This window comes from Brevundimonas pishanensis (assembly GCF_022750635.1).
Classification (GTDB): Bacteria; Pseudomonadota; Alphaproteobacteria; order Caulobacterales; family Caulobacteraceae; genus Brevundimonas; species Brevundimonas pishanensis.
Window position 1 is genome coordinate 57,054 of sequence record NZ_JAJKBG010000006.1, and the last position, 100,583, is coordinate 157,636.

General features: G+C 62.5%; 93 protein-coding genes (1 of these 93 only partly in view). 55 read left to right on the plus strand and 38 right to left on the minus strand.

Going from position 1 to position 100,583, the window contains the following annotated elements; genetic code table 11:
- Positions 1-248 carry the final stretch of a homoserine kinase gene (locus tag LOX95_RS12090; RefSeq protein WP_242914959.1) on the plus strand. 700 nt of this gene lie to the left of the window's left edge, so 248 of the gene's 948 nt are visible here — the last part of the coding sequence; its start codon lies off the left edge, out of view; it ends in the stop codon at positions 246-248.
- Between the two features lie 12 nt (positions 249-260).
- Here the strand turns inward: LOX95_RS12090 and LOX95_RS14310 are convergent, their stop codons facing one another.
- On the minus strand, positions 261-1,004 hold the full coding sequence (locus tag LOX95_RS14310) for a MauE/DoxX family redox-associated membrane protein (RefSeq protein ID WP_345791454.1): 744 nt from the start codon (positions 1,002-1,004) through the stop codon (positions 261-263).
- Positions 1,005-1,076: 72 nt separating this feature from the next.
- Between LOX95_RS14310 and LOX95_RS12105 the strand changes: the two genes are divergently transcribed.
- Genes LOX95_RS12105 through LOX95_RS12115 form a run of 3 tightly spaced genes read left to right on the plus strand, consistent with a single transcriptional unit; the run spans position 1,077 to position 2,959 of the window.
- Positions 1,077-1,472, plus strand: coding sequence for a MerR family transcriptional regulator (locus LOX95_RS12105; RefSeq protein WP_242914961.1), 396 nt, complete (start codon positions 1,077-1,079; stop codon positions 1,470-1,472).
- Positions 1,473-1,523: 51 nt separating this feature from the next.
- Positions 1,524-2,468 carry a hypothetical protein gene (locus tag LOX95_RS12110; protein ID WP_242914963.1) on the plus strand — a complete coding sequence of 315 codons (945 nt, stop codon included), beginning with the start codon at positions 1,524-1,526 and terminating at the stop codon, positions 2,466-2,468.
- A complete protein-coding gene (locus tag LOX95_RS12115; RefSeq protein ID WP_242914965.1) occupies positions 2,465-2,959 on the plus strand; it encodes an NUDIX hydrolase in 495 nt (164 codons plus the stop codon). Before LOX95_RS12110 ends, LOX95_RS12115 begins: the two co-directional genes overlap by 4 nt.
- Before the next feature lie 3 nt (positions 2,960-2,962).
- Here the strand turns inward: LOX95_RS12115 and thrC are convergent, their stop codons facing one another.
- On the minus strand, positions 2,963-4,345 hold the full coding sequence (gene thrC / locus LOX95_RS12120; protein ID WP_242914967.1) for a threonine synthase: 1,383 nt from the start codon (positions 4,343-4,345) through the stop codon (positions 2,963-2,965).
- A gap of 143 nt (positions 4,346-4,488) precedes the next feature.
- On the opposite strand from thrC, the gene LOX95_RS12125 reads away from it, so the two are divergent.
- Positions 4,489-5,424, plus strand: coding sequence for an aspartyl protease family protein (locus tag LOX95_RS12125; protein ID WP_242914969.1), 936 nt, complete (start codon positions 4,489-4,491; stop codon positions 5,422-5,424).
- A gap of 4 nt (positions 5,425-5,428) precedes the next feature.
- Here LOX95_RS12125 and ypfJ read toward each other — a convergent pair whose 3' ends face one another.
- Together ypfJ and LOX95_RS12135 are read right to left on the minus strand one after the other, a co-directional pair.
- Positions 5,429-6,280, minus strand: a complete 852-nt coding sequence (gene ypfJ, locus LOX95_RS12130; RefSeq protein ID WP_242914971.1) for a KPN_02809 family neutral zinc metallopeptidase — start codon at positions 6,278-6,280, stop codon at positions 5,429-5,431.
- Between the two features lie 78 nt (positions 6,281-6,358).
- Positions 6,359-7,012: a class I SAM-dependent methyltransferase gene (locus tag LOX95_RS12135; protein WP_248286994.1), complete on the minus strand. Its 654-nt coding sequence runs from the start codon at positions 7,010-7,012 to the stop codon at positions 6,359-6,361.
- A 151-nt stretch (positions 7,013-7,163) separates the two neighbouring features.
- On the opposite strand from LOX95_RS12135, the gene LOX95_RS12140 reads away from it, so the two are divergent.
- The 3 genes from LOX95_RS12140 to LOX95_RS12150 are packed head-to-tail and all read left to right on the plus strand — an operon-like array spanning position 7,164 to position 8,676.
- Positions 7,164-7,562 carry a hypothetical protein gene (locus LOX95_RS12140; protein ID WP_242914973.1) on the plus strand — a complete coding sequence of 133 codons (399 nt, stop codon included), beginning with the start codon at positions 7,164-7,166 and terminating at the stop codon, positions 7,560-7,562.
- A complete protein-coding gene (locus tag LOX95_RS12145; protein ID WP_242914974.1) occupies positions 7,559-7,762 on the plus strand; it encodes a helix-turn-helix transcriptional regulator in 204 nt (67 codons plus the stop codon). Before LOX95_RS12140 ends, LOX95_RS12145 begins: the two co-directional genes overlap by 4 nt.
- Positions 7,763-7,779: 17 nt before the next feature.
- On the plus strand, positions 7,780-8,676 hold the full coding sequence (locus tag LOX95_RS12150; protein ID WP_242914975.1) for an alpha/beta fold hydrolase: 897 nt from the start codon (positions 7,780-7,782) through the stop codon (positions 8,674-8,676).
- A 5-nt stretch (positions 8,677-8,681) separates the two neighbouring features.
- Here the strand turns inward: LOX95_RS12150 and LOX95_RS12155 are convergent, their stop codons facing one another.
- From LOX95_RS12155 to LOX95_RS12170, 4 genes are read right to left on the minus strand one after another with little or no spacing between them, the layout of a single operon-like run.
- Positions 8,682-9,503 (minus strand): DUF3298 and DUF4163 domain-containing protein, encoded by an 822-nt coding sequence (locus LOX95_RS12155; protein WP_242914977.1) that lies wholly within the window; start codon positions 9,501-9,503, stop codon positions 8,682-8,684.
- Positions 9,504-9,526: 23 nt separating this feature from the next.
- Positions 9,527-10,480: a 4-hydroxybenzoate octaprenyltransferase gene (gene ubiA, locus LOX95_RS12160; RefSeq protein WP_242914979.1), complete on the minus strand. Its 954-nt coding sequence runs from the start codon at positions 10,478-10,480 to the stop codon at positions 9,527-9,529.
- 56 nt (positions 10,481-10,536) lie between these two features.
- On the minus strand, positions 10,537-11,262 hold the full coding sequence (locus LOX95_RS12165) for a DsbA family oxidoreductase (RefSeq protein WP_242914981.1): 726 nt from the start codon (positions 11,260-11,262) through the stop codon (positions 10,537-10,539).
- A 42-nt stretch (positions 11,263-11,304) separates the two neighbouring features.
- Positions 11,305-11,547, minus strand: a complete 243-nt coding sequence (locus LOX95_RS12170) for a hypothetical protein (protein WP_242914983.1) — start codon at positions 11,545-11,547, stop codon at positions 11,305-11,307.
- A 439-nt stretch (positions 11,548-11,986) separates the two neighbouring features.
- Here LOX95_RS12170 and LOX95_RS12175 point away from each other — a divergent pair, with 439 nt between their 5' ends.
- The gene (locus tag LOX95_RS12175) at positions 11,987-12,931 is read left to right on the plus strand and encodes a nucleoside hydrolase (RefSeq protein WP_242914985.1); all 945 of its coding nucleotides are present in this window, start codon (positions 11,987-11,989) and stop codon (positions 12,929-12,931) included.
- Positions 12,928-13,773 (plus strand): ribokinase, encoded by an 846-nt coding sequence (locus tag LOX95_RS12180; protein ID WP_242914987.1) that lies wholly within the window; start codon positions 12,928-12,930, stop codon positions 13,771-13,773. The genes LOX95_RS12175 and LOX95_RS12180 overlap by 4 nt, the downstream gene beginning before the upstream one ends.
- Here LOX95_RS12180 and LOX95_RS12185 read toward each other — a convergent pair.
- The gene (locus LOX95_RS12185) at positions 13,770-14,900 is read right to left on the minus strand and encodes a zinc-dependent alcohol dehydrogenase family protein (RefSeq protein ID WP_242914989.1); all 1,131 of its coding nucleotides are present in this window, start codon (positions 14,898-14,900) and stop codon (positions 13,770-13,772) included. The genes LOX95_RS12180 and LOX95_RS12185 overlap by 4 nt on opposite strands.
- 84 nt (positions 14,901-14,984) lie before the next feature.
- Here LOX95_RS12185 and LOX95_RS12190 point away from each other — a divergent pair, with 84 nt between their 5' ends.
- Complete coding sequence (locus LOX95_RS12190) at positions 14,985-15,416, plus strand: acyl-CoA thioesterase (RefSeq protein ID WP_242914991.1); 432 nt, start codon at positions 14,985-14,987, stop codon at positions 15,414-15,416.
- A gap of 47 nt (positions 15,417-15,463) precedes the next feature.
- Here LOX95_RS12190 and LOX95_RS12195 read toward each other — a convergent pair whose 3' ends face one another.
- Complete coding sequence (locus tag LOX95_RS12195; RefSeq protein ID WP_242914993.1) at positions 15,464-15,670, minus strand: hypothetical protein; 207 nt, start codon at positions 15,668-15,670, stop codon at positions 15,464-15,466.
- 127 nt (positions 15,671-15,797) lie between these two features.
- Between LOX95_RS12195 and LOX95_RS12200 the strand changes: the two genes are divergently transcribed.
- Both LOX95_RS12200 and LOX95_RS12205 read left to right on the plus strand, forming a co-directional pair.
- Entirely contained in the window at positions 15,798-16,571 is a 774-nt protein-coding gene (locus LOX95_RS12200; RefSeq protein WP_242914995.1) for a YebC/PmpR family DNA-binding transcriptional regulator, read from the plus strand.
- Between the two features lie 178 nt (positions 16,572-16,749).
- Complete coding sequence (locus LOX95_RS12205) at positions 16,750-17,442, plus strand: MgtC/SapB family protein (RefSeq protein WP_242914996.1); 693 nt, start codon at positions 16,750-16,752, stop codon at positions 17,440-17,442.
- 15 nt (positions 17,443-17,457) lie between these two features.
- Here LOX95_RS12205 and LOX95_RS12210 read toward each other — a convergent pair whose 3' ends face one another.
- Together LOX95_RS12210 and LOX95_RS12215 are read right to left on the minus strand one after the other, a co-directional pair.
- A complete protein-coding gene (locus LOX95_RS12210) occupies positions 17,458-17,604 on the minus strand; it encodes a hypothetical protein (protein WP_242914998.1) in 147 nt (48 codons plus the stop codon).
- Complete coding sequence (locus tag LOX95_RS12215) at positions 17,601-18,824, minus strand: MFS transporter (RefSeq protein ID WP_242915000.1); 1,224 nt, start codon at positions 18,822-18,824, stop codon at positions 17,601-17,603. Before LOX95_RS12215 ends, LOX95_RS12210 begins: the two co-directional genes overlap by 4 nt.
- A gap of 166 nt (positions 18,825-18,990) precedes the next feature.
- Here LOX95_RS12215 and ruvC point away from each other — a divergent pair, with 166 nt between their 5' ends.
- The 13 genes from ruvC (at position 18,991) to ftsH (ending at position 31,589) form a co-directional block, all read left to right on the plus strand.
- Positions 18,991-19,509, plus strand: coding sequence for a crossover junction endodeoxyribonuclease RuvC (gene ruvC / locus LOX95_RS12220; protein ID WP_242915002.1), 519 nt, complete (start codon positions 18,991-18,993; stop codon positions 19,507-19,509).
- Entirely contained in the window at positions 19,506-20,123 is a 618-nt protein-coding gene (gene ruvA / locus LOX95_RS12225; RefSeq protein WP_242915003.1) for a Holliday junction branch migration protein RuvA, read from the plus strand. Before ruvC ends, ruvA begins: the two co-directional genes overlap by 4 nt.
- Positions 20,120-21,151 carry a Holliday junction branch migration DNA helicase RuvB gene (gene ruvB, locus LOX95_RS12230; RefSeq protein ID WP_242915005.1) on the plus strand — a complete coding sequence of 344 codons (1,032 nt, stop codon included), beginning with the start codon at positions 20,120-20,122 and terminating at the stop codon, positions 21,149-21,151. The genes ruvA and ruvB overlap by 4 nt, the downstream gene beginning before the upstream one ends.
- Positions 21,152-21,196: 45 nt before the next feature.
- Positions 21,197-21,652: a tol-pal system-associated acyl-CoA thioesterase gene (ybgC, locus tag LOX95_RS12235; protein ID WP_282452766.1), complete on the plus strand. Its 456-nt coding sequence runs from the start codon at positions 21,197-21,199 to the stop codon at positions 21,650-21,652.
- Positions 21,653-21,809: 157 nt separating this feature from the next.
- Positions 21,810-22,562, plus strand: coding sequence for a protein TolQ (gene tolQ, locus LOX95_RS12240; RefSeq protein WP_242915007.1), 753 nt, complete (start codon positions 21,810-21,812; stop codon positions 22,560-22,562).
- Between the two features lie 9 nt (positions 22,563-22,571).
- Positions 22,572-23,024, plus strand: coding sequence for an ExbD/TolR family protein (locus tag LOX95_RS12245; RefSeq protein ID WP_242915140.1), 453 nt, complete (start codon positions 22,572-22,574; stop codon positions 23,022-23,024).
- A 6-nt stretch (positions 23,025-23,030) separates the two neighbouring features.
- Positions 23,031-23,957, plus strand: coding sequence for a hypothetical protein (locus LOX95_RS12250; protein ID WP_242915009.1), 927 nt, complete (start codon positions 23,031-23,033; stop codon positions 23,955-23,957).
- A 77-nt stretch (positions 23,958-24,034) separates the two neighbouring features.
- Positions 24,035-25,399: a Tol-Pal system beta propeller repeat protein TolB gene (gene tolB / locus LOX95_RS12255; RefSeq protein WP_242915011.1), complete on the plus strand. Its 1,365-nt coding sequence runs from the start codon at positions 24,035-24,037 to the stop codon at positions 25,397-25,399.
- A gap of 145 nt (positions 25,400-25,544) precedes the next feature.
- Complete coding sequence (pal, locus tag LOX95_RS12260) at positions 25,545-26,102, plus strand: peptidoglycan-associated lipoprotein Pal (RefSeq protein WP_242915014.1); 558 nt, start codon at positions 25,545-25,547, stop codon at positions 26,100-26,102.
- 112 nt (positions 26,103-26,214) lie between these two features.
- On the plus strand, positions 26,215-27,360 hold the full coding sequence (locus LOX95_RS12265) for a DUF3667 domain-containing protein (protein ID WP_242915015.1): 1,146 nt from the start codon (positions 26,215-26,217) through the stop codon (positions 27,358-27,360).
- 50 nt (positions 27,361-27,410) lie between these two features.
- Positions 27,411-28,271: a tetratricopeptide repeat protein gene (locus LOX95_RS12270; protein WP_242915017.1), complete on the plus strand. Its 861-nt coding sequence runs from the start codon at positions 27,411-27,413 to the stop codon at positions 28,269-28,271.
- Entirely contained in the window at positions 28,268-29,569 is a 1,302-nt protein-coding gene (tilS, locus tag LOX95_RS12275; RefSeq protein ID WP_242915019.1) for a tRNA lysidine(34) synthetase TilS, read from the plus strand. Before LOX95_RS12270 ends, tilS begins: the two co-directional genes overlap by 4 nt.
- A gap of 52 nt (positions 29,570-29,621) precedes the next feature.
- Positions 29,622-31,589, plus strand: a complete 1,968-nt coding sequence (gene ftsH / locus LOX95_RS12280) for an ATP-dependent zinc metalloprotease FtsH (protein ID WP_242915021.1) — start codon at positions 29,622-29,624, stop codon at positions 31,587-31,589.
- Positions 31,590-31,668: 79 nt separating this feature from the next.
- Here the strand turns inward: ftsH and LOX95_RS12285 are convergent, their stop codons facing one another.
- Together LOX95_RS12285 and LOX95_RS12290 are read right to left on the minus strand one after the other, a co-directional pair.
- Complete coding sequence (locus LOX95_RS12285; protein WP_242915024.1) at positions 31,669-33,144, minus strand: amidohydrolase; 1,476 nt, start codon at positions 33,142-33,144, stop codon at positions 31,669-31,671.
- Between the two features lie 89 nt (positions 33,145-33,233).
- Entirely contained in the window at positions 33,234-36,245 is a 3,012-nt protein-coding gene (locus LOX95_RS12290) for a TonB-dependent receptor domain-containing protein (protein WP_242915026.1), read from the minus strand.
- Positions 36,246-36,638: 393 nt separating this feature from the next.
- On the opposite strand from LOX95_RS12290, the gene ggt reads away from it, so the two are divergent.
- The 6 genes from ggt to LOX95_RS12320 all read left to right on the plus strand — a co-directional run bounded on the left by ggt (position 36,639) and on the right by LOX95_RS12320 (position 45,497).
- Positions 36,639-38,378 carry a gamma-glutamyltransferase gene (ggt, locus tag LOX95_RS12295; protein ID WP_242915028.1) on the plus strand — a complete coding sequence of 580 codons (1,740 nt, stop codon included), beginning with the start codon at positions 36,639-36,641 and terminating at the stop codon, positions 38,376-38,378.
- Between the two features lie 100 nt (positions 38,379-38,478).
- On the plus strand, positions 38,479-40,917 hold the full coding sequence (locus LOX95_RS12300; protein WP_242915030.1) for a zinc-dependent metalloprotease: 2,439 nt from the start codon (positions 38,479-38,481) through the stop codon (positions 40,915-40,917).
- A gap of 156 nt (positions 40,918-41,073) precedes the next feature.
- Positions 41,074-42,837: a copper resistance system multicopper oxidase gene (locus LOX95_RS12305; RefSeq protein ID WP_242915032.1), complete on the plus strand. Its 1,764-nt coding sequence runs from the start codon at positions 41,074-41,076 to the stop codon at positions 42,835-42,837.
- Complete coding sequence (locus LOX95_RS12310) at positions 42,834-43,940, plus strand: copper resistance protein B (RefSeq protein WP_242915034.1); 1,107 nt, start codon at positions 42,834-42,836, stop codon at positions 43,938-43,940. Before LOX95_RS12305 ends, LOX95_RS12310 begins: the two co-directional genes overlap by 4 nt.
- Positions 43,941-44,028: 88 nt before the next feature.
- Positions 44,029-45,081, plus strand: coding sequence for an ankyrin repeat domain-containing protein (locus tag LOX95_RS12315; RefSeq protein ID WP_242915036.1), 1,053 nt, complete (start codon positions 44,029-44,031; stop codon positions 45,079-45,081).
- Between the two features lie 68 nt (positions 45,082-45,149).
- On the plus strand, positions 45,150-45,497 hold the full coding sequence (locus tag LOX95_RS12320; RefSeq protein WP_242915038.1) for a hypothetical protein: 348 nt from the start codon (positions 45,150-45,152) through the stop codon (positions 45,495-45,497).
- Here the strand turns inward: LOX95_RS12320 and LOX95_RS12325 are convergent.
- The gene (locus tag LOX95_RS12325; RefSeq protein ID WP_242915040.1) at positions 45,481-46,359 is read right to left on the minus strand and encodes a LysR family transcriptional regulator; all 879 of its coding nucleotides are present in this window, start codon (positions 46,357-46,359) and stop codon (positions 45,481-45,483) included. The two genes, LOX95_RS12320 and LOX95_RS12325, sit on opposite strands and share 17 nt — an antisense overlap.
- A gap of 134 nt (positions 46,360-46,493) precedes the next feature.
- Here LOX95_RS12325 and LOX95_RS12330 point away from each other — a divergent pair, with 134 nt between their 5' ends.
- The 7 genes from LOX95_RS12330 (at position 46,494) to LOX95_RS12360 (ending at position 52,650) form a co-directional block, all read left to right on the plus strand.
- Positions 46,494-47,996, plus strand: a complete 1,503-nt coding sequence (locus LOX95_RS12330; RefSeq protein ID WP_242915042.1) for a CoA-acylating methylmalonate-semialdehyde dehydrogenase — start codon at positions 46,494-46,496, stop codon at positions 47,994-47,996.
- Positions 47,997-48,005: 9 nt separating this feature from the next.
- Positions 48,006-48,242 (plus strand): hypothetical protein, encoded by a 237-nt coding sequence (locus LOX95_RS12335; RefSeq protein WP_242915044.1) that lies wholly within the window; start codon positions 48,006-48,008, stop codon positions 48,240-48,242.
- Entirely contained in the window at positions 48,227-49,366 is a 1,140-nt protein-coding gene (locus LOX95_RS12340) for an isobutyryl-CoA dehydrogenase (protein ID WP_242915046.1), read from the plus strand. Before LOX95_RS12335 ends, LOX95_RS12340 begins: the two co-directional genes overlap by 16 nt.
- Positions 49,367-49,456: 90 nt before the next feature.
- Positions 49,457-49,999, plus strand: a complete 543-nt coding sequence (locus LOX95_RS12345) for a hypothetical protein (RefSeq protein WP_242915048.1) — start codon at positions 49,457-49,459, stop codon at positions 49,997-49,999.
- A gap of 18 nt (positions 50,000-50,017) precedes the next feature.
- Entirely contained in the window at positions 50,018-51,067 is a 1,050-nt protein-coding gene (locus tag LOX95_RS12350) for an enoyl-CoA hydratase/isomerase family protein (RefSeq protein WP_242915050.1), read from the plus strand.
- Positions 51,068-51,099: 32 nt separating this feature from the next.
- On the plus strand, positions 51,100-51,996 hold the full coding sequence (mmsB, locus tag LOX95_RS12355; RefSeq protein ID WP_242915052.1) for a 3-hydroxyisobutyrate dehydrogenase: 897 nt from the start codon (positions 51,100-51,102) through the stop codon (positions 51,994-51,996).
- Positions 51,997-52,101: 105 nt separating this feature from the next.
- A complete protein-coding gene (locus LOX95_RS12360; RefSeq protein WP_242915054.1) occupies positions 52,102-52,650 on the plus strand; it encodes a pseudouridine synthase in 549 nt (182 codons plus the stop codon).
- A 71-nt stretch (positions 52,651-52,721) separates the two neighbouring features.
- On the opposite strand, the gene acs is transcribed toward LOX95_RS12360, so the two are convergent.
- The gene (gene acs / locus LOX95_RS12365; protein ID WP_345791455.1) at positions 52,722-54,659 is read right to left on the minus strand and encodes an acetate--CoA ligase; all 1,938 of its coding nucleotides are present in this window, start codon (positions 54,657-54,659) and stop codon (positions 52,722-52,724) included.
- A 59-nt stretch (positions 54,660-54,718) separates the two neighbouring features.
- Positions 54,719-56,074 (minus strand): DcaP family trimeric outer membrane transporter, encoded by a 1,356-nt coding sequence (locus LOX95_RS12370; RefSeq protein WP_242915056.1) that lies wholly within the window; start codon positions 56,072-56,074, stop codon positions 54,719-54,721.
- A 169-nt stretch (positions 56,075-56,243) separates the two neighbouring features.
- Here LOX95_RS12370 and LOX95_RS12375 point away from each other — a divergent pair, with 169 nt between their 5' ends.
- Positions 56,244-56,861, plus strand: coding sequence for a response regulator transcription factor (locus tag LOX95_RS12375; RefSeq protein WP_242915058.1), 618 nt, complete (start codon positions 56,244-56,246; stop codon positions 56,859-56,861).
- A gap of 7 nt (positions 56,862-56,868) precedes the next feature.
- Here the strand turns inward: LOX95_RS12375 and LOX95_RS12380 are convergent, their stop codons facing one another.
- From LOX95_RS12380 to LOX95_RS12400, 5 genes are all read right to left on the minus strand, one after another.
- On the minus strand, positions 56,869-60,243 hold the full coding sequence (locus LOX95_RS12380) for a hybrid sensor histidine kinase/response regulator (protein ID WP_242915144.1): 3,375 nt from the start codon (positions 60,241-60,243) through the stop codon (positions 56,869-56,871).
- 130 nt (positions 60,244-60,373) lie between these two features.
- Entirely contained in the window at positions 60,374-62,044 is a 1,671-nt protein-coding gene (locus tag LOX95_RS12385) for an MFS transporter (protein ID WP_242915060.1), read from the minus strand.
- A gap of 149 nt (positions 62,045-62,193) precedes the next feature.
- The gene (locus LOX95_RS12390; RefSeq protein WP_242915062.1) at positions 62,194-63,636 is read right to left on the minus strand and encodes an NAD-dependent succinate-semialdehyde dehydrogenase; all 1,443 of its coding nucleotides are present in this window, start codon (positions 63,634-63,636) and stop codon (positions 62,194-62,196) included.
- A gap of 60 nt (positions 63,637-63,696) precedes the next feature.
- A complete protein-coding gene (locus tag LOX95_RS12395) occupies positions 63,697-64,311 on the minus strand; it encodes a response regulator transcription factor (RefSeq protein WP_242915064.1) in 615 nt (204 codons plus the stop codon).
- A complete protein-coding gene (locus LOX95_RS12400; protein ID WP_242915066.1) occupies positions 64,308-65,684 on the minus strand; it encodes a two-component system sensor histidine kinase NtrB in 1,377 nt (458 codons plus the stop codon). Before LOX95_RS12400 ends, LOX95_RS12395 begins: the two co-directional genes overlap by 4 nt.
- Before the next feature lie 534 nt (positions 65,685-66,218).
- On the opposite strand from LOX95_RS12400, the gene LOX95_RS12405 reads away from it, so the two are divergent.
- From LOX95_RS12405 to LOX95_RS12460, 12 genes are read left to right on the plus strand one after another with little or no spacing between them, the layout of a single operon-like run.
- Positions 66,219-68,354, plus strand: a complete 2,136-nt coding sequence (locus tag LOX95_RS12405; RefSeq protein WP_242915067.1) for a methyl-accepting chemotaxis protein — start codon at positions 66,219-66,221, stop codon at positions 68,352-68,354.
- Entirely contained in the window at positions 68,354-68,647 is a 294-nt protein-coding gene (locus LOX95_RS12410; protein WP_242915069.1) for an STAS domain-containing protein, read from the plus strand. The genes LOX95_RS12405 and LOX95_RS12410 overlap by 1 nt, the downstream gene beginning before the upstream one ends.
- Positions 68,647-69,012 (plus strand): response regulator, encoded by a 366-nt coding sequence (locus LOX95_RS12415; protein ID WP_242915071.1) that lies wholly within the window; start codon positions 68,647-68,649, stop codon positions 69,010-69,012. Before LOX95_RS12410 ends, LOX95_RS12415 begins: the two co-directional genes overlap by 1 nt.
- Before the next feature lie 29 nt (positions 69,013-69,041).
- A complete protein-coding gene (locus LOX95_RS12420; RefSeq protein ID WP_242915073.1) occupies positions 69,042-71,366 on the plus strand; it encodes a chemotaxis protein CheA in 2,325 nt (774 codons plus the stop codon).
- A 3-nt stretch (positions 71,367-71,369) separates the two neighbouring features.
- On the plus strand, positions 71,370-71,843 hold the full coding sequence (locus tag LOX95_RS12425; protein WP_242915075.1) for a chemotaxis protein CheW: 474 nt from the start codon (positions 71,370-71,372) through the stop codon (positions 71,841-71,843).
- Positions 71,840-72,703: a CheR family methyltransferase gene (locus LOX95_RS12430; protein ID WP_242915077.1), complete on the plus strand. Its 864-nt coding sequence runs from the start codon at positions 71,840-71,842 to the stop codon at positions 72,701-72,703. The genes LOX95_RS12425 and LOX95_RS12430 overlap by 4 nt, the downstream gene beginning before the upstream one ends.
- Positions 72,700-73,734 carry a protein-glutamate methylesterase/protein-glutamine glutaminase gene (locus LOX95_RS12435; RefSeq protein WP_242915078.1) on the plus strand — a complete coding sequence of 345 codons (1,035 nt, stop codon included), beginning with the start codon at positions 72,700-72,702 and terminating at the stop codon, positions 73,732-73,734. The genes LOX95_RS12430 and LOX95_RS12435 overlap by 4 nt, the downstream gene beginning before the upstream one ends.
- Before the next feature lie 15 nt (positions 73,735-73,749).
- The gene (locus LOX95_RS12440; RefSeq protein WP_242915080.1) at positions 73,750-74,139 is read left to right on the plus strand and encodes a response regulator; all 390 of its coding nucleotides are present in this window, start codon (positions 73,750-73,752) and stop codon (positions 74,137-74,139) included.
- On the plus strand, positions 74,136-74,681 hold the full coding sequence (locus LOX95_RS12445) for a chemotaxis protein CheD (protein ID WP_242915082.1): 546 nt from the start codon (positions 74,136-74,138) through the stop codon (positions 74,679-74,681). The genes LOX95_RS12440 and LOX95_RS12445 overlap by 4 nt, the downstream gene beginning before the upstream one ends.
- A gap of 1 nt (position 74,682) precedes the next feature.
- Entirely contained in the window at positions 74,683-75,042 is a 360-nt protein-coding gene (locus LOX95_RS12450; RefSeq protein ID WP_242915083.1) for a hypothetical protein, read from the plus strand.
- Entirely contained in the window at positions 75,042-75,632 is a 591-nt protein-coding gene (locus LOX95_RS12455) for a response regulator (protein WP_242915084.1), read from the plus strand. The genes LOX95_RS12450 and LOX95_RS12455 overlap by 1 nt, the downstream gene beginning before the upstream one ends.
- Positions 75,629-76,132, plus strand: coding sequence for a chemotaxis protein CheE (locus LOX95_RS12460; protein WP_242915085.1), 504 nt, complete (start codon positions 75,629-75,631; stop codon positions 76,130-76,132). The genes LOX95_RS12455 and LOX95_RS12460 overlap by 4 nt, the downstream gene beginning before the upstream one ends.
- Here the strand turns inward: LOX95_RS12460 and LOX95_RS12465 are convergent.
- From LOX95_RS12465 to LOX95_RS12480, 4 genes are all read right to left on the minus strand, one after another.
- A complete protein-coding gene (locus LOX95_RS12465) occupies positions 76,129-77,580 on the minus strand; it encodes a tetratricopeptide repeat protein (RefSeq protein ID WP_242915087.1) in 1,452 nt (483 codons plus the stop codon). The two genes, LOX95_RS12460 and LOX95_RS12465, sit on opposite strands and share 4 nt — an antisense overlap.
- On the minus strand, positions 77,577-79,166 hold the full coding sequence (locus tag LOX95_RS12470) for a hypothetical protein (protein ID WP_242915089.1): 1,590 nt from the start codon (positions 79,164-79,166) through the stop codon (positions 77,577-77,579). Before LOX95_RS12470 ends, LOX95_RS12465 begins: the two co-directional genes overlap by 4 nt.
- Before the next feature lie 79 nt (positions 79,167-79,245).
- Positions 79,246-79,626, minus strand: a complete 381-nt coding sequence (locus tag LOX95_RS12475; protein ID WP_242915091.1) for a hypothetical protein — start codon at positions 79,624-79,626, stop codon at positions 79,246-79,248.
- 122 nt (positions 79,627-79,748) lie between these two features.
- On the minus strand, positions 79,749-80,093 hold the full coding sequence (locus LOX95_RS12480; protein ID WP_242915093.1) for a DUF1491 family protein: 345 nt from the start codon (positions 80,091-80,093) through the stop codon (positions 79,749-79,751).
- Between the two features lie 129 nt (positions 80,094-80,222).
- Here LOX95_RS12480 and LOX95_RS12485 point away from each other — a divergent pair, with 129 nt between their 5' ends.
- Positions 80,223-81,071: a hypothetical protein gene (locus tag LOX95_RS12485; protein WP_242915095.1), complete on the plus strand. Its 849-nt coding sequence runs from the start codon at positions 80,223-80,225 to the stop codon at positions 81,069-81,071.
- On the opposite strand, the gene LOX95_RS12490 is transcribed toward LOX95_RS12485, so the two are convergent.
- The 10 genes from LOX95_RS12490 to LOX95_RS12535 all read right to left on the minus strand — a co-directional run bounded on the left by LOX95_RS12490 (position 81,068) and on the right by LOX95_RS12535 (position 93,418).
- Positions 81,068-81,718: a prepilin peptidase gene (locus tag LOX95_RS12490; RefSeq protein ID WP_242915097.1), complete on the minus strand. Its 651-nt coding sequence runs from the start codon at positions 81,716-81,718 to the stop codon at positions 81,068-81,070. The two genes, LOX95_RS12485 and LOX95_RS12490, sit on opposite strands and share 4 nt — an antisense overlap.
- Positions 81,719-81,934: 216 nt before the next feature.
- Entirely contained in the window at positions 81,935-85,516 is a 3,582-nt protein-coding gene (locus LOX95_RS12495; protein ID WP_242915099.1) for an ABC transporter permease/M1 family aminopeptidase, read from the minus strand.
- A gap of 14 nt (positions 85,517-85,530) precedes the next feature.
- Positions 85,531-86,418: an ABC transporter ATP-binding protein gene (locus LOX95_RS12500; protein WP_242915101.1), complete on the minus strand. Its 888-nt coding sequence runs from the start codon at positions 86,416-86,418 to the stop codon at positions 85,531-85,533.
- Between the two features lie 138 nt (positions 86,419-86,556).
- The gene (gene mnhG, locus LOX95_RS12505; protein WP_242915103.1) at positions 86,557-86,913 is read right to left on the minus strand and encodes a monovalent cation/H(+) antiporter subunit G; all 357 of its coding nucleotides are present in this window, start codon (positions 86,911-86,913) and stop codon (positions 86,557-86,559) included.
- Complete coding sequence (locus LOX95_RS12510; RefSeq protein WP_242915105.1) at positions 86,910-87,194, minus strand: K+/H+ antiporter subunit F; 285 nt, start codon at positions 87,192-87,194, stop codon at positions 86,910-86,912. The genes mnhG and LOX95_RS12510 overlap by 4 nt, the downstream gene beginning before the upstream one ends.
- A complete protein-coding gene (locus LOX95_RS12515; RefSeq protein ID WP_242915107.1) occupies positions 87,191-87,691 on the minus strand; it encodes a Na+/H+ antiporter subunit E in 501 nt (166 codons plus the stop codon). Before LOX95_RS12515 ends, LOX95_RS12510 begins: the two co-directional genes overlap by 4 nt.
- Positions 87,691-89,292, minus strand: coding sequence for a monovalent cation/H+ antiporter subunit D (locus tag LOX95_RS12520; protein ID WP_242915109.1), 1,602 nt, complete (start codon positions 89,290-89,292; stop codon positions 87,691-87,693). Before LOX95_RS12520 ends, LOX95_RS12515 begins: the two co-directional genes overlap by 1 nt.
- The gene (locus tag LOX95_RS12525; RefSeq protein WP_242915111.1) at positions 89,289-89,627 is read right to left on the minus strand and encodes a Na+/H+ antiporter subunit C; all 339 of its coding nucleotides are present in this window, start codon (positions 89,625-89,627) and stop codon (positions 89,289-89,291) included. The genes LOX95_RS12520 and LOX95_RS12525 overlap by 4 nt, the downstream gene beginning before the upstream one ends.
- Entirely contained in the window at positions 89,627-92,542 is a 2,916-nt protein-coding gene (locus LOX95_RS12530) for a monovalent cation/H+ antiporter subunit A (RefSeq protein WP_242915113.1), read from the minus strand. Before LOX95_RS12530 ends, LOX95_RS12525 begins: the two co-directional genes overlap by 1 nt.
- A 249-nt stretch (positions 92,543-92,791) precedes the next feature.
- Complete coding sequence (locus LOX95_RS12535; RefSeq protein WP_242915115.1) at positions 92,792-93,418, minus strand: TetR/AcrR family transcriptional regulator; 627 nt, start codon at positions 93,416-93,418, stop codon at positions 92,792-92,794.
- A gap of 61 nt (positions 93,419-93,479) precedes the next feature.
- Between LOX95_RS12535 and LOX95_RS12540 the strand changes: the two genes are divergently transcribed.
- Entirely contained in the window at positions 93,480-94,286 is an 807-nt protein-coding gene (locus tag LOX95_RS12540) for a Coq4 family protein (RefSeq protein WP_242915117.1), read from the plus strand.
- Between the two features lie 37 nt (positions 94,287-94,323).
- On the opposite strand, the gene LOX95_RS12545 is transcribed toward LOX95_RS12540, so the two are convergent.
- Positions 94,324-95,181 (minus strand): bile acid:sodium symporter family protein, encoded by an 858-nt coding sequence (locus tag LOX95_RS12545; RefSeq protein ID WP_242915119.1) that lies wholly within the window; start codon positions 95,179-95,181, stop codon positions 94,324-94,326.
- A 55-nt stretch (positions 95,182-95,236) separates the two neighbouring features.
- The gene (locus tag LOX95_RS12550) at positions 95,237-96,913 is read right to left on the minus strand and encodes an FAD-binding dehydrogenase (RefSeq protein ID WP_242915120.1); all 1,677 of its coding nucleotides are present in this window, start codon (positions 96,911-96,913) and stop codon (positions 95,237-95,239) included.
- A 464-nt stretch (positions 96,914-97,377) separates the two neighbouring features.
- Here LOX95_RS12550 and LOX95_RS12555 point away from each other — a divergent pair, with 464 nt between their 5' ends.
- Entirely contained in the window at positions 97,378-100,332 is a 2,955-nt protein-coding gene (locus tag LOX95_RS12555; protein ID WP_242915122.1) for a TonB-dependent receptor, read from the plus strand.
- Positions 100,333-100,583: the final 251 nt, after the last annotated feature.

Genomic DNA, 100,583 nt, shown 5'->3' on the forward strand with positions numbered 1-100,583 from the left:
TTGACGCCGAGGGCACTCCGGACGAGGCCGCACTGGCGGCCTTCCGGGCGGGCTATGAATCGGTTCGCCCGCTGTCGGCACTAGAGGCGGAACTATTGCCACTCTTGGGTCAGGCCTCGGTGGTGCGCTTTACGCTTACGCGTCTGCACGATCGCCTGTTCCACGATCCGGTGCACTTTGTGACGCCAAAGGATCCGGCTCCGTTCTGGAACCGGATGCAGTGGTGGAAGTCCCCCGTCAAAGCCTGACGGGGGAGCGCCTCACAGGCGGGCCAGCATCCAGATGGCCATGCCGATCATCATGATGTTTTCCGTCAGCGACAGGGCACCCAGCGGCACGCGGCTGTCCGAACCCACGCAGGCGCATTTCAGTTCGCGCTTGTCCAGATAGACGGCCTTGAACACCGACCATGCGCCGATGGTGGCGATGAATAGGGCGACGGGGGCGGAAATCCACGTCAGCACATGGGCCGTCATCAGAACGCCTGCCCCCAGTTCCGCAAACGGGTAGATCCACGCATAGGGCACCCAGCCGCGGGCCAGCAGGTCATAGTTCAAAAAGCCGGTGGCAAAGCCGTCGAGGTTCTGCAGTTTCAACATCGCCAGCGCACACATGCTGAGGCTGATGAACCACTCGGCGGCGTGCACGGTAAAGGGCGTCTGATAGGCCGCATAGCTGACTGCCATCGCCATCAGCGCGGTGACCAAAAACACCATCAGCACCGGCGTATAGGTCGTCGATTTCGGATCGGCGACTTTCACGCCGAGATGGCGGCGCGTATCATCAAAGCCGCCGATGCGGGTGCCGTCGATGAACACCTGCGGCGTGGATTTAACATCATGCTGCGCCTTGAACGCGTCGGTTTCCTCGCGCGTCAGCAGCAGATGGTCCTCGACCTTGTAACCTTTCGATTTCAAGAGGGACTTGGCACGAAGTCCCCACGGACACATGCTCTTGCCGATGGCCATCCGATACAGGACGGCGGTCTTTTGGGGTGCAGCCATGCGCGGTGCTCCTGTCTTGAACGTGTTTAACGGCGACCTATGTACGCCCCGTACCATGGTACGGAGTCAACCATGCCCGATATGACGATTGGCCAACTGGCAAACGCTGCCGATGTCGGCGTGGAAACCGTGCGGTTTTACCAGCGGCGCGGACTGATGCCGACGCCCCCGCGCGGCGAGGGCTATCGGCTTTATGGCGATGAGGACCTGAAGCGGCTGAACTTCATCCGCTCGGCCCAGCGGGCAGGATTTACCCTCGCCCAGATCACTGAACTGACGGCGCTCGATCCCGAGCGGGACCGTAACGAAGTCCTGCATTTGGCCCGCGAACGACTGGCCGAAATCGACCAACGTCTTCGCGAACTCAAGGCCGTTAAGGCCGCGCTGGGTGAACTGGCCAACCGCTGCGAAAGCGGCGCGGGCCAGTGCTGTCCGATCCTGGAAGCCTTCGAAACCGCCCCCGCCTGAGGCTGGACCATCGCCTTGCCCGTCCCTAGAACAGGGGCAGGTGGGTGAAGTATGCTGTTCAAAGAAAAGATGTTTCTGGCCAATTGCGATCCGGTTCGCCGGTTGTCGCTTCTGGAGCTGGAAAAGCGGTTCTTGATGTCGATTGCCCTGTCCAAGGGGGCGATCCTAACGCCGAACCTGCTTCTGGATAATGCGGGCATGGGACGGCTGCTAGACAATCCGCTGGTCCAGCGGTGGTCGGGCAGCAAGGAAGGGCGCGGCGGTCTGGTCGTGCGTGTGCCGGGCAATGCGGCACCGGAATCTATCGAGGACTATTTCGACAACCTGCCGCCGCACCACTATCTGACGCGCTTCCAGTGCCGCAAGCAGGACCTGGCAGGGCTGGATCTGGCGCATTTCAAGGCTGAACTGCATACGCTGGATCGCAATCTACGACGCATCAGACCGACCTATTCGCCGGTCAGCCTGAACAGCGCGGCCTTGTCGGATGCCGTTGCGGCCTCGCCCTCGCTGGAACAGTGGCGGACCCAGCGGGTGGAGCTGGAAGAGCCACTTCAAAGCCTGATGGACCGGGCACCGGAACTGGGCTCGCGCTCGCTCTGGTATCAGGCCAGCGAGGATCTATTGGGTGCCGACGCGGGCCAGTTCAAGCTGGAGGTGATCGACGCCTGCTATAACGGCCTGTTCGTGGCGTCGGGCGAGGCTTTTGTGATGGATCGGATCGCGGTTCTGGACCGGTTGCCGCCCGCCTTGCTGAACCTCGGCGTCGGGGCGGTGGCGTTCAGCGAGCAGAAGAAGCTGTTCGACTATGCCCTCAAGGGTTTTGACCTGATTACCGCCTTCGGCGCAGGTCAGTTGGTGGAGTTCCTGACCGAGGAAGCCGCCAGCTTTGTCGAGAACAAACTTCAGGATACATCGTTTAACTGGGCGACACGCCGGAACTGGTTCGGCCTGTATCCGCGCCTGACCCAGTCCATGGGGATAGAGATACGATGATCGTCTATGAAAACCCGTGGTTCCGCGTCGTAAAGGACGGGCTGTTCCACATCGTTGAGGAAAACACGGGAGGCGAGGGGGCAGCGGTGCTCCCGCTCGTCGGCGACGACATCCTGCTTCTGGAGATGAAGCGCCCTTCGCAGGGGCGTGAACTGACCCTCGAAATCCCGCGCGGTTTTGGCGAGGCGGGCGAGGTTGCCCTCACCTGCGCACAACGCGAGCTGAAGGAAGAAACCGGTTACGACCTGCCGCTAGAGGCCTTTAGCCCCCTGGGTCATGTGCGGCCCAATACGGGGATTATGTCGTCGCGTATCGCGCTGTTTGTGGCGCGTATTGCGCCTGATACCCCGCATGCCGAGCCGGATCAGGAAGCTGCGGGACGCAGGCTTTTACCCCTCACGCAACTGAACGCGGCCCTGTCGAGCGGGATGATTGAGGACGGCTTTACCCTGTCGGCCCTGGCGCTGTTTCAGGCCAAGGCCGCAGGTTAAGCTTTAGAAGCTGCCGACGGCGTCGCGGGCCGAGGCATAGTCGCTGTCGATGACCGACAGGCGCTCGGGCTTGTCACCAAGGGCGGCAATGACCGGAGCCGGTTCAGGCGCAATGCCCAACACGCTTTCGACATAGCCACCGAATTTAGACGGGTGGGCCGTGGACAGGGCCACAACCGGCGCACCGTTGCGATCCATCTTGCGGGCGGCATGCAGGGCAACCGCCGTGTGCGGGCAGACGACGCGACCCCAAGCCTGATAGGCGTGACCGATCTCGGCGGCAGTGGTGGCTTCATCAACCGACACGGCGCGGGTCTCTGCGGTCAGGGCTTGGCAAAGGTCGTCCGGCAAGGTGACGGTGCCGTTGGCGGCAAAGTCTTCGAACAGCTTGCGGGTCTGGGCTGCGTCGCGACCTGAGGCCTCGAACACCAGACGCTCGAAGTTCGACGGTGCCTGTACATCCATGGAGACGCTGGCGCTCTCGACGGCAGGGCGGCGGTCATAGACGCCTTCATTAATGGCCCGAGCGAGAGCGTCGTTCTGGTTGACGGCGGCGGTCATGCCCGCAACGGGCAGGCCCATCTTGCGGGCCGCAATACCGGCAAAGGCATCGCCGAAGTTTCCGGTCGGCACCACGAAATGCGCGGCCTGACCCAGCTGCAGGGTCGCTGACACATAATACGGAATCTGACCCGCAAGTCGGCCCCAGTTGATGGAGTTGACCGAGGACAGACGGCCGCGTTCGCGCAAGGTCTCGTCGGCCAGAAGCTGTTTCACAAGTCGCTGGCAGTCGTCGAAGTCCCCGCGCACGGCGAGGTTCAGGACATTGTCGGCCTCGACCGTCGTCATCTGCTTGCGCTGGATGGGCGAGACGCGGTCCAGCGGATGCAGGACAATCAGTTTGATGCGTTTCTTGCCTGCAAAGGCACGCACGGCGGCGGCTCCGGTGTCGCCGCTGGTGGCGGTCAGCAAGGTCAGCGTCTCGCCCGAGGCTTCCAATGCCTCGTCCGACAGGCTGGCGACCAGTTGCATGGCCAGGTCCTTGAACGCGGCGGTCGGGCCGCGGAACAGCTCCAGCACGAACAGGCCGGATTCCAGTTCAACCAGCGGTGTGACCAGTGGGTGGTCAAAGCCTTTGACCAGATGGGCCACGGCACGTTCTACCGCGCCTTCCGGGAGGCTGTCGCCCACGAATGGCGTCAGAACCTCGCGGGCAATGACCGAATAGTCGGCGTCCTTTGTCTGTTTCAGGCTCGAAAGGGTCGGCCACGCGGTCGGCATGTACAGACCGCCATCCGGGGCGATCCCGCGCAGCAGCGCATCGGCAAAGGTTTCGTTTGCGGCGTGGCCGCGCGTCGACAGATATTGGTCAGGCGATTGGGTCATCACCCTGCATGTCTAGACTGATAGAAGGCGCGCGTCATGGATTATGTTGCGCTGCGAAGGCCCGAAATCGCGATTTGACGCAAGAAGTTGCCTCGCAGACATCGGTGGTAGATTTCGCAGCACATTCGGGCCAAGTGTGGGGGATGAACCGTCGGTCCTTTCTGTTGCGTGGAGCGTTTGCGGCCAGTGCCGTTGGCGCGGGCTTCTGGCTAAAGGACCAGTTTGTCTGGGGGCGGCCCAAGCTGACGTTTGAGGGGGCCGAGGTCTGGCATCCGCTGGTTCAGACCATCGCCGATGTGCCCGTGATCGATGTGCAGATCGACGGACGGCCCGTGCGGGCGCTGATCGATTCCGGTGCGCAATATTCGGTGCTGGATCAGGCCTTGGGACAGCGGCTATCGCGTACGCCGTTCAACATGCCCGTCGTCGCCTATGGTGTCGGGGGGCAGCCTCAGGTCGGGCGGGGCATGACCATCGACGTCGCCTTGCCGGGCGTGCGCGTTACCAAGCTCAAGACGGCCTTGCTGGACCTTGGTCCGCTTGCGCGGGATGCGGCGCTGGCCGTTGGCTTGATTATCGGTCGCGATCTTATGCGAGAGGCGGTGATCGAACTGGATTGGGAGCGTAAGCGCGTGCGGTTCTCCGATCCTTCGGCTTGGCGTCCTGTACCAGAGCTTTGGGCAGTGCCCGTCGAGTTGTCCGGCGATGCCATGGCCGCCATAGTTTCGGTCGAGGGACGGCCCTTGAAGGCTGTGGTCGATACGGGGGCGTCTTCCTTGCTCTCGATGACTGAACCTTCCGCCCAAGCGCTGGGCTTGAACGACGGACGTGCAGCCGAGGCGGGGACCAGTCTCGTGCTGGGCGGGGTGACGCAGGCGCGCTGGGTGCGGGTGGCCTCTGTGGCGCTTGGCGAAGAGCAGTGGCGCGACGCGCGTGTTGCCGTCTTCCCCGCGTCGAACCTGCCCGGTTATCCGGACGCACTCTTGGGTATGGCGGCGTTCAAAGATAAAAAGCTGGCCCTGAACCTAGGTCAGAACCAGCTTTATCTCAGCCGCCCGCTCGATCTGACGATCGGCTAAGGGCCTACAGGTTGGCGAAGGTGTCGCAGGAGCCCGGATCGCCCGTCTGATAGCCGCGCTGCAGCCACTGCATACGTTCTTGCGAGGAACCGTGGGTGAAGCTCTCTGGCGAAACGCGTCCACCACCGCGACCCTGCAGCGCATCGTCGCCGATGGCGGCAGCGGTCTTCATGCCCTCGGCCAGATCGCTATCGGTGACGGTCACCTCGCCATTGGAGACCAGTCCCGCGTTACGCGCCCACATCCCTGCAAAGCAATCGGCCTGAAGCTCTAGCGCCACCGAATAGCGGTTGCCCTCCGCTTGCGAACGGGCGTTTTGCTGGGCGCGCTGGACCTGTTCGGTCGCTCCGATCAGACGCTGGACGTGGTGACCGTATTCGTGGGCGATGACATAGGCCTTGGCGAAGTCGGCACCCGAGCCGCCGAGGCGTTGCAGGTCCTGCCAGAAGCCGAGGTCCAGATAGACCTTCTGGTCCGCGGGGCAGTAGAACGGCCCCATGGCAGCCTGACCGTATCCGCAGCCCGTCTGGGTGCCCTGCTCGTACAGGACCGTGACCGGCGGGCGATAGCCTTCCAGCTTCTGGGCCCAGACGTCGTTGATGTTGGTGCCGATCACCTCGACAAATCTGCCCGCATCGTCTTCGGGCGAGCCGACTTGGCCTTCTTGGGATCCGGCCTGACCCAGTCCGCCCAGTTGGCTGGCGACCTGTTGGGTCGTTCGCGGGTCGATATCGAAGACGAAATACAGCACAAGGCCGATGATCGCTGCCCCGATGCCGCCACCCGCGACTGCACCGCCGCGCATGCCGCGACGATCCTCGATACCGCCACCGCGGCGTCCACCTTCCCACTTCATTGGCCCAGTCCTCTGTTCGAACCTTTGCCTTAGCCTATGGCAGAGAAACGCCGTTCGCCAAGCAAAGCTTTGTATCGGTTAATCCAGCGACCATACCCGCGAACGTTTGACCTCCTGGTCTTCGAGCTCGCGCGTGGTGGGCACAGTGTATTCACTCAGGAAGGTAAGGCCCGATTTAGGGAAATAGTTTCGTCCCGGATCGCCAACGAGAACGCGCGTGCCATTTTTTCGGGCCGCCAACAGCCATTCCAGCACCGCTTCGGCCATGGGCTTTTCATAGAAAACATCGCCCGCGCAGATCAGATCGACCTGTGGCGGCGGGCTTTTCAGCAGGTTGGCGTCGGTAAAGGCAATCTCGACATCATTGGCCTTGGCGTTGAGCGCTACAGCGGCCTCGCAGAACGGGTCGATGTCGGCGGCCAGCACGGAGGTCGCGCCCGTTTTCATCGCCGCAACCGCAACGAGGCCCGATCCGGTGGCCAGATCGACAACCGTCTTGCCTGCGCACTCTTGGGGGCGGTCCAGCAGCCAACGGGCCAGAGCCTGACCGCCTGCCCATGCGAACGCCCAGAAGGGCGGCGGCACGCCCATCTCGTCCAGTTCTTCCTCGGTCAAACGCCAGATGGGCGTGATCTCGTCAGCCAGCCACAGCTGGATTTCCGGCGTGTGGGACACGGCCTGAAGGCGGGTGTTGCCGAGGATGAAATCGGTGGGGTTTTTGATGCGCGACAAGGGCTTGCGACCGGAATGGCGAAACGGAAAACGGCGGCAAACTGGGCGCGAAGCCAGCGAAAGGCAAGGCGTAATGCTGGCCTTACAAAATGTCAGGTTGACATTACATTTATCCGATGTCAGGTTGACCTTACATTGAAGGAGAAGACCAATGAACGGACGAGACGCGACGGCCAATGGCCGCAGCTATGCGCGGGGCACCATGCTCACCATGGGGCTTTATGTGCTGGGCATTCTGGCCGCCTCGCTGGCGGTACGTAGCGGCAATGTGCATGGCGCGGCGCTGGTTGCGCTGGCTCTGGTGCCCGGTATCGCCATCCTGGGGCAGATCGGTGTGACGCTGAACTATCTGCACAAGGCCGACGAGTTTCTGAAGGCGATGACGGCGCGGCGCCTCATCATTGCCAGCATGGGGACATTGGCGATCTTCACGGTCTGGGGTTTCCTTGAAACCTTCGCAGGCGTCGAAGGACCGGCCGCTTGGGCCGCCTACTGCATCATGTGGGGCCTGTTTGGCGTGATTTCCTGCGTCGAAAGGTTCACCCAATGAACAACCGTCTCAAACTCCTGCGGGTCGAGCGCGGCTGGACGCAGGAACAACTGGGCGAACAGTTGGGCGTCTCGCGTCAGGCCGTCATCGCGCTGGAAAACGGCAAGCACAACCCGTCACTGGATCTGGCCTACCGGATATCGGCCCTGTTCGGAAAATCCGTAGAAGACGTTTTCGAAAACCCGCATATTCAAAGCTAAACAAAGGACGACCTGTGATGGCGATTTCAACTCCGGTTGGCTCAGTCTTGGTGCGTGCGTTTGTAGCGATTACAGCCCTGTTTGCGGCGTCGGTCGGGGCGGTGCCCGAGGCCCGCGCCGACAATGGCGACCGGATTTCGGTAGAGGTTGTCGGGCAGGGACCGGACGTGATCCTGGTGCCGGGCTATGCCTCGACACGCGAGGTCTGGAGAGAAACGGCCAACAATCTGTCCGCCCGTTATCGGGTTCATCTGGTTCAGTTGGCAGGGTTTGGCGATGTGCCATGGACGCATGGCGATGGCCCCTTCCTTCAACCGGCCATCGACGAACTGGCGATCTATGCCGGTACCCTGGATCGTCCGGCCTATATCGGGCATTCGATGGGGGGGCTGATGGGACTGAAGCTGGCGCAGGATCACCCGGGTCTGCTCACAAAGGTGATGAGCGTCGACAGTCTGCCCTTCTACGGCAGTCTGTTTAGTTCGACCGCGACCAGCGAAAGCGTTCGCCCGGCTGCCGAACAAATGCGAACGGCTATCCTTGGCGCGTCGGACGAGATGTTCCGTAACCAGCAAGGAATGACAGCCGTCGCTATGACGCTGAAAGAGGAGCGCCGCGCAGAGATTGTCGATGCGTCGATAGCCTCGGACCGCCAGGCCCTAGCCACCGCCATTTCAGAGCTTGTGGTGACCGATCTGCGCGAAGGGTTGCCGTCGATGACGACACCGTTCTGGGCGGTATATGCGCTCGATAACTCCAGCCCTTACGGTGCTAAGTCCGCCGAGGTGTGGACCCGCGAGTATAAAGCTTTGCCGAACGTGAGAGTGGAGGCTGTACAGGACAGCCGCCACTTCATCATGTTCGACCAACCGGAACGACTGAACGCCCTGATCGATGCGTTCCTCAACCCTTAAGGTAATCAGGCAGGGCGAAGGTCGTTGGTGACGTCGCCCTGCTTGCCGGTGCCTGCAAAGTCGGCGGCATAGACAGGGTTCAGACCCTTGCCCAGCGCTGCAAACGGCACCGTCAGGTAATAGGGCCCTTCGACATAGGGGCCGACCGCATAGGCATCCAGCAGGAAGGTTATGCCCGAGGCCTTGCCCGGTTGATCGCCTCCGGCCAGCGCGACGGCGACCTTGGACAGTTCGGGACACGACCACGTGGTGCCCGGGGCGCCCAGTGCGATCGAGCCGGGACGCGATTTCTTGGCTTGGTTCACAGCACCGCAGAGCGTGCGCGACATAGCGGCCTTATCGGCGTCGCTGGCGAACAGGTCGGCAGCCGATAGAAATTTGTTGCCGGTCTTGTCCCACAAAACACCCTTGGCGGTGGTGTTCGGATGGGCACCGCCCGAATAGTCGAAGTCGGTACGGATCATGCTGAACAGACGGTCCGTCTCGACGGGGGTGCCGTAAAGGATCTGCTTTTCGTACGGCGGCAGGTCGGCGCTACCAAACTCACTGCGGTCGGATTGCGCGCCTTCGGAATAGTCCTTCAAAGCCCCGACTTCATCGGCATAGAGCTTTTGGTAGAGGGCCGGGAAGGCTTTCACAGCTTCGGGAAGGACCAGCTTCACCTTGGCGTAGGGGGTGGTGGACTCGTACGTCAGCGGGCCTTCAACAGCAGCCTTGGCGGCGGGCTTTTCAGCCTCCGCGGGCTTGGCGTCGCGGTTACACGCCGAAAGGCTTAGAGCGACAGCAGTGCCCAGCAGGGCCAAACGAAGGGTACGCGCGGTTTTCATACGAACATCCGTGATCTTGAGGATCAAAAACTGATCTGACTAAACGCTATCGCCGCCAGAAGGATCAATCCCGCCTCACGGTTGGACTTGAAGAGTTTCAGGGCCAAGGCGGAGTTTTCGGGCTGCAACCGGATGACCTGCCAGATGAAATGCGCGGCGTAGAGCGCAAGGCCTGCCCAGAACAACGGACCGGCACCGGCCACCCAGCCTGCGGCACCGGCAAGAACGACAGCCAGAACATAGAAGATACTGACGCCTTCGCGCACCTTGCTGCCAAGGCGTCGGGCCGACGATTTAACGCCGGCCATGGCATCGTCTTCGATGTCTTGCAGCGCATAGATGGTGTCATAGCCCAACGTCCAGAACAGGCCTCCGGCGTACAGAAGGGCTGCGGACAGGCCGAGATAGCCGCCATAACCCAGAGCGACGCCATAGCTTGCGGCGGCAAACCCCAATAGCGCGCCCCAGTTGAACGTGAGGCCCAGCCACGCCTGCGGCCACCAGGTGATGCGCTTCATGAACGGATAGGCGGCTACCAGGAACAGGCTGAGGAAGCCCAGAAGCACGGCCAGCAGATTCATGGTCAGCAGGATGCACAGGCTGACCAGCGAGATACCGACGACGAAGGCCGCCGCCTGTTTGGCGCTGATCTGCCCTGACGGTATGGGACGCGAAGCCGTGCGGGCGACCTGCGCGTCAAAATCGCGGTCGACGATATCGTTCACCGCACAGCCCGCTCCACGCATGAGGGCCGAACCCAGCGCAAAGCCGACCAGCAGCCACACCTCATACCAGCCAAAGCTGCGCTCGCTCTCGAGCAGGGCCAGCACAATGCCCTGCCAGCCCGGCAGCAGAAGAAGCCAGGTGCCGATGGGGCGATCGAACCGTCCGAGCTTCAGCCATGGCTTGAGCTTTTGTGGAGCGTGGCGGTCGACCCAGTTGTCAGAGGTCGCATCGGGCAGAGGGGCAGTCGTCATGCCCTGTCTTTAACCCCGATTACCCGTGGGACAACCTTAACTTCTGGCGCGTCCCCTTAAGCCGCAGGGGCGGAAGGAGCGGTTTTGCCTACCTCGGCAGCGATCTGGCGTAGGGCCGAAGCGAACACTTCCGGCGGCTGCCCCCCAGAGATCAGGTACTGGTCGTTGACCACAACCGCAGGCACCGAGCTGATCCCGCGCGATTGCCACAGCTGTTCGGCCTGACGCACCTCGCGGGCATAGCGGCCCGACGCCAGAACCTCGCCCGCTTCGGCGCGGTCAAAGCCGACGGCTTCGGCGGCCTGTGTCAGGACACCGGCGTCGGAGACGTTGCGGCCATGGGTAAAGTGGTCCGAGAAAAGTTGCTTTTTCAGGGCTTCCTGACGCTCGGGCGCGACCTCGTGAGCCCAGTGCAGCAGGCGGTGGGCGTCGAAAGTGTTCCAGATGCGCGAGTTTTCGGTCATGCGCATGTCAAAGCCGACGGCCTCGGCGCGCTGGCGGATCATCTCGCGGTTGGCGGCGGACTGCTCGGGCGTGGAGCCATATTTGCGACCGATGTGCTCGACGATGTTCTCGCCTTCTGGCGCCATCTCGGGGTTCAGCTCGAACGGCTGGCAGGTGACATTGGCCTGAATGCCCTCAGGCTTCAGTTCTTCAAGCGCCTTGTTTAGTCCGCTCAGACCGATGACGCACCACGGGCACATCACGTCGGAAACGAAATCGATCTTCAGGGGTGCAGTCTCGGCCATGGCGCATGCCTTCTGGAACAGATGGTGTTGCATTCCATATGGAGGCTTGACCTTCGTCTGCAACCCCTGCCGTCATTAATCGCCCGAGACGAGCGTAAAGCCTTCTACCGGACGGTTTTCCCGATAGCCCGCGTGGTACATGTCCATGTGGATCACGACGCTTTTCCCGCTGGCGCATGTCACCGCATAGGCGTCGACAACGTGGCCGTCATGAGCTATGCCCACGCTGCCTTGACGGTTGAACGCGGGGGCTTTGCCGTCGGCGCAGCGCAGTCCCGACAGATATTCGCGCTGGCCGGGCGGCATGTCCGCTTTCACGGGATTGTAGCGCTTGCCCAGATCGGCGACCTAGGTTGGTGCCTCTGCTGTCGCACAGCCGCAAAGCACGACCGCGCCAACAGCCATGACGCTGATTGCTAATTTCATCGAAGATCCTCACCCCGTGCGGTATCCAAAATCCGCCCGTTACAGTTTGCGTAACCGAGTTCACCGGGTCTCGCAATCGACGTGAAAGAGAGGAAATGGGGGGCGGCCCGGTTTCTCAGTCGGGGGGCGTGTTGACCGGGCCGCCGGAACCGGACGGATTGGGGGGGTGGGGAAAACCCGTGCGGTTCACTCATCAGAACTGACACCGCAAAGGAAGGTTCCTTGCGATGGCATATGGAAATGTGAGTTTTTGCCAGCGGCACATCACGGGTCTCAAAAAGCCTGATGACTACGGGTTGCGTTGGCGGCGGCGACGGGTCAGTGAAAGGGAGTGAAGACGACCCTTATCATTGACTGCGACCCGGGGGTGGATGACGCCACCGGACTACAGATGGCCTTTGCAGCGGAGCAGTTCGAACTGCTGGCTGTGACGACAGTGGGCGGCAATGTGCCTGCCTCCGCGACGGCCCGTAACGCCTGCATCCTGCGACAGATCGCCGGACGCGAGGACGTGCCGGTTTTCGCCGGTGCGGACCGCCCGCTGCGCCGCGACCCTGCCGGTGCCGGAGAGTTCCACGGCGAGGAAGGCCTCGGCGACATGGTGCCTTTCGAAACCGCTAAAGGTGTCGAGGACGAACATGCCGTCGATGCTCTGATACGGCTGGTAATGGACAGACCCGCAGGCGCGGTGACGCTGATCACCATGGGGCCGATGACCAATCTGGCTCTGGCTCTGCGCAAGGAGCCCGCTCTGGCGACACACCTGAAAGAAGTGGTCGCCATGGGCGGAGCCCGCGCCGAAGGCGGCAACATCACCGCCAGCGCCGAGTTCAACATCTGGGCGGACCCGGACGCCGCGCACGAAGTCCTCAGCAGCCCCGCCAAGGTTGTGATGCTGGGGCTGGACGCCACCCATCAGGTTCGCGTCAGTGAAGATCGCATCGTAGCCATCGAGGCTATCGACAACGCGCCTGCGCGTACCGTGGCCAGCATGCTTCGCTTCTCCCAACGTATCGAGCGCGAGATCGTCGGCTGGCACTCGGCACCGCTGCACGACCCGTGCACGGTCGCCTATGTGATGGCTCCTGAACTTTTCGACGTCGTGCCGGCTGATATCCGCGTGGAGTGCGACAGCGACCTGACGCGTGGCCACACCGCCGTCGAGTTCCGCGTGAAGCGCGAAGATGCCCGTCACCTGTGGGGCAAGGGCGTACGTGACCGCGAGGTCTTTTACCTGATCGGCCAGACCCTGGCCCGCGCCGGAGGGGCGAAATGAGGATCACCGTCGTCGGTTCGATAAACCTTGATTATGTCGCCACCTGCGCCGCTTTACCCAAAGCTGGCGAGACGGTGACGGGCGCGACCCTGGCCCGCCATCCGGGTGGCAAGGGTGCCAATCAGGCATTGGCCGCCCGCAAGCTGGGGGCCGAGGTGTGCATGATCGGTCGCGTGGGCGATGACGAAATGGCACTGCCCGCCACGGCCTTGCTGGACGCGCACGGCGTGGACCTGAACGGCGTGGTCACCGATCAGGACGAGCCGACCGGCGTGGCACTTATCTCGGTCGATGCCGAGGGCGAGAACCAGATCACCGTCGCCGCCGGAGCCAACCACAACGTCTTTCCGGAACATCTTCCGGCCCGTATCGAAACGCCTCTGATCGTGCAGCTTGAACTGCCGATCGACACGGTAGAGGCGGCTGTGGGGCGTGCGACCGAGTTTGTCTGCGCCAACCTTGCGCCTGCGGCTCCGGTGTCGGATGCCCTGCTGCGCCGTGCCGACCTGATCGTCGTCAACGAGAATGAAGCCGCTTTCTATGGCGATGCCCTGCACCACGGTGGTGGCCGCGTGGTCATTACCAAGGGCGCGCGCGGTGCCGCCATGTACCAGCGCGGCGTCGAGATGGCGTGGTCCACACCACCTCAGGTCAAGGCTGTGGACGCGGTGGGCGCGGGTGATGCCTTTGTCGGCGCGATTACCGTAGCGCTGCTGGAAGGTATGGCACCGCAAGACGCGCTGGACTTTGCCTGTGCTGCAGGCGCTGTCGCCTGCACCCGTGCAGGTGCCCAGTCGTCGCTGGCCTCGCGCGAAGAGGTCGAGGCCTTGCTGGACGCCTAAAGTTTGATGACCTGGCGGACGGCCATACCGTCTGCCAGCGCATCGAACGCTGGATTGATTTGATCCAGCGTCAACGTCCCGGACAGCAGTCGATCCACCGGCAACCGCCCGTCCCTGAACAACCGGATGTAGCGGGGAATGTCGCGGCTGGGCACGCAGGCTCCGATATAGGAGCCCTTGAGCGTGCGCTCCTCGGCGACCAGAGACACGATATTCACATCCAGTGTGGCGTGCGGGGGCGGCAGGCCGGCGGTGACAGTGGTCCCGCCACGCCGCGTCATGCGCCAGGCCGCATCCAGCGCCCGCGCCGATCCGGCCATTTCAAACGCGAAGTCTGCACCGCCGTTCGTCAGGGCTCGGACCTGTTCGACAGCATCGGCATCGCTGGCATTGACGGTGTGAACGCCAAAGCTCTGCGCCAGCGCCAGTTTGTCGGGGTTGAGATCAACCGCCACCACCGGGCTGACACCGGAAGCCAGCGCGCCCAGAACGGCGGCTAGGCCCACGCCGCCCAGCCCGATCACAACCGCTGACTGTCCGGCCTTGATCTGGGCCGTGTTCACCACCGCCCCCACGCCCGTCAGGACAGCGCACCCGAACAGGGCGGCGTGCTCGAACGGCAGTTCCTTATCGATCTTGACCAGCGAGCGGCGCGATACGACGGCATGGGTTGCGAAGGCCGAGCAGCCAAGGTGATGGTTCAGGACCTCGCCGTCTTCGCAGATGAAGGCCCGTCGACCCGAGAGCAGCCGCCCCTCGCCGTTTGAAACGGCTCCGGGTTCACAAAGGGCAGGGCGGCCCTCCGCACAGGGCGTGCAATGCCCGCATGATGGCATGAACACCATGACCACATGGTCGCCGACTTCCAGATCGCTCACATCGGGACCCAGCGCCTCCACTACACCAGCCGCCTCGTGGCCGAGCGCCATGGGCATGGGGCGCGGGCGATCTCCGTTGATGACCGACAGGTCCGAGTGACAAAGCCCCGCGGCCCGTATCCGCACCAGCACCTCGCCAGCCTTCGGATCATCCAGCGTGACGTTGCGGATCTTCAGCGGCTGGCTGTCCGCGTAAGGGGTGGCGTGATCCATACGGTCCAGCACGGCGGCGCGGGCGATAACTGGCATGATGAAATTCCCCCATGGTCAAAGCGACAGCTCTAAGCCACGCTAGGCCGACTATCGGGGACCGCCAAGAGGGAGATCGGGGTTATGTCACGCGAAAAGCCTGCCACCCGCGACGACTATCGCCAGTTTGTTACCCTGACGACGCGGTGGGCGGACAATGACGTTTACGGCCACATCAATAATGTCGCCTATTACGGCTTTATCGACACGGCGGTGAACCAGTTGCTGATCGAGCGGGGGCTGTTGGACGTCAACGCCTCGGCACAGATCGGTGTCGTGGTCGAATCCGGCTGTCGCTATCACGCCTCGGCCCACTATCCGGATGTGATGCACGCAGGCGTGCGCGTTGGCCATTTGGGCAACAGCAGCGTGCGCTATGAAGTGGGATTGTTCAAAAATGACGAGAGCGAGGCCTTGGCCGAAGGCTTCTTCGTCCATGTCATGGTCGGTCGCGACGACCGACGGCCACAAGCCATGGCCGCGCCTCTGAAAACGTTCTTGCAGACGCTGGCCTAGGAATCGCTGAACCGTGGACAGCCCCGGTCCAGCGCTCCGGAAGTGTCCTAGTCGCGGGCGTTGCGCAGCAGGGCCATGATGCCCACTGCCGTCAGTGCACCCAGCGCGAAAGCACCGACAACCGAACCGGTTGCAGCGGCCGTCGATACCGTCACCGGACGGCGGGCATAACGCTCGACGATCTCGGTAGCATTCGGATCGCGCAGGCCTTCATCGTAGGCGTCGTCCAGATAGGTGTCGTCAACTGCGACCATGATCGTCCTCCAAACTGTTGTGCGCTCAAAACCAAAGTGAGTTCGAGGCGGTTCCTTGTGGTGACAGAGAAAGCCGCATCCGGTAAAGGGCGCGCCTTAGCATATTCGACATTTGGCGAGCGACACCATGGCCGGCCACTCAAAATTCAAAAATATCATGCACCGCAAGGGACGCGCCGATAAGCTGCGCTCCAAGCTTTTCTCGCGTTTGTCGCGTGAAATCACGGTTGCAGCCAAGTCGGGCATGCCCGATCCGGCAATGAACCCGCGCCTCCGTCTGGCAGTGAACAACGCCAAGGCCGAGTCGATGCCGAAGGAAAACATCGAACGCGCCATCAAAAAAGCTTCGGGCGGCGAAGTCGATGCGATGGAAGAAATCCGCTACGAGGGCCGTGGCCCCGGCGGTGTCCAGATCGTCGTCGACGTCCTGACCGACAACCGCAACCGCGCTGGCTCGAACGTTCGTTCGGCCTTTGCCAAGAACGGCGGCGCGCTGGGTGAATCCGGCTCGGTGACCTTTATGTGGGATCGCGTCGGCAAGATCACCTATCCTGCCGAAGCCGGTACCGAAGATGCGGTGATGGAAGCCGCTATCGAAGCGGGTGCCATGGACGTCGAAAGCGATCTGGTGAAGCCGGATATCTACGAAGACGCACCGGGTCACACCATCTGGACCGCCTTCGAAGACCTGAACGACGTGGCCGAAGCCATGTCCAAGGTTCTGGGCGATCCGAAGTCGACCGCTATTGTCTGGAAGCCACAGTCGGAAGTCGAACTGACCGGTGAAGCCGTCGGAACGCTGTTTAAGCTGCTCGACGCACTGGACGCCGAGGACGATGTCCAGCAAGTGTATTCAAACGAAGACATCTCGGAAGAAGACGCGGCCAAGTACGCGGGCTAACTTTCGAGTTGGGGCTGGGAAAAGGGCGGCGCTTTAGGGCGACGCCCTTTTCTTATGCCCGAATGCGCGCTGTGACAGGCTTAAGGAACTCAAGGTCAGCGTACAGACGTTCTCAATCCATATAGCGCTATAGGTTGTCTTGTTACGCCTGGGTGCTGCCACGGGAGAACGTCACCTAATGTTGCCTTGGAACGAGATCATCTGGCCACTGCTCGGTTCGATTTTTGCGGGCGGCCTGATCGGGCTGGAGCGCGAATGGCGGGGGCGGCCCGCAGGGTTTAGAACCCATATTCTGGTGAGCCTCTCGGCGTGCTTGCTGATGCTGGCCGCCCTGCACCAGACGCACTGGGCCTTTGACGACCTGCCCCGTCGCAATATCATGACCGATCCGACGCGTATGGCGCACGGGGTTCTGACCGGCATCGGCTTTTTGTGCGCCGGTGTCATTGTGCGTCAGGGCTTTTCCATCCACGGCCTGACCACGGCCGCCTCGCTCTGGATGACGTCGGCTATCGGCCTGTTGTACGGCGCGGGCCTGTTCGGGCTGGCGACGACCGGAACGGTGGTGACAGGCGTTATCCTTGTCGGCCTCAAGCTCATCAGCGGGATGGTGCCCAGCCGTGTCACCGCCGAAATCCGCGTCCACTGGAAACGCGGAGATCAGGATACTGCGCAAAGGGTCCAGAGCATTCTGGCGGTCCCCAAGGGCGGGTTGCGATCCGGCAAGACGGGGCTGTCAGCAGACGGCACGCAAGAGGTGCGTTGTTGGCGTTTCCGCATCAATAACCGCCAGAAGCTGGATCAGATTTCCGCAGCCCTGGCCTCGGAGGCGGGGGTCACCTGCTACGAGATATCGCCCCACGACGACTAGGTTTCGATCCGGCCTTCACGTGCAAAAGGAAATGGCGCGCTCGACCCAGATGCCCAGACCTTGCCGCTGCCAAAGGGCGATACCTGCCAGCGCCAGCAGGATCGCCGTCCCGCCCAGCAAGGCGGGGATCAACCGTTCGGGCTTTTGCGGTTCGGTGGTCATGCGCGTGCGGGAAGGGCGGTTGGCGGGGTCTGGCGGATAGGCAGGTTGGCGAGGCCGGCCGTAAAGGCCAGCGCGATGGAGATATACCACACCAGTTGGTACGAGCCGGTCGCATCAAAGATCAGGCCGCCGGTCCAGGCCCCCAGAAACGCCCCGATCTGGTGTCCGAAAAAGACCAGACCCGTCAGCGCCGACAGGTTCCGCAGACCATAGATTTGCGCCACCAGCCCGTTGGTCAAAGGCACGGTCCCTAGCCACAGGAAGCCGAAGCTGGCTGCGAACACCAGCGCGCTCACCGACGTCAGCGGGGCCAGAAGGAAGACGATGATGGCGACGCCGCGCAGGCTGTAGAGCACGGCCAGTAGATGCTTCTTGGAGTATTTGCCGCCCCATGCGCCCCACAGCCACGAGCCGGCAATGTTGAACAGCCCGATCAATGCCAGACCCGTCGCACCGACGGTCGCGGGCAGTCCCTGATCGGTAATGTAGGCGGGGAAGTGGATACCCACGAAGGCCACGTGGAAACCACAGACGAAATAGCCACCGAACAGCAGCCACCAACTGCGGTCCGCGCACGCTTGTTTCAACGCGGCCCCGAGCGGAAGGCCTTCGGGGCGAGGCGTGACGGGGGCACCGCGCCGGGACATCAGCCCGAATGCCAGCGGTGCAATCAGCAGCAGCATGATCGCCAGCGCGGTTAGGCTGTTCTGCCAGCCGATGCCCTCAATCAGCGCCTGCGCCAGTGGCACAACGAAGAACTGGCCCAGCGATCCGCCCGCCGTGATGATGCCAAAAGCAAGGGTGCGTTTATGCGGCGGCACGATTTTGCCGACGGCCCCCATGGTGACCACAAAGGTCACGCCCGACATAGCCATGCCGACCAGTGCACCAAAGCCTATGCCGATACCCAGAGCATTCGTCGCATAGGCGGTGACCACCATGCCTGCGGCGTACATGGCCGTTCCGATCAGCAGCACACGCCCGGCACCGTGTTTGTCTGCATAGGCCCCGACGAAAGGCTGGACCGCGCCAAACAACAGGTTCTGTAGGGCCAGAACAAAGCCGAAGGTCTGGCGACTAATACCCAGATCCATGACCATGGGGCTCAGATAAAGACCGAACGACTGCCGTACCCCCATGGCCAGCGTCACGATGGCCGCGCTGGCGGCGATCATGATCCAGGCTTGCCGCGACAATGCCGGAGCGGGGGAGGTGGTCATGCGACACCCTTCTGCGACCGTCTGTCGCGATACTGAAACGTTGAACTCACTACACCCATCCACGCGTTCCGCAATCTCGGGTTGGCGAAGGTGACGGCCTACGCCGTGGGGAAAAGCCCCCTCTGGTCATTGTCTGCTAACTATCTTTGGGGCATGACGGGAACAGATGACGAACGAAACCATCAGAATCGTCGGGATCGACCCCGGCCTACGCAAGACCGGCTGGGGTGTGATCGCAGCCGAAGGCTCGCGTTTGCGCTGGATCGCGCATGGCGTAATCGCCCCTGACGATACCCTGCCGTTCTCGGAGCGGTTGCTGGCGCTGATGAACGGCATCCACGCTGTCTGCCATGACTATCAGGTCGATGAAGCGGCGGTCGAAGAAGTGTTCGTCAACGTTAATCCCGCCTCGACCCTTAAACTGGGACAGGCGCGCGGTGCCGTGATTCTGGGTGCGGCCACCTATGGTCTGTCGGTCGGGGAATACCCCGCCAACCTGATCAAAAAGGTGGTGGTCGGTGCCGGGCACGCCGACAAGTCGCAGATTGCCTATATGGTCGCGCGCCTGCTGCCGACCTCAAAGGGTGCCAAGGCCGACGCCGCCGACGCCTTGGCGGTCGCCATTACCCACGCACAGCTTCGCAAGCGTGCGCTGCTTGAATCTCTAGTCAAAGGTGCCGCGTGATTGGTCGTCTGAAAGGTATCGTAGCCGAGGTCGATCTGGACCACTGCATCATCGACTGCGGTGGTGTGGGCTATGTGGCAACCTGCGGCTCGCGCACCCTGTCGCGTCTGGCTCCCAATGCCGAGGCGACCGTCTATATCCATTCTCAGTGGTCCGAAGACCAAGGCCCACGTCTGTATGGCTTCTTCAGTCGTGACGAGCGCAAGGCCTTTACGACTCTGCTGGCCATTCAGGGCGTAGGTCCGAAGGCGGCGCTGGCGGTGCTGGATGTGCTGCCACCGTCGGAACTCGCCAATGCCGTTGCGCGTGAAGACAAGGCTGCTGTGGCGCGCGCCAATGGCGTGGGGCCGAAGCTGGCGCTGCGCATCGTGACCGAGCTGAAGGGCAAGCCGCTGGGCGACACCACCTTCACCCCGACCGCTGGGGGCGTTCACTCGGAAGTGGCAGCCGCCCCTGTGCCGTCGATCACCGGCGAGGCTGTCGCGGCCCTGCTGGGTCTGGGCATCGCCGAGCTCAACGCCCGCCGCGCCGTCGAGGTCGCGTTGGAAGCCAAGGGCGAGGAAGCGGGTCTGTCCGCCATTATCCGCGCCGCGCTTCAGGAATTGGGTAAATGAGCGAGCGTATCCTGAGCGGCGAGGCCATGGAGGGCGAGGCCTTCGACCGTGCCCTGCGTCCCCAGAACTTTGCCGAGTTCGTGGGCCAGCCCAAGGTCAAAGATAATCTTTCGGTCTTTATCGAGGCCGCCCGCAAACGTCAGGAAGCGCTGGATCACGTCCTGCTGTTTGGCCCTCCGGGGCTGGGCAAGACGACGCTGGCGCAAATCGTGGCGCGCGAACTGGGTGTGGGTTTCCGCGCCACCTCCGGCCCCATTCTGGGCAAGCCGGGCGACCTTGCGGCCATCCTGACCAATCTCGAACCGCGCGATGTGCTGTTCATCGACGAAATCCACCGCATGTCCCCGCAGGTCGAGGAAGTCCTCTATCCGGCTATGGAAGACCATGTGCTGGACCTGATCATCGGCGAAGGCCCGTCGGCGCGCTCGGTGCGGATTGATCTGGCCCCGTTCACTCTGGTGGGGGCGACGACCCGTGCGGGCCTCCTGGCTACGCCCCTGCGAGACCGTTTCGGTATCCCGCTGCGGCTGGAGTTCTACACGCCCGAAGAACTGACGACGGTGGTGCGCGGCACGGCCCGTAAAATGGGTGCGGAAATCGACGCCGAGGGTGCCTACGAGGTCGCCTCGCGCTCGCGTGGCACACCGCGTATTGCGGGGCGCCTGCTGCGCCGCGTGCGCGACTTTGCCGATGCGGCGGGCGCTCCGGTCATCACCAAATTGGTGGCCGCCCAGTCGCTGGCCCGTTTGGAAGTCGATGAGGCGGGGCTGGATAGCAATGACCGCCGCTTCCTTAAGGCTTTGATCGAAAACTACGGCGGTGGTCCCGTCGGCATGGACACGCTCGCCGCCGCCATCGCCGAAGCCCGCGATGCCGTTGAGGACGTGATCGAACCCTATCTGCTGCAACAAGGCTTCATCATGCGCACCCCGCGTGGTCGCATGGCCTGCGCGCGGGCGTATGAGCATCTGGGACTAAGCGCGCCGCCGCCTCCGCCTAGTTCTACGCCGGATATGTTCGGGAAGTAGGGTTAGATGCTTCAAACTCTCCCCCCAGAGCGCTAAGCCTTAATCATGAGCGACACTCCCACCGCTGGCCGTTTTGACGGCAAGGATCACCTGCTGCCTGTTCGTGTCTATTACGAGGACACCGACTTCACGGGGGTGGTCTATCACGCCAACTACGTCCGCTATTTCGAGCGGGGGCGGTCGGACTTTCTGCGGGCGGCGGGGATTGGCCATACCGATCTGCTCGAGAGCGATGACCCGCTGGCCTTTGTCGTCAGTGAACTGAACATCAAATATGTTCGTCCGGCTAAGATCGACGACGCCCTGATCGTGCGCACCCGCTACGAGGTGGTGAAGGGCGTGCGCATGTTGATCAAACAGACGATCGAGCGTGACGGTGAGGTGCTCTGCCGCGCTGATGTGGTCGCCGCCTGTATCCACATGGATGGTCGCCCGCGTCGCCCCAGCAAACTGCTGATGCAAAAGGTCGAACCGTGGTTGTCCGGTTCGAGCGAAGGCTGAAGCCGGCCTCAAAACCCGCTGATAACGCTTATGTCAGACGATCATGGGGTGACGGAGTCCATAAGGACCGCTAGATCGCCGTGCGTGCCTTGAATTCGCCACGGGATGGCGGTCTCAAGGACATAAGACTTTAGTGCAAGCGACCAAGGATCACTGAATGGCACCCCCTGTCGACGCATCGCTGTTGAACCCCGTCGAACTGTTTATGTCCGCCGACTGGGTGGTGAAGGTGGTGATGATCGGCTTGGCGATTGCCTCGCTGTGGTCGTGGGCTGTCATTCTGGACAAGGCATTCCGCTTTAGCGCCATGTTCAAGCGCGCTAACGAGTTTGAACAACTGATCGAAACCCGCTCGCTGGAAGAGGCTGCTGCTGCCGCTGGTCCTCAGCCCGTCGATCCGCTTCCGCGCATGCTGCAAATCACCTTGCAGGACTGGAAAGAAGCCCGTCAACGCGGTCCTCTGACCGACGCTCAAGGGCAGGCCCTGCTTAACCGCATTGATCGTGCGATGGATTCGGTGATCGCCCGCGAAAGCCAGAAGATCGAAAACGGTCTGGGCGTTCTGTCGGTGGTCGCAACGGCGTCGCCGTTCATCGGCCTGTTCGGTACCGTCTGGGGCATCATGAATGCGTTCGATCGCATTGCTGCCGCTGGCAATACCAACTTGACGACCGTGGCTCCGGCCATTGCCGAGGCGTTGTTCGCCACGGCTATCGGTCTGGCTGCGGCTATTCCGGCCTATATGGCCTTCAACGCCTTCTCGGTGACGGCGGGCAAGTTTACGGGTCGTCTGGAATCCTTCGCCGACGATCTGGCCGCCGCACTGGCGCGTCGTCTGGCCGGTCCGGCAACGCCGCCTCCGCCGCCGCCGCCGCCGTCTTCGGACCTGAACATCCGTCGGGGCAGCTAAGCCATGGGTATGGCTGCAGGAGGATCGGGCGGAGGAGGCGGTCGTGGCCGCCGCCGCGCCCGCAAACGCCCGCTGAGCGAGATCAACGTCACGCCACTGGTGGACGTGATGCTGGTTCTGCTGATTATCTTCATGGTGTCGGCCCCGCTGATCACCGTCGGTGTGCCGGTCGAACTTCCCAAGACCGAGGCTAGCGCCGTCGAGGTGAATGAAAAGCCTGTGTCGGTCTCCATCAAGGATGACGGCTCCATCTATGTGGGCGAAGCCGAAGTCACCTGGGAGCAGCTTCCGGCGCGTGTCGGCGAGGAAGCAGGCGAGAACGCACGCGAGAAGCAAATCTTCATCCGCGCCGACGGTCGTGCGCCCTATCAGGCCGTGGCCCGCGTGATGGCGCGCCTGTCGGCGACGGGCTTCACCAAGCTGAACCTGATCACCGACACCGCCGAGGCGGCAGGAGCGTAAGGCCGGATGCGCAAGCCATCCCCCGCACTGCTGGGCTCGGTCGCGTTGCACGCTGGCGTTATTGCGCTCAGCTTGCTGACGCTCACCAACCGCAAGGCAGAGCCGCCGAAACCTCTGGTCAACTCGGTTCCAGTCAGCATCGTCTCCGAAATGGTGATCGAGGCTACGCCGGCCGATAACCCGCAGCCGGAACCGAGCCTTGAAGACGGCTCGGCCTCGCCGCAGGACCTACCGCAGGCTCCGGAGCCGACCCCGCCGCCACCGGAGCCCCCGACGCCGACCCCGCCGCGTCCGACGCCGACACCCCCGCGTCCAACGCCAACACCGCCGCGCCCGACGCCGACTCCTCCGCGTCCTACGCCGACCCCGACGCCGCCCAAGAAGCCGGAACCAACGCCGCCGCGCCCGACGCCGACGCCTACGCCTCCGCGCCCTAATCCCACGCCACCGCGTCCTAATCCGACACCGCCGCGCACCAACCCCACGCCGCCGCGTGACAGCACGCCTGTTCGTCCGCCCGCCCAGCGCGAGGCTCCCGGTCTGGACCTTGCCGATCTCGCCGGTCCCCAGCGCCCGACGGGCAATCGCGGTCGTCCGGCCACGGGCCAGCAGGGGCAGGGCAGCGCGTCGCAAGCCACTGGACCTCAAGTCGCGGCGATCTTCAATCAGGTCTATCCGCACTGGAACCTGCCGTGCGACATCCCCGGTGCGACCGCCCTTCGGATTCAGGTCGAGCTCACCTTGTCGGCTGACGGGCGCATCACGCGTGGACCGACGCTCGTGAACCCGCAGAATTCCAACGTCTATCGCGCGACCGCCGACGGTGCCCTGCGGGCACTGCGTCAGGCCGCGCCGTTCGACGTGCCGTCCAATTTCGACGGGGGGCTGTTCCGCCCGACGTTCAACCCCGAAAGGGCTTGTGCCAACCGCTAGGGCAGCCTTCCGGCTTGACCGCGCGTTACCGCAAAGGCCCATTCTTAGACTGACGAATCGATAAAGGGAGTTCCATCATGCGATTGAAGCTCGTTCTAGCCACGACGGCCGCGCTGGTGATGGCTATGCCCGCCGCCGCCCAGCAGCAGGCTCCGACGAATGGCCCCATCGAGGTCGAGATCGATCAGGGCGTGCTGCGCCCCCTACAGATCGCGGTTGTTCCGTTTACCGGAGCCAACGGCTCGCAGATTTCGCAGGTCATCAGCGGCAATCTGAAGCGTTCGGGTTTCTTTGATCCGCTCAATCCGGCCAGCTTTGTTGAGACGGGTCTGACGCTGGCCAATGCGCCGAACTTCCCGCAGTGGACGTCGATTGGGGCACAGGCGGTGCTTTACGGCGGTGTGACCCAGCGGGCCGATGGCCGCGTGGATGTGGGCTTCCGCCTGTATGACCCGTACCGCCAGTGCCAACTGGTGAGCTATCAGTTCACGGCAACCGCCGAGCAATGGCGCCGTATTGCGCACAAGATCTCGGACGTTGTCTATCAGCGCCTGACCGGCGAGCCGGGCTTCTTCGACAGCCGCGTCCTGTTCGTTGCTGAAAGCGGGAGCCAGACCAACCGCCGCAGCCGCCTGACCATCGTCGATCAGGACGGCTACAACCCCGTCTTCCTGACGCAGGGCGACGAGGTGATCATGTCGCCCCGCTTCTCGATGCATAATCCGGACGAAGTCACCTATGTGGCGCTCGGCAAGGATTACAGCCGTATCTACCTGTATAACCTTGCGACCGGCCGCCGCGAAAGCATGGGCGAGTTCGAAGGTCAGGTGCTGGCTCCGCGCTTCTCGAATGACGGCTCGAAGATGGCCTTCTCCATCATTCGCAACGGCAACACCGACATCTATGTGATGAACCTGCGCACCCGCCAGCTGTCGCGTCTGACCAGCGATCCGGGCATCGATACCTCGCCGTCGTTCAGCCCTGACGGCTCGCAGATCGTCTTTACCTCCGACCGCTCGGGCTCGGCACGTCTCTACACCATGCGCGCCGACGGCTCGGGTCAGCGTCCGATCAGCCGTGGCGGCGGCATCTATACCGCGCCTGCATGGTCGCCGCGCGGCGATTTGATCGCCTTCACCAAACAGGCTGGCGGCCGCTTCCACACGGGCGTGATGAAGCCTGACGGTACGGGCGAGCGCAGCCTGTCGTCGTCCTATCTGGAAGAAGGCCCGTCGTGGGCTCCGAACGGTCGGTATGTGATGTTCGCGCGTCAGTCCCCGGGCGGTGACACCCGTCTGTGGACCGTGGACCTGTCGGGCCGTGTCGTTGCGCAAGCCGGTTACCAAGAGCGTGGCTCCTCGCCGGCATGGTCGGGCCTTCTGGATGCACCGCCTGCCAACCTCGGTATCAATCAGGGTCCCGATTCCTGCGCTGCGTCGTAAGTTTCGCAGTCCGGATCAATGGCTTCACTCCTGCGTTATCAGCACATAGCGTTGCTGGAACGCAAAGGGGAGCCGGTGTAGCTACTGCCTCTATTAAAGCTAAGCTTGGATCGCCATCAGCGGTCCCTCAATTCAGGAGTCGAGCATGAACAAAGCCTCGCTGTCCAAACTGATCGCTGTCAGCGCCCTTGCTATTTCGGTCGTCGCCTGTACGCCGAAGCCGAAGGTTGACACCGCCACCCCGACCGGTCCGGTGCAAACCCAACCGACGGGTCCGGCCTATCCGACCTCGCCGACCGGTCCGGTTGACGGTTCGGGTATGGGTGCCGCTGTTCCGGGTTCGGAGCAGGACTTCGTCATCAACGTTGGCGACCGCATCTACTTCGGTCTGGATTCTTACGAAGTGAACGCCGAAGCCGGTATGCGTCTGGCTGCTCAGGCCGCCTGGCTGCAGCGTTACCCGCAAATCACCATCCGCATCGAAGGCAACGCCGACGAACGCGGCACCCGCGAATACAACCTCGCACTGGGTGCCCGCCGCGCTGAATCAGTCCGCAACTACCTGATCTCGCGTGGTATTCCGGCCAACCGCATCGACACCATCTCGTTCGGCAAGGAACGCCCGATCGCTGAAGGTTCGAACGAGTCGGCCTGGGCCCAGAACCGTAACGCCCGCACCGCGATTGCCTCGGGCGCGCGCTAAGGTCTGACCCTCTGGGTTAAACGATCAGGAGGCACCGGCTCGACAGCCGGTGCCTCTTTCAATTTGAGGGACGAGGCGGCACTGTCGGCTGGTTGTCCAAGAGGGGAATAACTTGGAAATCGACGCGATTGGCGCCGCCGAGGGCGCATTGGCCGGGGGGATGGCTGCTCACGCTATCGACCCCGAAAAAGGGCATGCCGGACAGCATTCGCACAACTGTGCCGACTGCGGAACGCCGCTAACGGGCCGGTATTGTTCGGAGTGCGGACAGCCCGCACACGTGCATCGCACGCTGGTGCATCTGGGGCATGAACTGCTGCACGGGGTCATGCACTTTGACGGGCGTATCTGGCGGACCCTGCCGCTGCTCCTGGTCAATCCGGGCAAGCTGACGCGCGAATGGTGTCAGGGCAAACGCAGCCGGTATGTGTCGCCGCTGGCGATCTTCCTGTTCACCCTCTTCATCATCTTCTTCGGCCTCAGCATGGCCTCGCCGCCCAAGGTGAACATGGGCAGCAACATCGATGTGGCCAGCATGTCCCAGACCGATGTGGATGCTCTGAAGGCCGAACTTGCGGAAATGGACAAAGAGGTCGCTGCCCTCGACGTCGCATTTGCGCAGGCCAAGGGGGCCGACAAGATCGCATTGGGTACCCAGAAGGGGGCGCTGGCCGGTACTCACGCCGCCCTGAAAGCCCGTGTCACTGCCTATGAAACCGCCAAGGCCGAGGGCAAGCTTCCTGTGCCCGGCAAGGCTCGCTCTGACGGGCTGGAGCCCGGCAGCTGGCAGGCTCAGGTGGCAGACCTAAACTGGCAAAGCGATGGCCATGGCGCGATGGCCAAGATCGGCAAGAAGCTGAAAAACCCCGACCTGATGCTCTATAAGCTTCAGCAGACGGCCTATAAATTCGCCTTCCTGCTGGTGCCGCTGTCGATCCCGTTCATGTGGTTGCTGTTCCTGTGGCGTCGGGGGTTCACCCTGTATGACCACGGGGTTTTCGTTCTGTACTCGCTGACTTTTATGGCGATGCTGACGGTGGTTGCGGCTCTGCTCGGGGGGCTGGCTCCGGCCTTGGGGTCGGTGCTCGTCTGGCTGGTCATGACCATTGTGCCGGTGCACATGTTTGCCCAGCTCAAGGGGGCCTATGGCCTGTCCGTCTTCTCGGCGCTGTGGCGGACGGGCTTCCTTATGGTGTTCTGCACCATCGTGGTCTCGCTCTTCCTGACCGCTATCGTTTATCTTGGCCTTGGCCACTAGAACGCCTGAAAGGCTTGCGAACCATCGGGAACGGTGGAACGGATAAGATCATGATGAAACAGTCTTTTCGCTTGAAGATGTCGGTCGCGACGGCGGCTCTGGTCCTGTGCAGCATCGGTGGAGGCGTTGCCGTCGCCCAGAACCGTGGGGCACCTGTCGCCCAACCGGTTATTCCGGCCGTTGAATGGGACAAACGCCGTCTGGACACGCTGGACCGTAACGTCCGCCGTCTCGAGCGTGCCCTGACCCAACGAAATGCTGCGGGTCAGCCTGTCATCGTCGAGCCCGATCCCGAGGTCGTGGCCCTTCAAGGTCAGGTGTCCGTAATGGAGCGCCGTCTGGCCGATCTGGAGGCCACCTTCCGCCGCGTGAACGCCGACAACGAGCGTATGACCTTCGATCTGGACGAAGCCACGCGAAATAACGCTGCCCTGACCCGCCGCCTCGACACTCTCGAAGAGCGCCTGAAGGAAATGCAGGAAGAAGCAGAGTTGAACGCGCCCGTCAGCGCCAACTCGCCGACCGGCAATGCTGCCGGTGACCTGCAGGCCGCCATGCGTCTGAGTGGCGAGGACAGCCGCCGTGGCATGCGTGCGCTGGAGACGGTGACTGTAACCTGGCCCGATACCCCCCAAGCCAAGGAAGCCTATAGCCGTCTGGGCGATATGCACGTCGCGGGTCGTGACAATGCCTCTGCCGTCAGCGCCTATGCTCAGGCCCTGACCGGATGGCCACGCACGCCTTGGGCTGCTGAAACGGTGCTGAAACTGGCCGAGGCTTTGCGGGCGACCGATCGCAAAACCCAGGCCTGCGGTGCGCTGACGGAGTTCACCCGTCGCTATGCCGAAGCGGCGACCGCCCAGCAAAAGACCCGCGCGACCCAGCTCCGCACCCGCGCGGAGTGCAGTTGATCCCTGACGATGCTCTAGGCGGGCTGAGGGAACGCGTCTTTGCGCGGCTCTCGGCCCGATTGGACGGACCCGGGGCCCATCCGGTTGCGGTGGGCCTATCGGGGGGCGGTGACAGTCTCGCTCTCCTCGCGCTGACCTGTGAGTGGGCGCAATATTCGGGTCGTCGCGTCATGGCCCTGACGGTGGATCACCGTCTCAACCCCCAAAGTGCAAACTGGACCCAAGCCGCAGGCGAGATTGCGCAGCAAATGGGCGCTGACTGGCGTGGGTTGTCATGGACCGAAGCCTCGGGCGGCTCTGCTGTTCAGGAGCGCGCCCGTCTAGCGCGCCATGCCCTGTTGGCGAACGCTGCGCGGGACGCAGGCGCGTCGATCCTGCTGCTGGGACACACCGCCGATGACGCGGCGGAAAACCGCTGGATGCGCGAGGCGGGGACGCCCGTTGGGACAATCAGGGAAATCTCGCCATCGCCGGTTTGGCCGCAAGGGCGGGGCGTGACCGTATTGCGGCCCCTTCTGTCCGAGCGGCGTGAACGGTTGCGGGACTGGCTGCGCGCGCGGGGTCTGAATTGGCTGGATGACCCGGCCAATGACGATCCGCGCTATGCTCGGGTGCGAGCTAGAAAAGCTATGGCCGAGACTGCGCCGGACGCTGCGCGGGCTGAAACTTCCATCCTTCTTGATCCGGGCCCATTAGCGGACGAGGGCGTCTTCGAATTCTCACGGGAAGCGTTGGCACGGAGTGGTCGCAGTCTCGCGACCGCCCTTCTATGCGCTGCAGGAACTTCGGTGCCGCCGCGTGGAGAGCGTCTGTCCGCCCTGATGGGCCACATCACTGCGGGAGAGCCGCAGGTTACGGTGCTGGCCGGCGCGCGTGTGGAAATCGAGGCCGATCGTGTCTGCATATTCCGCGAAGCCGGTGAGCAGCGTCGCAACGGCCTTTTCCCCCTGTCCCTGAGTGCGGGCGAAACCGCCATTTGGGACGGACGCTTTGAACTTATGGCCCGTGAAGAAGGTTGGCAGGTATTGTCGGCTCACGGAAATCTGTCGCGACTGACAGATCACGACCGGTCGCGCTTGGCGGCCCTGCCTTCCGCAGCGCGTCTGAGCTTTCCGATCCTGCGTAATGCATTGACCGGCCGGCACCTTTTGCGATCATCCAAGGTTCGCATTCAGGCGCTGTGCGGTCGGCGATATCGTGCCGCGGCTCTTTGTCTGGCGGACGAAACGACGCAGGAAGCCAACCTGTTTGACCTGTGGCATGGCGAAACCGGTCCGACTGCCCTATTTTCATCTTGAATGACTTCTGTCCGGTGCAGCTCTGTGGCTGTGTCGGGAAACCGAGGACCGCATGAACCTGCGAAATATTGCCATCGGCGCCGGCATCCTACTGCTCATGGCTGTGGCCTACACCACCATGACCACTGGCGGTGGACTGGCCAACAAGGCCGTCTCGCCTGCTGCTGCCGGACGTCCGGCCGAGATCAACTATTCCCAACTGGTCACCGCCATCAACGGGCAGGAGATCAAGTCGGTCACCGTGCGGGGCGATGCCGTAAACGGCGTCTACAAGAACGATACCAAATTCACGACGACCGTTCCTGTACCGAACGAAAATCTGGTCGAGAAGATGAACGCGGCGGGTATCGCTGTGGACGTCAAGACGACCAAGCAACCGTGGTGGTCGGGCCTGCTGGGCCTGATGCTGCCGGTCATCCTGATCATCGGCTTCTGGCTGTTCATCATGAACCGCATGCAGGGTGGCTCGAAGGGCGCGATGGGCTTTGGCAAGTCCAAGGCCAAGCTGCTGACCGAACACAAGGGTCGCAAAACCTTTGCCGACGTTGCAGGTGTCGATGAAGCCAAGGAAGAACTCCAAGAGGTCGTGGACTTCCTGAAGGACCCGTCGAAGTTCCAGCGTCTGGGCGGCAAGATCCCCAAGGGCGCTCTGCTGGTGGGCCCTCCGGGTACCGGTAAGACCCTGCTGGCCCGCGCGGTGGCCGGTGAAGCGGGTGTGCCCTTCTTCTCTATTTCGGGTTCGGACTTCGTGGAAATGTTCGTGGGTGTGGGTGCCTCGCGCGTCCGCGACATGTTCGAACAGGCCAAGAAGAATGCCCCTTGCATCATCTTCATCGACGAAATCGACGCCGTGGGCCGTCACCGTGGCGCAGGCCTTGGCGGTGGTAACGACGAGCGCGAACAGACCCTCAACCAGTTGCTGGTTGAAATGGACGGCTTTGAAGCCTCGGAAAACATCATCCTGATCGCCGCGACCAACCGTCCGGACGTTCTGGATCCGGCCCTGCTGCGTCCCGGTCGTTTCGACCGTCAAGTCACTGTGCCGAACCCCGACGTGTCGGGTCGTGAACACATCCTGCGCGTCCACATGAAGGACGTGCCGCTGGCCGCCGACGTGAACGTCAAGACGATTGCGCGCGGTACGCCGGGCTTCTCGGGTGCCGACCTTGCCAACCTCGTCAACGAAGCGGCTTTGACCGCGGCCCGCAAGGACCGCAAGATGGTCACCCACCGCGACTTCGAGGACGCAAAAGACAAGGTCATGATGGGCTCCGAGCGCAAGTCCATGGCCATGAACGAGGAAGAGAAGCGCCTGACGGCCTATCACGAAGCCGGTCACGCCATCGTCGCCCTCAACGTCAAGATGACCGATCCGGTGCACAAGGCGACCATCGTCCCGCGCGGTCGCGCGCTGGGCATGGTGATGCAGTTGCCGGAAGGCGACCGCTACTCGATGAAGTACCAGCAGATGATCGACCGGATCGCCATTCTGGCCGGTGGTCGCGTTGCCGAGGAGCTGATCTTCGGCAAGGACAGCATCACGTCTGGCGCGTCTTCGGATATCGAGCAGGCGACCAAGCTGGCTCGCGCCATGGTCACCCGCTGGGGCTTCTCGGACAAGCTGGGCACGGTGGCTTATGGCGAGAACCAGGAAGAAGTCTTCCTCGGTCACTCGGTGTCGCGCACCCAGAACATCTCGGAGCAGACCGCCCAGATCATCGACGAGGAAGTGCGTCGTCTGGTCAACTCGGGCTGGGATGAAGCACGCAACATCCTGACGACCAAGGCGGCCGACCACGAGGCTCTGGCTCAGGCTCTGCTCGAGTACGAGACCTTGTCGGGCGAAGAGATTAACCGACTGCTCAAGGACGGCACCCCGCCGAACCGCGAGGATGTGGGCGAGCCGATCGCCGGTCCGTCGTCGTCGGTGCCGCTGACACCTGAAGAGGAAGTGGCCGCCGAGATCGCCGATCTGACGGGCGTTCCGGTCTCGGATCCAGAACCCCGCCCGACCGCTTAAGGTCTGGCAGGCGACAAATGAAAAGGGGCGGCACCTGCAATAGGTGCCGCCCCTTCTTTTTGACCGTCAGGCCGATCTATCAGTCGCGATAGTTTAGCGCCGGAGCACGATCACCGAGGAGTGCGCGGTACTCGAAGTTCGGCCCGCGACGGCGTTCGAATTCGGCCGTTGCCTCGGCAATGACGTCCGGAGACTGGAACAGTTCTGCGGTCGTGAGCGCCAGCGTCTTGGTCGCCAGGCGCGCGCCCTTTAGGCCGATGGTCGAGCCTGCCGCCACAACATTTTGCCAGCTATGACCCGCCGAGCCCGGCACGAAGGTGGCTGTCGACAGACCCACCGTCGGCGTGACCCACGACACATCGGACACGTCCGTCGAGCCGCCGAAGTCGCCGCCCGTCGATGCTTCCTGAATGCGCGAGACGCTGGTCAGGTCTTCCTGGGTGGTCAGGGTCTTCTGGATTTCGCGGGCCAGCGCAGTTTCCTCGGCGGTCCATTCGATACCGCCGACGCTGCGCAGGTTGCGGTCCATGACATGCATCAGCGTCTCGTTGTGCAGCATGGAGTAGACGCCGCCGATGGCTTCGAACTCGACGCGGGTGCCCGTGCCGATCGCAGCGCCCTCCGCGGCTTTCTTCACGCGCTCCAGAACGTCACGGACGATCTCCGGATTGTTGTGGCGCACGTAGTAATAAGCCTCGGCATAGGCAGGAACCACGTTAGGAGCCTTGCCGCCGTCAGTGATCGCATAGTGGATGCGGGTGCGGTCCGGCACATGCTCGCGCATGAGGTTGACCATGGCGTTCATTGCCTCGATGCCGTCCAGAGCCGAGCGGCCCTTGTCCGGAGCCGCAGCCGCGTGGGCCGCAGTGCCATAGAAGCGGAACTTGCCCGACACATTGGCCATGGAGTTACCCTGGCTGGCCGAGTTCACATTGCCGGGGTGCCAGTGGACGCTGACGTCCACGTCGTCGAACAGGCCGTCACGGACCATATAGACCTTGCCCGAGCCGCCTTCTTCGGCGGGCGTGCCATAGACGCGCAGCTCGCCCTTGATGTTGTTGGCGACCATCCATTCCTTCACGGCGATGGCGGAATAGACCGAAGCCGTGCCGAACAGGTTGTGACCGCAGCCATGGCCCGCATTGCCACCGGCGCTTTCCTGAACCGGATTGTGGGTCTGGGACAGGCCGGGCAGGGCGTCATATTCGGCCAGCACCGCAATGACCGGACCCTCGCCGTTCTTGAAGGTCGCGAGGAAGGAGGTCGGCTCGTTGGCAATGCCGGTTTCGACCGCAAAGCCTGCGTCGCGCAGACGCTGGGCCAGCAGGGCCGAGCTTTGGTGCTCTTGATAGCCCAGCTCCGCGAACTGCCAGATTTGCAGGGCGGTTTCGTCGATAGCGGCGGTGTTGCCTTCGACGGAGGCGAGGATGCTGGCGTGGGCTTCCGGCGACAGAGGGCCGGCTACAGCAGAAGTTCCAAGGGCAATCGAGGCCATGCCGAAGGCGGCAACGGCAATGGCCTTGAGCGAGGTCTGGCGACGCGTGGCGTGGCTCATAATCGGCTCCATAACTCTGAAAAGGGATACTCGAAAGAGAAAGGGCGGGAAGCGATGATCGCTCCCCGCCCGGATCGTCTCAAGACCGCTTAGAAGGTCTTGCGGAAGCTGGCGTACCAGTAGCGGCCGTAAGGCTGATACACGGTGCCGACATAACCACCGCTGGCCAGCGGCGGAGCTTCGTCAGTGATGTTGCGGACGCCAACGCGAACCGAAGAGTTCGAGAGGGCACCGCCCAGTTCCGACTCGCCGAAGGCGTACTCGGTGTACAGGTTGGCGGTGATGGTGGAGTCTACGGTCCAGTAGTCGCCAGCCGAGTTGGTCAGGCTGTCGTCATACAGGTCCGAGATGTACTGGGTGAAGGCACCCACGGTCCACGCATCCTTGCGCCACGTGGTCGACAGCGACCACTTCCACTCCGGACGACCGAAGTCGGCGATCATGTCGCCCATCGAACCCGAGATGGCGATAGACGGAGCGATCTCGCCCGAAGCCTTGCCGTCGGCCAGCATTTGCGTGCCCGGCGACATGTCGAGGTAGTACTTGATCAGGTGCGAGACGTTCAGGTTGGCGCTGAAGTCACCGAAGCGGTCGGTGCGCAGCTTCCACATCACACCCAGGTCCAGACCCTCAACCGTTTGCGGCTGCTGGTTGGTATAGGCGTCGGTGATGTAGAGCACTTCACCGGCAGCCTCGAGACCGGTGCCGGCGAAGATCGCCTGATCGGCTGCGGTCACGTCGGCACGAACCACGTTCGGGTTCGACGAACCGTTCTTGCGCAGCAGGTAGTCGAGGATCAGGGCATTCTGGCCGCGGAACAGACCGACCATGCCGGTTTGCTCGACCTGCCACCAGTCAGCGGTGATGGTGAAGTCGCCCATTTCGGCCGGAATGAAGCGCGGCTGGATGACCAGACCGATCGACAGGGTTTCCGACTCTTCCGGCTCCAAGTCCGGGTTACCCGAGCGGCGCTCTGCCGTCAGCTTGCGGACGTGGTTCTGGTTGAAGCTGGCGTAGTCAGCAAAACCGGTCGGGACCGGAGCGCTGGCACCGCACTGGTTCATGTTGCTCAGTGCGCCGCGACGGATCAGGGCTTCGCAATAGATGTAGTCGTTCGAGGAGTTCGAACGGGTGATCAGGGTTGCGTTGATCTGTTCCAGGTTCGGAGCGCGGAAGCCCTGGGCCCACGAACCGCGGATGCGGAAGCCGTCGACGACGTCCCACGCCGCTGCGAACTTGGGTTTGGCGACCGAACCGAAGTCCGAATACTCTTCAAAGCGGCCAGCGACCTGAACTTCGAGGTTGTGCACCAGCGGCACGCCCATGTCCGGCGAAACCAGCGGAGCAGCGACCTCGAGGTAGGCCGAGAAGACGTCACGCTCGCCGTAGGTGTCCGGGTTTTCCGACTGGTTGATCAGGTCGGACGAAACGACACCGGCAAGGTTGGTGTAGCGGATGGTGCCGTCGATGCGGTCATCGCGGTCGTCCAGCTGGGATTCGGTGCGCAGCTCGATACCGGCAGCGATACCGACCGGACCGGCCGGCAGCTGATAGATGTCCGGACGCGAGATCTTGAAGTCCCACAGGCCCAGTTCGGTCTTGGTACGACGCACCATGTCGACGCGGATGGCATCAAGAGCGGCCTGGTTCGACGGGGTGCCGTCGCCGACGCGGACGTTGCCCAGCGTGCCACCGTTGAAGAAGTTATAGGCGTCCGGAGTATTCTTGGCCGACCATTCCTGCAGCTTGGTCGCCGAGATATTGTCCGACACGTCCTTGGCCGAAGCTTCCGACCACATCAGGGCCGATTCCCAGTTCCAGCCGTTCCACTCGCCGCGCAGACCACCGAGGATGCGGAACTGCGTGTTGGTCACAGCTACGCTGATCGGGCCCATGTCCGAGAAGCGGTAGCCGGTCAGGGTGATCTGCGGATCGTTGGTGAACGGGTTGTAGTAGTTGCTGCCCGGGATGATGAAGCTGACGCCCGAAGCGGTGCCGATCGGCTCCTGATAGGCTTGCGACTTGGCGCGGTAACCGCCCAGTTCGCCGAAGGCCTCGACGGCATCGTTGATCTGGTAGCGCCCGGTCACGAACAGGTTGAAGCGGTCGACTTCCGGCATAACCGTCAGGCCCATGGCCGGAGTGTCGGCGTTCAGCTCGCCCGGCAGGGTGGCGGTATTACGCAGGCAGATACCGTCAGCCAGTTGGGTCAGGCAGCCTGCGGTCGTCGACGGAACCACTGTGAAGGCGCTGTAGTTGCGGCCACCGACAGTGCCGGTGCCACGAACGGTGAAGCGGCCCCACGGCGACAGGTTCGACGTACCGTTCAGGCCCGAGCTGTTTTCGAAGCCGGTGCCAGCGAACAGACCGCGCAGGTCGTTCGACGCGGTGTAGTCCTGGTCGGTGGTCTTCAGCTCGTCGCGGTGATCGTAGTTGAAGAACAGCGAGACGTTGCCGCGGCCTTCCTGAATGTCCGTGCCGCCGTACAGCGAGAAGTTCAGTTCGCGCATGCCGGTACCCTCGGCACCGCCGTACTGGGCCGACACGGTCCAGTCGGTCATGTCGTCGCGCAGAACGGTGTTGACCACACCCGCCACAGCGTCCGCGCCGTAGATAGCGGCGGCACCGTCGCGCAGCACTTCCATGCGCTTCAGGCCCGACACCGGAATGGCGTTGGTGTTGTAGGTCAGAACCGGAACGAGGTGCTCGTTGGCTTGCGAAGTCGGGTGACCCACGACGCGGCGGCCGTTCAGCAGCACCAGCGTGTTGCCGATGCCGAGGCTGCGCAGGTTGACCGAACCGGTGTCGCCACGGGCCGAGTTCGAGGTGGCCGGAAGGTAGGACGAGTTGAAGGTCACGTCGCCCATTTGCGGGATCGCGCGGAACAAGTCATCGCCCGACGCCGGAGCGGCAGCGATGATGTCGTCTTCGCTGATGACGGTGACCGGCAGTGCAGCCGTGACCTTGGCCCCACGAATTTGCGAGCCAACGACAACGATTTCGTCAACGCTGGTCGGTTCTTCCGATGCGTCCTGGGCGAAAGCGGTGGTGGCAAACGCAGCGCCGAGCAAGGCCGTAGAAGCCAGCATTGCCGTGCGCATAGTCCGGCGTCCGGTGCGATGAGACATAGTCGAGTGTTCCCCTCTGATGACAGTTCATTCGCGGGGCTGGTCCTCATTCCCTCCTCGCGAACGGCACCCTTGCAAACCGGACCGGATTGCGACCGGAACGGGCAGGCAAAGTGCTTCAGGCAAGTTGTCGCAGTCCTTAGACGTCTAGGCAACCGTATAGCGGCGTGATTTTGCCGAGATAACGCCACTCTATGACGCCGTTATCTAAAAAACGCTTGTTAATCGGGGTTTTTTGGAATGCTATCGCTCTGAAGCGGTTTGGAATTGTGTCATTCCGTTGCGCATTAGTGACGCTTTCTATGCGTCCAGGTGTTTAAATTGTGGCCTTGACCGTGAATTTTTGCGGACTTGGGGGGAGCGAGCATGTTGCGTCGACGTATGAATCTTTGGGCTGCGGCCTCAATTGCGGCCTTGATCGGCTGCACTCCGGCACTGGCCCAGCAGGCGACGGTCCATCCGGGCGCGGGCAGTGGCGGCGATATCGTCAACTATGGCCAGATCCACAATCCGGTCATCGGTCGTGATGGTATGGTGGTCAGCCAAAGCGATCTGGCGACGCGCGTCGGTGTCGAGATTCTGGCCAAGGGCGGCAATGCGGTGGACGCCGCGCTGGCCGTCGGCTTTGCCGAAGCCGTGACCCTGCCGCGCGCAGGCAACATCGGTGGCTCGGGCTATATGGTCATCCATATGGCCGCAACGCCGGATCGTCCGGCCGCCGACATCGCCATCAACTATTACGGCACGGCCCCGTCGGCCCTGACGTCGCAGACCCTGCTGGGGCCGGATGGCAAACAGGATCGCACCACGCCCTCGGGCATGCGCAATGTCGCTGTTCCGGGCACGGTCATGGGCTTCTGGGAAGCGCACAAACGCTTTGGCTCCATGTCGTGGTCGGACCTGATCCAGCCTGCGATCAAACTGGCCGAGGAAGGCTATGTCCTGACCGACGGCGAGGCCGATGCCACGGCAGGTCGCGCCCGCGTTCTGGCCCGCGATCAGGGTGCCGCCGAAGCCTATCTGAAGGCTGATGGCACGCCCTATCAGGTGGGCGAAGTCTTCCGTCAGCCCCTGCTGGCCGAGAGCCTGCGCAAGGTCGCTGCGGGTGGCGCGGACGAGTTCTACAAGGGCGCGCTGGCCCGTCAGATTGTGGACGGTATTCAGGCCGGTGGCGGGCTGATCACCATGGAAGACATGGCCAACTATCGCGCCATCGTCTCGGAGCCGATCTGGGGTTCGTATCGCGGCAACCGCATCGCCTACATGCCGCCCACGGCCTCGGGCGTCAGCGTCGCTCAGGCGCTGAACATGCTGGAGCACTATGATCTGGCCAAGATGGGCTGGGGCAGTGTCGACAGCCTGCACCTGATTTCCGAGGTCATGAAGGTGGTCAATCACGACCGCCGTCTGGTCGGTGGCGATCCGCAATGGGCGACCCCTGCCAATGGTCTGGCCAGTAAGGGCTTTGCCGAAGAGCGCGTGAAGTTGGTGTCTCTGGAGACGACGCTGGACGGCTCGAACCTGCCGGACGGCAACCCGTATCCGTACGAGAGCCAGGACACGACCCACTATTCGGTGGCGGACAAGTTCGGTAACGCCGCATCGGTCACCTATACCCTGTCCAACTCCTACGGCGCGCACGTCGCTCCGGTGGGGACGGGCATCTTGCTGAACAACCACGTCGACAACTTCTCATGGGGCACCGACGGGATGCCGAACTCTCCGGCACCGGGCAAGCGTCTGGGCTCGACCATCACGCCGATGATCGTGTTCAAGGATGACAAGCCGTGGCTGGTCACCGGAACGCCGGGTGGCGGCTATATCATCGCCACCATGGTTCAACTGGTCTCCAACGTCATCGACCACAAGCTGAACGTCGCCGAGGCGGCCATGCGGCCGCGCATCAACCAAGGCTGGGGTGGCGCTCCGCTTGAGTTGGAAGGCGGCTTCTCGCCGGACGTCGAGCGCCTGTTGCAACAGCGCGGTCACCAGACCCGCCCGTCGATGACTATGGGATCGACCCAGTCGATCATGATCGAGGGCGACACCTTCTACGGGGCTGCCGATACCCGCAGGCCGGATGCTTCGGCAGCCGGCGTGCGTTAAATAAAGGTCACGATCAGGCCCGGCCCTTGCGCCGGGCCTTTTCTTATTGGACGACAGGTCAGGGGCGGCGTCTGAGGGGGCGCTGTCGAGGATGGGGAATATGGTTTTGCGCAAGGTTTTGATGGGCGGCGCGGCTGCTCTGGTTCTGGCGACGGCTTTCGCTCCGGCGGCGTTTGCCCAGACGACACCTGTGGCGGTGACTACGGCGGCGTGGCAGGACGGTCTGTTCGGCGTGCGTCTCGATGCCCAGCGCGGCAAGGTCACGGCCCGCTTTGGAGCGCCCGACGAGCGCGGCATTATCGGCCGTTATCTCTATCAACCCGGCATCTCCGCGGGCATCGGCATGGATGGCACGGGCCTTGATCGCTCGGCACTTGGCGAGGCGCAGGTGGTGGCGTTCAGCATCGTCGGCAACCGCGTCTATGCCCGTTTCGAGAACAACACCTACCGCGCAGTCGGGGCCAGTGCCGACGAACAAAACGCCGTCGCGGCCAGCTTTGCGACTTCCATCGTCTGGTCCGGTGAAGTGGCCGAGCGCCACGCTGACGGCAGCATCAGCGCCGACCTGTCGGGCTTCCTCGAGCGTGATGCCGTCAACGTTGCGGCACGTCTGAAGAATACCCGTCAGGGCAGCTATAAGCTGGCTCCGAACCTGTCCTATCTCGAAGCGGGCGAGACGCTGGTCTTCCCCGACAACATCGAGTTCCAGACGGTCCAGACCTTCACCTCTGACGAGCCGGCCAATTCGATCAATCGCGTAGCGCCCGATGGCCGCTCGCTGTCGTTGGCGATCCGTCACAGCTTCATCCGCCTCCCTGACGACGGCTTTGAAACGGTGCCGCACGACCCGCGCTCGGGGACATCCGCCCAGACCCTGTTAGTAGACTTTGCTGCCGATCTGGAAGAGCCGGTGGTGCGCCGACTGGCCCGTCGCTTCCGTCTGGAAAAGACCGATCCGACGGCGGAACGCTCGACCGTCAAAAAGCCCATCGTCTTCTATGTAGACCGCGCCGCCCCGGTGCCGATCCGCGAGGCTCTGATCGAGGGCGGCAACTGGTGGAAATCGGCCTTCGACAAGGCAGGCTATATCGATGCCTTCCGTGTCGAGGTCCTGCCCGAAGGGGCGCATCCGATGGATGCCCGCTACAACATCATCGCCTGGGTTCACCGCGAGACCCGCGGCTGGTCCACCGGCACGAGTGTCAACGATCCCCGCACGGGCGAGATCGTGCGCGGCGTGGTGCAGCTAGGCTCGCTGCGCGACCGTCAGGACAAGATGATCTTTGAAGGCCTGCTGGGTGCGGACAAGTCGGGCACGGGCCGTTTCGATGATCCGGACCAACTGGCCTATCACCGCCTGCGTCACCTGTCGGCGCACGAGATCGGTCATGCGTTGGGCCTGTCGCACAACTTTGCCGCCTCGCGATATGAAGGCCGCGCCTCGGTGCTGGACTACCCCGCGCCGTGGGTGATTGCCCGTAATGGCGAACTGGACGTCTCCAATGCCTATTCGACGGGCGTTGGCGCGTGGGACGACTATACGGTCAACTGGCTCTACGGCGACCGCGCAGGCGTTGATCCCGTTGCCCGCCGCGCTGCGCTGGCCGCCGAGGCGCAGGCCAAGGGCTATCGCTTCGTCAATGACAGCGACACCCGCCCGCTGGGTTCGCTGCAACCCTATGGGGCCATGTGGGACAATGGCGAAGACCCTGTGGCGGAACTGGCCAATGTGATGGAGGTGCGCCGCATCGCCCTGTCGCGGTTCGGTTTGAACAACCTGCCTGACGGTGCGCCCGCTGCGGACCTTCGCCGCGTGATCGTCCCGATCTACCTCTATCACCGCTATCAGACGACGGCGGTGGCCCGACAGATTGCGGGACTTGATTACAGCTATGCGGTCAAAGGCGACGGTTTCGAGAGCGCCAAATCCGTACCTGCGGATGTCCAGCGTGCGGCGCTCTCCTCGCTGATGGGCGTACTGGCTCCGGCCCAACTCGATCTGCGCGACGACCTGCTCGACCTGCTGTCATCGGCCCAGTCGGGTTCGGGCGACCGCCAGTTCGGTATCGAGCTGTTCGAGGGCCGCGTCGGCGGCGCGTTCGATCCGACCAATGCCGCAAGCGCCGTGGCCGAGACGGTGTTTGAAACCTTGTTGGCTCCTGAACGTCTGAACCAGTTGGTCGAGCAGAACCGTCGTGATCCGTCGCAGCTGTCGCTGACCGAAATGCTGGACCGACTGCAATCCGAACTGACAGGCAGTGCCTCGCTCAGCCCGCGTCAGGCCGAACTGCGCCGCGTCGTGCGCAGTCGCTATGCGTCCTATCTGGCCAAGCTGTCGGACGGTCACGCCCTGACCCCGACCGCCAAGGCTGCTGTGCTGGATGCGGGCAAGGCCTTTGGCGAGGCGTTGAAGCGCACGCGCGGGGATAGGCTTGAAACAGCACATGCCCGTTATCTGGCAGATATTCTGACGGGTGAAGTGGCGGGGTGGTCAGTGTTGAAGGTGGATCAGGCCGTGCCACCGGGCGCACCGATCTAGGCCTGCGACATAGGGTCTGACGCGACGTGTGATTTCGGGCACCGGAGCGATCCGGTGCCCGTTTTGCACTATGTCCCGCTTGACGGATGACCCCGATATCCCGCTAGGAACGCAAGGCGAGTTCACCGTCCCACGCTCGCGTCTGGATTGTACCCGATGAGTTCTCGTCCCTTTGATCGCCGACGCCTGCTGCAAGGCATGACCGCAGGAGCGGGCTTGGCTGCTGCGTCGTCGGCGTTTCCAGCGTGGGCACAGAGCGGGACGGCTGGCACCGTGCCGCAGATGCCGACGCTAGGCGGCGATGACATCAAGCTGACGGTCGGCCATGCGGGCGTGAATGTCGGTGGTCGCACGGGCCATGCGGTGACGATCAACGGCACCATGCCCGCGCCGCTGATCCGTTTGCGCGAAGGGCAAAGGGCGCGGATTTCGGTCACCAACACTCTGGACGAAGATACCTCCATCCACTGGCACGGCCTGTTGCTGCCATTCCAGATGGACGGCGTTCCGGGCATCAGTTTCCCCGGCATCCGCCCGAACGAAACGTTTGTGTTCGAGTTTCCGGTGATCCAGTCGGGCACCTATTGGTACCACAGCCACTCGAACATGCAGGAAGCCATGGGCATGTTCGGGCCGATCGTGATTGATCCGGCGGGCACTGATCCGGTCGGCTATGACCGCGAGCACGTGCTGGTCCTGTCGGACTGGAGCTTCCTGCATCCGCACGAAATCCTGCAAAAGCTGAAGAAGAGCCCCGGCTATTTCAACCAACAGAAGACGACGCTGGCGGGCCTGATCTCGGGCGAGGACGGTGTGTCGGCATCGGAGCGCCGGATGTGGGGCGCGATGCGGATGGACCCGCGCGACATCCTCGACGTCAACGGCACCACCTATACTTATCTGGTGAACGGCCACGGGCCGGACGAGAACTGGACCGGACTTTTCCAAGCGGGCGAGCGGGTGCGGCTGCGCATCATCAACGCCTCGGCCATGTCGATCTTCAACGTCCGCATCCCCGGTCTGGCGATGACGGTGGTTCAGGCTGATGGCGAAAACGTCCGACCCGTCGAGGTGGACGAGTTCCAGATTTCGGTGGCCGAAACCTATGACGTCATCGTCCGCCCGACAGGTGACCGCGCCTATACGGTGGTGGCCGAGGCGATGGACCGCTCGGGTATGGCCCGCGCCACGCTGGCCCCGCGTATTGGTATGGCCGCAGAGATACCGCCCCTTCGCAAAGTGCCGACCCTGACCATGCGCGATATGGGCATGGGCGGCATGGACCATTCCGGCATGGACCACGCCGCCATGGGCCACGACATGGGGTCAGCCGCTGCACCGATGGATCATTCCGCTGGGGCCATGCGCGATCCGGCCAACGCGCCCGACGGTATGGCGGTGGGTGTCGGCGTCGATATGATCTCGCCCAATCCGGTAAACCGCATGGGCGACCGTCCGCTGGGGCTGCAGGACGTGGATCACCGCGTGCTGCTCTACACTGATCTCGTATCCTTGCGCCCGAACAAGGACCCAAGGCCGCCCGCGCGGACGCTGGAAGTCCACCTGACCGGAAATATGGAACGGTTCATGTGGGGCTTCGACGGGCGTAAATTCAGCGAACTGGTCGAGCCGATCCGATTCGAGCGAGACGAGCGCGTGCGGGTCAAGCTGGTGAACGACACCATGATGGTCCACCCCATCCACCTGCACGGCCATTTCTTCGAACTGGTGAACGGCGCACCGCAAGGCCATCAGCCGTTGAAACACACCGTCAGCGTCATGCCGGGCGGTACCGCTAGCTTTGACCTGACCGCCGATGCGCCGGGGGACTGGGCGTTCCACTGTCACCTGCTCATGCACATGCACAGCGGCATGTTCAACGTCGTGACCGTGCGCCCGCTGGACGGAGAGGTCGCATGATCCGCGCCGCATTGATCGCTACGCCCATGCTACTGGTCGCCGGTGTGGCCTCGGCTCAGGACAGCCACGCCCATCATCACCCCCAGCCGCAGCAACCGCCCGCCAAGGTGGCTGACCCCCACGCGGGGCACACAATGCCAGCGCCGACGGCTGATCCGCATGCGGGGCACATAATGCCAGCGCCGGCGGCGGACCCCCATGCGGGACACACCATGCCAGCGCCGACGGCTGATCCCCATGCGGGGCACACCATGCCACCACCGACGGCTGATCCTCACGCGGGGCACACCATGCCAGCGCCAGCCGCTGATCCGCATGCAGGCCACGTCACGCCGACCCCACGCGTGGACCCGCCTGTCGTCGGACCGTCAGCAGCGGCGCTGTCAGGCCCTGCCCACGCTGCGGATCGCTATTTCGATCCCGCGGACATGGCCAAGTCCCGAGCGGTCATCGCCCATGAGAACGGGGCCATGCCCACGACGGCGCTGTTCATCGACAAGCTGGAATATTCCGCAGGCGACGGACCCGACCACGGCGCGTGGAAAGTGCAAGGCTGGACCGGAGGCGACATCAACCGCCTGTGGCTCAAGACCGACGGCGAGTTCGACCTGAACGACGGCGTCGAGGCTGCGGGCGTGGAACTGCTCTACAGCCGTGCGGTCGCGCCGTTCTGGGATGTGCAGGCCGGTCTGCGTCAGGACTATTCCCGGGACAGCTCCGACCCTACGTCACTGGTGTTGGCGGTGCAGGGGCTGGCACCCTATTGGTGGGAAACCTCGGCCAGCGTCTATATGTCCACCAAGGGGGATGTGACGGCGGAACTGGAAGCCGAGTACGACCAGCGCATTACCCAGAAGCTGATCCTGCAACCCGTCATCGGTGTGTCGCTGTCGGCGCAAGACATTCCCGAACGCCAGATCGGATCGGGGGTGTCGTCGATCGAGGCGGGCCTTCGTCTGCGGTATGAAATCCGCAAAGAGTTTGCGCCCTATGTCGGCGTCGACTGGAGCCGCGCTTTTGGCCAGACCCGCGACTGGCGCGAGGCATCCGGCAGTGACGCGTCCGAAACGCGTTTCGTCGTGGGCATCAAGGCATGGCTGTAAAGCGCCGCTAGGGAAACCTCGGTCAACGCCGGACGTTAGCATGGGACTGCCGCGTGCCTGCCGTAGCGTCCTGTAAAAAGCGAGTCGTATGCCCAAGCTCAAGATGACCCTCCCGCGTGCATTTAACGATCTGTTGGGCGAGGGGGGCGTCGAAGCGGTGAAGGTCGCGCTCGCGGCGTGTCATCCAGACGCTCGGGGCGGCTACACGAAGCAGACCGCCTTGGCCTTCAATCAACTGCCTGACGAGGTCGCGCTTTGGTTGATAGAGCGCGGAGCGGATATCGGGGCTCCGGATGGCTATGGCCTGACCCCGCTCCATTCACGAGCAGGGCATTTTCAAGGGTGCCTTGAAGTTCTGCTGGATAACGGTGCTGACCCCCTTCTGCCGGACAACAAGGGTGATACGCCTCTCCACAAGGCCGCAAACGTCGGCCATGCGGGTAATGTCACTCTATTGCTCGAACGTGGGGCGAACCCCGACACGACGAACCACGCGGGGCTGACGCCCCTAATGAAGGCGCTGGCAGAAAGCACCAATGCGTCGTTGGACACGCTTGCCGCAGTCGCAGAAGTGTTGGTCCCGCATCTGAACGGCGCAGTGCCGGACGAGGCCAAGACCCACGTCACGCGCATTGGCGAACGGTTCGAATTCTATCGTGCGGACTTCAACCCTGAGACCGTAGACGACGCCTCGGCGGGACTGGATCGCCTCTATGACCTGTTCGGGGTGCCGCCTGTTCCGCGTAGGCAGGTCTATGATGGCCGCTCGCCCATCGTCACCAAGGCAGACAACTGGGCCGATGCGCATGAAGAACTATGGGCGCTGCTGGTGCCGGGTAGTGGCGCGGCATCGACCGTACAGGGCGAGGTCATTCGTCTAAGCGGCAAAATCGCCCGCGAACTGGATAGCAATGGCGGCATCAACTGGGATGCCGATTTCAAAAAGATGGCCGATGCCCTGTTGGACTATTTCGCAGCGGGTACGCCCTTGCCGGAGGACAAGAAGGCCTCGGCCCGCGACGTCATTGCACAGGTCAAGCGCAAGGGCGGGGATACGGCGATCCTGTTCCAGCTGGCTGTGGACTGGGTGGCGCTGAACCCGACGCCCATCCCGCTCGGTAAGGTGGGGTACAGGCGCTAATCCGTCCGAGGTTCGCCCTTCACTCGTCAGACATTGAAGCCGATGGGAGAGCATGGTTCTATCGGGTCATGCTCTTTCGGCTATGCACGCTCGCCTATCTGATCGCCGCGATCGCATTTGTGGTCTGGGGCGATGCGCGTTTCAAAGCGCATAAGCGTCTTCCCATGCAGTGGAATGGGGCGCTGAAGCCGACATGGTCGCTGCCGCGTCGATGGGCCCTTCTGACATGCGCGGTCCTCGCAGGCATAGGTTTTCTTGCGGTGCTTCCGATCTTTGGTCCGCTGATGATGAAGGGCACAGACGTAGACATTGCTGGTGGGCTAGGTCTGTTCTTTCTCGTGACCGGCATCGGGGTGAACGGGCTGTACGCGGGCCTCCTGCTGCGATGGGACCGCAAGATCACGACAATGGATTGAGCCTGTCGTTCTGTTCTTCGCACAGCGTCCGGATCCAGCGGGTGACGGTGCGGATGCGGGCGGTGTCTGCGAGGTCAGCGGTGATGCTGAGCCAGAAGCGGCGTTGCAGGATCACATCGGGCAGGATGCGTGTCAGCCCGTCTGCCATAAAGCATGGCAGGACGCCGATAGCTCCGCCCGACGCGATAATCTCCTGCTGGGCGCGGATCGAGGACGAGGCCAGTTGGGCGTGAAGTCCGGTGGTGATCTCGTCCAGATAGTTCAGCTCGGGCGCATAGATGAGGTCTTCGACATAGCCGGTCATGGTGTGCTGGCTCAGGGCCGCAATCGACTGCGGTTCGCCATGTGCAGCGATGTATTTTGGTGCAGCATAGAGCGCCAGTTGATAGTCAGTCAGCGGCTCGGACACGAGGCGGCTGGCGTCGGGCTGGCTCAGCGTAATGGCCAGATCGACCTCGCGCCTCGTCGGCGACAGAAAGCCGGAGTTGGCCGCAAGCTCGATCCGCAAACCGCGTCCCTCGCGCAGCAGATCGGGCAGGGCAGGGGCGAGGATGGCTGTACCGAACCCTTCGGAGGCTGAAATGCGCACCGTGCCGCCCACGGTATCGGGGCGCACGGCCTGTTCGCCATCTGACAAAGCGCGTTCAGCCAGCTCGATAGACTTCAGAAACTGTGATCCCGCAGCGGTCAGTCGAAGGCCCGAACGGTCGCGCACCACCAATGTGGCCTTAAGCGCCGTCTCCAACCGCGCGATGCGGCGGCCTACGGTGGCGGCATCCATGCCCAGTCGGGTACTGGCACGACCCAGCGCGCCGGAACGCGCAGCCTCGGCAAAAACGCGAGCGTCATCCCAGTCAAACATCGGCTATCCCGCAAAATTGCATCATCGGCATTGCGTTTTTGCATTATCCCAAGCGCCGCTTGATTGATAGGACTGTCTCCAACGAACCGGCTCGATCCGGTCACCTCAGGAAACATCAGGAAGGGCGAGACGCTATGCGCGACATCAACCACTTCATCAGCGGCCAATCGTTTGTCGGGGCCTCTGGCCGTTATGGCGATGTGTTCGACCCCAATACCGGCGAGGTTCAGGCCCGCGTGCAACTGGCCACCGTGTCCGAAGTGGACCGCGCTGTGCAGGCCGCCCAGAACGCGTTCGAGAGCTGGTCCACGACCAACCCGCAACGCCGCGCCCGCGTGATGTTCGAGTTCAAGCGTCTGGTCGAGGCCAATATCGACGAACTGGCGGCGCTACTGTCGTCGGAGCACGGTAAGGTCATCGCTGACTCCAAGGGCGACATCCAGCGCGGTCTGGAAGTCATCGAGTTCGCCTGCGGCATCCCGCACGCCCAGAAGGGTGAGTACACCTTTGGTGCCGGTCCGGGCATCGACGTCTATTCCATGCGTATGCCGCTGGGCGTCGTGGCCGGTATCACCCCGTTCAACTTCCCCGGCATGATCCCGATGTGGATGTTCGGCGTCGCCATCGCCGTCGGTAACACCTTTGTTCTGAAGCCGTCGGAACGCGATCCGTCGCTGCCGATCCGTCTGGCCGAACTGATGATGGAGGCAGGGGCCCCCGAAGGCGTGCTCAACGTGATCCACGGTGACAAGGTGGCCGTCGATGCCATCCTCGAGCACCCGCTGGTTCACGCGGTCAGCTTCGTCGGCTCCTCGGACATCGCCCACTACGTCTATCAAAAGGGCGCGCAGAACCATAAGCGCGTTCAGGCCATGGGCGGCGCCAAGAACCACGGCATCGTGCTTCCTGACGCCGACATGGATCAGGTGATCAAGGACCTGACTGGCGCAGCCTTCGGTTCGGCTGGCGAGCGCTGCATGGCGCTGCCGGTGGTCGTTCCGGTTGGCCAGCGTACTGCCGACGAACTGCGCGAGCGTCTGGTCTCGGAAATCCCGACCCTGCGCGTCGGTGTCTCGACCGATAAGGACGCGCACTATGGTCCGGTGGTCACCCAGACCCACAAGGACCGCGTGGTTGGCTGGATCAACAAGGGCGTCGAGGAAGGTGCGGAACTGGTCGTCGACGGTCGCGAGTTCTCTCTGCAGGGCCACGAGAAGGGCTTCTTCATCGGCCCGTCGCTGTTCGACCATGTAAAGCCGGAAATGACGGCCTATCAGGAAGAGATCTTTGGTCCTGTGCTTCAGATCGTGCGTGCCGCCAGTTTTGAGGAAGCGCTGGCCCTGCCGTCGAACCACCAGTACGGCAACGGCGTCGCCATCTTCACACAGAACGGTCGCGCGGCGCGTGACTTTGCCGCCCGCGTGAACGTGGGCATGGTCGGCATCAATGTGCCGATCCCTGTGCCGGTCGCCTATCACACCTTCGGCGGCTGGAAGCGCTCGGCCTTTGGCGACATCAACCAGCACGGCATGGAAGGCGTCCGCTTCTGGACCAAGACCAAGACCGTGACCGCCCGCTTCCCTGACAGCGAGCTGGAGCACACGGACTCGTCCTTCGTCATCCCGACCATGAAGTAAGGCCTGACAATGAAGCCGGATCAGATAGACATCTTGCTTGATGATGCCTGTCGAGAACTCGGCTTCTGCCTGTCGCCTGACGCTATCGAACGTATTCGTGTGTTGCCAGAGATGACCGCTGCCCGTTTGGCTACTGAGGTAGTGAAAGAGGAACTTGGCTCTGCAGATGCCCGATGGGTCGCTGTGTTGAGCGATAGGTTTGCGGTCATTCTCGATCAAAGGAGATCAGATTGGACTTCCAACTGACCGAAGACCAGCGTGCCATCGAAGAGGCGGCCCGCACCTTTGCCGAGGCGGAACTGCTGCCGAACTCGGCCAAGTGGGACGAAGACAAACACTTCCCCCGCGACGTGCTGAAACAGGCCGCCGACATGGGCTTTGCCGGCATCTATGTCGGCGAGGAACACGGCGGCATGGGGCTTGGCCGTGTCGAGGCGGCGGTGATCTTTGAAGAGCTGTCGCGCGGTGATGTGGCCACGGCGGCCTTCATCTCGATCCACAACATGGCCTCGTGGATGATCGACAAGTTCGGCTCTGCTGAACTGCGCGAACGCTTCATCCCGTCGCTGGTGTCGATGGATAAAATCGCCAGCTACTGCCTGACCGAGCCGGGCTCTGGCTCGGACGCAGCGGCGCTGCGCACGACTGCTGTGCGTGACGGCGACCACTATGTCCTGAACGGCTCCAAGGCCTTCATCTCGGGCGCGGGTGCCTCCCACATCTACGTCGTCATGGTCCGTACCGGCGAAGAGGGTGCAAAGGGCATCTCGGCCATTGTTGTTGAAAACGGCACGGAAGGCCTGTCCTTCGGGGCCAATGAAAAGAAGATGGGCTGGAATGCCCAGCCGACAGCAGAGGTCGTTTTCGACAACTGCCGCGTGCCGGTCGCCAACCTGATCGGTACCGAGGGCGACGGTTTCAAATATGCGATGGCGGGTCTGGACGGAGGTCGTCTGAACATCGCGGCTTGCTCGCTGGGCGGGGCGCGCCTCGCTTTGGAAACCGCGCAGGAATACGTCGAGAGCCGCAAACAGTTCGGCAAGCTGATCGGCAGTTTCCAAAACACCCAGTTCAAACTGGCCGACATGGCGACCGATCTGGATGCCGCACGCCTGATGGTGCGTCGCGGCGCATGGGCCATCGACACGGGCCATCCCGAAAAGACCAAATGGTGTGCCATGGCCAAGCGTTTTGCCACCGATGCAGGCTTTTCGATCGCCGATGAAGCTCTCCAACTGCACGGCGGCTATGGCTATCTGAAGGACTATCCGCTGGAGCGCATCGTGCGCGATCTGCGCGTCCACCGCATTCTTGAAGGCACGAACGAGATCATGCGCGTGATCATCGCTCGGGAACTGACCAAGGCCTAAGTAATGACGGTCCGGTACGGCACTTCTGGTTTTCTGGCTCCAGATAGGGTTGTGTCGTCCGGACCGGACATTGCCACGAGGGAGGTATCCATGAGCGCACAGCCTGTCTCGCCCTTTGAAAAAGCCGTTATCGATCCCAATGCGCAGCTGTGGGAGACGTGGCGAGCCTTGGCCCAGATTTTCACCTTCAGGCGGATGGTCAGTCACCTGACGCGATCCAAATCGGGTTGGGGGATTTACACGGTCGATGTGGTGTCCACGCTGAAACACATGCCGATGGCGATCGAAGGCCAACAGATATTGGCAAGCCACAGCGACGGCGAACTTCTGCGCCTAAAGGCGTTGGCCGATCTCAATGCCCGCCGCAACGACTCCATCTGGAAGATGGCTGCCTTGATCTATGTGTCGGCTCCGTTGTCCTTGTTTCTGGCGGGCCTGCAGATTTCACCGGCCTATGTGAAGGAAGTCCTCAGGCTCGGCGGTGTCGGCTTTGTGATTTTCTTCTTCACGATGCTGGCCTCGCTGACGGTCTATTATTCCAACAACTGGCGCGCCCGTCAGATCGAGGCGCTCATTGAGCCGATTTTGATCGAGCGCGGCAATCTGTCGTTCGCAACGGTCAATCCGTCGTAAGTTTTGCGGGAGCACATAGTGTCCGAATCCGAAGTCCTCACCCGTATCGAGTCCGGCGTTGGCCGCATCACGCTGAACCGGCCCAAGGCGATCCACGCCCTGAACCGCGCCATGTGCGAGGCGATGATTGACGCCCTGGTCGCGTGGAAGTCGGATGACAGGGTCGCCTCGGTCCTTATCGACCACGCGGGCGAGCGCGGCTTCTGTGCGGGCGGCGACATCCGCATGATCGCCGAAAGCGGCGCAGGCGATGCCTCGGAAGCCGAGGCCTTTTTCCATACCGAATATCAGCTGAACAATCTGATGTTCGAATACCCCAAGCCGATCACGGCCATCGTGGACGGTATCGTCATGGGCGGCGGCGTGGGCATTTCCGAGCCTGCCGCTGTGCGCATCGCCACCGAGCGCACCACCTATGCCATGCCGGAAACGGGCATCGGCCTGTTCCCCGATGTGGGCGGCGGCTGGTTCCTGCCCCGCCTTCCGGGCCAGGCGGGCGTGTGGCTGGCGCTGACGGGCGCGCGTCTGAAGGCCGCCGATACGGTCGCTCTGGGCATCCACACCCACTATGTGGCGTCGGATGTCGTCGAGGCGCTGAAGGCCGACCTGCTGGCCAATCCGTCCGATCCCAAGGCCGTGGCTGATCGCGTATCGGGCGATGCGGGCGAGGCACCGCTGGCTGCGCATCGTGAGGCCATCGACCGCCTCTTTGCTTTCGACACGATTGAGGAAATCTTCGCGGCGCTGGAAGCCGATGGCTCCGAATGGGCACTGAAACAGCTGGCGACGCTGAAGACCAAGTCGCCGCAATCGCTGAAGGTTTCGCTTCGCCAAATCCGCGAGGGCGCGAAGATGGAGACCTTCGCCGACAACATGGCGATGGAATATGCGCTGGGTGGCCGCGTCGTCTCCACGCACGATTTCCAGGAGGGCGTCCGCGCCGTCATCATCGACAAGGACAACGCCCCTAACTGGCAACCCGCAGACATCGCGGGCGTCAGTGACGACATGATCGAGGCGCTGTTTGCCCCTCTGCCGCAAGACCAATCTTGGACGCCGCTGGCTTAATCAAGCGACGCCAACTCTAGGGAGTAACGACCATGACCAAGATCGCATTTATCGGCCTCGGCAATATGGGCGGCGGCATGGCTGCCAATCAGGCCAAGGCGGGCCACGAGGTCTTCGCCTTTGACCTGTCGGCCGATGCGTTGAAGCGCGCCGAGGCGGCAGGCTGCGAGCCTGTGAACTCGGTTGCCGATGCCGTAAAGGACGCCGAGGTGGTCATCACCATGCTGCCCGCGGGCCCGCATGTGTTGAAGGTCTATTCCGAACAGGTTCTGGGCGTGGCCCCGAAATCGGCGCTTCTGCTGGACTGCTCGACTATCGACGTGGAAACCGCTCGCAAGGTGGCTGCGCTCGCGACCGAGGCTGGCTACACCTTCGCCGACGCCCCCGTTTCGGGCGGCACGGCGGCGGCTGAGGCCGGAACTCTGGCCTTCATGGTCGGCTGTGACGAGGGGGTCTTTGCAAAGGTCGAGGCGGCGCTGGAGCCGATGAGCCGCATCACTATCCGCGCGGGCGACCATGGTGCGGGTCAGGCGGCCAAGATCTGCAACAACATGCTGCTGGGCATTTCGATGATCGGCACCTGCGAGGCCATCGCCCTTGCAGAAAAGCTGGGCCTCGACCCCGAGCGTTTCTTCGAGATCGCGTCCAAGTCGTCCGGCCAGTGCTGGAGCGTGACCAGCTACTATCCGTGGCCCGGCCCCGTGCCGACCGCCCCGTCCAACCGCAACTATGAAGGCGGCTTTGCCACCGCCATGATGCTCAAGGACCTGAAGCTGGCCCAAGATACCGCCGCCAAAGCCGGAGCCTCCACACCGCTCGCCGCCCAAGCCGAGGCCCTCTACGCCCTCTTCAACAACCTCGGCAACGGCCACCGCGACTTCTCAGCGATGCTGGAGATGCTGCGGGGCAGCCAGCCTAAAGCCCTGTAAATCGACAACAACGAAACCCCGAGCCTTCAGAAAGCTCGGGGTTTTGCGTATCTGAGGGACTACATTTGCTGAGGACGTCGCCCCGCCTTGGCGCTACAAGGCGGCATGACCCTTATCGTTTTTAACAAGCCGTTTGATGTGTTGAGCCAGTTCACCGACAAGGCGACGGAAGGCTCGGAGCGTCGGACGTTGTCCGATTTCATCGACGTGCCGAACGTCTATCCGGCGGGGCGTCTGGATCGGGACAGTGAGGGGCTGATGCTGCTGACCGACGACGGGCGGCTGCAGGCGCGGATTTCGGATCCGAAATACAAGACCAAGAAAACCTATCTGGCCCACGTCGAGGGCATCGCCACCGAAGAGCAGATGGAACAGCTGCGCCGTGGTGTGATGCTGAAGGACGGCATGACCCGTCCTGCCGAGGCCGAACTGATCGACGACCCCAACCTGTGGGAGCGCATCCCGCCGATCCGCGTGCGCAAGAGCGTGCCGGATAGCTGGATCAAGGTGACGATTGCCGAGGGCCGTAACCGTCAGGTGCGGCGTATGTGCGCGGCGGTGAACCTGCCGTGCCTTCGCCTCGTGCGCTGGAGCGTGGGCCGCTGGACGCTGGACGGCCTTGCCCCCGGCGAATGGATGGAAGTCGAGCGCTAGAAATGAAAAGCCCCGAACGGCTGGCGAACCGTTCGGGGCTTTTGCCGTTCAGGGCCTGAGCGGGGGACGGATCAGGCGGCTGCGCGGTTCTTGACCAGATCGTCCACCACGGACGGATCGGCGAGGGTTGAGGTATCGCCCAGAGCGCCGACCTCGTTCTCGGCGATCTTGCGCAGGATGCGGCGCATAATCTTGCCCGAACGGGTCTTGGGCAGGCCGGGGGCCCACTGGATTACATCGGGCGCGGCAATCGGGCCGATCTCGTTGCGCACGTGGGCAACGAGGGCCTTGCGCAGGTCCTCGGTCGGCTCGACACCAGCATTCAGCGTCACATAGGCATAGATGCCCTGACCCTTGATGTCGTGCGGGAAGCCGACGACGGCGGCCTCGGCCACATCGTCGTGCAGAACGAGGGCGCTTTCGACCTCGGCGGTGCCCATGCGGTGGCCCGACACATTGATCACGTCATCGACGCGGCCGGTGATCCAGTAATCGCCGTCCTCGTCACGGCGGCAGCCGTCACCGGTGAAATACTTGCCCGCATAGGTCGAGAAATAGGTTTCGAAGAAGCGCTGGTGGTCGCCATACACGGTGCGCATCTGGCCGGGCCAACTGTCGGTGATGCATAGGTTGCCCTCGGTCACGCCTTCCAGAACCTGACCCTCGGCATCGACGATCTGAAGCTCCACACCCGGTAGCGGCTTGGTGGCGGAGCCGGGCTTGAGGTCCGTCGCCCCCGGTAGCGGCGAGATCAGGATGCCGCCCGTCTCGGTCTGCCACCATGTGTCGACGATGGGCAGTTTGGAGTTACCGACGACTTCGTAATACCAGCGCCAAGCCTCGGGGTTGATCGGCTCGCCCACGGTGCCGAGCAGGCGCAAGGACGCGCGGCTGGATGACTTCACAGGCTCGTCGCCTTCCTTCATCAGGGCGCGAAGGGCGGTGGGGGCGGTGTAGAAGACGTTGACATTGTGTTTGTCGATGACTTCCCAGCAGCGCGACACGCTCGGATAGTTCGGCACGCCTTCGAACAGCAGCGTGGTGGCCGCATTCGAGAGCGGGCCGTAGACGCCGTAGGAGTGACCTGTCACCCAGCCCACATCGGCGGTGCACCAATAGACCTCGCCTGGGCGGTAATCGAACACATGCTGGTGCGTCCACGACGCCCAGACCAGATAGCCGCCGGTGGTGTGCAGCACGCCCTTGGGCTTACCCGTCGAACCCGAGGTATAGAGGATGAACAGCGGGTCCTCGGCGTTCATCGGCTCGGGCGGGCAGTCGGGGCTGGCAGCATCGACGGCCGTTTTCCAGTCGATGTCGCGGCCATCAACCATCGGAACGTCGGCGTCGGTGTGGCGCAGGACGAGGACCTTTTTGACCGACACCTTCTCCAGCGCCTTGTCGACATTGGCCTTCAGCGGGACCTTGCGGCCGCCGCGGCAGCCTTCGTTGGCGGTGATGACAAAGGTGCTTTCGCAGTCCTCGATCCGGCCCGCGATACTATCGGGTGAGAAGCCGCCGAAGATGACCGAGTGCACCGCGCCGATGCGCGCGCAGGCCAGCATGGCATAGGCCGCTTCGGGCACCATCGGCATGTACAGGGTGACGCGGTCGCCCTTCTTCACGCCCTCGGCCTTCAGCACATCGGCGAGGCGGCAGACCTGCTCATGCAGTTCGCCATAGGTGATCTTGCGGCTGTCGGTGGGCTCGTCGCCTTCCCAGATGATGGCGACCTCGTCCTTGCGGGCGGGCAGGTGGCGGTCGATGCAGTTGGCCGAGACGTTCAGCACACCGTCCTCGAACCATTTGATGCGGAAGTCGTCCTTGTTGAACGATACGTCCTTTATCTTGGTCGGGAAGGTCATCCAGTCCAGGCGTTTTGCGACCTTGGACCAATAGGCGACGGGATTGTCGCGTGCCTCCTTCCGCGCTGCTTCATAGGCTGCGGCGTCCATGTACGAACGGGCAGCGAGGTCACTGAATACTGGATAGATGAGCGGATCAGGCACGCGATAATTCCTCCGATGATATCCTGTCGGCCTCTGGTTTTTCCGAGGCCGTTCAGGACTTAAAAGCCGTATTTTGCGAACAAGGTCAGGCGGGTCATATCGCCTGATAGATTGTTCTCGAGCTTGCGTTCACCGAACATAAGTTCGGCCCCGACATCCAGACCCGCAAGCGGGGTGTAGATCAAGTTCCCGCGAACGCTGCTGGCAGACTTGGTGACGCCAAGTCCGGTCAGGGATGTCGGATTGTCGATGGACTGGTGGGCCAGCATCAGCGACGAGCGCCAGCCCGGCGACCAGATGTGACGATAGCCGACGTAGCCGCCGATCACGCCGATGGCTTCCAGATCGCCGTTGGCGTCCAGCACGGCGTCGTTGGACAGGTTCAAGCCCAGATAGCGCCCGATGCCTTCGCCGCCGGTCAGGACAAAACGGATGTCGTCCTGTGAGCCGACCTTGATCTTGCCCGTCGCCGACAGACCCCAGCCGAGGACCGAGCTGTCGATATTGGCCGCCGGATTTTCGTGACGCAGTTGGCGGACAAGTCCCGACATCTGGAACTCGCCCCACGGACGGGCGACCAGATAGCGCGCGACGATATCGGGCATCAGATTGTCGTCGGACACGATGCGCGTGCCGCCGCCGAACGGGGTAACGGTGGTCTCGGGGTTCTCGACGGCGATGGCGAACGGGCCGCGCGTATAGCGCACTTGCGGCTGGCGGACGATCAGTGAACCTTCGACCGGACCGACATAGTCGGCGGTTTCTGGCATGGTGTTCAGGTTGACGAAGGTCGTCCACTCCTGACCGATCAGCCAGTTATCCACCGTGACAAAGGCCCGTCGCAGGGCGGGCGTGGAGGGGTTGGTCGTGCGCTGGTCGCCGGTACCGGGCAGGGCCTGGAAATCCATTTCCAAGCGGGCGCCGACCTTGTGGCCTGAGACGTTGCCATCAGCCGTCAGCCAGAAACGCGACTGGCGGGCGCTAAACTCGCTCTCGGCCCCTTCGGATTGGCCGCCGACAGGGATGGATCCGGGGAGGTAGAAGTCGTGCAGGGTATCGCCAACCGGGGGCGACCCGTCCGAATAGTCGCTGATCTTGGCGTCGGCTTTGATGAAACCGCCGAAGTTCAGGGTCAGATCACCGACCTGAAATCCCTTGGCGGGTGCGGCGGCAGGACGGGCGACCGGAGCAGGCGGCGGGGCTTGCTGGATGCGGATGATATCATCGGCCAATGCTTGCGTGCGGACCTGCTGGCTGGCCTGATTTTCACGGATAGCGGCCTTCAACTCCCCCAGTTCGGCCTCAAGCTGGGCAATGCGGGCTTCGAGCGCGGCCGAGTTATCCTGAGCCGACGCAGACGTAGCAGTGAGGAGCGCAGCAAACGCCACGCCGCCCCAAAGGCGGTGGTAAGCCATGATTTTCCTCCCGGTCCTGTCTTTTTTTGCAGGTCCCGAAGGCACTTTTCCGCGTCACACTGGTTTCTGACATTAGCTAATGGTCTAATCTCGACCAAAGTAGAGACCTGTCATTCTGTCGCCATGACAGTCGGGCAGGTGTCTTCGACATTTGGATGGAAGGACGTTCATGGACCGTATCGTCGTCGCTGACGATCACCCCCTGTTCCGTGAAGCGCTTGTTTCGGCCGTGCGTAAAGCACGTCCCGAGGCAGGGGTGGTGGAATGCTCCAGCTTTGCGGAGGCTGACGCGGCCTTGGCAAAGGAGCCGGTGGATCTGTTGCTGCTGGACCTCAAACTCTCGGACGTCGAGGGTATGACGGGGCTCAATCTCGTTCGCGCCAACCATCCGGCCGTGCCGGTTGTGGTGGTCTCGGCCAGCGAGGAGCCTCACACGGTTCGCCGCACACTGGCCGTGGGCGCATCGGGGTTCATCCCCAAGTCCGCCTCGCTGGACACCATGGTCGAAGCCATCTCGCAGGTGCTGGATGGCGAGACCTGGGCACCGGACGTCGGCGAGGCCGAGGGCGAAGAGGCTGATCTGCAAAGCCGCATCGCCAGCCTGACCCCGTCCCAGATGCGTATTCTGGAAGGCCTCAAGGCCGGCCGTCTGAACAAGCAGATTGCCTATGACCTCGGTGTGACCGAGGCCACGATCAAGGCCCACCTGACCAGCGTGTTCCGCAAGCTGGGCGTGCAGAACCGCACGCAAGCGGTGATTCTTTCCCAGCAGATCGATCTGGGCTGACCGGCTTCTAGCCGTTCAGGAAGGCTTTCAGCGCCGCAGGTTTTACCGGCTTGGGCAACAGGACAGCACCGACTTCGGCTGCCTGTGCGCTCAAGCGGTCCTGCGTGGCTGCGGTAACCAGTGCGATACGGCGGATGTTCCGGGCCTTGAGCATCTTGATAAGCTCGAGCCCATCCGGTCCCGTTTCTCCCAGATGAAGATCGACCAGTGCGGCGTCGAACGGTCCAGGCAGTGCAAGCGCCTCTTGCGCAGAGTTGGCGATGGTCGGCACCGCTCCCCAACGTTTCAATAGGGCCTCGAGTGCGGCCGTGATCGGCTGTTCATTGTCCACACACAGCACGCGTTTGCCGTAGAGCGGGGTGCGCGAGGTCGCCACCGTATCGACAGGGGCCATCACAGCCTGGGTGCGTGGCGTGGAAATGCGGAATTGCGAACCGTGTCCCATGCGGGATTGCACCGACAGGGGATGCCCCAGAAGGTCGGCCAGACGCTGGGCAATGGCCAGACCCAGACCGGCGGCGGGCTCATCGACTGGTGCACCGGGCAGTCGCACAAACTCGCCAAAGATCTTGGCTCGCGCTTCGTCCGGAATACCGCGTCCGGTGTCGACGACGCAGATATCGACCCGCCCGCCCTTACGGCGCGCCCCGACAACAACGGCCCCCTTGTCGGTATAGCGTATGGCGTTGGCGACAAGGTTCTGGACCATGGAGCGGAGCAAATCGCGGTCGGTGGATATCCAGACCCGCGTCGGATGGACCCGCAACTTCAGGCCCTTGGCCTCGGCAATAGGGGTGAACTCGCGCGCGATGTCACTGAACAACTGGTTCAGGGCCAATGGTCCCACAGTGGGGTCGATACCGCCCGCCTCCAGCTTGGACAGGTTCAGCAAGGCGGTGAGCAGCCGGTGAGCGCTTTCAATCGAGCGGTCGGCATTGACGGCCAGTGTGTGGCTTTCGCTCTGTTCGACCTCGGGATCTTCGCGCAGGGCTCCGATGAAAAGGCGCGCCGCATGCAGGGGTTGCAACAGGTCGTGGCTGGCCGCGGCGAGGAAGCGGGTCTTGGAGGCGGTCGCGCGCTCGGCCATTTCGACGGCAGCCTTGAGCTGCGTCGTGCGCTCGGTGACGCGCGCTTCCAGTTGTTCGTTGGCCTCTTCCAACTGGCGGGCGGCGCGGCGCAGGTCCGTGATGTCGGTGTAGGAGGTGACATAGGCACCGCCCGGCAGAGGCTCGCCCACCACCCGCAGAACCCGGCCATCGCTGCCGACCCGCTCATGGAAGTGACGTTGGCGACGGGACAAGGCTTCAACGCGCCGCGAGACCCATGACTCGGTCGATTCAGAGCCGTGTTCGACCTCGCCATGTTCGGCGTTGTATCGATAGACATGGGCGATGGGCATGCCGACGTGGAGGAAGTCGTGAGGCAGGCCGAACATCTCCACGTAGGGGCGGTTCCACGCCACGACGCGCAGCTCTTCATCCACCACGGCCACGCCCTGATCGATGTTGTCCAGTGTCGTCAGCAGCAGTTGGCGGTTGAACTGAACCGCCTGCGAGGCTTCGTCCAGCATGCGCACCACGTCCTCGGGTGCGCGGCCACCGCCGGACAGGGCGGCCCCGATAACACGGCGTGCAGCCACAGCCCCCAGAGCGCCGGCCAACATACGTTCGGCCGCGCGCGCAAGGCTGGCGTCGGCAGGATCATGGGGGCGCAGTCTTACACCGGCTTCCTCGGCCCAGACCTGGAACGCGTTGTGGGCGCGGTCCTCGCCGATGAAGCGGGCGACGAGAACGCGCAGGTCTTCGACCGATGCGCCTGAAAGATGCCCCCGGGCCTCCAGCCACTCCGACCCCATGTGGTCTACAAAAGCGCGGGCCTGTACGCGGTCGATCAGGCCGGGGATGCTGGCGCGGGAAACCACCACATAGGTGAGAAGATTCAGCCCCAGAGACAGGAAGACGCCAGCGGCAAACGGGTCCTCAAGACCCATCAACTCGGGGACGTCGAGCAGCATCTGCGGTGCCAGTTGCGGCAGCGCCAGCATGAACAGCCACACCGTCATACCGACCCACAGACCCGCCATGGCGCCACGGGCATGACCGTTGCGCCAAAGCACGGCACCGAAGAGGGAAGGGGCCAATTGGGCCAGCGCCGCAAACGACACCAGACCCATGGCCGCCAGCCCGCGCGACTGGTCCATAGCCTGATAGTAGAGCCACGCCAGAAACAGGATGCCGATGATGGCTGCACGACGGATGTTCAGCACCATCTTGGCCACCGGCGTACCCGAACCTGTGCGAAGAGCACCGATCAGCGGCAAGACCAGATTGTTGGAGACCATGGCCGACAAGGCGACCGCTTCGATGATGACCATGGCCGTCGCGGCCGAGAAGCCGCCGACAAAGACGATAGAGGTCAATAGCGGCTGATGGCTCTGAAGCGGCAGGGCCAGCACCAGCAGGTCAGGGTTTGCGTCCGGAAACGCCAACCGTCCTGCAGCCACGAGCGGCAGAACGGCCAGCGAGGTAAGCAGCAGATAAAGCGGGAACAGCCATTGGGCTCTGCGTACTTCGCCCGGCTCGCCCCCTTCGACAAAGCCGACGTGGAACTGGCGCGGAAGGCAAAAGATCGCCAGCGTCGCCACAAGGGTAATCGCCCAGAAGCGGGCATTGCCTTCGGGCCATTCACTCAAGTCCCCCAGACCTTCGCGCAGCAAGGCTGGGCTGTGGTCAGCGTTCAGCAAGAGGATGACAGCAAAGGCTGCAGCGGCCAGCAGGGCCCCCATCTTCACGATGGACTCCACGCCAATCGCCTGGATCAGACCGCGGTTATGTTCCGTCAGGTCCGGACGGCGTGCGCCGAACAGAATGGCAAACCCCGCCAGAACGCCCGCGAGGATCAGAACAGCAAGGCTCTCGGAGCCGTGGATACCACTGTCCACATTGATCATCTCGCCGGCCATGGTCAGCGAGCGCAGTTGCAGGGCGATGTAGGGAAGCGATCCCAGAATGGCGACGATGGTTACCGATGCGCCCAGCACAGGGCTCTTGCCATATCGCGAGGAGAGAAAATCGGCCAGCGAGCCTGCGTTGGCCCGCTTGGCTGCAGACGCGATCCTGCGCCACAGCGGGAACAGCAGGGTCAGCCCCAGCGCCGGACCGATATAGATAGGCAGGTATTCCCAGCCGCTGCGCGCCGCCGTACCCACTGCCCCGTAATAGGTCCACGAGGTGCAGTAGATGGCCAGCGACAGCGAATACAGGCTGGGACCCAGCAGCCCCGAGCCCTTGGCCTTGATGTGCGGTCGCTCGTACCACCATGCGATGGCAAACAGGGTGGCCATATAGGCCGCCGTCATGACCAGTGTGATGAAGCTGAACATCACGGCATCTGTCCCCCGGACGGGTGGCACCACAAGGGGGCGGGTGCCCTAAAGTTGCATCGGCACACACAAAACGGGCGGACCGACAATGCGATCCGCCCCTTCAGTACTGGTAAGGTTGTCGACTTGGTCAATTGTGGATGTCGACGTCCTTGCCTTCTTTCACGAAGATCACGCCGATGATGACGGTCAGGACCGCAATCACGATCGGGTACCACAGGCCGTAGTAGATATTGCCGGTGGCAGCGACCATGGCGAAGGCGGTCGTCGGCAGGAAGCCTCCGAACCAGCCATTACCGATGTGATAGGGCAGGGACATGGAGGTGTAGCGGATGTTGGTCGGGAACATTTCGACCAGAGCCGCTGCAATCGGGCCGTAGACCATGGTCACGTACAGAACCAACAGGAACAGTATGCCGATAACCATTGGCTTGTTCACAAGTGCGCTGTCGGCCTTGTCCGGATAGCCCGCAGCCGTGAGGGCGGCGACCAGTTTGGTGTCGAACTCTTTCTTGGCGGCGTCGAACTCGGGCTTGGCCAGACCTTCGCCGTGGAAGCTTTCGATCACCGTCTCGCCGATCTTGATCGAGGCGACAGTTCCGGCAGGCGCGGCGACGTTGTCATAGTTGATGCCTGCCTTGGCCAGATAGGATTTGGCCACGTCGCAGGACGAGTTGAACACGGTCTTGCCGATGGGATCGAACTGCAGGTGACAGTCCGCCGGATCAGCGACAATGGTCAGCGGCGAGGATGCGACGGCGGCTGCTAGGCGCGGGTTGGCGGCCTTGGTCAGCCCCTGGAACAGCGGGAAATAAGTCAGTGCTGCAATCAGGCAACCGGCCAGAATGATCGGCTTGCGTCCTATCTTGTCCGACAGCCAGCCGAAGAAGACGAAGAACGGCGTGGCCAAAGCCAAGGCCGAGGCGATCAGGATGTTGGACAGAGCCGGATCAACCCGCAGCGTCTTCTCAAGGAAGAACAGGGCGTAGAACTGACCCGTGTACCAGACCACAGCCTGACCTGCGGCCAGACCGAACAGGGCGATCAGCACCAGTTTCAGGTTGGGCCACTTCAGGAAGCTGTCTTTCAGCGGGGTCTTGGAGCCCTTGCCCTCGGCCTTCATGCGCTTGAACGCAGGGCTTTCGGCCAGCTTCAGACGGATCCACAGCGACACGCCCAGCAGCAGGATCGAAACGAGGAACGGAATACGCCAGCCCCAGCTGAGGAAAGCTTCCTCGCCGATGGCCATTCGGGTGCCGAGGATAACCATCAGGCTCAGCAGCAGGCCGACCGTCGCGGTGATCTGGATGAAGGAGGTGTAGAAGCCGCGCTTACCGTGCGGCGCATGCTCGGCCACATAGGTTGCGGCCCCGCCGTACTCACCGCCCAGCGCCAGCCCCTGGATCAGGCGCATCAGCACGAGGATGATCGGAGCCGCGACGCCCAGCACTGCATAGGGCGGCAACAGGCCGACCACAAAGGTCGACAGGCCCATCAGCAGCATGGTGACGAGGAAGGTATTCTTGCGGCCCCACAGGTCGCCAAGGCGTCCGAAGACGATGGCCCCGAAGGGACGCACGGCGAAACCGGCGGCAAAGGCCATAAGGGCGAAGATAAAGCCGGTGGTCTCGTTCACGCCCGAGAAGAATTGGGCCGAAATAATCGCGGCGAGAGAGCCGTAGAGGTAGAAGTCATACCATTCGATGACGGTGCCGACAGACGAGGCAGCAATCACCAGCCGGTCGTTTTTCGCGACCGAGTGATCCCCGCCGTCCGCCCCGTGAAGGGTGCGGTCGGTCATGGGTGTTTATCCCTTCCTGTAAGGCCACCCCCTCAGGCGGCCATGTTTCCCTTGCGCGCGCCGTCTATTCGCGGAGCGTCACAAGGGAGACTGACAGGAAGAACGACGATTTGCAGAGATCGACGTTGGTCTAAACTGCTACGCCGGGCTTACACGCCCATGCATAGGTATTTGATTTCCAGATAGTCTTCGAGACCGTGGCTGCTGCCTTCACGCCCCAGACCCGACTGTTTGATACCGCCGAAGGGGGCGATTTCGGTCGACAGGATCCCGGTGTTGATACCGACCATACCGGTCTCCAGCGCCTCGGCCACACGCCAGACGCGGCTGATATCACGGCTGTAGAAATAGCCCGCCAGACCGAAGATGGTGTCGTTGGCGAGGGCCACGCCTTCCTCCTCGGTTTCAAAGCGCACCACGCCCGCCAGAGGACCAAAGGTCTCCTCGCGGCAAATCAGCATGTCCTGCGTTACCTCAGAGACGACTGTGGGCTGGAAGAAGGTGCCGCCCAGTTCATGCGGCTTTCCGCCCGTCAGCAGCTTGGCTCCCTTGGACATGGCATCGTCGAGGTGTTGCTGAACCTTCTGGATGGCCTTGTCGTCGATCAGCGGGCCGACCTGAACGCCGTCTTCCATGCCGTTACCGACCTTCAGTTTTTCAACCTCGGCGGTCAGCTTGGCGACGAACTCGGCATAGACGCCCGCCTGCACATAGAAGCGGTTGGTGCAGACGCAGGTTTGGCCCGCGTTGCGGTATTTGGAGATGACCGCACCTTGTACGGCGGCATCGATGTCGGCGTCGTCGAAGACGAGGAAAGGCGCGTTACCGCCCAGTTCCAGCGACATCTTCTTGATGGACTGGGCCGACTGTTCCATCAGCTTGCGGCCGACCTCGGTCGAGCCGGTGAAGCTGATCTTGCGTACGGTCTCGTTTCTGGTCAGCTCGCCGCCGATGGCGCTGGCCGAGCCGGTCAGAACGTTGAACAGGCCAGCCGGAAGGCCGGCTTCTTCGGCCAGTACCGCAAGCGCAAAGGCGCTGTAAGGCGTCTGGGCGGCGGGCTTGAGAACGACAGCACAACCGGCAGCCAGCGCAGGGCCGACCTTGCGGGTGATCATGGCCGACGGGAAGTTCCAAGGCGTGATCGCGCCCACCACGCCGACCGGTTGGCGCAGGGTGACGATGCGCTTGCCATTGTCATGGGTGGGGATCACCTCGCCATAGGCGCGCTTACCCTCTTCGGCGAACCATTCGATGAAGGAGGCGGCATAGGCGATTTCACCGCGCGCTTCGGTGATGCTCTTGCCCTGTTCGGCGGTCAGCAGGCGGGCCAGCTCTTCCTGATTTTCGAGCATCAGGTTAAACCATTTGCGCAGGACCTTGGCGCGGTCCGCAGCGGTGCGCTTGGCCCAGTCCTTCATTGCCTTGTCGGCGGCTTCGATGGCGCGGCGCGTCTCGGCAGCACCCATGTTGGGAACAGTACCCAACACATCTCCGGTCGCAGGGTTGGTGACGGTGATCGTCTCGCCCCCGTCGGCGTCGACCCACTGGCCGTCAATGAAGGCCTGTTGTCGTAAAAGGCGATTCGCACTCATGACTCACTCCCTATCGTTGTGGAGTGAATTAGGGATATCGCCACTCTCTGTTCAAGAGGCTTAGGCGTCTTCGGTGCGTAAGAGCAGTCCGGTCTTGATCAGGTCCGACAGGCTGTCGGCCTGCATCTTCTGCATCACCTTGGCGCGGAAGACCTCGACGGTACGCGGACTGATATCCAGCGTCATGGCGATAGCCTTGTTCGACAGCCCTTCGATCAGCGCATCGAACACCTGCATTTCACGCGGGGTCAGACGCTCGAACTTTTCGCGCGCGGCGGCCGAAATGCGCTGTTGCTCGCCGACCTGCGTCAATCGCGACAGGCAGCCGCGCACGCTCTCGATAAGGCGGGCGGGATCGAACGGCTTCTCGATAAAGTCCACAACGCCCTGTTTCATCAGGCTAACGGCCAAGGGCACATCGGCGTGGGCGGTGATGACAAGGATCGGCCATGCCGCGCCATGTTCTTCACTCACACGGCGGACCACTTCGGAGCCGTCCACCTCGGGCATGCGCAGATCGGTTACGACGCAGGCTGTCTCGTCTTGCGGCATGGCGCGCAGAAAGTCAGCGCCACCGGCGAAGGCGCGGCATCGGATGCCCTGGCTTCGCAACAGGGTGACTAGGGAGTCGCGCATCCCTGCATCATCATCAATGATGAAGACTGATGGCGTCATTCTTCGGCTTCCTGTTTTGCAGTTGTGAGGTTGAACGAAAAACGTGCACCGCCCCAACGCGACACGCCGACGCGGAGGGTACCACCATGACTTTCAACAATGGTTCGGGTCACCGACAGCCCCAAGCCCATGCCGCCCGATTTTGTCGAGGTCATGGGCTGGAATACGCTGTCTACCTGATCGGGGGCAATACCGGGACCGCTGTCTTCGACGCCAATCTCGTAGGATCGGTCGGAAATAACCTTACCGGTGATCACGACGCTGGAGTTGTTCGGGCTGGCTTCGACGGCGTTGCGCACCAGATTGACGAGCGCCTGCTGGACCTGAATCCGGTCCATGCGGACGACATCGGGCATCTCGATCTCGGTGGAAATTACGATGTTCCGGTCTTGCCCAGTCAGGGTCAGGATCGGCAATACGTCATCGACGATCCGGCTGACGCGTTCTTTCTCCAACGCCCGCATCTCCATCGTCAGAAGCTCGCGCATGCGGCGGATGATCTGGCCGCCGCGCAGCATCTGCGCCTTGGCCAGATCGGTGGTGCGAAGAGCGCTTTCGCCCAGAGGGCCCGCCGCCTTCATATCTTCCTGCGCGGCGTGCAGATAGGCGGCGGCGGCTCCCAGCGGTTGGTTCAGTTCATGCGCCAGAGTGGCCGCCATCTCGCCCAGCGAGTTCAGACGCCACACCTTGTTAAGCTGTGAGTGAAGCTCGCGCGCCTGGGCATCGGCGGCATGGCGCGGCGTCAGGTCGACAAGACGGATCAGCGGCCCTTGCGGCGTGTGGTCCAGCCAGAGATCCACGGGGATGGGCGAGGATTGATCGGGGCGCATGGCGTGCCAGTTGGCGCGTCCGGATTCGACCTGCCCCGACGGGACCGAGGGCGCGGCCTGCTTCGAATAGTCAAACCCCGGAACCAGATCGCCAAAGCTTTGACCCACAGTAGCCGATTGGGGGATGCCGAAGATGTCGGCGCAGGCCTTGCTGGCGCGGGAGATCCGGCCTTGCTTGTCCAGAAGGACAACCGGTACCGCTGACAAGAGCGAGCGGAGGACTTCGTTCTCGGTCGTCTGGTGCAGGCCGAAGGCACCCAGAAGCGGGTTATTGTCGCGCTGGACCGCGAAGGCGACCACTGCCGTCACGATCGCTACCACGATCATCTCGGCCAGCGGAATATGGTGGGTCGCACAGAGCAGGATCAATCCAAGCCACAGCAATACCTGCGCGGCCAAGGTACAGCGCCATCCCGTCAACATGGACGACAGGGTCATGGCCAGAATCGGAAGCAGCAGATGCAGGCCATACGGCGGGTTGTTGTAGATCGCCAACAGCGAGGCGACCACACCGGCTAGCGCCAATACGACCTTGCCAATCACGACCGGTGAGACGGCCCCTGTGCTGGGGCGGGCGGGGTGTCGCGAGGGGGGCGCGTCGGGCGCGGGGGTTTGGGGGGAATCTGGCGCTGGCGACGGAATGGTCTCACACCCTGTAGGACGGCAGGAAATATCTTTGTTCCCTTGTGATGGGAATAAAGCGCGTCAACAACCCCTGCAAAGCGGCCAATTAACGCATTCTCGGATATCGTGGTTATCACAAAAATCACCAAACGTGGCAATAAAATCCCGCGCAACTACAGTTCGGTAAGACATCTACCTTAGCCATATAGGGGATTGCCCGTACTCGGCGGTTTACCGAAACCTACGTTTGTACAGGCACATGGTCAAAAATCATTGCCGAGGATGTGAATGGCCCCCCCGATGCCCTGTGCGCTTCAGAACGAACCGCAGATTGCATTTTACCGCGCAGATGCAGTTCGCATCGCGCAAGGGGCTGCGCGTCTTCTGGCAAGCCGTGATGAAAACGGGTCGTTAACCCACGGCATCGCGGCAGATATCGGGGGAAGAGACTGAATGTTGGGCGCGCTCAATAATCTGAAGATTCAGCAGAAGCTGACCTTCGCGTTCGGTGGCATCATCGCTGCCATTCTGCTCATGGGTCTTGGCATCTATTTCGGCGTCAGCGGCGTCGAGAAGAACCGCCGCGAGGTCGAGCGTGTTAACGCCGCCGAGCAGGCCGCCGTTCAGGCCCAACTGCATATGTCGCGTCAGGATGCGGCTCTACGGGCCTATGTGATGTCGCGCATTCCCTCGGCGATTGATGCCGTGAGCGACCACCGCTCGCTCTTCAACAGGGCTCTGGACGAGTACAAGACCCTTGATCCGGCCTCGCAGGGTCAGGTCGAACAGGCCCGCGCAGGCGTGGAAACCTGGTTCGAAGCTGTGGCTGTGCGCGGTGTGGGTCTGGAGAACCTTGCCGATTACGACAGCAGCGGACTGCTGGCTCCGGTCGATGCCATTCTCCAGAAGCTGGTCGACGAGCGTCTGGCCGAAGCCAAGGCTCTGGCCGAGCGCCAACAGGCGCTGGCCAATATGATGCGTATCGTCATGGCCATCGGCTCGGTGCTGGCACTGGGCATGGCTGTGGCCTGCGGCGTTTGGCTGACCAACGGTGTGTCCAAGCCCCTGCGCGCGGTCGCTATCGCCACCCGCAAGCTCGTTAACGGCGACACCCAGGTGGATATTCCGGCTCTGGGCCGAACGGATGAAGTGGGCCAGATGGCCTCTGCCGTTGCGCACTTCAAACAGGCTTCGATCGAACAACAAGCGCTCAAAGCCCGCAACGAAGCGATGCAGCGCGAAGCCGAAGAGGCCCGCCTGCGCCGCGAAGCGGAAATGGAACAGAGCCGCAAGAACGACGAGTTGGTCGTTACCGCTCTGGCCGAAGGCCTCGAGGCCATGGCGCGCGGTGATCTGACGTGGCGCATTACGGCGGACTTCCCCCAGTCGGCCGTGACGCTCAAGACCGATTTCAACGCCGCCATCGAAAGTCTGGAACAGGCGGTTTCGCTAGTGAACGCCAACGTCTCGGTCATCCACATGGGTGCCGAGGAAATCAGCGCCGCCTCCAACGACCTGTCGCACCGTACCGAACAACAGGCCGCGACGCTGGAAGAGACCGCCGCCGCTCTGGACCAGATCACGGTCACCGTCAGCCGTACCGCCGACGGTGCCAAGGAAGCTGCCAGTGTGGTGCTGGGTGCCCGCAGCGATGCCGAACACAGCGGCGTGGTCATGAACAATGCCGTTCAGGCCATGACGGCGATCGAGTCTTCGTCCAACCAGATCAGTGCCATCATCGGCGTGATCGATGAAATCGCCTTCCAGACCAACCTTCTGGCGCTGAATGCCGGCGTGGAAGCTGCCCGCGCGGGTGATGCCGGCCGCGGGTTCGCCGTGGTCGCCTCGGAAGTTCGCGCGCTCGCACAACGCTCGGCCGCTGCGGCCAAGGAGATCAAAACCCTGATCTCGGCTTCGGGCCAGCAGGTCAGCAAGGGCGTGGATTTGGTCGGTCAAACCGGCGACGCACTGGGTCGTATCGTCCAGCGCGTGGCCCAGATCGACGCTCTCGTGAACGAAATCGCCGCTTCCGCACAGGAACAATCGACCGGTCTGGCTCAGGTCAACACCGCTGTGAACCAGATGGATCAGGTCACCCAGCAAAACGCAGCCATGGTCGAGGAATCGACTGCCGCCTGCCACGCGCTGGCCACCGAAGCCGAAGAACTGGCCAAGTCGGTTTCGCGCTTCGTCGTGTCCCAGAAACTGGCGACGCGTGCCAAGGCACCGGCTCAAGCCCATGTGGTTCAGCCGGCCGTGCGTCCTGCGGCCCCTGTAGCACCGCGTCCGGCTCCGGCCGCTGCCAAAGCCAACATCGCGCCACTCGCCCCTGCGGCCGGGGTCCGTCCCGCTCCGAAGCCGGCCCCCCAAACGGCCCCGCAACCGGCACCGGTTGCCGCCAAGCCCGCCGCCCCTGCACCGGCACCTGTTGCCAAGCCTGCACGCCCCCTGCGTGCAGCCAACGAGCCAGCCGCAGAGGCAAAGCCTACCCGCACCGTCGCTGAAACCGTTGCTGCCCTGCGCACAACGGGCATCGGTGGTGCCGCCTTGAAATCACAGCCGACCGATGACGGCTGGGAGGAATTCTAATGAGCCCGACCCCCGGCGATAGCGCAATCGTTAGCCTGCCCGCAGTCATAGACCTGCGGACAGTTGAGCAACTGAAGGCCGATCTGATGGCGCAACGGGGCCATCCCGTTGCGCTTGACGCCTCGTCGGTCGAGCGCGTCGGCGGCTTGGGAGTGCAACTGCTGCTGTCGGCCATCAAAACCTGGCAAGCTGACGGCAAGTCTTTGACCTTCATCAATGTTTCCAACGCCATGAACGAGCAATGGCTCAGCTTTGGCTCTTCCCCCCTCGAGCTAGCGCAGGACGCCGCCTAATGACTAAAACCGTTCTGACCGTGGATGACTCGCGCACCATGCGCGACATGCTGCTGTTGGCTTTGCAGGACGCAGGCTATCGCGTGGTTCAAGCCGTGGACGGCGTCCATGGTCTTGAGGTCCTGCATCAGGAACGCCCGGACATCGTCATCACGGACATCAACATGCCCCGTATGGACGGCTTCGGCTTCATCGAAGGCATGCGATCCAACCCCGACTACAGCTGCGTGCCGGTTCTGGTGCTGACCACCGAAAGCGATGCGGCGAAGAAACAGCGCGCGCGCGACGCCGGCGCGACCGGCTGGATCGTCAAGCCCTTCGACCCCGTACGTCTGGTGGACGCCGTCCGCCGCGTTGCCGCTTAACCGAGCAGATCCAAAGGCACCCCCCAGTCATGAGTGACGATCCGTTCGAAGCCATCAAAGTTACCTTCTTCCAGGAATGCGAAGAACTGCTTGGCGACCTTGAAACCAACCTGCTGGCGTTGGAATCGGGTGACACCGACATTGAGACGATCAACGCCTGCTTCCGTGCCGTTCACTCGGTAAAGGGCGGAGCAGGGGCCTTCGGTCTGGAAGACCTCGTGCGTTTCGCGCACGTATTCGAGACCTTGATGGACGAGCTGCGCTCCGGTCGTAAGCCGGTTGACGACATCACCGTGCGCACCTTGCTGCGCGCCTCGGACGTACTGAACGATCACGTCAGCGCCGCGCGCGGTGCAGGACCGGCTGTCGACGCAGAGCGTTCGCAGGCCCTGATCGCCGAACTGGAAACCCTGACCCACGGCGCGCCGGTATCGGCAGCACCGGGCGCAGGTACGGCTTCGGCAGGCGAGGATGACTTCGGCTTTACCCCGCTGACACTGGCTCTGGACGATCTAGGCGGGGGCGAGCTGCCGCCTCTGGATCTGCCGCCGCTGGCTTTCATTGCACCTTATGCGCCGGCCAACCAGGAGCAGACGGGCTGGAAGATCGTATTCCGGCCGCACCCGCGTCTTTACGCCAATGCCAATGAGACCGGTCTGCTGATCCGCGAACTGGGCCGTCTTGGTCCCGTGACGGTCGAGATGGACGACAGCGGCGTGCCTCTACTGGATGCGCTGGAGCCGAACGACTCGCATCTGGTGTGGACCATGACGCTGGATGCCGCCGTGCCCGAGATCGACGTGCGCGACGTCTTCGATTTCGTCGAGACCGATTGCGACCTCAACATCACCCCGATCATGTCGGGCGCGGCAGAAGTCCTTCCGGATCTCGGCCTACCTGATATTGGTCTGCCCGAACTTGGCGTGTCGGACCTTGCTGATCCGCTGGAGCTGCCTGCTGCCGATGCTTCGGCGGGCGAGGTCGACATCGCCGCTCTGGTGGCGCTGGCTCAGGCCGATACGGCTGCCCGCCTGAACGGTGAGGCCCCTCCGCTCGAGGTCGTCAGCCCCGCCCCCCAGCCCCAGGCCGCGCCGGTAGCCGCCCGCACGCCTCCGGCAGCGGCCGCTAGTCAGGGCGCGGCAACGCAGGCTCCTGTGACCATCCGCGTCGATCTGGAGCGTGTTGACCGCCTCATCAATGCTGTCGGCGAACTGGTGATCCAGCAGGCCATGCTGGCGCAGCGCGTCTATGAAAGCGGTTTGGCGCGCTCCTCCGATATCTCGCTTGGCCTCGAAGACCTCGAGCTGCTGACGCGCGAGATTCAGGACAGCGTGATGGCTATCCGTGCCCAGCCGGTGAAGTCGGTGTTCCAGCGCATGCCGCGTCTGGTCCGCGAAGTCGCCGACATGACGGGCAAGCGCGTCAAGCTGATCACCGCCGGTGAGGATACCGAGGTCGACAAGACCGTGGTGGAACGTCTGGCCGAGCCGATCACCCACATGCTGCGCAATGCCATCGACCACGGTCTTGAAACGCCGCAAGAGCGCGAAGCGGCTGGCAAGCCCGCCGAGGGCACGGTCAAACTGGCCGCGCTGCACCGTTCGGGCCGCATCGTCATTGAAATCTCCGACGACGGTAAAGGTATCAACCGCCAGCGCGTCCGCGCCATCGCCGAAGAGCGTGGCCTGATCACGCCGGAACAGGTGCTGACCGACGATGAGGTCGATAACCTGATTTTCCTGCCGGGCTTCTCGACGGCCAAGGAGATCACGGACGTCTCGGGGCGAGGCGTGGGCATGGATGTGGTTCGCCGCTCCATCCAGTCGCTGGGCGGTCGCATCTCGATCTCGTCCAATCCGGGCAAGGGGTCGACCTTCTCCATGTCCTTGCCGCTGACGCTGGCCGTTCTGGACGGCATGGTGGTCGGTGCCGCAGACCAGACGCTGGTCGCGCCGCTGGCGGCCATTGTCGAAAGCCTGACGCCCAAGCCCGAGGATATCCACTTGGTCGGCGGTGTCGATCCGGTGCTGATGTTCCGCGACGAGTTCGTGCCCCTGATCGACGTGGCCCGTTCCATGGGCTTCCGCGATGTGCCGACCGAACTGCGCGGCGGCGTGGTCATGATTGTCGAGACCGAAGCGGGCCAGCGTGCGGGCCTTCTGGTCGATGCCATCCATGGCCAACGTCAGGTCGTTATCAAGTCACTTGAGACCAACTATCGCCACGTCGAAGGCGTGGCGGCTGCAACCATTCTGGGCGACGGCCGCGTAGCCCTGATCCTTGATATCGACGCTCTGGTGACGACCGGCCGTCGACGTAACTCCACCCGATCCGATCTCAAAATGGCGAGCTAACCCATGACCCAAGTCACCCCTAACGTCGCCGGTACCGATCGCGAGCTGATTGCCTTCCGCATCGGCGAGCAAGAGTTTTGCGTCGACATCATGAGCGTCCGCGAAATCCGCGGCTGGACTCCGGCTACGCCGCTGCCACGCTCGCCTGCCTATATGAAGGGCGTCATCAATCTGCGAGGCACCGTGCTCCCAATCATCGATCTCGGTGCCCGCTTTGGCCTGCAAACGGGTGAGCCGACCGAACGTCACGTCATCATGGTGGCCCACGTCGGCTCGCGCCTCGTTGGCCTGCTGGTCGATGCCGTATCGGACATCGTCCAGCTGACCGACGCCTCGATCCAACCCACGCCGGATGTCGCTTCGGAAAGCGTGAAGGCCTTCGTGAAGGGCATCTTCGCCGTCGAAGGTGGCCGTATGATCAGCCTGATCGACCTCGAGCACGTCCTGCCGGCAGAGGCCGAGGCCGAAGCCGCATGACCATGACCGCCGGACGGGAGACGCTGGTTGAGGGGGAGTTCCCCTTCACCCAGAAGGACTTCCGTCACATTGCCAGCGCTCTTCATGCGCACGCCGGTATTGCCCTGCACGAGGGCAAGGCGGCGCTCGTCTATTCGCGTCTGGCCAAGCGTTTGCGTTTGCTGGGTCTGCGCAACTTCGGGGAATATGTGGCTCTGGTTGAGTCCGCCGAAGGGGCCGAGGAACGTCAGGCGATGACGGCGGCGCTCACGACCAACGTCACCCGTTTCTATCGCGAACCGCACCACTTCGATCACCTGCGTGATGTCGTGATGCCGGAACTGGCCGCACGCGCCCGCGCCGGTGGCCGTGTGCGCTTGTGGTCGGCGGCTTGCTCCAACGGTCAGGAGCCCTATTCCATGGCCCTGACGGTGCTGGAAAAGCTGCCGGAAGCGCTGGATCTGGATGTACGTATCCTTGCCACCGACATCGACCCGAACATGGTCGGGGACGGTCGCGCCGGTATCTATTCTGACGAACTCCTGACGCCGGTTCCGGCATCGGGACGCCGCCACTTCCATCCGCTGGCGGACCGCCCCGGCTATTCGCAAGCCGACGATACTCTGCGCCGGTTGGTGGTGTTCAAGGAGCTGAACCTCATCGGCAACTGGCCGATGAAGGGCACCTTCGACGTGATCTTCTGCCGTAATGTGGTGATCTATTTCGACGACGCGACGCAGGAAATGATCTGGAGCCGTTTCGCTCCGATCCTGAAACCAGGCGGCGCGCTCTACATCGGCCACTCCGAACGCGTTTCGGGTCCGGCAGCACCGCTGTTCCAGACCTGTGGCCTGACGACCTATCTTCGGGGGGCAGCATGAGCCGCGTCCGGGTTCTCGTCGTAGACGATAGCGCAACCATGCGCAGCCTGATTTCGGCTGTCCTGCGCCGCGATCCGGAGATCGATGTCGTAGGCACGGCCGAAGACCCGCTGGATGCGCGCAGCAAGATCAAGGAACTGAACCCCGACGTCATTACGCTGGACGTCGAAATGCCCAATATGAACGGGCTGGAGTTCCTCGAGAAAATCATGCGGTTGCGACCGATGCCGGTCGTCATGGTCTCGACCCTGACGCAGGCAGGTACGGATGTGACGCTGGCAGCGCTGGAGATCGGTGCGGTCGATGCTGTGGCCAAGCCCGCCGTCGGCATGCCCGCCAGCGAAGCCTTCGCCGATCTGGCCGATAAGGTGAAGTCGGCGGCGCGTGCCCGCGTTCGCCCGCTGGAGCCGCGCGCTGTCCATGCCCATCAGGGCGGCTATCAGGTCGATCCCAACCATATTCTGGCCATTGGTTCTTCGACCGGTGGGGTCGAGGCGCTCCTGACCATCATCTCGGCCTTCCCCGAGAACTGTCCCGCGACCGTTATCACCCAGCATATGCCCGCCACCTTCACCCGCAGCTTCTCGGCGCGGCTGGACAAGATGTCGGCGGCCAATGTCTCCGAGGCGGTGGATGGTGCCATCCTCAAACCGGGCCACGTCTATGTGGCACCCGGTGGTGCCTATCACCTGACGGTCACCGCCGGACGCTGCCGCCTGATCGAGTCCGATCCGGTAAACGGTCACCGCCCGTCGGTGGATGTACTGTTTGAATCGGTCGCTCGCCTGAGCCGTCCAATGACGGGTGTCATCCTGACCGGAATGGGTCGCGATGGTGCACGCGGGCTACTGTCGATGCGAAACGCCGGCGCGCGCACTTTTGGTCAGGACGAAGCATCTTGCGTCGTCTATGGCATGCCCAAAGCAGCGTTTGATCTGGGTGGAGTCGAGCGCCAGCTACCGCTCAATCGCATGGCCCCCGCTATTCTTGAATCCTGCGCCGCCCACGGCGCTAAAATGACTGTCGCGTAAGGACTATTCCCCCCCATGCCCGCAGCTTCTGCTATCCGCACTCTCATCGTCGACGACCAGCTGACGATGCGCGCCCTGATCCGCACCAGCCTGCAACAAATCGGCGTGCGCGAAATCGAGGAAGCCCCCGATGGCGAGGCCGCTCTGCGCTCGATCATCACCAAACCGGTCCATCTGGTGATCTCGGACTTCAACATGCCCAACCTTGACGGTCTGGGGCTGCTGCGCGGCATCCGCGCCCACCCGCCGATCGCCAAGACCGCTTTCATCATGCTGACGGGCCGTGCCGACCGCGAACTGGTCCAGCGCGCGGTTCAGTACGGCGTGAACAACTATCTGGTTAAACCCTTCACCACCCAACAGCTCAAAGAAAAGCTGGAAGCGGTGTTCGGTCCTCTTCAGTGACAGCAAGCCCTGACAATTCGGCGAATGAAAAGCGCGTTCACGTCGGGCAGGGCGATCACTTTGTGACGTCCGACCCGAACGTTGTGCTGACCACCGTGCTGGGTAGCTGCGTCGCGCTGTGCCTGCACGATCCGGTCGCCGGTGTCGGAGGGATGAACCACTTCCTGCTGCCCGAGGGCAATCAGGACGGCACCGGAGCCAGCCGCCGCTATGGTGCCTATGCGATGGAAGTGCTGATCAACGATGTCCTCAAGGCCGGTGGCCGTCGCGACCGTCTGGAGGCCAAGCTTTTTGGCGGTGGCCGTATGTTCGACAGCCTCAGCGACGTCGGTGCCGCCAATGCGGCCTTTGCCGAGCGCTTTCTGATCGACGAAGGAATTCCGGTTGTCGGCGGCAGTTTGGGTGGTTTTGGTGGCCGCAGGCTGCATTATTGGCCGGTCAGTGGACGCGCGCGCCAGCGGGCGGTGATGGACGTGGCGGCCGTGCCGCCGCCCAAGGTCACCCAGCCGCCGGTCGTCGCAGGCGATTTGGAGTTGTTTTGATATGGCGCACGATACTCGCGGACTTCTTCTGGCTGTCTCGGCAGAGCTCTCGGACATTGCCTCGGGCGTCCAGACCGCAGGCGACCTGATGGGCGAAGTCATGTCCCATCTGCCGCCGCAGCAACGCCTGTCCTATATGGCGCGCGTCCAGGCCTTCGATGTGCTGGTACAGCGTCTTGAGGCACTGTCGGGTCTGTCCTCGGCGCTGGGTCGCGATCAGGAAATGGACACGGCCCTGGCAGCCCTGCCTCTGGCGGAAATGGCCGAACGCCTGCAGGAAGCTGCCCATCGCGGAAAAACACCAACGAGCGCACCGGCTCCGGACACACCGGACGCGGGCGTGCTGCAGCTGTTTGATTGATGAATAAAGACGATCGGGTCAATTTAGAGCACTCGTCGGTCCTGCTGATCGACGACAACCAGCAGGCGCTGGATATGCTCGGCTCGGTGGTTCAGGGCTTTGGCGTACGCGAGCAGATCAAGCTGACGTCGGCGACGGCAGCCGTGAAACTGCTTCGGGAGCGTTCGGTCGATTTGATCATCATCGACTGCGCCGATCCGGAGATGGACTCCTACGCCTTTACGCGCTGGCTGCGTCGCGAGACCCCTGCACCCATGAAATATACGCCGGTGATCATGGTCACCGGTCACGCCTCGCAGTCCAAGGTCCGCGAGGGCCGCGACTGCGGCGTCAGCTTTGTGGTCGTCAAACCCATCACACCCAATGTGCTGTTAAAGCGTGTGGTGTGGCTGGCCATGGACGGCCGCGAGTTTATCGAGTGCCCGACCTATGTCGGACCGGACCGCCGCGTCCGTAACTTCGGCCCGCCCATGGGCGAGAAGGGCCGCCGTGCCGGCGACCTCTCGGCCCACATCGGCATCGCTAAAGAAGCCAACATGGAACAGGCCGACATCGACGCCCTGCTCAAACCGCAGAAGGTCCAGCTATGACCAAGCCCGTAACCACAACCATTTCGGCGGGTTCGGCCGTGGGCGAGGGCGAAGGCGCTACAGCCGTCAAAGTCGTCTCCAGCCTCTCCAAAAAAATGGCAGAGCCGGGCGGTCTGACCGTGGCCGATATCGAGCGCCGCTCCAAGGAACGACTGTTGAGCCATAAGGCCGATGCCATGCGCTCGGTCGAGGCGGCCGTTGCCGAACTGGAACAGCGCGTCGGGGTGGGGGCGGATCATCCCGACGAAGCCTTCTACCTGACGGCCAGCAAGATGCTGGACGTGGCGGGCTTCTTCGATACCGGCCCGCTGTACGATGCGGGCTATAGCCTGTGCGAACTGCTGGACGTGATGCAGACCTCGGGCCAGTGGAACGGCGACTCGGTCCGTGTTCACGTTCGCGCCCTGCGCATGATCCTGAACGCCGGATGCGAGACAACGCCGCAAAGCGCATCGCTGCTTTCGGGCCTGAAAGCCCTATTGGACCACGCCCGCGCCTAATCGGCCGTCCTAGCGGCCCTGATGCGGCGCAGCAGCTCCTCGGCCTGCGCATCGGACCTGTGCGGGTCGTTGATGAGCGGGATCAGATACTGCTCAGCCTCGCTCAGACGATTCAACTTTATCAGCGCCTCAGCGAGATTGATCCCTGTGTAGGGATGCTGGGGCGCAATCTCATAGGCCATTTGCAGCGTCGCTAGATCGTTCTGGTTTGGATAGGACGGCGAGAATCGTCGGTTGCGACCCAGATTGACCAACACGAACGGATTTGCGGGATCGGCGGCATAGGCAGCGGCAAACCGGCGCTGGGCCTTAGCCCGCAGGTCCGCGATGTCTTCGTCAGCCCTCGCTGCATCGGCCCGATGCATGTAGATGCGGCCCAGCCAGATCAAAGCATCGACATTGGCCGGTTCCCGAGCCAGCACGGCTTCGAAATGGCTTTCAGCCTGACCAAAGTTCTCCGCCAGACGAAACTCTGCATAGCCAAGGACAAGCTGGGCAAACGGGTCATTGCCAAATGGCGCGGCAAGATTGCGGATCCGGTTCAGTTTGCGCGCGCGGTCGGCGGACCGGACATTCGTGCGCAGACTAAGGTATTCGACCATCAGTGCGTCAGTACTGGCGGGCAGGCGTTGGGCGGCGTTGAACTCGGGTTCGAGCGTCAGTGTGGCCGTACGGAAGCCGAGGGCGGACTCCGAATAATGGCCCAGAGTGGTGCGCAGCTCGCCGAGGCTGAGGCCCGTCGCCTGTTCCATGGTCTCCACCGAAGGTGTGCCCGCAGCCACCAAAGTCAGATAGGTGTCCAGCTTGGCGCGCCCTTCATTGTCCTTGAGGAACCAGTGCGTCAGCAGCCAGGCCAGCGGGTAATAGGTGCTCGGGACAGTTCCGTTTTCATGAACCGGACGTTCGGTTAGGAGCCGTTCCAGCGGTATCCACCCGCTCCCCAGCCCGTTAGCGGTCCACCACGGGGGCTTGCCGATATTGACCTGGTTGCCGACGAACTCGACGGTCGAGAAATATTGGGCAAATCCTTCGTGGAACCACACGGGAAACGCACCCCGGTGCTCGCTGGCGAGGAAGTGGTGGGCGTATTCGTGTTTGATTACCGACAGTTCGCCGCGGCGCGGGGCGGTGGCGAAGATGTCGTCAGTCGATCGCACATAAAAGCCGCCTACGCGAGCATCCCCGCCATAGACATCCTGCAGGTCTTTGACCGACAGCATATAGATCGGCAGCTTGCGGGCCGCTGTGCCCTCGCTGGGCAGACCGAAGTAGCGACGTAGCACCAGATCGAAGCGTTCGAGTTCGCGAATGGCCGCGCGGGTGTTCCGCTCGCTGTCATCGCCGATCACGACAAAGCGTGATCCTTCGATCCGGTGCCACTCGGCCAGCGCTGGAGTGGCGACGCTCAGCAGAAGGGCCGTGGTGGCGGCAAAGCGCAGACTTCTCAAGTTCCGTCGCCTTCGCCTGAGTTGCCGTCGGTGCCTTCGTCTTCGCCTTCCTCGGCAGCCTTGCGGCGCAGAGCTTCCTCTGCTGCGGCCTCGTCGGCCTCGGTGCGGCCCTGTGCGCGCAACAGCAGTTCTTTGGCCGCAGGGCTCTCGCCGTGGGGATTGTTGACCAGCGGAGAGATGACGTTGATCGCTTCTTCATTGCGCCCGCGCGAGAGCAGGGCTGCGGCATAGTTATAGCGGTTCGATCCCAGTTGAGGTGCCAGTGTGTAGGCAATGTCGAGGATCTGCATGTCGTTGTCCGTCGGGTAGCTGGGCTCGCCCCGACGGTTTTCCGCCATCAAAAGCATGGTGATGTAGTTGGCATCATCCAGTTGGTAGGCCCGACCCAGCAGGGTCTGAGCCTCGCGGCGCAGACGCTGTGACCCGTCGTGGTCGTCTTCCTCCGCGGCCTTGTCGGCCAGATCGAGCTTGGCCCGCGCCAGATATTGCATAGCCTCGACGTGGTTTGCGTCAATGGTCAGCAAATGCTCCAGCAGACTCGCCGCCTTGGCCGGATCGCGGCCGTTGTGCAGTTCGGCGTGGGCGTGGATTAGCAGTGCCAGCGGCTCGTTAGGATAGCGGGCGGCGCGTTGGCGGATGGTGTTCAGGGTCTCGGCGCGCTTTTCTTCGCTGGTGGCGACCTTGAGCTGCTGTCCCAACAGCAGCAGGTCGTCAGCCGCCGGTGGCAGGCCTTGGACGGAAATCTCGATCTCGGGGAACTGGGTGCGAACGCCCATATAGGGGACGCGCCCGTTCATATACCGCCGCAGGGTACGCCGCAGCTCGACGGGGGACAGTCCGGTCGCGCGTTCCATGGCGGTCACCGGATCAGCGCCCGAACCGACGTCGCTCAAATAGGTATGCAACTGGGCCCGACGCGTCTCGTCGCCCATGAACCAGTGGGTCAGGAGCCATGCCAGCGGATAGTAGCTGTCCCTGTTTCGAGCGGTCTGGCGCGGCCGGTTGGCCAGAAGCTCGCTCATGGACATCCAGTTCAGATAGCTGAGCGCCATGGCGCGGTTTGGATTGGGAACACCGACCTGGGTCTCGTTCCGCTTGAACAGGGTGGGCGCGTAGTATTCGGCGAACCCTTCAACGAACCACCCCGGATATGGAAAGGAGAAATCCGACATCATGAAGTGGTGGGCGTATTCGTGCTTCAGGGTGTGGTTGTCGGTGCCGCGCGTTGCTACGGCAAAGATGTCTTCGTCCGTCGGCAGGTAGAAGCCCGCGACGTTTTCATTGCCGTCGGGCATGATCGTCCGCAGGCCCGAGCCGGACACCAGATAGATGGGCAGTTTGCGATAGGGCACGCCATCAATGTCCGAGCCCATGAACATGCGCATGATGCGGTCGAACTTTTCCAGTTCTTCCAGCATTTCGCGGGCTTCGGTATCCCGTCCGGAACTGTAGATGATGAAGCGAGGGCTTTCGTACCGCTTCCAGTCGGCAAGGGCTGGCGATGCCACCGTAGTCATTAGTGCGGCAAGAGCCGCACCCTTGAGCAGTTTGCCAAGCTTAGGCGAAAACGTTTTTTGAACAGCCATGTAGAACGAGCCCTTAAGTCTAAGGAAATCGTTCGCATGTCACTGAAATGTGAGCAAGCGTAGCCTAATCTACGTGTATTCAGGCCGCGACTAATCCCCAGATATCGCGCTCGGTGGTGGCAGCCAGCGCCTCGCCCTGCTGGGCGCGGCGGTGCAACTGCTCCATCGTGGGCAGAGGCAGGATGCAGAAATGCGGCTCTACCAGTTCGGGTGCACAGCCTTGCTCGGGCGCGGTGAACAGGGCGGCGTTCAAACCTTCGGACTTGCGCGACAGCAACCACGCCAGACGACTGGCCCGTTCGGGATGGGTGCGTTGCAGTTCAGGCTGTTCGGCAAAGAGTTCGCACGCCAGTTCCACAATGGAATCGAGGCCCAGCGGCGTGAAGCGTCGCTCGTCCTTCAGCGGAGCGGGCGACGGCGGCTCGAGTTGGAACACAACATCATTAAGCAGGAACAGCATGGCGTTTTGCCTCCGGTCGCCCTTTCAGAGCTTGAGCGTTCTTACCGCTCCCGACTTGCCCGAGGGTTCACGAACGCGGTGAATGCGGCGTTCACCAAATCCGGACCTGTTCGGCGCGATGTTTAGTCCGCGCTGGTTTCGCCCTCGACCTTTTCCTGCAGGAAATGCCGCCCGTGGCGGTCTTCGATTTCAACAACCCATAAGTCGGGGTCATAGCCGCGCCGCCGCTCCAGATAGGCGTCAAGATCGGCTTCGCTCTCGCTGACAACAGGCTGGATCCACAGGGGCTGCCCCTGCATATCGACGGACTGGCTGAACAGGCGGGCGGTGCGGGTGGAGGTGTTATAGGCCTTCACCACCACGTCGCCTGCGCGGGCGTCGCCCTTGCGCACTACGGTGGCGAAGGCTCCTTCCAACTCGGCCCGTCGGATAAGGCCAGAGACCCAGACATCTGTTGAAAGAAGCAATTGCTAACCTTGATTGCAAACCTCCGGTCAAGCCGGATGGGGTAGGGACAAGCCATGATCATAGCGCCTACCCGTCCAGCTAACAGACTCAGCCTTAAATCTTCGCTCGCGTATCGTGTCTCACGTCTGGTGGCGGGACTGACGCTGGGCGCGGTGGTGTCTGCGGCTGGGCCGGTGCAGGCCGATGACGCGCTGGCGCGGACCTATCGGGAGCGGACCTTCATCATCGCCGCCGATAGCCGCTGTGGCCTGTTCAATCCGGCGGTGCAGACGGCTCTGGGCGCGGCGGCATTGCAGACTCGCGGCGTCTTGCTGCGTTCGGGGTTGGAGATGGCGCAGGTTAATGCGACGGCTGCCCAAGCCCGCTTGCTGGCAAACCGCACACCCTGCGATGACGATGGCTTGAAGACGGTTGCCTCGCGCGTGGAGCACGCCTTTGACCGCTGGGGGCGGGCCGCCCGACTGGAGTTTCGCGGCCATGACCTGTCGTGGCGGGTGGACCGTTTCGGAGGCACGGCGGCGAACTGGCGTCTGATGCAGGAAAGCCGGACCGGAGCCGCGCCGGTAAGGTTCGGGCTGGTGGGGCGTTCGCCCGGACAGGTCGAACCGGTGGCTGTTGTCTCGTTCAAAGGGCGCTCGCGCCCCTATGCTGCGCGTCTGGTGATGCGGGACGAGGCCTTGCTGGCGCGACCCCATAATCTGCAGAACGGGCATGCGCAGATGCCGCCGCAGTCGGTGCGCCGCACCATCTTTGCCACGCGCCAGACGGCTGCGGATCGCGCTCTATTGCCCGAAGGCTCGCGTCAGGGCGAGGCGTGGAGCTTCCCTGCCGATACCCTGCAGCGCCTGTCGCGACTGGACCCGCGCGAGCCGTTCTGGATCGAATATCTGTTCCTTGACGATTCTATCGCCCGGGTTCCCTTCGAGGCCGGCGATCTGGCGGCGGCGCAGGCCTTCCTCAGTCTCGGAACGATCTAGATCATCAGCCAGCAGACGGCGAAGCCGATGGCCAGATAGGTCCCGAACGGCAGTCTGCTCTTCAGACCGATTTTGCGCCCGAACAGTTTGAGCACCAGTGCCATCAGCAAGGCGGTTGCGGCTGCGATCAAGGTGACGGCTAGAAGATCAAACGCTCCGACCCAGACAGCCCCCATGCCGAACAGGATGGGGTCACCTCCGCCCAGTCCGCTGTGCCCGCGCATCTTGCGATAAAAGAGGCTGACCAGCCACAGGATCGAAAACCCTGCGAGGCCGGAAATCAGCGCGAACGCCCAGCCCATTCCCAGCGGATAGGGAAGAAGCACGCTGGCCAGCAGTCCGGTCAGGCCCAAGGGCACCGTCAGGATATCCGGAAGCCAGAAGTTTTCGGCGTCCACGACGGCGATCAGCAATAGTTGCCAGCCCAATACTGCTGTCAGCACAGCTGCCGATGCCGACTGGCCAGTTACCATCGCCCATATGCAGGAGAGCGCACCGACGAGAGCACTGGCCAGGGCGAAGGCAAGCGTGCGGCGGCTCTGCAACACGAACCGTTTCTGGGGCAGCCAGCGGCTGATCCACGCCAGCCCCATGCCAACCCATAGGCCGACGACAGCAAGCAGGATTGCAAGAAGGGGCGGGGCCATGGGTGTCTTCGAATGAAAGCGGCAACGTAACCTTATGATCTACATCAATGCCCTGCATTCCGATTAACGCGAGAAGGCATCTTCTCCCTCGCCTTGCGGCGTAAGAACTGTGGCCGGAACCTGTGTGAACAGGTCCGGCTTTTTTCGTCGCGCGGCAAAAGAAAGGGGCGCTCTGCGAGAGAGCGCCCCGTAAGTTCCGATCGTCAGGTCAAAGACCTATTCGATCGCCTTGATGTTGTTGTCCGCATCGCGGTCGATCCAGCGGGTGTAGGGATCGATGCCGGCGAACTTGGGCTTGGTCGGCGAGATCAGACGGATGGTCTGCGGTCCGCTGCGGATGGTGTGGCGTTCCAGCAGGACCACATCCTTGCGATCGAACTGGCCCAGGCCCGGCTCTGCGTTGAACAGGCCGATTTCCATCTCTTCTTCCAGCGGAGCTGCCGTCTCTGTGCCCTTGGCGTCGGCATAGAGCTTACGCGCCTCAATCTTGAGCACCACGTCCCAGCGACCGTCAGGACGCTTGCTCGCGCCCGCCGATGCCACCTTCAGATCATAAAGGGTGATCTTCTGGAGCAGGTCGGTGATCAGGCCCTGTTTGTCGGCAGGAGCCTCGGCACGGATGGCGGCGATCAGGTCGACCGAGCGCGGATAAGGCGCACGACCGAACTTGTGGGCGGCCAGCAACTTGGACAGGGCTCGGTTGACGACCTCCTCGCCCAGCTGGTCACGCAGCAGGTACAGGACGTGGCCACCCTTACGGTAGTGGATGTACCCCTGACCGGCCTCAACGCGTTCCAGCGGGAACTCGCCCAGACGTTCCGAACCACGCGCGCCCAGATAGTTGTCGAGGTCGTATTTCAGGAAGCGACGGATCTGCTCTTCGCCGTACATCTTCTCCATGACCATCAAGGCCGAGTATTCGGCCAGCGTCTCGGACAGGGTGGTGGCACCCTGAACATTCGCACCGACGATCTGGTGCGCCCACCATTGGTGAGCCAGTTCGTGGGCGGTGACGAAGGTCACATAGTCGATGGCATCGGGTTTACGCAGATCGGCGTTGAAGCCGATGCTTTCCGAGTACGGCATGGTGTTCGCAAAGGCTTGGGCGAACGAGTTGTAACCCGGGAACTCGATGATACGGGCCTGACGGAACTGGTAGGGGCCGAAGGCGGACTGGAAGTAGTCCAGACCCTTTTCCAGAGCGGTCAGCATGCGCTGGGCATGCACGCCGTGCGTCGGGTGGTGATAGACCTCCAGCGAGATGCCGTTGTGGGTCTTCTGCGCGACTTCATAGCTGGCCGATTGCACCGAGAAGAAGTGCAGGATCGGCGCTTCGGACACGAAGCGTGCGGTGCGGCGACCGTTCTTCGTCTCGTCCGAAACCTTATAGCCCGGTGCGATCGGCGTCTGGTCGCCATCGGTGGTCAGGGTGATGTCGGAGTTCACCCACGACGCGCCGATGTAGTTCGACTGTTGGCCGAAGGCATCGTTCAGGTCGCGCATGCGCAGTTCTGCCGGAAGGCCGAACTTGCGACGCTTGGCGCGGTCGGTCAGCAGACCCCCACGGTCCATGCCGATGGATGGGCTAAAGGCCTTGTCGTTGACGAAGCTGCCGTTGGTGACGATGTCCGTCATCAGGTTGCCGACGCCAAAGCCCTTCTGGCCGTATTCGCTCTCGAACTTGATCGTGCGCTTCTCGCCCGGCTGAAGCGGGGTGGCGAAGCGGTAGATCTGGTACTGGTGCTTGGTCCATTCCTTGTCCAGCTTGGCACCTTCGACCTCGATCTTCATCTTGGTATCGCGTGGCCAGTTCAGGTGGACGGTTTCCTGCGGCTTGTCGGTCAGGTTCTGGATGACATAGCTGCCGGTGGTCAGCATCCGGCGCTCGTGAGGGCGCAGGTCGATGTTCATCTTGACGTCGGTTACCTGCGGCTGGGACAGGTTCTCGAAGGCCAGCAGTTGCTTCTCGCGGTCCGCCATGCGGGCCTCGACCGTCTGCTTGCGTTCATAGACGTTCCAGACGTTGGTGTTGACGTAAACCAGTGCACCGAGGCCAACGAAGGCCAAAGCCGCCACTACACCGATGATACCGGCGGTGCCTTTCAGGCGATGAGGCGCGCGGGCAAAGCGGGGCTTGTAGCGGGTCTCGGCCCCACGACGCCAAAGCGCGAAGGTCAAGACCAGAAGGATGACGCAGAAGGCGCTCCAGTACAGGGTCGTCGGCAGGGTGATCAGGCCAAGGCCCGCCATGCCGTTCAGGTCCGATGTCGGCACGGAAGGGCCGTCACCGAAGCTGTAGAGGTAGTGGTTGAAGCCAAGGCCGCCCATCACGAGCGTCGAGATGATGTAAATCACCATGATGGCCCAACCGACGAAGCGGTTCGGGGACAGGGCCTGTACGAAGATCGACAGGATGGCGAGCATGATCATCGAGATGCTGCCCGGCAGGACGTACCACAGCAGGTATTTCTCGATCTCGAAGTTGAACCACCCGCGGATGGCCTGTGACACGACACCGGCAAGGATCGACACCAGCAGGGTTGAGATCAGCACGAGCGCCAAACCCAGTGCCTTGGGCACCATGAAGGTCCAGTCGGGAGCAGGGCTGGAATCCACGATCTCGTGGATCTTGCGATCCTGATCGCGCCAGACCAGTTCACCCGAATAATAGACAGCCACAATCAGGCCGACGAGGCTGAACGACCCCTGCAGCATCTCGATGACGTCGCGGGTCGCCGGATAGGTCTTCACGCCATACATCTCGCCGCCGAACAGCAGGGACGACATGGCCATCAGGAAGCCGAACATCATCAGGACGATGTAGGCCGGGCTCTTGAAGATCAGACCCATTTCGAAGCGGGTACGGGCGGCCAGTTGGGCCAGTGACTGGGCAAAGCCGTATTTGCCGGAGGCCAGCGGTTTGGCCGCAGGCGCGCTCTTGGCGGCCTTGGCCGAGGTCTTTTGCAGCTTGGCCAGCTTCTTTTCGGACGAGCCGCGCGGACTGCGATTGAAGAAGACCACGGCGGCAGCAAGGAAGGCCACACCCACACCGGTCCATAACAGGCGGTTGCCCAGCAGGATGCCGGCCATTTCCGGCAGGCGTGTGTTCTTCTCGTCAGCGGTCCAATAGCGGGTCAGTTCGCTGAAGGCACCGATGCCGAGCGGCTCCAGCCATGCACCCAGTTCGCGCATCTCGGGCTTCGACAGCAGTGTGCCGTTGACTACGAAATACAGAATGATGAGACCGACTGCGCCAACATAGCTGGCCATCATGGAGCGGGTCAGCGTAGCCAGCGTGAACACGACCGCCGAAGTAAAGAACACCGCGGGAAGGCCGAAGAACAGATAGGCATAGGCATAGTCGCCGAGGCGCAGCGCTTGCAGCGTCTCCGGATCGATCCACGGCATGAAGGTGCCGAAGATCAGGCCGACACTGATGCTGGTATAGGCCAGTGCCGCCGCGCCGAACGAGCCAAAGAAGCGGCCCAGCACATAGTCGAAGCGGTTGATCGGCGTCGCATTGATCAGCGGGCCGAAGCCCGTCGTGCTGTCACGCGCCACCGAGTTGGCGACAAGAGCCACGGTTCCCAACAGGAAGAACAGGCTCAGCACCATATGGGTGAAGATGATGGTCGAGGCGGCGTTGACGAACACATTGCCGCCGGTGCCGCCGATCTGGATGTTGTCGCTGGCTGCCACCAAGCCGAAACTCAGCAGGAAGAACAGGATCGACACCACCCAGAAGGCGGGCTGTTTGATTTGATAGCGGAACTCGAAAGCCGCGATTTTGGCGAGCATCTAGACGCTCCCGATCAGGCGGCGGCTGCGACGCGGCGCGAGGCGCTGAGCGTCGAGAAGTAAACGTCTTCGAGGTTGCCGCTGACCGGTTCGAACCCTTCGCCCGGCTTAGTGTCGGCCAGGACGTGGATGATGGTGCGGCCCGCGAACAGGCGGGTGGAAATGACTTCGAAAGCGGCGCGGTGGTCTTCGAGGGCATCCTTGTCGATGACCTTGCGCCAGACGCGGCCATCGAGGCTGTGGATCAGTTCCAGCGGCGCGCCTTCGAGCTGGATGCGGCCCCCCGCCAGAACAGCCATGCGCGGGCAAAGGTCGGCCACGTCCTCGACGATGTGGGTCGACAGGATGATGACTACGTTCTCGCCGATCTCGGCCAGCAGGTTCAGGAAGCGGTTGCGCTCTTCAGGGTCGAGGCCAGCGGTCGGCTCGTCGACGATGATCAGCTGCGGCTTGCCAATCAGGGCCTGCGCGATGCCGAAACGCTGGCGCATACCGCCCGAGAAACCCGCGATGGCTTTCTTGCGGACGCCCCACAGATTCACTTGGTTCAGCAGGGTCTCGACCGTGTCCTTGCGTTCCTTGCGGGCGGTCACACCCTTGAGGATCGCCATGTGGTCGAGCATGTCATAGGCCGAAACGCGCGGGTAAACGCCGAAGTCCTGCGGCAGATAGCCCAGCGTGCGGCGTAGAAGCTCCGGCTCCTTGATGACGTCGATCTCGCCGAACTTGATCGAACCGGAGGTCGGCGATTGCAGCGTAGCGATGGTGCGCATCAGGGTGGACTTGCCTGCACCGTTCGGACCCAGAAGCCCAAACATACCGCGCGGAATTTCCAGAGAAATATCGTCCAGAGCGCGCGTGCCATTGGAATAGACGTGCGTCAGGTTCGTGATCGAGAGCATTCATTAGCCTCCAAGCCAGTTGGCTGCATTCCTTATGGAGGCGAGTGGCTAAGACAAGTGAATGATCTGTAAGGTCGTTGTCCGGCGGTCAATGAAAACGGGCCCGATCCTGGGTTCGGGCCCGTCTTGAGCGGTTTGTCAAAGATCGTCTTTGGGGACGTTGTTACTCCCCTCGACCCGGTCCCTGTAAACCGAGGCGCGGGCGAGAAGCACCATGGTGACCGGCGTAGTTACGAGGACGAATATGCCGATCAAAAGCGCCTTGAGCGTAAAGCCTTCGACGCAGCTAAAATACACCGACATGGCGATGACCATGCATGCCACCCCCATTGTGGATGTCAGCGTCGGCGCGTGGATACGGTCGTACATCGTGGGAAGCTGGCGCAGGCCGATACTGCCTAGCAGGGCCACCAGAGCCCCCAGAACGCACAGTGCCGTCACCACAATGGCTGCCCACATCGGGATGGCGGGCAGGTGTTCAGGAATAGTCATCATTCAATCACCTCGCCACGCATGAGGAATTTGGCCAGTGCCACGGTGGAGGTAAAGCCGATCACAGCAAGGATCAGCGACGTCTCGAAATAGGCAGTCAGGGCCGTGCGAATGCAATGCACCATGATCAGCAGCATGCCGTTGAGATAGAGCGTATCCAGACCCAGAACCCGATCCTGAGCCCGCGGGCCGATCAGGATGCGCCACGCGCACAGCAGCATGGAGAATGCCAGCACGACCTGCGCAAAGCCTGTGCCCCAGAAGACAATGGCGGCGGGGGTCATGGGAAGATCTCCATCAACAGGCTCTCGTAGCGGTCATGCAGAATCTGCTTCCAGTCATCTTCATCGCGCAGGTCCAGAACATGCATCAGCAGGGTGCGCGAATAGCGGTCGTACTGAACCCATGCCGTACCGGGCGTTGAGGTGACGATGATGGCAAGGCAGGCCAGGGCGTAGCGGTTCTTGCACTCCAGCGGGATGCGCACGAAGCCCGATTTACGCTCGCGTTTGCGATGGCCCATGACGATCAGGGCCGTCTCCCAGTTCGACTTGAGCATGTCCACGGCAAGGCGGAACAGCAGGCGCACGACCGACAGGGGCTTTGCAACCTTGACCCGTTCCGGCTCCAGCACCTGCATTACCTGCGGCACTAGCAGGGCAACGATCACCGCAATGGTGATGTGACCGTTGCCAAAGGGCGTCGACATCAACAGCCAGACGACGAACAGGGCGACGCTGAGGAGCGGGTGGGGCAAGATGAACTGAGCAACCTTGCGCATCACAGACGCCCCTTCAGCACAGCCGCCACATAGTCGGTCGGGCGGGTCAGCCAGTCACCGGTGTGCGAGGTGTAGTCCAGCGCCGCACCGCCTGCGACCGTCAGCCAGAGGCAGCAACCGATAAGGCCGCCGATGGCCACGAACTCGGGGCTGCGAACCGCCAGGGCATTGCTCTCGTCACGCTTCCAGAAGCCGTCGATGCCGATGCGGACAAGGGCGATCAGGGTGGCAAAACTGGAGAAGGACAGGATGCCGATAATCCACCAGTTCAGCGGCTGGCGGGCACCCTCTCCGTTCAGAAGTCCGATGAAGATCGCCAGCTTACCGATGAAGCCGGCGAGCGGCGGCATCGACGCTACGACCAGTGCGGCAAAGGCAAAGAACGCGCCGAGCAGGGCTAGCGAGCGCGGCATGACACGGCCAACTTCTTCGACTTCGTCAGCCTCGAACGGGTCGGTGTATTCGTCGTCGAAGAAGGCCTCTTGGCCTGCGAATGCGCGGTCATCGCCGCGCGTCAGGATCTCGGCGATCAGGAACAGGGCTCCGGTCGCAAGCGTCGAGGCCACCATATAGAACAGCGCACCACCCAGTACATCCGCCTGACCCATGCCGACCAGCGCCAGTACCGTGCCGGACGATGCCATTACGGCATAACCGACCACACGCTCCAGACGCTGGGCGGCGATGACGCCTGCGGCCCCGAACAGGACGGTGGCCAGACCCATGACCGTCAGCAGGGTCTGGGCAAATCCCGCGCTGGCCCCGCTCTCGGGGTAGAACATGAGCATCGAAAGGCGAAGCAGCACATAGACCCCGACCTTGGACAGCAGGGTAAAGACTGCGGCTACGGGGGCGCTGGCTGCGGAATAGGCACCCGGTAACCACAGGCCCAGCGGCCAGGCAGCGGCCTTGATCAGGAAGGCTACGCCAAGGATGGCACAGCCGGCTTCAAACAGCGGGCGGTCTGCGTCCGGAATATAGGGAATGCGCGCCGATAGGTCGGCCATATTCAGCGCACCTACCGTGCCATAGATCAGCGCCACGCCGATCAGGAAGAACAGCGAGGCCGTAAGGTTGATCGCGACATAGCCGAGGCCCGCCTTGACCCGTGCCTCGCCGGAACCGTGCAGGAGCAGGCCATAGGAGGCCGCCAACATGACCTCGAAGAAGACGAACAAGTTGAACAGGTCGCCGGTCAGGACCGCGCCGCTGACGCCCATCATCAGCAACAGATAAAGGGCGTGGAAACGCGGCCCCGCGCGGTCCCATCGCGCCAGCGCGAAGATCAGGCCCGCCGCACCGACGACGGCGATCAGCGCCAGCATCAGGGTCGAAAGACGGTCGGCCACCAGCACGATACCGAACGGCGCGGCCCAGTTGCCGAGGCTATAGACGCGGGCGGTGTCACCACCCCCCGAGCCGCCGACACTGGCTTCCTGCAGCAGCAGTAGGGCGGTGCCGAGCAGGGCGGCACAGACCGCGAGGCTAAGCGCCGCCTTGGTCTTGTAGCGCTGCTCCTTGAGCAAGAGCATGAAAGCCGCCGCCACCAGAGGCAGCAGGATCGGCAGAATAATAAGATGTTCGAGTAGTGACGGCGTCATTCGGGTTCTTGTCCGTCAACGTGGTCGGTGCCGGTGATGCCGCGCGCGGTCAACAGGACAACAAGATAGAGGGCGGTCAGGGCGAAGGAGATGACGATAGCCGTCAGGACCAGCGCCTGCGGAACAGGGTCGGCATAGGCAGAGGTGTCCACCTCGCCCGGATTGACGAGCGGGGGCGCACCGGCCTTGAGACGGCCCATGGCGAAGATGAACAGGTTCACCGCATAGCCCAGAAGGCTAAGCCCGATAATGACCTGGAAGGTCCGCGGGCGCAGCAGCAGCCACACGCCCGATGCGGTCAATATCCCAATCCCGATTGCGAGGACGATCTCCATTACAAACCCTCCTCGGCTGATTGGACCGGCTCGACATCGCGAGCCTTGCGAAGTGACTGGTGGGCGATAGCGGTCAGCATCAGCACGGTCGCGCCAACCACCAGCAGGGCTACACCCAGATCAAACAGAACGGCTGTTGCCATCGGCACCTTCTCCACCCACGGCAGGCTGCCGTACTGGAAATAGGTTGTCAGGAACGGATAGTTGAACAGCCACGAGGCCACACCCGTGAGGGCGGAAATCAGCAGGCCACCGCCAATCCAGTACAGCGGACGGATACGCAGGCGGTCTTCGACCCAGCGCGCACCCTCGGCCATGTATTGCAGGATAAACGCCACCGACATCGCGACACCTGCGGCAAAGCCGCCGCCCGGCAGGTCGTGCCCGCGCAGGAACAGGTGCAGCGCCAGCAGAATGATGAAGGGGAAGGTCCACTTCATCACCACGGCGGGGATGAGCATGGTCTCTTTCAGCGTATCGCCCGACTTGCGCTGTTCGTGGCGTTGGTCGTGGCGGTCCTGAACGCGGCGCTGTTCGGTAATGCCACGGCTCTCTTCGGCCGGACGGAAGCGACGCAGCAAGGCCCAGATGGTCAGGCCCACAATGCCCAGAACCGTGATCTCGCCCATGGTGTCAAAGGCGCGGAAGTCCACCAGCAACACATTGACCACGTTGCGGCCACCGCCCCGCGGATATGATTCCTCGAGGAAGAAGTTGGCCAGATGGCTCTCGCCCGGACGGGTCATGACGGCAAACGCCATGACGGCCATGCCGGTACCGGCGAGGATGGCAATGGCAAAGTCGGCGGCGCGACGGCGACGCGACCGGAAGTCCGTCTTGCTGGGGGCCATCTCCACCGAACGCTTGGGCAACCAGCGCAGGCCCAGCAGCAGCAGGACGCCCGTCACGATCTCCACCAGCATCTGGGTGACCGCCAGATCGGGTGCCGAGAACCAGACGAAGGTGATGGCCGAGACGAGGCCGCAACCAGCCATCAGCGATACTGCGGCAAGGCGGTGGTATTTGGCCTGCCACGCGGCGGCGATGGCGCAACCGCTGGCGATGACCCACAGCATGGTAAAGCCGATGCCCGGGCGCTGGATCTTTATGCCTGCCTCGGCAAAGCCCAGACCGGTCGCGCCCGCTGCGACCGTTGCCGCGAGAATGGCGAACAGCACCAGCATCCGGATACGCGACTGCTGTTTGCGTGATCCCAGTTGGCGAACGGTCCATTCCGCAGTCATGGTCAGGAAGCGCATGGAGCGGTCAAAGGCACGTTTGCCGCTGAAACGCCCGATGATCCACGCGCGCTCGGCGCGGTTGATGTGCTTGCCCAGCAGAACGTAGGCGAGCGTACCGCCCACCAGCGCGATAGCGCTCATCAGCAGGGGCAGATTGAAGCCATGCCAGATCGAGACGCTGTAGGAGGGCGTTTCGGGGCCAAGCACCGAAAGCACAGCCAGTTTCAGCAGCGGAGCAATGGTCAGGGCGGGAATGACGCCTACCAGTACGCACGTGAGCACCAGCAGTTCGATCGGGAAACGCATCCAGCGCGGCGGCTCGTGCGGGGTCTTGGGCAGATCGGTCGGGGCGGGCCCGAAGAAGGCCTGATGGATGAAACGCACGGAGTAGAGGACGGAAAGCGCACTGGCGATGGTGGCCAGAACAGGCACCAGCAGCGACAGATCGCGACCTTCGGTGGCTTCCAGCGCTTCGGTCAGGAACATTTCCTTCGACAGGAAGCCGTTCAGCAACGGCACACCTGCCATCGCGCCCGCAGCCACAATGGCCAGAGTGGCGGTGATCGGCATCAGCTTGCGCAAGCCCGACAGGCGACGCAGGTCGCGGGTGCCGCTTTCGTGGTCGATCACGCCCGCCGCCATGAACAACGAGGCCTTGAAGGTGGCGTGGTTGACGATGTGGAAGATGGCGGCCACAGCGGCCAGCGGCGTGCCCATACCCAGCAGCAGGGTGATCAGGCCCAGATGGCTGATAGTGGAATAGGCCAGCAGACCCTTGAGGTCATTTTGGAACACAGCCGCCCAGGCGCCGAACAGCAGGGTGATCATGCCCGCACCGCCGATCAGATAGCCCCACTCGGGCGTACCCGCCAGTACGGGCCAGAAGCGGACCATCAGGAAGACGCCCGCCTTCACCATCGTGGCCGAGTGCAGATAGGCACTGACCGGCGTCGGGGCGGCCATGGCGCGCGGCAGCCAGAAGTGGAACGGGAACTGCGCGCTCTTGGTCAGGGCACCCAGCATCATCAGCACCATGGCGGGCAGATAAAGCGGGCTGTCCTTGATGATCTGGCCCGAGGCGAGCACGATGTCCATGTCGAAGCTGCCGACGATGCGGCCCAGCACAACCACACCGGCCAGCAGCGACAAGCCGCCCAGCGCCGTCACCGTCAGAGCCATCTTGGCCCCGTTCTGAGCGGCCTCGCTGTGGTTCCAGTAGCCGATCAGCAGGAACGAGAAGAAGCTGGTCAGTTCCCAGAACAGGACCAACTGGATCATGTCACCGGCCAGAACGACGCCGGTCATGGCCCCCATGAAGGCCATCAGGAAGGAGAAGAAGCGCGGGACCGGATCTTCGGGCGACATGTAATATCGCGCATAGATCACAACCAGCAGGCCGATAGCCTGAACGATTAGCGCAAACAGCCATGCAAAGCCGTCGAGACGCAGGCGGAAGGCAACATCAAGACTGGGCAGCCATTCGGCTGCAAAGCGGACCACCTCGCCCGAGGCGACGGTCGGATAAAGCCACAACAGAGAGAAGACGCCAATCAGGGCGGTCAGCGAGGACAGACTTGCGGCGGCGTTGCGGGCCTTGGTCGGCAAGAAACTTGCCGCAATTGCTGCAATGAAAGGGGTAGCGAAGGGTATCAGCAGCAGCGTGGCCTGGTTCATCCGCGGGCGCGTCTCCTTAAGATGTGGGTGCAGGGCATGCCCCTGCGCGTCTTGATGCTATGGCCGACGAAATGCGCAAAGAGCACGTGCCGGAAAATAGGCAGCAGAAAGCGTAGCTTGTGCAGCCACGGTGAGAGTTACTGCTGTAACAAAGCTTGCCGCCCGTGTCTGATCACTAAATCGCCAGATGACGAAAAAGAAGAGCGGGCTAAAACAAATAGGTGAGACGAATTGACGCCTCTTTGCGGCTTAAGCCGCAGAAGTGCTGTTCTTTGCGAGGAACTCGGGCAGAAGCTGCGCCACGACATTGCGGCTGGCGTCAGGGTCCTGATCCAGCATGTCGCGAAGGGGTTCGCCAATCAGCGCCTCGCCGAATGCCGTCAAAGCGATGAACAGAACAGCCGAGCCGATGGCTTTGCGCGGCAGACGTTCTGCGCTGCCGATCTTGGATTCAATCGCCTGAACCAGATCTTGCACGGCAATGCGAACGGGCTCCAGATGCGACAGGTCACCGGACATGGCGATCCACGCCGCCAGTCGGCCTGCTCCGCCCGAGCCGAAGGCTTCGAACACCGCACTCACCACTTCCATCGGAGCGCCTTCGTCGGTGCGCAACCGGACCACGGCATCCTGAATGGCATCCGCCAGATCGCGGACCATCGACTCCATCAAGGCCGACTGCAGTCCGGCCGCCGACCCGAAGTGGTGGATCAGATTGGCATGGGTCACACCAATGCGTCCGGCGACAGCCGACAAGGTGACCGCATCCGGACCGCCTTGCAAAAGCAGGGCGCGGGCTTCGGTCAGGGCCTCGCGGCGCGCCTCTTCGGGCGAGCGACGGCGGCGGCGAGGACGGTCTTGCGATTCAATTGACATTGATGTAAATGACATCCGTGTAGGTAGAGTTTCTTACGCACGAAAACGAAAGGAACTTCAAGTGGTGACGCTTACCGCTCAGGTTTCCGTCGCGGAAATCTTACAAGAGAAAGCCGTTGTATCGCGCACTTCGTCAACTCTGACGAGAAAACAACTGCAACCGATACGTGCCGCCAAAGCTATCAGAAAGCTGATTGCGGACAAGGACGACACGAAGCAAGTCTTTGAAATAATGAACGCTTTGGTCGGGCGCTCGATCGAGTGGGGCTACCGACGCCTGCTCGAAACACCCGTAGGAGGGGAAGAAGCTTACCGCCGTGTGGAGATCGCTGAAATTCTTCAGGATCATAACCAGTTAAGACAACTGCCAGAGGGCAGCGTCGGACGAGCTTACCTCAAATTTGTCGAAGATCAGAATTTTTCTGCTTACGGTCTCGCTGACGAGAGCCGCAAGGCGGCGCAAACCGAAATCGAAGCCGCTCACCCGCACGCCTGGTTTGCGCGCCGGCTGCGCGATGTCCACGATATCTGGCACGTGCTGACCGGCTATGGTGCCAATGCCCTGGGCGAGGCTTGTGTCGTCGCCTTTTCCTTGCCCCAGACCCGCAGTCGCGGCTTTGGCGTAATCGCGGCGGCGGTAGCCATCCAGTTTATGCGCGCCCGCACCGGTTATCCTTGTGCCCGCGCTGTGTGGAAGGCTTGGCGCGATGGCCGAAAGGCCGAATGGCTGCCGGGCGTGGATTATAGAGTGCTACTGGCGATGCCGCTGGATGAAGCGCGTCGGGTCCTGAAAATCCCGCCGCCTATACTCTACGAACAGGTGCCGCCAGAACTGCGCAACGCCTATCTCGGTGCCAAGGCCGCTTGATTGAAGGAGGCGGGGGATCAGCCCCGCCTCTTTGCGTTCAAGCCGATTTGTTACGGGTCAGTATGAAGCCGAACGCTGCGGCGATGGGGAACATCAACACGCCATAGATGGCGGCTGGAAGCGTCATCTCGGCGCTCTGCAGAACCGACTGCGCAATGACAATGGCTAGCGTGGCATTGTGCAAGCCCACTTCGAAACTGCTGGCAACAGCTTGCGGGCGCTCGATCTTGAGCAGTCGCGGAATGATAAAGCCAAGGCTGAGGCTGAGCAGGCAGAAAGCCACCACGATCCCGACCAGACTGGCCAGATTCGCCATCAGAGCTTCACGGCCCGACATGGCTGCGCCGATAATGACAACCGTCAGGATGAGGATCGATCCCAGACGAACCGGCTTGTCCATAGCCTTCGCAAAGCGCGGTGCCAGATGCCGAACCGCCATACCGATCATCACCGGCACGAGGACGATCATGAAGACCTCGACGGTCTTTTTGAACTGGAGCCCCACCTGCATGTCGCCGGGCTGGAAATAGGCCACCGACAGATTGACAATGATGGGCAGAGTGAAGACGGCGATCACAGAGTTGATGGCTGTCAGACTGATGTTCAAGGCGACATCGCCCCTGAACAGATGGCTATAGAGGTTGGCGACTGTCCCGCCGGGCGAGGCCGCCAGCAGCATCATCCCCACCGCCATCAGCGGGGGCAGCCTGAACGCTAGACACAGGCCGAAACAGACAATCGGCAAAACGATTAACTGGCAGCCAAGCGCGACGGCTGCGGCCTTGGGCCTTTTGGCGACGCGGGCGAAGTCTGCGGGCGTCAGGTCCAGTCCTAGGCCGAACATGATGATGCCCAGCGCAATCGGCAGTCCGATCAACACAATGGATGCGTCCATAGAGTCTGCCTCCCCGCAGATACATGGAAGATTTCAGGGTCCGCTTTGCGGCTATTCAAAGGGCTTCGTTCAGGGCGCGACCTGCGGTTAGTCCCGAGAAGATACAGCCGCCGAGGAAGGTGCCCTCCAATGCGTTATATCCATGCACGCCACCGCCGCCGAAGCCAGCAGCTTCGCCTGCGGCATACAGGCCCTCGAACACGGACCCGTCCGGACGCAGGACACGCGAGGACAGATCGGTCTGCAATCCGCCCAGGGATTTGCGCGTCAGGGTATGAAGTTTGATACCGATCAACGGCCCGTGCGCCGGGTCCAGAAGGCGGTGTGGCTTTGTGGTGCGCGCCAGTCTGTCACCGATATAGCGGCGACTGTTGTGGATGCCCTGGATCTGCGCATCCTTTGAGTAGGGATTGTCGACCTGCGCGTCGCGGTCCTCGATCTGCTGACGTACCAAGGCCGCATCCAGCAGAGGGCGCTCGGTGAGAGTATTCATCTTGCCCACCAAGGTTTCCAGATCGTCGGCGGTGACAAAGTCTTCGCCGTGCTGGCGGAAGGCTTCCACCTCGGCGGGAGCCTTTGACGATAGGCGCGATATAAAGACGGCCAGCCGCTTGCGATCGGTGATGTCGCAGTTCTGCTCAGAGCCCGACAGAGCGAACTCCTTGGCCAGAATGGCGCGGCTGACGATGAACCAGCTGTGGTCGTGTTCGGCAATGTCCGGCGTGGTGCGGAGGTATTTCAGCGTCGCTACCGTGTCGTAACCGGGCAGAGCCGGGAAGGGCAGTCGCTGCCCCAGTGCATCCAGCCATAGCGGTGACGGCCCCGGCAAAATCCGGATCGCGTGGCGCGGCCAGATCGGATCCCAGTTCTTCACGCCCTCGACGTAGTGCCACATCCGGTCACGGTTCACGAGGCGGGCTCCTGCCTGCTCCGCGATGTCGAGCATCTTGCCGTCCACATAGGCAGGAACGCCGGTGATCATTTCTTTGGGCGGTTTGCCCAGACGCTCGGGCCAGTAGCGTCGGACCAGTTCATGGTTTCCGCCTATACCGCCGGTTGCCAGCACAACGGCCTGGGCCCTCAGATTGAAACTGCCTGCGTGGATACGGTTGGAGGAAACGGCGCGCGGAGAATCGTCGTTGGCCAGCACCTTACCGCGTACACCGACGACGCGGCCCGCTTCCACCACCAGAGCCTCGACCTGATGGCGGTGATAGAATGTGAGGGTCCCGTCACGGTTGGCCTCTCGGGCGCTGTCGGCAAATGGTTCGGAGACGCCGGTGCCTGTGCCCCAGGCAACGTGGAAACGCGGCACCGAATTGCCATGCCCATCGGCACGGCCCGACCCACGCTCCGCCCAGCCCACCATGGGGGTAAGGCTGATTCCGTTCTGTTTCAGCCAGCCGCCTTTTTCACCCGCAGCGAACTCGACATAGGCGCGCCCCCATTTTTGCGCCCAATAGTCCTGATCCATCGGGCCGGACAGACGGTCCCAACCCGCGCTGCCGCACCAGTCGCGCCACGCCAGATCGAGACTGTCCTTGATGCCCAGTCGTCTCTGCTGAGCGCTATCGACCAGGAATAGACCGCCGAACGACCAGAAGGCCTGTCCGCCAAGATTGTTGGCGTTCTCCTGATCGACCAACGCGACCTTGCGGCCCTTGCGTCTTAGCTCGTGCGCGGTGACCAGTCCCGCCAAACCGGCACCCACAACAATGACGTCCGCATCCATACGCTTGTTTCCGCCTCATCAAACTATGGCGCTGACCGTTCGGGGGAGGACGTGCGCACGCCGGAAAATCGACTGTGCAGAGAGAATGCTGTTACGTCAATATTGACATTGAAGTAAGCAATGGCAGAATGGGTTTGCTTCCGTTTTCGCAAACGGGAACTCGCCGTGCGGGAAATGGCATCCTCGCCTGCACGGCGATCCTGCTGTTGTGCGTCTATCACGCACCAACTTTGCGGCCGCCCGAACTATCGCGGGCGGCCGACTTTTTCGCCTGCGATAATTCTCCAACATCAAGGGCTGGGCAACGCACATCGGTGTAAACAAGTATTGACAGTTTGGTCAGCAAGTGGATTGGTATATCGCAGGTATGCGATCGATCCGCCCGTTCGCATCACCCCGAAAGGCGGCTAATAAAAGGGTGGCACCGATCAAATCGCCACCCTGTATGGGGAGATTTTGAACGTATGGCTTTCGCTCATCGCGTGGGTGCCAAGTGGGCTGTAACCGCTTCTGTAATCGCATTGGTCGCTGGCGGGGCTCAGGTCGCTGCCGCCCAGGACGCCGAACCGACTGAACTCGGCGAAATCATCGTCACGGCCCAGAAACGCGAACAGTCCATTCGCGATGTGCCGATCGCAGTGACGGCCCTTAGCGCCGAGAGCCTTGATGTGATGAAGATCGAGGGGGGCTCGGAATTGCTGCGCGCAATCCCCAATGTGAGCTTCGCCAAGTCCAACTTCTCGATGTACAATTTCGCCATTCGCGGCGTCGGCACCAAGGCGATCTCCGCCTCGTCCGATCCGGCGGTGGCCGTCAGCTTCAACAATACCCCGCTTCTGCGTAACCGCCTGTTTGAGTCCGAGTATCTTGACGTCCAGCGCGTCGAAGTGCTGCGCGGACCTCAGGGGACCTTGTATGGCCGTAACGCCACTGCCGGCGTGGTGAACATGTTGCCGAACCTGCCTAGCCCGATCTTCGAGGCGATGGCCAAGGCCGAAGTCGGCAACTACGGAACCCTGCGCGGTCAGGCGATGGTGAACGTACCGCTCTCCGATACTTTCTTTGTGCGCGCTGCCGGTAGCTTCACCCAGCGCGACGGCTTCGATCACAATACCTTCCTCGATACCGAGGTGAACGGTCGCGATCTGTGGTCGACGCGCCTCTCCGTGGGCTGGGAGCCTAATGACCGCTTCCGTGCAAACCTGATCTGGGAGCATTTCTCCGAGGATGACGACCGTCTGCGCACCGGCAAGACGCTCTGCACCAAGGATCCGACCAAGACGACCTACGGCAGCGTGCGACTGACCAATCTGGAATGGGCTGGTCGTATGAACCAGGGCTGTTTGCCCGGCTCGCTCTATAATGATGCCGCCTATGACACGCCCAACGGCCTTGGCCTCGGGCAGCTGATCATTGCCTCGGGTATCGGCATGGGCACGCGGATCGTGAACGGTCAGCGCATTACGGTCAACCTGCTGGACTACGCTGACCCCTTCGCCGGACAGACCCAGTCCAAAAACCTCCGCGAAATCGCGACGTCCTATAATCCGAAATATGTGGCCGAGAACGACGTGGTTCAGCTGAACCTCGAGTATGACTTCTCGCCCAACCTGACCTTCTATTCGCAGACGGCCTATTCCAAGGACGACTTCTACGCGACGCAGGATTACAACCGCTTCGTCTCGAACGAGCTGTTCAACAGTTCGGATGGCTTGCTGAAGGGCGATGTCGTGGCCCCGTCGCGCATCGCTCCGGGTGGCTATTATACCGACCCGCAACTCGGGGCCTCGCGCCGTATGGAGTCGGCCGATCTAAGCCGCTCCGACAACAAGCAGTTTTATCAAGAGTTCCGACTGCAATCGAGCAATGACGGGGGCTTCAACTTCAGCCTCGGTGCCAACTTCCTCGACTTCAAAACGCAGGACGACTACTACGTCTTCAACAACCTGTTCACCGCGCTCGCCGAGTGGTTCTACGGGCCGGACGATAACTACACCGACACCAACACCCGTCGCTGCGTTGATGGTTCGGACCCGCGTGCGAACGAGTGCGTCTATGTCGATTACAGCCCGCTCGATGCACTGGTGGGCGATGGCCACAACTATTTCCGCAGCCTCAACAAGGTTCACACCCGTTCGTGGGCTGTCTTCGGTGAAGGCTATTGGGACATCGGCGAGAAGAGCCGACTGACCATCGGCCTGCGCTATACCGACGACAACAAGACCACCACCCCTTATCCAAGCCAGCTGCTGTTGGGTTATAAAGATGCAGATGGCGTGGGTGTGACGACCGGCGGCCGCGTCGCCCGTGGCTATTATGCTCTGCCGGACGTGGAACAGTCGTGGAGCGCCGTCACTGGCCGCGCGGTGTTCGACTGGAAGCCGTTCGATGGTCTGATGACCTACGCCTCCTTCAGTCATGGCTATAAGGGCGGTGGTACTAATCCGCCCCGTGCGGACATGGACCCGGCTGTGGTGCAGTACCAACCGCTGGCCGAGGTGTTCGAACCGGAATATCTGGACGCCTATGAGATCGGGGCGAAATACCTCAGCCCGACGGGCGCGTTCGGCCTGAACGTCACCGCCTTCTACTATGACTACAAGGACTATCAGGTCTCCCAGATCGTCGACCGCATCTCGCTTAACGAGAATTTCGACGCCGAATCCATGGGCCTCGAGTTCGAGGCCGTGTGGCGCCCGACCGAAAACTTCCGCATCGACGGCAACTTTGGTCTGCTAAAAACGCGCGTGGCTGATGGCGAAGAATCGATCGACATCATGAACCGTACCCAGGACAATCCTGACTGGGTGGTCCTGCGCCCATGGGTCCAAGTACCGTCGAACTGTATCGCGCCCAAAGCCGTGGTCGAGCGTCTGTTGAGTTCGCCTGCGGGGGCCAGCTTCGGCTCGCTGGGTCTGGCTATGCTCTGCGGCAGTGCCGGTCGCTATGGTTCGTTCACGCCAGACTATCCGGGCATCATTCCGTTCACCCTTCTGACGGGCATTACATATGACCCTTGGAAGGACGCTCCGAACCGTGGCCGGGGCTTTGCCGCAGACCTTTCCGGCAACGAGCTACCGAACGCTCCACGTTGGACCGCCAATGTGGGCGCACAATATACGTGGCACTTCTCGTCGTCCGAGCTGACCCTTCGTGGGGACTACTACCGTCAGGCAGACAGCTACTTCCGCGTCTATAATACCGAGTACGACGAGATCCGTGGCTGGGATAACATCAACATGACCGTGACGTGGGCCTTCCCGCAGTCGGATCTGCTGATCCAGGCCTATGTGAAGAACCTGCTTGATGATGCGCCGATCGTTGATGCTTTCACGAACAGCGATGACTCTCTCTTGACCACCAACGTCTTCACGCTCGATCCGCGACTGTGGGGCGTGTCGCTGACCAAGCGCTTCTGATCCCATCAAAGGGGAGGGCGATCACAGTCCTCCTTCTTCGACCGTCGGCCGGCTCTGATCGCTCGCTCCAGCGATTCAGGTCGGCCGATTCCGGTTCTGTCGAAAGTTTGTGGGATGGGCAAAGAATCGGTTGTGGACTTGGGAGGTGGTGCGTATAGAGCCACCTCGCTCGGCGGCAGCGGTTCTTCGGGACTGGGGCGCGGGGCGGAGTTAGCTTTCCGGGAGCTTCTGTGTTCCTGGATTTTCGGGTC

What these genes read in the sequence shown, in the direction of transcription:
- LOX95_RS12345 (WP_242915048.1), top strand. Translation starts at nt 49,457, where the DNA reads ATGAGCGCACAGCCTGTCTCGCCCTTTGAAAAAGCCGTTATCGATCCC.
- LOX95_RS12555 (WP_242915122.1), top strand. Translation starts at nt 97,378, where the DNA reads ATGGCTTTCGCTCATCGCGTGGGTGCCAAGTGGGCTGTAACCGCTTCT.
- LOX95_RS12250 (WP_242915009.1), top strand. Translation starts at nt 23,031, where the DNA reads ATGCGCAAGCCATCCCCCGCACTGCTGGGCTCGGTCGCGTTGCACGCT.
- LOX95_RS12460 (WP_242915085.1), top strand. Translation starts at nt 75,629, where the DNA reads ATGACCAAGCCCGTAACCACAACCATTTCGGCGGGTTCGGCCGTGGGC.
- ftsH (WP_242915021.1), top strand. Translation starts at nt 29,622, where the DNA reads ATGAACCTGCGAAATATTGCCATCGGCGCCGGCATCCTACTGCTCATG.
- LOX95_RS12385 (WP_242915060.1), bottom strand. Translation starts at nt 62,044, where the DNA reads ATGACCGACCGCACCCTTCACGGGGCGGACGGCGGGGATCACTCGGTC.
- LOX95_RS12155 (WP_242914977.1), bottom strand. Translation starts at nt 9,503, where the DNA reads ATGAAAACCGCGCGTACCCTTCGTTTGGCCCTGCTGGGCACTGCTGTC.
- LOX95_RS12360 (WP_242915054.1), top strand. Translation starts at nt 52,102, where the DNA reads ATGACCCTTATCGTTTTTAACAAGCCGTTTGATGTGTTGAGCCAGTTC.
- ggt (WP_242915028.1), top strand. Translation starts at nt 36,639, where the DNA reads ATGTTGCGTCGACGTATGAATCTTTGGGCTGCGGCCTCAATTGCGGCC.
- LOX95_RS12455 (WP_242915084.1), top strand. Translation starts at nt 75,042, where the DNA reads ATGAATAAAGACGATCGGGTCAATTTAGAGCACTCGTCGGTCCTGCTG.
- LOX95_RS12435 (WP_242915078.1), top strand. Translation starts at nt 72,700, where the DNA reads ATGAGCCGCGTCCGGGTTCTCGTCGTAGACGATAGCGCAACCATGCGC.
- LOX95_RS12475 (WP_242915091.1), bottom strand. Translation starts at nt 79,626, where the DNA reads ATGCTGTTCCTGCTTAATGATGTTGTGTTCCAACTCGAGCCGCCGTCG.
- LOX95_RS12185 (WP_242914989.1), bottom strand. Translation starts at nt 14,900, where the DNA reads ATGCCAGTTATCGCCCGCGCCGCCGTGCTGGACCGTATGGATCACGCC.
- LOX95_RS12320 (WP_242915038.1), top strand. Translation starts at nt 45,150, where the DNA reads ATGCTCTTTCGGCTATGCACGCTCGCCTATCTGATCGCCGCGATCGCA.
- LOX95_RS12305 (WP_242915032.1), top strand. Translation starts at nt 41,074, where the DNA reads ATGAGTTCTCGTCCCTTTGATCGCCGACGCCTGCTGCAAGGCATGACC.
- LOX95_RS12270 (WP_242915017.1), top strand. Translation starts at nt 27,411, where the DNA reads ATGATGAAACAGTCTTTTCGCTTGAAGATGTCGGTCGCGACGGCGGCT.
- LOX95_RS12395 (WP_242915064.1), bottom strand. Translation starts at nt 64,311, where the DNA reads ATGACGCCATCAGTCTTCATCATTGATGATGATGCAGGGATGCGCGAC.
- LOX95_RS12195 (WP_242914993.1), bottom strand. Translation starts at nt 15,670, where the DNA reads ATGGTCGCAGTTGACGACACCTATCTGGACGACGCCTACGATGAAGGC.
- LOX95_RS12110 (WP_242914963.1), top strand. Translation starts at nt 1,524, where the DNA reads ATGCTGTTCAAAGAAAAGATGTTTCTGGCCAATTGCGATCCGGTTCGC.
- LOX95_RS12325 (WP_242915040.1), bottom strand. Translation starts at nt 46,359, where the DNA reads ATGTTTGACTGGGATGACGCTCGCGTTTTTGCCGAGGCTGCGCGTTCC.
- ubiA (WP_242914979.1), bottom strand. Translation starts at nt 10,480, where the DNA reads ATGACGACTGCCCCTCTGCCCGATGCGACCTCTGACAACTGGGTCGAC.
- LOX95_RS12390 (WP_242915062.1), bottom strand. Translation starts at nt 63,636, where the DNA reads ATGAGTGCGAATCGCCTTTTACGACAACAGGCCTTCATTGACGGCCAG.
- LOX95_RS12495 (WP_242915099.1), bottom strand. Translation starts at nt 85,516, where the DNA reads ATGCTCGCCAAAATCGCGGCTTTCGAGTTCCGCTATCAAATCAAACAG.
- LOX95_RS12335 (WP_242915044.1), top strand. Translation starts at nt 48,006, where the DNA reads ATGAAGCCGGATCAGATAGACATCTTGCTTGATGATGCCTGTCGAGAA.
- LOX95_RS12535 (WP_242915115.1), bottom strand. Translation starts at nt 93,418, where the DNA reads ATGTCAATTGAATCGCAAGACCGTCCTCGCCGCCGCCGTCGCTCGCCC.
- tolB (WP_242915011.1), top strand. Translation starts at nt 24,035, where the DNA reads ATGCGATTGAAGCTCGTTCTAGCCACGACGGCCGCGCTGGTGATGGCT.
- LOX95_RS12105 (WP_242914961.1), top strand. Translation starts at nt 1,077, where the DNA reads ATGCCCGATATGACGATTGGCCAACTGGCAAACGCTGCCGATGTCGGC.
- LOX95_RS12165 (WP_242914981.1), bottom strand. Translation starts at nt 11,262, where the DNA reads ATGCAACACCATCTGTTCCAGAAGGCATGCGCCATGGCCGAGACTGCA.
- ruvC (WP_242915002.1), top strand. Translation starts at nt 18,991, where the DNA reads ATGACGAACGAAACCATCAGAATCGTCGGGATCGACCCCGGCCTACGC.
- ruvB (WP_242915005.1), top strand. Translation starts at nt 20,120, where the DNA reads ATGAGCGAGCGTATCCTGAGCGGCGAGGCCATGGAGGGCGAGGCCTTC.
- LOX95_RS12550 (WP_242915120.1), bottom strand. Translation starts at nt 96,913, where the DNA reads ATGGATGCGGACGTCATTGTTGTGGGTGCCGGTTTGGCGGGACTGGTC.
- LOX95_RS12200 (WP_242914995.1), top strand. Translation starts at nt 15,798, where the DNA reads ATGGCCGGCCACTCAAAATTCAAAAATATCATGCACCGCAAGGGACGC.
- LOX95_RS12520 (WP_242915109.1), bottom strand. Translation starts at nt 89,292, where the DNA reads ATGACGCCGTCACTACTCGAACATCTTATTATTCTGCCGATCCTGCTG.
- LOX95_RS12515 (WP_242915107.1), bottom strand. Translation starts at nt 87,691, where the DNA reads ATGCGCAAGGTTGCTCAGTTCATCTTGCCCCACCCGCTCCTCAGCGTC.
- LOX95_RS12370 (WP_242915056.1), bottom strand. Translation starts at nt 56,074, where the DNA reads ATGGCTTACCACCGCCTTTGGGGCGGCGTGGCGTTTGCTGCGCTCCTC.
- LOX95_RS12415 (WP_242915071.1), top strand. Translation starts at nt 68,647, where the DNA reads ATGACTAAAACCGTTCTGACCGTGGATGACTCGCGCACCATGCGCGAC.
- LOX95_RS12310 (WP_242915034.1), top strand. Translation starts at nt 42,834, where the DNA reads ATGATCCGCGCCGCATTGATCGCTACGCCCATGCTACTGGTCGCCGGT.
- LOX95_RS12525 (WP_242915111.1), bottom strand. Translation starts at nt 89,627, where the DNA reads ATGGAGATCGTCCTCGCAATCGGGATTGGGATATTGACCGCATCGGGC.
- LOX95_RS12210 (WP_242914998.1), bottom strand. Translation starts at nt 17,604, where the DNA reads ATGACCACCGAACCGCAAAAGCCCGAACGGTTGATCCCCGCCTTGCTG.
- LOX95_RS14310 (WP_345791454.1), bottom strand. Translation starts at nt 1,004, where the DNA reads ATGGCTGCACCCCAAAAGACCGCCGTCCTGTATCGGATGGCCATCGGC.
- LOX95_RS12500 (WP_242915101.1), bottom strand. Translation starts at nt 86,418, where the DNA reads ATGCTCTCGATCACGAACCTGACGCACGTCTATTCCAATGGCACGCGC.
- mnhG (WP_242915103.1), bottom strand. Translation starts at nt 86,913, where the DNA reads ATGATGACTATTCCTGAACACCTGCCCGCCATCCCGATGTGGGCAGCC.
- LOX95_RS12145 (WP_242914974.1), top strand. Translation starts at nt 7,559, where the DNA reads ATGAACAACCGTCTCAAACTCCTGCGGGTCGAGCGCGGCTGGACGCAG.
- LOX95_RS12420 (WP_242915073.1), top strand. Translation starts at nt 69,042, where the DNA reads ATGAGTGACGATCCGTTCGAAGCCATCAAAGTTACCTTCTTCCAGGAA.
- LOX95_RS12215 (WP_242915000.1), bottom strand. Translation starts at nt 18,824, where the DNA reads ATGACCACCTCCCCCGCTCCGGCATTGTCGCGGCAAGCCTGGATCATG.
- LOX95_RS12510 (WP_242915105.1), bottom strand. Translation starts at nt 87,194, where the DNA reads ATGACCCCCGCCGCCATTGTCTTCTGGGGCACAGGCTTTGCGCAGGTC.
- LOX95_RS12380 (WP_242915144.1), bottom strand. Translation starts at nt 60,243, where the DNA reads ATGTTCAGCTTCATCACACTGGTCATGACGGCGGCCTATATGGCCACC.
- LOX95_RS12245 (WP_242915140.1), top strand. Translation starts at nt 22,572, where the DNA reads ATGGCTGCAGGAGGATCGGGCGGAGGAGGCGGTCGTGGCCGCCGCCGC.
- LOX95_RS12375 (WP_242915058.1), top strand. Translation starts at nt 56,244, where the DNA reads ATGGACCGTATCGTCGTCGCTGACGATCACCCCCTGTTCCGTGAAGCG.
- LOX95_RS12290 (WP_242915026.1), bottom strand. Translation starts at nt 36,245, where the DNA reads ATGCGCACGGCAATGCTGGCTTCTACGGCCTTGCTCGGCGCTGCGTTT.
- LOX95_RS12115 (WP_242914965.1), top strand. Translation starts at nt 2,465, where the DNA reads ATGATCGTCTATGAAAACCCGTGGTTCCGCGTCGTAAAGGACGGGCTG.
- ybgC (WP_282452766.1), top strand. Translation starts at nt 21,197, where the DNA reads ATGAGCGACACTCCCACCGCTGGCCGTTTTGACGGCAAGGATCACCTG.
- LOX95_RS12150 (WP_242914975.1), top strand. Translation starts at nt 7,780, where the DNA reads ATGGCGATTTCAACTCCGGTTGGCTCAGTCTTGGTGCGTGCGTTTGTA.
- LOX95_RS12330 (WP_242915042.1), top strand. Translation starts at nt 46,494, where the DNA reads ATGCGCGACATCAACCACTTCATCAGCGGCCAATCGTTTGTCGGGGCC.
- thrC (WP_242914967.1), bottom strand. Translation starts at nt 4,345, where the DNA reads ATGACCCAATCGCCTGACCAATATCTGTCGACGCGCGGCCACGCCGCA.
- LOX95_RS12430 (WP_242915077.1), top strand. Translation starts at nt 71,840, where the DNA reads ATGACCATGACCGCCGGACGGGAGACGCTGGTTGAGGGGGAGTTCCCC.
- pal (WP_242915014.1), top strand. Translation starts at nt 25,545, where the DNA reads ATGAACAAAGCCTCGCTGTCCAAACTGATCGCTGTCAGCGCCCTTGCT.
- LOX95_RS12450 (WP_242915083.1), top strand. Translation starts at nt 74,683, where the DNA reads ATGGCGCACGATACTCGCGGACTTCTTCTGGCTGTCTCGGCAGAGCTC.
- LOX95_RS12285 (WP_242915024.1), bottom strand. Translation starts at nt 33,144, where the DNA reads ATGAGCCACGCCACGCGTCGCCAGACCTCGCTCAAGGCCATTGCCGTT.
- LOX95_RS12180 (WP_242914987.1), top strand. Translation starts at nt 12,928, where the DNA reads ATGAGGATCACCGTCGTCGGTTCGATAAACCTTGATTATGTCGCCACC.
- LOX95_RS12425 (WP_242915075.1), top strand. Translation starts at nt 71,370, where the DNA reads ATGACCCAAGTCACCCCTAACGTCGCCGGTACCGATCGCGAGCTGATT.
- tolQ (WP_242915007.1), top strand. Translation starts at nt 21,810, where the DNA reads ATGGCACCCCCTGTCGACGCATCGCTGTTGAACCCCGTCGAACTGTTT.
- LOX95_RS12125 (WP_242914969.1), top strand. Translation starts at nt 4,489, where the DNA reads ATGAACCGTCGGTCCTTTCTGTTGCGTGGAGCGTTTGCGGCCAGTGCC.
- mmsB (WP_242915052.1), top strand. Translation starts at nt 51,100, where the DNA reads ATGACCAAGATCGCATTTATCGGCCTCGGCAATATGGGCGGCGGCATG.
- LOX95_RS12470 (WP_242915089.1), bottom strand. Translation starts at nt 79,166, where the DNA reads ATGGCTGTTCAAAAAACGTTTTCGCCTAAGCTTGGCAAACTGCTCAAG.
- LOX95_RS12300 (WP_242915030.1), top strand. Translation starts at nt 38,479, where the DNA reads ATGGTTTTGCGCAAGGTTTTGATGGGCGGCGCGGCTGCTCTGGTTCTG.
- LOX95_RS12315 (WP_242915036.1), top strand. Translation starts at nt 44,029, where the DNA reads ATGCCCAAGCTCAAGATGACCCTCCCGCGTGCATTTAACGATCTGTTG.
- LOX95_RS12530 (WP_242915113.1), bottom strand. Translation starts at nt 92,542, where the DNA reads ATGAACCAGGCCACGCTGCTGCTGATACCCTTCGCTACCCCTTTCATT.
- LOX95_RS12440 (WP_242915080.1), top strand. Translation starts at nt 73,750, where the DNA reads ATGCCCGCAGCTTCTGCTATCCGCACTCTCATCGTCGACGACCAGCTG.
- LOX95_RS12405 (WP_242915067.1), top strand. Translation starts at nt 66,219, where the DNA reads ATGTTGGGCGCGCTCAATAATCTGAAGATTCAGCAGAAGCTGACCTTC.
- LOX95_RS12410 (WP_242915069.1), top strand. Translation starts at nt 68,354, where the DNA reads ATGAGCCCGACCCCCGGCGATAGCGCAATCGTTAGCCTGCCCGCAGTC.
- LOX95_RS12205 (WP_242914996.1), top strand. Translation starts at nt 16,750, where the DNA reads ATGTTGCCTTGGAACGAGATCATCTGGCCACTGCTCGGTTCGATTTTT.
- LOX95_RS12490 (WP_242915097.1), bottom strand. Translation starts at nt 81,718, where the DNA reads ATGGCCCCGCCCCTTCTTGCAATCCTGCTTGCTGTCGTCGGCCTATGG.
- ypfJ (WP_242914971.1), bottom strand. Translation starts at nt 6,280, where the DNA reads ATGAAGTGGGAAGGTGGACGCCGCGGTGGCGGTATCGAGGATCGTCGC.
- LOX95_RS12190 (WP_242914991.1), top strand. Translation starts at nt 14,985, where the DNA reads ATGTCACGCGAAAAGCCTGCCACCCGCGACGACTATCGCCAGTTTGTT.
- LOX95_RS12545 (WP_242915119.1), bottom strand. Translation starts at nt 95,181, where the DNA reads ATGGACGCATCCATTGTGTTGATCGGACTGCCGATTGCGCTGGGCATC.
- LOX95_RS12140 (WP_242914973.1), top strand. Translation starts at nt 7,164, where the DNA reads ATGAACGGACGAGACGCGACGGCCAATGGCCGCAGCTATGCGCGGGGC.